This window comes from Janthinobacterium sp. SUN120 (assembly GCF_030397735.1).
GTDB lineage: Bacteria > Pseudomonadota > Gammaproteobacteria > Burkholderiales > Burkholderiaceae_D > Janthinobacterium > Janthinobacterium kumbetense.
Window position 1 is genome coordinate 517,506 of the sequence record NZ_JAPUBW010000001.1, and the last position, 115,343, is coordinate 632,848.

Here is a 115,343-nt window from a genome sequence, read left to right on the forward strand (position 1 = left end):
TCTTTACACCTGCGGCACTACATCCGCGCCCATGCCTGCCGTTAACCTTGGTATCGAAACACTGAGGAGGCATCATGGTAGCGGCAATCGGTTCAGGCAGCGCGGTCAGCGCGGCCGGTAGCGCCAGTTCGGGCAGCAGTTCGCAGATCGCGGCGCTGCAAAAGCAGATCACGGCGGCGCAAAAGCAGTTGACGGAGTCGCAGAAGGGCGAGCAGACGGAGGCGTCGCAAAAGCTGCAACAGCAACTGGCGCAGCAAATCCAGGCCTTGCAGGCGCAAATTGCCCAGTTGCAAGCTGCCGCCGCGCAGAAGGCGGCGCAGCAAGATGCTCAGCCGGTCAGCAGCGCCGATACGGCGACGAGCCCGGCCAAATCGACCTCGTCCACCCTGGGCAGCATCATCGATACGCAGGCGTAACAGCATTCTCCGCGCGTAAAAGACGCCAGGCTCGCCGACAGGTCAGCCTGGCGTTTTGACGGGCAACAACATTTCCACGCACAGTCCGCCACCGCTGCGCAAGCTGGCCCCGATGCGGCCGCCATGGGCGTTGATGACGTGTTGGGCGATGGCCAGGCCCAGGCCATGGCCGTCCGTGCTGTGCTGGGTATTGGCGGCGCGGAAGAACGGTTCAAAAATGCGGGCCAGGTCGGCGCTGGCCACGCCGGGTCCCCGGTCCAGCACGGCGATGCGCAAGCAATCATGCTGGCGCGACAGCTCGACATCGACCGTGCCGCCGTCGGGGCTGTGCTTGACAGCATTGCGCACCACGTTTTCCACGGCGCGCGCCAGCAGTTCGGGCTGGCCCGTGACGCAGGCGTCGGCCATGGCCGCGTCGACCGCCAGGTCGATGCCCATCAGGCGCGCCCTGGCTTCATAGCGGGCGTCGTCCACGATGTCGTGCACGAGGTCGGCGATGCCGACGTCTTCGCTGTGCGCGTGCCCCGCGCCCGCTTGCCCGGCGCCCGCTTCCAGCCGCGACAGGGTCAGCAGTTCACCGATCAGTTTATCCATGCGCTCGCTTTCGCGTTCGATGCGCTGCATCGAGGCGGCCATCTTGTCCGGCTGCTGGTGCGCCAAGCCGATGGCGGCCTGCAAGCGCGCCAGCGGCGAGCGCAGCTCATGCGAGACATCATGCAGCAAGCGCCTCTGGCTGTCCATGAGGCTGCGCAAACGGCCCGTCATGCGGTCGAAATCGCGTCCCAGGTCCGTCAATTCATCGCCGCGCTTGCCGCTGGCGTGGAAGCGCGGCGCCAGGTTGCCGTGCGAGGCGGCCTCGAACGCCTGCCGCAGGTCGCGGATGGGGCGCGCAAAGTACCAGGCCAGCAAAAAGGCGAACAGCAGGCTGGCGGCGATGGCGGCGGCCAGGGGAATGAAGGTGCGATAGGGACTGTCCATGCGCGGGCCGGGCGGCATGCCGCGGCCGAATTCGCCGCGTGGCGGCGGGGCGCCCGCTTCGCTGGGGCGTGGACCGGGTCCCATGGCGCGCGGGCCGCTCAGGGTGACGGCGTTGAGCGTGTCGCGCGCGGCGCCCGCCTCGGCATTGCGGAAGCGTTCGGACGAGGGCAGGAACAGCAGGTAGCGCTTGCCGTCGCTGCCGGCCACGTCGCGCACGACGGGATGGGCCTGGCTTTGTTGCAGCATGGCGCGCGCCTTGGCCAGCATGGCGGGATGCACGGCGCGGCCCATCAATTCTTGCCCTTTGGCATCGACAGCAAACACGCGCATGCGTTCGAGCTTGCCCAGGAATTGCCGCAAGGCCTGGCTGCCGCCCGCTTCCACGGTGGCGCTGGCGGCCTCGATGATCATTTGCGCGGGCGGGCTGGTATCGATGTCGAGGGCACGTTCCTGCTGCGCGGCCCGGTTTTTCAGCCAGAAGGTGCCGCCGATGCCGATGGTGGCCGTCACTTGCGCCAGCATGATGCACAGAAAAAACTTCCAGAACAGACGGCCCACGCTTACTCCTTGATCAGCTGGTAGCCGAGACGGTACACGGTTTGCAAACAGGAACGGCCATCGGCCAGGCTGCCCAGCTTGCGGCGCAGGCTGCTCAAGTGTACGTCGATATTGCGGTCGAAGCGGGCCATGGGCCGGCCCAGGCCCAGTTCGGACAGCTGATTCTTGCTCACGGGCTTGCCCGCATGGCGCACCAGCACTTCCAGCAGGTTGAATTCCGTGCTCGTCAGCTCCAGGTGCGCGCCGGCCCAGGCAACGCGGCGCTGCTCCGGCCACATCGTCAACTGGCCCACGGTCAGCGGCGCCAGGCCCGAGGTGTCCTGCGGCGCCGCTTGCGCACGGCGCAGGATGGCGCGGATGCGCGCCGTCAGCTCGCGCGGCGTGCACGGTTTTGTCACGTAATCGTCGGCGCCCAGCTCCAGTCCCACGATGCGGTCCGTATCGTCGCCGCGCGCCGTCAGCATCAGGATGGGCAGGTTGCTGCCGGCGCGGATGCGGCGCAGGGTTTCCAGTCCATTCATGCGCGGCATCATGACGTCGAGGATGGCGATGGCGTACAGGCCCGTCAGCGCCTCGGCCGCGCCGCTTTCGCCGTCATGCACGGCGCGGGCGTCAAAACCTTCCTGCGTCAGGTATTCCTGGAACATGCCGACCAGTTCCACGTCGTCATCGATTAACAAAACCTTGCTCATGCCTGTACTTTTTTCGGGTGAATATCGCCCGATGATAGCAGTCAAAGGGGGCCGTTCAGGGCGGTTTTACCCGCTTTTACATACGTCCGCTTACATTTGCGCACCTTCCTTTACACGCTTTTACGCCGCCCTAACGTTGCTTTACATGCCAGACGCCCACAATCAGGGCTGATCGCCACGAAAGGAAAGCCCGATGAAATACCTGAGTATTGCCGTATCCCTGTTGCTGCTGTCCGCCTGCAGCATGCCGCTGCTGGCGCTGGCCCAGCAAGAAGCTGCACCGGACGGCCCGCCAGCGCGCGCCATGGAAGGGCCGCCGCCCGGCCTGCTTCACGGACCCGGCGGACCCGGTGCGCCAGGCTTGCCGCCATTCCTGCGCGGCATCGACTTGAGCGAAGCGCAGCAGGACAAGATTTTCGCCGCGACCTACGCCCAGGCGCCCTTGCTGCGGGAACAGGAAAAGATCGCCTTCAAGGCCCATGCGCAACTGCGCGCGCTGGCCGCGTCCAGCGCCTATGACGATGCGAAGGCCAGTGCGCTGGCCAGCACGGCGGCGCAAGCCATGGCGCAGATCAGCTTGCAGCAGGCGCGGCTGGAGCAGCAATTGCTGGCCGTGCTGACGCCGGAACAGCGCAAGCAGGCGCAGCAGCGGGGCGACAGCCGCCCCGGCCCGCGCCGTCCCCAATAAGCACAGGAGAGCGAGATGAGCATCAGTGCCTTGAGTTCGACCAGCGCCGCCAGCCAGCTGAGCGCGTTCAGCCGCCTGGGCGGCAGCAGCAATACCGGCAGTACCAGCGGCGCGGGCGGCACACGGCCGTCAAAACCCGACGATGGCGCATTTCTCGACGCTATTTCCAGCGCCTTGTCATCGATCGGCGTGACGGTCGATGCCACTGATGGCGAAAGCGCGACGGACGGCGCCAGCGCCGCCGGCAGCGGCGACGCGGGCCAGGCGCTGGGCGCCTTCCTGCACCAGCTGATGGGCAGCCTGCATGCGCAGAGCGGTGGCGGTGCCGGCGGGCAAGAAGAGGGGGGCGAGCCGCCTTCGGGGCCGCCACCCGGTGGTGGTGCGCGCGGCGGTCCCGGCAATATCGAGTCGGATTTGCAAAGCCTGCTGCAAAAACTCTCGTCGTCCGGCAGCGATGGCAGCGACAGCGCGCAGAGCGCGGACGGCAGCGTGACGGACTTGCAGTCCAGCTTTGCCAGTCTGCTCAGCGCGCTGGGTGGCGATGAGGGCGGCACGAGCAGCAGCAGTAGCAAACTGAGCAGTTTCCTGCAGGCACTGTCGGGCAGCCTGGGCGCTGCGAGTGCGGGCGGCAGCCTGTCCGCCAGCGGCAACCTGGTCGATACAACGGCTTGAAGCATGGAACGCAAGCTCGCCATTGCCGCCAGGAAGGCGCTCGCGCAACGGGCCACGCAGGCGCTGTTCCTGTGCGCCAGCCTGAGTCCTGCCCTGGCGAGCTTGCCCTACTTGATGGAATACATATGGACTTACATGATCACGGTCTGGCATCCGACCTCGAAATGATGCGGCAACAGGCGTTTGAACGGCGGCAAGTCCTGCGCTGGCTGCTGGCGGGCGCCGCCACCTTGCCGTTGATGAGCTGCGGCGGCGGCACGGCCGCGAGCGGCGGCGTCACAGGCACGTCCGGCGGCGCCGGCAGCGTCACGATACCGACCGCGGGCGCCTGCACGGTGATTCCCGAGGAAACGGGCGGGCCGTATCCGGCCGATGGCACGAACACGAATGGCGGCAGCATCATCAACGTGCTGAACCAGTCGGGCGTCGTGCGCAGCGATATCCGCGCCAGTTTCAATGGCGCCACGGGTGTGGCGGCAGGCGTGCCCTTGACCATCAATTTGCAGTTGCTCAACGCCAGCGGCGGCTGCGCCAGCCTGGCCGGCTACGCCGTGTATTTATGGCATTGCGACCGGGACGGCCTGTATTCGCTGTATTCGAGCGGCGTGACGGCGCAAAATTATTTGCGCGGCGTGCAGGAAACGGACAGCGCGGGCAAGCTGGCGTTCACGACCATCTTTCCCGGCTGCTACGCAGGGCGCATGCCGCACGTGCATTTCGAGGTGTATCCCAGCCTGGCCAAGGCGGCCAGCGCCGTGAATCGCATCAAGACGTCGCAGTTCACGTTCCCGATGGCAACGTTAAACGAGGTGTACACGGCCAGCGGCTACACGGCCAGCGTGCGCAACCTGGCGCAGATCAGCTATGCCACCGACAATGTCTTTGCCGACGGCACCAGCTTGCAGATGGCGACGGTGACGGGCAATGCCACCGATGGTTATGTGGTCACCCTGACGGTGGCCGTGAACGGTTAAGTTGCCGTCATGAAACCCAGGTCGCGCCGGCTGAAGTTGCCGATGTTCGGGAACACGTCGGCCAGCTGGCCGTCTGCCACGCCGAACCATTTAGCCAGGGTGGCGCCATACTGGTCGACGGAGGTGGTCGGCAACAGGGAGCCGGAACCGACGTCCAGCTCATGGCCCAGGCCCGTGGCGGGGAAGGCGCCGTAGATGTCGCGGCCCTTCACGGCGCCCCCCACGACAAAGTGGTGCGCGCCCCAGCCGTGATCCGTGCCGTCGCCGTTGCTGCTGAATGTGCGGCCGAAGTCCGACGCCGTAAACGTCGTCACCTGGCGCCGCACGTCGGCGCCCTGCAGGGTGGCCAGGGTCGCGTCGAAATACGCGAGCGCGTGCGCCAGACGCGCCATCAGGTCGCCGTGCAATTCCTTTTGGCGGTCATGCGTGTCGAAACTGCCCAGTGTCACATAGAACACTTGCCGTTTCGCCCCCAGGGGACCGCGCCCGCCGATGATGCGCGCCACCGTCTGCAATTGCACGGCCAGCTGGTTGACGCTGGACGCGCCCGTGTTCGGGTTGATGTAGGGCGGCGGATTGGGCACGCCGCCCGCGCCCGCCGCCAGCATGGCACCGCTCAGCACGCTCTGACTGGAAATGGCGCGCTGTACCGTCGCCACGTGTTCCTGCTCCATCATGTCGTCGCCCGCCGTGCTGATGATGTCGCGCAAGGCCGTCTCGCCCTCGGTGGTGCCGAACAGGTAGCCGCCGCCGATATTGCGGATCGGCACGGCGCCTGCCTGGCCCACCTGGAACTGGCGCACCTGGCGCCCGCTGAGGAACAGCGCGTTTGACGCGGCCGAGATGGCCGTAAACGTCGCATTCGCGTTGCCCGTGCCGAGCAGGTCGCCCAGGCGTCCGCCCCAGCCGATGCTGGCGCCTTCCGGCAAGCCCGATTGCCAGGTCGATTGCTGGTCGTTATGCGAAAACAGTTTCGGCGGCAGCGCCACATTGCCCGCTTTGTATTGCGCCAGGGTCAGGGGCTGGATCAGGGTACCCACGTTGGCAACGATGGCGGCGCGGCCGCCGTCGAACAGGTCTTTCACGGGAGCGAGGGCGGGGTGCAGGGCAAAGCTGCGGCCCGTTTGCGCCGTGGCCGGCGTGATCGGCAGCACGCCGCCCGTTTCGCCGACGCCGGGCAGGTGGATTGAATCGTTGCTGCCCGTGTTGCGCAGGCGCAGGTATTCGCTCCACGATGGCGTGTCCGTGGCCAGCACCGTGTTGAAGGAATCGTTGCCGCCGGTCATGAACAGGCAGACGAGGGCCTTGTAGTCGTCGGCGGACTGGGCCGCGGCCTGGCCCATGGCGGCCAGGTTGAGGGCGAATGGCGTGGCCGCGCTGCCGGCCAGGCCCAGCATGGAGCCGAGGAAGCGGCGACGCGAGAAATGAGAGGTGATAGTCATGCTGCTTCCTTATTTTTGAACCAGGTATTCAGGCGAGGCCATGGCCAGGAAAATGGCCAGGTGCACGCGGTAGGTTTTTGCCGTCGTCACTTGCGCGGCATTGCTGCCGCTGGCAGGGGGAATCGCGATGCTCGTGACGGCCGCCAGGATCTTGCCGCGCAGCCGGGACGACATATTGCCGGACATTAACAGCAAGTTGACCCGGTCCAGCAAGGCGGCGGGCTGGTCGGCCAGGGCCAGTTCGGCCGAGTAATCGGCTTGCACGGCGCTGTTTTCCGCCACGCCGCCGCGGATGGCGTCCTGCATGAAGTTCAGGTAACCGGTGACGGATGGCTCCGACGTGATCTGCATTTCCGGCGCCACCAGGCCCGCCGTCGCCAGCGCCGAATTGGGCGGCACGTACGAGGGGCGGAAGTAGTTGAAGACGGATGGCGCGTTCATGGGATTCTGCCCCAGTCCCGACAGCGGATCGCTCAGGTAATAGATGCGGTACTGCAAGGCCGCATCTTTGGCGTGAAAGGCGCGCATCCAGTTGCCCAGACGCACAAGCGGTTCGCGCAATTTGCCCGTGCGCAGGCTGCTGCCGGCTGGCGCCAGCGCGTCGGGGTCGAGCAGCACGGCGCGGATCACGGCCTGCATGTCGCCGCGCACGCCAGAACCATTGTTGGCGAAGGCGGCCGCAACCCTGCCTACATAGGCCGGGCTGGGGTTGCTGGTCACCAGGCGCTGGATCAGCTGGCGGCCGAAGAAGGGGCCGGCATTCGGATGGTTGAACAGGGTGTCGAGGGCCAGCGCCATGTCCGCTTCACCGCCGGCGGCGCCCGCCGCGCTCACGCCCAGAAAGCGCTTTTCGCTGGTGGAGTGGTACGCCGCATAGTTCTGCATCGGTTTCCAGTCGCGGTCCGGATCGGCCACGCTGCCAAAGAAACGGTTCGCGCCCTGGTCCGGGCCGGCCCAGCTCCAGCCCGTAAATACTTTCGCCAGGCCGCCCACATCGTCGCGCGTGTAGGTGTCGATGGGCTTGCCGCCGGACATTTTCAATGAACCATCCACATTCAGCTGGTACAGGCCGATGGTAAACAGCTGCATCACTTCGCGCGCGAAATTCTCGTCGGGTGTACGCGTGGCCGATTCCTTCTGGTTGCGCAGGTGCGACAGGTACAGGCCCATCATCGGATGGGTGGCCACGCCCTGCAGCAGGGTGCGGAAGTTGCCGAACGCATGTTGCCCCAGCATGTCGTAATAGCTGGCGACGCCCCGCGTTTGCGTCCATACGCTCTCGTTTTGCGTGGACACGACGAAGATTTCCGACAGGGCAAAGGCCACGCGCTGGCGCAACTGGTCGTCGCCGCGCACGGCTTGCTGCCAGAACGACTCGTAAAAGTCGTTCGGCACGGCCTTGGTGGCCGCCGCGCCCGCAACGGGATACTTGGCGTCGATATATTTGCGGTGCAAGGTTTGCGGCTTGGAAAACTGCGCGCGGAACCAGGCGTCGCTGTCGCTGGCGGCGAGGGCGTCGATGGCCGCCATGTCCGGCCCGAACGTGGCGCGGCCCAGGAAGCGCGACGCTTCCGCGCGCGTGAAGATGGCTGTCTGGTTGGCCGGCGGCGTGGTCAGGGGCGGCGGCGGGATGGTGTCGCCCGGCTTGGTGCCGGGGTTGGCCGGATCGCCGGGGGCGGTGGTCGTGGGCGGCACGACCGATATGTCCGGGTTCTGGCTGGCGCCGGTCTTGCCGTCGCCGCCACCGCCGCAGGCGGTAAGCAGGCTGAGTAATGTGATGGCCAATAAACGGCGCAAGGTAGGGTCTATCATTTAGTTTCTTTCAGGCAATCAAATTCTGGCCAGTTAATTGTAGGGCTTGCCTACCAAAATCCTGTTTCCAATTAACTATTTACGTGTTGGCCACGTTTATTTTTATCGTCCGTTGGTATGGTATTGGTGGTGTTTTTGGCGGGGTAGCGCGAAGTTTTCTTTTTGAAAATGAAAAATATTTTTTGCCGATAGCGGGCACTGTGGCGGATAGGCGACGTAATCATTCCTGCCAATTAAGCTTGTTTGAAAGCTCATCTTGACAACGAAACCCGCTTCGCCGGAAACCATGGTTTTTACGCTATCGGCGAAACGCCGTTCGCCATCCTGTCCCATTCTTCCCCTGCGCCGGACTGGCATGGCCCTTGCGTCAGGGAGGCATGGGCCATCCGCCCGCCTTTCAACGGAGCCTGTCATGACCAGCCGCCTGCTCGCCTATCGTCCCGAAATGGAATTGCCTGACGCGCCGGGCATGCTGCCGCTCCGGGAAGATGCGCTGGCGCTGGCGGCGCAGTTGCTGGAATTGCAGGGGCCGGCCCAATTCGATGCTTTCCTGGCGCACCAGCTGGACGCCACCGCGGCGGGCCAGCAAGTGCGCGGCACGCCGCTGGAAGGGCCGCTGCGCCAGTTGCTGGGCAAGGTGGTGGCGCCCTTGCTGCCCCTGCATGGTGGCTCGCCGCAGGCGCTCAAGCGGCGCGCTGCGGCCATCTTCGGCATGGAACTGGAAGGATTGAGCCCGGAAGACAAGGAATTCGAACTGGCGCGCCAGGTCGTGCACCTGATCGATGCCGTCAACTCGGCGCTGGTGCAGGACGGCGTCCTGGGCGCGCGCGCCCCCAGGACGCGGGTGGACACGGCCCTGCTGCAAGTGGCACGCCGCGTGGCGCCAGGCTTGCTTAGGCAGGCGGCGCAAACGCCGGGACGGGATGCTGGCCATTGGCGCCGCGAGGGCGGGCACATCGTCGTGCTCGATTGTTAGCCGGACGGCTGCTGCGTCCGGCACTGTTATGTCAACCGAGGTGCTAACTTTGAGGAGTTCATCATGCATGACTTGGATCGTACGACCCTGGAATACGGACAGGAAATGTCCGGCTTTGAAGCGGAACAGTTCGAGTTTGGCCAGGGCGAGTGGAGCGGCGAGGGCGGCGCGAGCGCCATGTTTTCCGAGGCCGAGGAGATGGAGCTGGCGAATGAACTGTTGTCGGTCAGCAATGAAGCCGAACTGGAACAGTTTCTCGGCAATTTCCTGCGCAAGGCCGCCTCCGTGGCGGGCGGCATCATCAAGTCGCCCGTGGGACAAGCGATCGGCGGCGTGCTCAAGGGCGTGGCGAAGAAGGCCATTCCCCTGGCGGGCGGCGCCATCGGCGGCTATTTCGGCGGCCCGCTGGGCGCCAAGATCGGCAGCGGCCTGGCCTCGGCCGCCGGCAGCGCCCTGGGGCTGGAAGCGGAAGCGTCGTCGAACGAAGACCGCGAATTCGAGGGCGCCAAGCAGTTCGTGCGCCTGGCTGCCGATACCGTCAACCGCGCCGCGCAAGCGCGCGGCAATGGCGACCCGCGCGCCATCGCCCAAGCGGCGGCCAGCGCGGCGGCGCGCCAGTTCGCGCCAGGCTTGCTGGGCCGCCCGGGCGGCCAGGTCGCCACGCAGAACGGCAGCGGCGCGGGTGCGGGGGGCGGCATGGCGCCGGCCGGCGTGCGCAGCGGCGCCGGCATGCGCCCATCCAGCGGCCGCTGGGCACGCCAGGGCCACAAGATCGTCCTGTACGGCGTCTGACATCATGGCCATCGGCGCTTATGCAGCCTGGATGCTGGAGCAGGAGGCGCGCTCGCTGCTGACGCGGCTGGCGCGGCTGGAACCGTTTGCGCTGATCGAGCCGACGGTGCTGGCGGCGTCCCTGATGCCAAGCGCCCAGTCGGCCATCGAAAGCCAGCTGGTGCGGGGCCGGCGCGCCTTGCGGCGCATGGTGGCCCAGTTCCAGTGGTGGCTGCGGCGCGAGCACGCCGATGGCGCCAGCATGGCCACGGCTGCCGAGGCCCAGCGCCGCTTCACTTTCCTGCGCCTGAAGTTCAATGCCGCGCTGACCCAGTTCGACCTGTTCAACGAAGTCATCACCCAGCGCAGCGAGCACAAGACGGGCGTGTGGCTGGCCGGCCTCGATATTGTTGCCGCCGATGCGCTGGCGCTGCCCAGCGATGTCTACCAGGCGCCGCCCGTGATCTGCTACCTGGACCGGGGACCGGGCGCGGCCATCCGCCGCGCGCGCACGCGCCTGCCGGGCGGCGGCGACAATCCCGTCGCCATCATCCGCCTGCCGCGCGAACGCATGATCGGCAGCGGCATCGCCTCGTCGCTGGTGCACGAGATCGGCCACCAGGGCGCGGCGCTGCTGGACCTGGTGGCATCCTTGCGGCCAGTGCTGCAAGCCATGCAGCACGGCGGCAGCGGTCTGGTTCACGTGTGGCAGTTGTGGGAGCGGTGGATTTCCGAGATCGTGGCCGACTTCTGGTCGCTGGCGCGGGTCGGCGTGGCCGCCACCCTGGGCCTGATCGGCGTGGTCAGCCTGCCGCGCGTGTTTGTCTTCCGCCTGAATATCGACGATCCCCATCCGGTGCCATGGCTGCGGGTGCGCCTGAGCTGCGCCATGGGACGGGCCTTGTATCCGCATCCGCAGTGGGACCGCCTGGAGCAGCTGTGGCTATCGTACTACCCGCTGGCCGGCTTGCCGCCGGCCCGGCAGCGGCTGCTGGAACAGTTGCAGGCCAGCATGGACGCCCTGGTGGGCTTGCTGGTGCAGCACCGGCCGCCGGCCTTGCGCGGCGGCTCGCTGGTCGAAGCCATGGCCGTGCACACGCGCCAGCCGGCCATGCTGGCGCAGCTGTTTCGCAGCTGGACCCTGGCGCCGGCGCAGATGTACCAGGCGACGCCTACCCTGGTGTTCGCCGTGCTGGGCCAGGCGCGCGCCAGCGCCACCTTGAGCCCGGAAGACGAAAGCGAGCTGCTGGGGCGTTTGCTGACCCACTGGGCCCTGCGCAGCACCCTGGACACGTCGGAGCTGTGCGCGGATGTCGTGCGGCATGGCCGCCGGTCCGGCAGGCCGTTTGATTATCCATTGAGGAGAATGACATGAGCAGCAAGATGAGCAGCAATATGGGTGGCAAGATGGGCAGCAGGAGCGGGGCGGCGGGCCAGGCGGGGCCGAAACAGCAGGGCGGCAGCATCGTCGTCACCGTGCACGAGCAGGACAGCGGGGCCATGGTCGTCAATGCCGCGATCAGCCTGTACCGGGGCGCCGAGGCCGACTGCCATGATTTCAATGCCGCCGCCTGGCAAGCCGACCCTGCCATGCTGGTGGGCGTGCGCTGGACGGATGGCCGTGGCGGCACCGTGTTTGCCGACCTGGCGACGGGCAGCTACGTGGGCGTGTATGGCAATTTCCCCGCCACGGCGCCCCAGTGCGTGACGGTGCAGGCCGGCTGCAGCGCCGTGCTGTGCTTCAAGCCGCAGCTCAACCCGCAGGTGGGGCTGGCCTTCGAAACGCCGGACTGCCATCCCAGCGACTGCAATTTTGGCAGGGTGGGCGACCGCGCCGTGGCCACCGTGTCGTTTGACGGCGATCAAAGCGCCGACGGGCGCGACCAGGTGCAGGTGCTGGCCGTCGCGCCATGGGTGCCCATGCGCGGCACGCCGAACGCCTTTTCCACACCCGTGCGGCGCGCCGGCATGCACCGTTTCATGGCGCAGATGATGCTTTCGCAGCGGCCCGACCTGCGCAGCGCCTTGCCCGTGCCGGAAGGGCTGAGTCCGAACGCCATGCTGGCCGTGGATGCGGAATACGAGACGGAAGAGCGCCAGCCGCAGCCCATCTCGGGCAATGTGGGCGTGTCGCTGACGCGCACGGAAACGGAACCGACGGAAGACTTGCCCCTGTGGACCTTGATACGCAACAGCACCGAGGCGATGTCGTTTACAAATTACCTGCATTTCATGGACAGCCTGTTTTGCGGCGATCTGGCCGCCGTGCGCGGCTTCGAGCAGGAGCGCTTCGTCAAGAAGGCCGACATGTTCCAGCAGCTCAAGCAGCGCCGCGCGCTGCCGTTCTCCGATTCGGACTCCTACCGCGTGCTGAAAGTGGCGACGGAAGCGTTCGTGATGGTCAATTGCGGCGTGCTGAACCAGCCGCTGGCTTTCAATCCGGCCGAAGACAACGCCTATCTGGACCGGCGCGACATCCCCCAGGGGCGCGACCTGGAAACCGTGCTGCGCAACGATTACCTGGAAAACATCGACGGCTTCCAGACCTTGCCCTACCTGGCCGTGATCCGGCGCAAATTGCCCGACATCCCCATCAGCATCCCGCGCGGCCAGGAGGGGGAAGTGGACCTGTGCTTTGGCATCATCCAGGAAAAGCTGGCGAACCCTTGCCTGCTGGAACTGATCTGGTCGTACTGGCACGAAGAGGGCATGCTGGTGCAGACCATGAACGCCATCGCGCAACGCTTCCAGAACCTGCGCGCGCCCGGCGGCGGCCTCGACCCCTTGTCGAACACGGAAATCGACATGCTGCGTCCCCTGAATAACTTGCTGTGGGGCTACACCCAGGATGAGCAGCACCGGCTGACCGTGGTGCGCCGCAACTACGAATATGACCATCACTACGGCGTGCGCCTGGACGGCAAGGCAGTGCAGCACTTCCGGCCGGCCGACAGCCGCTCCAAATTCCTGGAAGCGTTCCACCACCTGCTGCGCCTGCTCACCTCGTTCTACAAGCAGGATGACGACACCACCGTGAAGGCGGACGCCTTCCCCGTGCTGAATGCCTTGAAGGAAATCCATTTGATCCTGTCGCAGGGCGCGCACAACCAGTTCGGCGACTTGCCGTCGACGGCGCGCATCGAGATGCTGATGCAGCAATGGATGCTGGCGCGCCCCGAATTCCGCGAATTCTTGCCGACGCGCGTGATGGTGGCGTATCCGGAGCCGTGGATGGACCGGGTCGATGCCATGAAGAAACTGCAAGGCTGGACGGATACGAGTGTGATGCATTTCCGTAACCTGGCCATCTTTGGCGAGCAATTGCTGCTTTCCGTGCGCTACGGCAACTGGAGCGACATCTACGAACCCACGCAGGCATTCAACTGGGCGCGCTTCTGGCGCCCGCAAGTGCAGGGCTATATCCACGGCTACCGCGCCGCCACCGGGGTCGACCTGTCCGTCGACAGCAGCGACCCGGCGATCGAAGCGACGATGCCCTCGGTATTGCTGCGCCAGCGCCTGAGCCAGCAGCTGCGCAGCGTCTAGGACGGGAGCGAGGCGCGTGCATGCTCGATTTTACCAGTGCGCTCTACCTGGGCATGCGCCATCCGGCGGCTTCGCTGGCGCCATGGAGCAGCCTGACCCTGGGTCAGCCGGCCGCGCTGCAGGAGCCGCCCGGCGCGCAAACCCTGGCAGCAAGCCTGGCTGCGCTGCAAGGCTGCGAGGCCGCCTGCGTGCTGCCGTCGACCCTGCACCTGTTCTGGGACCTGTTCGGCATGCTCGCTGCCGAGCGGCTGGTGATCCTCGTCGATGGCGGCAGCTACGCCATCGCGCGCTGGGGCGCCGAGCGGGCGCAGGCGCTGGGCTTGCCCCTGCGCATGTTTCCCAGCGGCGAGATGGCGGTGCTGCGGCGTCTGGCGGCGGACTGGGGCCGGCAGGGGCGGCGCCCGCTGATCCTGGCCGACGGCTATGTGCCGGGCAGCGAACAGGTCTTGCCGCTGGCCGGCTACGCGGCCCTGGCGCGCCAGGGAGGCGGCTATCTGCTGCTGGACGACACGCAGGTGCTGGGCGTGATGGGCACGGCTGGTGGCGGCTCGGCGCGGCTGCATGGCTTGCCGGGCGGCTACGACAAGGGGGGCGGCCACCTGATCGTCGGCGCCTCGCTGGCCAAGGGCTTTGGCGTGCCGCTGGCCGTGCTGGCCGGCAGCGGCAACTTGCTGCGGCGCTTCGCGGCGCACAGCCAGACGCGCGTGCATGCCAGTCCGCCTTCGGCAGCCGTGCTGGCGGCGGCGCGGCGCGCGCTGGCGCTCAATGCGCGCCATGGCGATGCCCTGCGCGCCAGGCTGGCGGAGCGGGTGGCGCAATGGAGGGCGGGGATGGCGGCGGCCGGCATCGCCTGCCAGGGGGGCAGCTTTCCTGTGCAGCGCCTGCCCGGCCGCGCCCATTTGCAACAGGTCATGCGCGCAGCGGGCGTGCTGTCGCTGGCGCAAGCGGGGGAGGTCCCCGGCGCGCTGACTTTTCTGCTGCGGGCCGACCAGACGTCGCGGCAACTGGAGCAGGCGATGGGCTTGCTTGAATATCACATCAGGAGGCGATATGAACGAAGCGTTTGAAATGCTGCCCTTTGCGGGGCAGCCGGGAGCGGCCGGCGAGCAGGAATGGCAGGGGGAGTGGTCGCAAGAGTGGTCGCAGGAGTGGCAGGGGGAGGAAGAGGGCGAGGCCGAATGGGAGGGCGAGCGCTGGCCCCCCGGTGGCGTGCGCGGCGGCATGCGCGGCGGGGGGCTGCGCGCGCGGCCGCCCCTGCGCGGACAGCGCCGTCCCGCGCCGCCGCGCTACCAGGCGAATCCGGCGCGCAGGCCGCCGCGTCCCGCACCGCCGCCCTTGCCCTATCTGCCGCCGCGCTACCGGGGCTGGGGCGGTTATGTGCCCCTCTACCCGACCCTCTATCCGCAGGCCTATCCCGTGGCGGAGCCGGCCTTTGGCGACCAGCCGGAGCCGGAGCCGGGCATCGATGCGGGCCAGGGACAGGCTCAAGGGCAGGACCAGGGCCAGGACGATGACGGGCAACAAGGTGAAATCCCGCCCACCCTGGCCGGCACCATGGGCCGGGTGCCGGAAGCGGCCGCCTTGACCTACCAGGCGCTGGGGACGCTGGCCAATGCCTTGCGCGACCCGAATGGCCGCGGCCCGGGCCTGTACGTGATCGAGTTCGATGCGGGTGGAAGGCGCCGCGCCTACAGCGGCCAGACGGACGATCTGCACCGCCGTTTGCTGCAGCACCGGCTGTGCGGCCAGATGATGGGCGTCGACTTGAGCGGTCACCAGGTGTACGTGGCGGCCCTGTCCTCGGCGGCGCAGCGGCGCCGCATCGAGCAGCGCATCCATGACGACATGTTCGCCAACCAGCGCGGCGTGCTGACCAACCAGCGGCGCGAACTGGAACTGGCCGTGCTGGGTGAAATGTGGAATTGACGACAGCGCCTTGACGACTGCGAAGGAGTACATCATGCATCAACTCGAATGTGAATGCGCGCAATGCCGCCAGCGGGCCGGCACCGCGTTTGAAGTGCTGGAGTTTGGCGAAACCTGGTCCGACAAGGGGAGCGCCCCGGCCCTGTTCAGCGAAGAGGAAGAGTTGCAGCTGGCCATGGAATTGCTGGAAGTGTCCAGCGAGGAGGAACTGGAACAGTTTCTCGGCAACGTGTTCAAGAGCGTGTGGAAGGGCGTCAAGAAGGTGGGTGCTACCATCGCCAAGGTGGCCAAGCCCCTGGGCGGCGCCTTGAAGGCCGTGGCCAAGACGGCCTTGCCCTTTGTCGGCGGCGCCCTCGGTTCGATGATACCGATACCGGGCGTGGGCACGGCGCTCGGTTCGGCCCTGGGGCGCGCCGCCAGCAATGCGCTGGAACTGGAGCTGGAGGCCGCAGCGCCGGTCGACCGCGAACTGGAGCTGGCGCGCCGCTTCGTGCGCATCGCGGGGCAGGCGGCGCGCCTGGCGGCCGACGGCGACGGCAGCGCGCGCGCCGTGGAAAGCGCGCTGACGCGGGCCCTGCACCAGCAACTGCCGCATTTCCGTTCGGCCGCGCCGCAGGGCGAGGAGGAGAGCGGGCGCTGGCGCCGGCGCGGCAACCGCATCGTCGTCATGGGCGACTGGCAATAGCGCGGCAAGATGATCATCGACTGTCATTGCCATGCGGGACCTGGCGACGGCTTGAGCGGGCCGTGGGACAGCGATGCGCCGCTGCACGCCTATCTGCGCCGCGCGCAGGCGGCCGGTATCGCCCGCAGCGTGCTGTTCGCCACCTTCCACTCCGATTACGCCATCGCCAACCATGGTGTGGCGCGCCTGGTCGCGTCCGATCCGCAGCGTTTCTACGGTTTTGCCTTCGTGCATGCGCGGCGCGACCGGGGCCGCATCCTGGACCTGGTGCGCACGGCCGTCGAGCGCTATGGCTTTGTCGGCATCAAGGCGCACCGGTTAGATGCGCGCATCAGCGGCGAAGTGTGCGACGCGGCCCGCTTCTTCGGCTTGCCCGTGCTGTACGACCCGGCCGGCGAAGTGGCCGTGGCCGAACTGCTGGCGCAGCAGTATCCCGACGTCGATTTCATCCTGCCCCATCTGGGCAGCTTTGGCGACGACTGGGCGGCGCAGCTGGCGCTGGTCGACCATCTGGCGCGCCACCGCAACATCCATGCAGACAGCTCGGGCGTGCGCCGCTTCGACTTGCTGCAACAGGCCGTGCGCCGCGCGGGGCCGCACAAGGTCTTGTTCGGCTCAGATGGCCCCTGGCTGCATCCGGGGCTGGAATTGCACAAGATTCAGCTGCTGGGCTTGCCGCCGGCCGATGCGGCTTTGATCATGGGCGGCAATTTCTTGCGGCTGGCGCGGCTGGCTTGAGGCAGATCAAGGCGCGGCCGCCTTGCGGCGTATCTGCAGGGCGCGGTCCGTCACGCCCAGGCGGGCGGCGGCGCGCTGGTTGTTGCCGTGTTCCTCGGCCAGCACGAGGCGGATGGCCATGTCGGTGGCGCAGCGCGCGATGTGCGACAGCTTGCAGCCCTGGGCCAGGGCCCGCCGCACGGCCGCTTCGAAGTACTGGTCGGGCCAGGGCGGCGCCAGCAGCCGTTCTTCGGGGGGCAGGGCGCCGATGGTGATGGGGCCGGGGCCGCAATGGCGGTGCCAGATGCGCGTGACGGTCTGGCGCAGCTCGCGCACATTGCCCGGATAGTCGCGCAGCAGCAGGTATTCGCGCACGGCGGCGTCCAGCGGGGGCGGCTGCTGCTGGGCCAGTTCGGCGAGGAAATGCCGGGCCAGCGGCAAGATGTCGTCCTGGCGTTCGCGCAACGGCGGCGTCTGGCAACGCCAGCCGGCGATGCGGTAATACAGGTCAGCGCGGAAGGCGCCGCGCGCCACCTCGTCTTCCAGTGCACGGTTGGTGGCGCAGACGAGGCGAAATTGCGTCGGTTGCCAGGTATTGCCGCCCACGCGCTTGTATTTGCGTTCCTGGATGGCGCGCAGCAGCTGCGCCTGCAGGGGCAGTTGCAGTTCGCCCACTTCGTCGAGGAAGAGCACGCCGCCGTCGGCCAGGGCGAAAGCGCCGTCGCGCGGTGCCACCGCGCCCGTAAACGCGCCCCGTTCATGGCCGAACAGTTCGCTGCCAGCCAGTTCCGGCGACAGGGTGGTGCAGTCGAGGATGGTGAAGTCGCCCCGGCAGTTGCCCAGGCGGTGGACCAGTTGCGCCAGTAAATCCTTGCCCGTGCCCGTCTCACCCGTGATCAGCATCGGGGCCTGGCTGAAGGCGGCCATTTCCACCACCTGGTGCAGCAAGGCGGTCCAGACAGCGCTGCCGCCCACCAGGGCCCCACGCACGGCACTGGACGCCAGCAGCTGCGCCACGGCTTGCCAGCGCTGCAGGCGCGCCAGCACCTGGCCCGCGTCGACGGCGCCGCCAGGCCACAGCAGCACATCGAGCGCGCCGGCCGCCAGCAGGGCCCGCTGTTGCGCGCAGCTGACGGCCTGGCCGCAGGCGGCGATGGCCAGCACGCGGGCATGGCTGCACAGTGCCGGCAGCGCCTGCAGCAGCGCCGTATTGGCTTCGGCGAACAGCACGATGCCCGTTCCATCTGCTTCGCCATCGTGCCGCCGGGCTATAGTTACCTGAGCCTGCTTCAAGGCCGCCGCCAGCAAGGCGCCACTGCCAGCCGCCGCCTGCTGCATGATTTCCAGCCACACCTTGAGCGTCATAGGCCTGCCGTCACGAGGGCACGAGTCGCCCATCTTAGAAGCCCGATACCCCGGTCGTTTGATCTGGCGCAAGCGTGCGCGCTGGCCCACAATGAAAAACGCCGCCTGATCTGCATCAGGCGGCGCTAGTGAGCGCGGTTCCAGCAACGTCATCAAGCAACGTCACGAGAATGGCTAAAAACGTTCGGGGCAAGGCGCATTGCCGAAGACAGTACGAATAGTACGGCTAGGCAATGCAACGCCGCCATGGACGATTTTTAGGCGTTCTCATCCATCTTGACGCAGTCCACAAAATATCCGCGTTTGCCATCGACTTCGCGTTTCACGAGGCCATGCACATCCGTCTCGAAGCCGGGGAAGCGCTCGTTGAAGTCGCGTGCGAAGCGCAGGTAGTCGACGATGGTCTTGTTGAAGCGCTCGCCCGGGATCAGCAGCGGGATGCCCGGCGGGTACGGCGTCAGCAGGATGGACGTGATGCGGCCTTCCAGTTCGTCGATGGCCACGCGCTCGATTTCGCGGTGCGCCATCTTGGCGAACGCGTCCGACGGCTTCATGGCCGGGATCATGTCCGACAGATACATTTCCGTCGTCAAACGGGCCACGTCGTAAGCCTTGTAGAAATCGTGGATCTGCTGGCACAGGTCGCGCAAGCCCATTTTTTCGTAGCGTGGGTTGGCCGCCGCAAATTCCGGCAGGATGCGCCACATCGGCTGGTTCTTGTCGTAGTCGTCCTTGAATTGTTGCAAGGCCGTCAACAGGGTATTCCAGCGGCCCTTGGTGATGCCGATGGTAAACATGATGAAGAACGAGTACAGGCCGCATTTTTCAATGATGACGCCGTGCTCGGCCAGGTACTTGGTGACGATGGACGCGGGGATGCCCGTGTCGCCGAACTGGCCGTCCAGCGACAGGCCCGGGTTGACGATGGTTGCCTTGATCGGGTCGAGCATGTTGAAGCCGGGAGCGAGGTCGCCGAAACCGTGCCAGTCATCTTCGGCGCGTATCATCCAGTCTTCCTGCTGGCCCATGCCTTCATCGTTGAAGCTGGCCGGCCCCCACACCTGGAACCACCAGTCCTGGCCCCATTCCTGGTCGATCTTTTTCATGGCGCGGCGGAAATCGAGCGCTTCCATGATCGACTCTTCCACCAGGGCCGTGCCGCCCGGCGCTTCCATCATGGCCGCGGCCACGTCGCACGAGGCGATGATGGAATACTGCGGCGAGGTCGAGGTGTGCATCAGGTAAGCCTCGTTGAAGGCGTCCTGGTCCAGCTTGACCGTGTCCGATTCGCGCACGAGGATTTGCGAGGCCTGCGACAGGCCGGCCAGCAATTTGTGCGTGGACTGGGTCGAGAAGATCATCGATTCCTTGGCGCGCGGACGGTCCTTGCCGATGGCGTGCATATTCTTGTAAAAATCGTGGAAGGTGGCGTGCGGCAACCATGCTTCATCGAAGTGCAGGGTGTCGATCTTGCCGTCCAACATTTCGCGCAGGGTTTCCACGTTGTAGATCACGCCATCGTAGGTCGATTGCGTGATGGTCAGGATGCGCGGCTTCTTGTTCTTCGCTTCGCGCGCGAATGGATTCGCTTCGATCTTGCGGGCAATGCTTTCCGGCGTGAATTCATGCAGCGGGATAGGGCCGATGATGCCCAGGTGATTGCGCGTTGGCATCAGGAACACGGGAATGGCGCCGCACATGATGATCGAATGCAAGATCGATTTGTGGCAATTGCGGTCGACGACGACGATGTCGCCTGGCGCCACGGTCGAGTGCCACACCATCTTGTTCGACGTCGAGGTACCGTTGGTGACGAAATAGCAATGGTCGGCATTGAAGATGCGCGCCGCATTGCGTTCGGACGCGGCGACAGGGCCGGTATGGTCGAGCAGCTGGCCCAGTTCCTCGACGGCGTTGCAGACGTCGGCGCGCAGCATGTTTTCACCGAAGAACTGGTGGAACATCTGGCCGATCGGCGACTTCAGGAAGGCTACGCCGCCCGAGTGGCCGGGGCAGTGCCACGAGTAGGAACCGTCGTTGGCGTAGTGCACCAGCGCGCGGAAGAACGGCGGCGACAGGCCATCCAGGTAGGATTTCGCTTCGCGGATGATGTGGCGCGCGACGAATTCCGGCGTATCTTCGAACATGTGGATGAAACCATGCAGTTCGCGCAGGATATCGTTGGGAATATGGCGCGAGGTGCGCGTTTCGCCATACAGGTAAATAGGGATGTCGGCGTTCTTGTAGCGGATTTCCTCGACGAAGGCGCGCAGCGACTTCAAGGCGTGATCGGTTTCTTCGATGGAACCGGCGCCGAATTCTTCATCGTCGATCGACAGCACGAAGGCTGACGCGCGCGATTGCTGCTGGGCAAATTGCGACAAATCGCCGTAGCTGGTCACGCCCAGCACTTCCATGCCTTCTTTTTCCATTGCGGCGGCAAGGGCGCGAATGCCCAGGCCGGACGTATTTTCAGAACGGAAATCCTCGTCAATGATGACGATGGGGAAACGAAATTTCATGCATGTCTCCAAAAAAGCAAGCCGCCCCTGACAGATGTGAAGGGGCGGACTAGGGCGCGACGGTCAGGCGGTAGTGCAACCCGGCAGCCGCATAAAAAAAATAAGAACGGGATTCTCGCAGAAATGCGGCCTCTGCGGGAAAAAAATATCGCCCCAAAGCGCCACAAGCTTGCGCTAGCGTGACGCAACGGTGTGACAGGGGTATTACAGCAACATTCTGTTAATCAACATCAACCTTATCAGGCTTTGCGTTGCAAGGTGACAAAGGCGTAAGGCAGGCCGGATTTCTCCGAAACATGCGCTTCGCGCGCGGTTTCTTGCCACACGGCATGATCCACGGCGGGGAAAAACGCGTCGCAGTCAAACGTCTGGCCGATTTCCGTGATGATCAAGCGCTGCGCCAGGGCCAGCGACTGTTTATAGATGTCGGCGCCGCCGATCACATAGCCTTCGGCGCCATCCAGCAGGGCGATGGCCGCTTCCAGCGACGGCGCCGCTTCCACGCCTTCATGGCGCCAGTCCGGATTGCGCGTGATGACGATGTTGCGGCGGTTCGGCAGCGGACGGCCGATGGAATCGAAGGTCTTGCGGCCCATGAGGATGGGGTGGCCCGTCGTCAAGCGCTTGAAATGCGCCAGGTCTTCCGGCAATTTCCACGGCAGGGTGTTGTCGATGCCGATGCCGCCTTGCTGGTCGGTGGCGACGATGATGGTCAGTAAGCTCATTGGTTCTGTGAAAAAGGTGGGGGCGAGGCCCGATGCCCGTCATTATCGTTGAAATTGCCGGCAGCCTCCAGATGCGCACGCATGGCTTGCGCCAGCGCGCCTGGCGCTTCCAGCGGAATCATGTGGCCGGTATCGTCTTTGAGTATGTGCAAGGTGGCTTGCGGCAGGCGGGCGGCCATGGCGCGCAGGTCGTCGGGATCGACGAGCTTGTCGTCTTCGGCGCCCACGATCAGCACGGGGAAATCGAGCTCCTGCAAGCGCGCCATCAGGTCGGGGCGGTCTATCGTGGTGAGAAATTGCGCCAGCAGCACCTCCTTGCCCAGGTCCAGCCCCATCTGCTGGATCAGGCCCGTGATGCCGCCGTCCTGCAAGTGCGACGGGTGCAGCAATTCGCGCAGGCGCTGACGCGTGATGCCCGTATAGGCATTGCGCTCGAGCATGGCGACGATGCGCTGGCGCGCTTCGACCTCCGCCGGCAGCAAACCTTTGGCCGAATTGGCGATCAAAGTGAGGGATTTCACACGCTGCGGGTGCGCCAGCGCGTGTTCGAGCGCCAGGTAGGCGCCCAGCGAAAAGCCCACCAGATGGGCATGCGGAGCGCTGTGGCTGGCGATCATCTGCTGCATCTGCGGGCGCGTGCGCGCCTGGTGCAGGGGTACGTGCCGCAGCTCAAAGGCGTCGCCCAGGGCAGGCGCCAGGCGCGACCACAGGCGTGCGTCGCACAGGGTGCCAGGAATGCAGTCGAGTCGTATATTGATCAAGGACAAACCTAGTGTGAAAAATTTTTGTCGAGCGGCATTATCCGTCATTTTGCGCATGGGGACAGCGGCACGATTTTTCCGTATGGCATTATTTTCAATAGTGCGCGGCTGGCAAGCCGGAACTTTATGGTAGGCTCATGGCTCATCAAGCCGGCGTGCCGGCGACGTGACCTGAAACACCGAATGCAACCCCCACATTAAAGAGGAATTACCATGGCGATCAGTTTGCAAAAAGGCGGCAATGTCAACCTGAGCAAGGAAGCTCCCGGCTTGAAGAAAATCGTGATTGGCCTGGGCTGGGACCCGCGCGCCACCGATGGCGCCGCTTTTGACCTGGACGGCAGCGCTTTCCTGCTGAAAACGGATGGCAAGGCCCGTTCCGATGCCGATTTCATTTTTTATAACAACCTGAAGTCGGCTGACGGCTCCATCGTCCACGCGGGCGACAACACGACCGGCGGCGGCGATGGCGACGACGAGAAAGTGGCCGTCGACCTGGCCAGCGTGCCCGCCGACATCGACAAGATCGCCATCGCCGTCACGATCCACGACGCGGAAAACCGCAAGCAGAACTTCGGCATGGTCGGCAAGGCCTACATCCGCTGCCTGAACGGCGACAACGGCGCGGAAATCGCCCGCTACGACCTGTCGGAAGACGGCTCGACGGAAGCGGCCATGATCTTCGGCGAAATCTACCGCGCCGGCAGCGAATGGAAATTCAAGGCCATCGGCCAGGGTTTCAAAGGCGGCCTGGGACCACTGGCACGCTCGTTCGGCATTAATGCCTAAGAGCTCCGGAAAACGGCCCATGGCGGCGTTGCGTCACCTCGCCGTACTATTCGTACTGTCTTCGGTGACGCGCCTTGCCCTGAACCGTTGTCCGAAGCTCTTTTAGCTTTGTATAGAACCCAAAACGGCAGTCCATGGCGGCGTTGCGCCGCCATGGACTGACTGTACATTCGTACTGTCTTCGGACGACGCGCCTTGCCTTGAGCCGTTGTCCGAAGCTCCCACACCTGAATAAATAATCGCATGGAAAACCTGATCAAGGGGCAGCGCCTGGCGCTGTCCGGCCTCGTCACGGGCAATGTCGTGCAACTGGGGCTCGCCAGCGCTGGCGTGCCGCTGGACTTTGCCTGTTTCGGCCTCGACGCCAACGGCAAGCTGTCCGACGACCGCTACATGACCTTCTTTAACCAGCCGCGCACGCCGTGCGGCGGCGTGGAAGCGGCGGCGCCGTCCGGCGATGCGGCCGGTTTCAGTTACCAGCTGGACCGCTTGCCTGCCACCATCGAGCGCCTCGTCGTCACGGCCGCCATCGATGGCGCGGCCACCATGGCGCAGCTGGGCAGCGGCTACCTGCGCTTGCAGGACGGCGGGCGCGAGCTGGCCCGCTACACGTATGCGGGATCTGATTTTGCGCAAGAAAAAGCCGTCATGCTGGGCGAGTTCTACCGCAAGGACGGCGGCTGGCGCTTCATGGCCGTGGGCCAGGGCTTCAATGGCGGCCTGGACGCTCTGGTTGCCCATTTCGGCGGTGAAGTGGCGCAGGCGGCAGCGGAGCCGGCGCCAAAAATTTCCCTGTCGAAAATCTCGCTGACCAAGGCGGGCCAGACGCACAAGGTGTCGCTGCAAAAGGGCGCGGGCGCGCCGGGCAAGCTCACCGTCAAGGCCAGCTGGGTCGATAACGGCGATGGCGACGACGATAACGACGACCTCGATTTAAGAGTCGGCATCCTCTTGCCGAACGGCCAGATGCGCTTCATCCAGGCGCCCGATACGCCGGGCAGCTTCGATGTCATGCCGTATGTGCGCCACCTGGGCGACGTGGCGGGCGCATCGGGCAAGGAACCGGCCACGGAAACCGTGGAAGTCAATCCCGCGCTGGCGCAACAGTACGGCGGCACGGTGGGCCTCGTCTTCAGCGTGTATTCGGCGCTGGCCAATGGCGCCGTGTCGGTCGCTTCCATGCGGCCGAAGATGGTCATGCAATATGGCGAGCAGATCGTCGAGTGCGCGTACGACTTCCGCCTGTCCAAGGCGGCTGAGGACGATTCCGTCTACACCTATGTGATCGGCATGGCGCGCATCACGCCCGACAGCATCATCCTCGAACCGTCCGGCAAGACATCGGAACCGGGCAGCGAAGCGACCCCGTGGCTGAGCTGGCAGGGCGAGAGCCTGCAACTGGCCTTCAACGGTCCCGTCGTCTTCAAGGGCGAGGACAAGGAAGACGAAGATGATTTCAACGCGGACAATCCGCGCCGCTATATCGCCTAGGAGGCACTGATGGAAACCTTGTCCAAGGGACAGCGCTTGCCGCTGGCCAATCTTATTCCCGACGGCGTGCTGCAGGTGGGCGTCGCTGCGCAGGGGCTGGCGCTCGACGTGGCCTGTTTCGGCCTCGACGCCAGCGGCAAACTGGCCGACGAGCGCTACATGACCTTTTTCAACCAGCCGCGCACGCCGTGCGGCGGCGTGGAAGCGCGGGCCGGCAGCGGCGGCGACATGGCCGAGTTTGCCTTGCAACTGGCGCGCTTGCCGGCCGGCATAGACCGCCTCGTCGTGACGGCGTCCATCGATGGCGGCGGCGTGATGTCGCAGCTGCAAGCCGGCCACGTGCGCCTGCAGGCGGGCGGACGCGAGCTGGCCCGCTTCGCCTTCGCGGGTAGTGATTTCGCACAGGAAAAAGCCGTCATGCTGGCGGAAATCTACCGCAAGGATGGCGGCTGGCGCTGCATGGCCGTGGGGCAGGGCTTCAATGGCGGACTCGACGCGCTGGTGCGCCACTTCGGCGGCGAAGTCGACCAGGCCGCTTCTGCTGCCCCTGCGGCGGTTTCGGCCGTCATGCAGGCAAAGATCAACCTGGAAAAACGGGTCGAACGGGAAGCGCCGCAACTGGTCAGCCTCGTCAAGCAGGCGGGCGTGTCGCTGCAGAAAGTGGGTTTGCTTGACCACCGCGCCAAGGTGTGTTTGTGCCTGGATATTTCCGGCTCCATGGGCCGACTATATAAAGAGGGGCTGGTGCAGCGCTTTGCCGAACGCATCTTGGCCCTGGGCTGCAAGTTCGACGACGATGGCGAGATCGATGTTTTCCTGTTCGGCAAGAACGTCCACCATCCGGCGCCCATGGCCTTGAGCAACTGCAATACCTACGTGGGCCAGGCCATACAGCGCCATCCGCTGGAAGGCGACACGCGCTATGGCGCCGCCATGCAGGCGATACGCGCATTTTATTTCCCCGATGGCGCCGGCGGCGAGCGCACGCGGCCCGTCGCCGCGGAATTGCCCGTGTACGTGATGTTCGTCACGGACGGCGGCACGAGCGACCAGGCGACGACGGAGAAACAATTACGCTGGGCCAGCCATGAACCGATCTTTTGGCAATTCATGGGCATCGGCAAGGGGCGCAAATCGAAAAGCAAGTTTCTCGCCGCCTTTGCCGATTCCGACTTCCCCTTCCTGGAAAAGCTCGACGAATTGCAGGGCCGCCTGGTCGACAATGCCAATTACTTTTCCGTCAGCTCGCCCGACGAGCACAGCGATGCGGAACTGTATGACTTATTGATGACGGAATATCCGGGCTGGCTGAAACTGGCGCGCGGCAAGGGCTTGTTGAGGTAGCGCAAAGGTCATCGGATGAGGCTATGCGACCACAAGTGCGAGAGATTTGTAAATTGAAGTAAATAACAATGGTTCGCATTTGCTTTGCTCCTTGCAATCGTGGCATGCTTTGAGAATGTGCTCTCACGCTGCGGCGTAGTGCCTCATCCGTAGCGTCTCGATTATTTTTTAAGCAAATGCATAAAATCCTCTTTCACTGTCTGGCGGGCGGCAGTCTGCTCGTGTCCGGCGCCGCTGTCCAGGCGCAAACCGTCACCGGCGATACCGTCGTCAAGCCCGCACCGGCCAAGGTGCCCGCCGCCGATGCTCCCGCTACCGTCAGCGTGACGGCCGAACGCCCCACGGGCCGCATCGACCGGCAAGTCTACGACGTCAAGTCCGACGTGGGCAGCACCAACGGCACGGCGGCCGATGCCTTGAACAATGTGCCTTCGGTGGCCGTCGACCCCGATGGTTCGGTGTCCTTGCGCGGCAGCAGCAATGTGCAGATATTGATCGATGGCAAACCGTCGGCCATGCTGCAGGGCGATTCACGCGGCGCTACGTTGAATGCCATGGCGGCCGACGATATCGAATCCGTGGAAGTGATCAACAATCCCGGCGCCCAGTTCGGCAACGAAGCCGGTGGCGGCCCGATTTTGAACCTGGTGATGCGGCGTAACCGCAAGCCGGGCGGCTTTGCCACCGTCAACGCGAATGCGGGCATCGCCGGGCGCTACAACAGCTCCGTCTCCGGCACCTACAATGAAGGGCCGTGGGGCTACCAGGGCGGCATCAATGTGCGCCATGACGGCCGCAATTCCGTGGGCGAGGTCAGCCGCGAACGCCTGGACCGCGGCACGGGCGCCTTCGCCCCCAGCAGCCAGAGCTCCACCAACAATGGCTTGAACGATTCGCTGGGCTTGCACGGCACCGTCAATTACAACCTGAACGCGAATGACACCCTGGCCGCCAGCGTGTCGTACAACGGCCGCAGCAACGACCAGCGTTCGCTCGACCGGTATATCAACGGCGACAGCACGGGCAACACCATCGGCGACTATGTGCGCAGCACCGTGCGCAATGGCGACAGCCGTAACTACAGCTGGGGCGGGCGCTATGACCACAAGGGCGAGTTGCCCGGCGAAACCCTGAAAATCGACTTGCGCGTGTCGTCGTCCACCAACGAGAGCGGCAGCGATTACGCGAATGCCTATGCGATCGCGCCCGTCAATGCATTTGACAGCCGCGCACGCCAGCACAGCGAGACGGGCAACCGCATCGTCGATTTCAGCGGCGACTACGAGCGTCCGCTGGCGGGCGGCACGGCCAAGCTGGGCTACAAGGTGGCCGACAACAAGAGCAGTTTCGACACTTTATATACGGACATCAATCCCGCCAGCCTGGCCGAGACCGTCAATCCCATGCGCAGCAACCGTTTCGAGCTCGACGAGCGCACCATCGCGCTGTACGGCTCTTACCAGATGCGCCTGAGCGAACGCTGGGGCGCCCTGGCCGGCTTGCGCGCCGAATACACGGACTTGAACGTACGCCAGATTACCAGTGGCGTTGAGGCTGGCAACAATTACGTCAACTATATTCCCAGCCTGTTCGCTACCTATAAAGTCAGCGACGAGAGCAATTTGCGCTTCAGCTACGCGCACCGCATCCGCCGCCCGAATGCGGGCGATTTGAACCCCTACGTGATCTACCGCGACGAGTTCAATGTCTCGGCCGGCAACCCGAAGCTGAAACCCACGCAGACGGATTCCTTCGAGATCGGCTATGAAACGAAGATCGCGGGCCTGGAAAGCAGCTTGCGCGCCTACCACCGGCGCGACACGGACGCCATCGTCGATTACCGCTATTTTATTAGCGACAATGTGCTGCTGACGACGCGGGAAAACGGCGAAGGCAGCCATTCGAGCGGCCTGGAATTCAGCGTCAGCGGCAAGCTGACGCCATCCCTGACCCTGAACACGAGCGGCAACCTGGCGCGCAGCCAGCAGACGAGTTCCGACGACCTGGGCAACCGCAGCACGCGCACGGCCAACGCACTGAGCGGTCGCGCGCGCCTCAATTACCAGATCAATGCGGATAACCAGCTGCAACTGGCCCTGCAAATGCAGGGCAAGATGTTGTCGGGACAGGGCTACCGCTCGCCGAACAACACGCTGAACCTCAGTTTACGCCACACCGTGACACCGCAATTGAGCCTGGTCATGAATGTGACCGATGTGTTCAGCAGTAACAAGATGGAAACCGTCATCAACAGCGCCTCGCTGCGCGAAACGAGCACGCGCCGCTTTGACGGCCGCATGATTTATGTGGGCTTGTCGTACCGCCTGGGCGGCGCCACGTCGGCGGCGAAGGAGGGCGAACGGGAGCCGCGCTTCGGTCCGCCGGGCGGACGGGGGCCAGGCGGACCCGGCCCCGGACCGGGCGGCGAAGCAGGCTAGGCCGCCCACGCGATTTCGTGCAGGAAGTCGATGAAATCGTCCATATGGAGCTCGAAGCGCCATTCGCCTGCGCCATGTCTGGCGCGGTACACGGGCAAGTCGCCGTCGATGCTTCTTTCTTCCAGGTGCACGCAGTACGGGTCGCCGCCCGCATCGGCAATCACCACGAGCTTCGACTGCCAGCTCGCGATGTTGTGATTATGCACGGCATGGACGGCGTAGCCGTGCTGGGCCTCCACCAGCTCCGCCGCGCCGTACAGATGCAGGCCCTGCGGGAAGCGCTTGCCGTCGACATGCACGCGCAGCGGCGAATAGAATTGCAGGAAATGGCGGTAGATTTCCGGCAAGACCCATTGCGCGTCGATCTCGGCCATGTCCTTGGCGCTGGCCATGGTCAGCCAGTTCGACGGTTGCGCCAGGTCTTGCTCGCGCTGGCGCCGCAGCGCCAGTTTCCGTTCCAGGAAGGCGGCTGCTACTTGCAGGCGCGACCGCGGCTTGGCCAGCGTCTCATGCTTGGCGGGCGCCTTGTAGCCTGCACCGTCAGGGTAGCCGTCCGCTTGCCAGTCCAGCACGGCGCTTAGTCTCAGCTGCTCTGCCTTCCAGTGGCCGGGATCGGACGGCAAGTCCTGGTCAAACGGCTGGCGGCTGAACACGGCCAGGCTCTTGATCGCCTTGGCGCGCACTTCCAGCCTGGTGGCGCCGGACGCTGCCAGCGCCACCAGGGGCGCATACGCGTCCACGCCTATACTTTTCAGCAAGCCATCGACGCCCCAGTACGCCAGTGCGGGCTGCTCCAGTGCCCAGGCGAAAAAGGCCGCATGTTGACTGCCTTCCACCAGATGCACGATATCCGTCATCAAAAAGGTGCGCCAGTGCAGCAGTTGTCCATCGCGCGCATACGCCGTCAAGATGTCGAGCACGGCCAGCCTGTCGTCCGCGGCATGCTTTTTCAGCAGCCGCTCTTTCAGCCTGGCGAACTTGCTGCCATCCGTTTCGTCAAACAGCTTGCGGTGCAGGGCGGCGAGTGCTGTGACCGCCATCAGACGGCCATCGCCGCCTTGATGGGCGCATGGTGTTCATAGCCTTCCAGCGAGAAATCCGACGGTTCGATCTTTTCCAGCCATTCCGGCTCGTACTTGCCCGTCTTCGCGTAGTCGGGCACGCGGTCGGAAATGACGAAACGGGGCGCCGGGAACGGCGTGCGCTTCAATTGTTCTTCCACCATGTCGAGGTGGTTTTCATAGATGTGTGCGTCGCCGATGAAGTAGGTGAACCAGCGCGGCGTGTAGCCCGTCAGGCGCGCCACCAGGTGCAGCAGGGCGGCGCCTTCGGCGATGTTGAACGGCGTGCCCAGGCCGATATCGTTGCTGCGTACATATAAACACAGCGAAATTTCGCGCGTGCTGGCGTTCGGGATGAACTGGTACAGCAAATGGCAGGCGGGCAGGGCGACGGCGTCCAGCACGGCCGGGTTCCAGCCGTGGAACAGGATGCGCCGGCTGCCCGGATTGGTCATGATGGTGTCCAGGCATTCGCGCAACTGGTCGACGGCCTTGTACAGCAGCACTTTTTGCACGCCGTTCTCCACGATGGGGGCGACCAAGGTAAAGCCGTTCGCTTGCGCATCGGCGATCTGTGCGGGCTGGTCGGCGTCGAGCAGCTTATATGCGGGCCATTGGCGCCATTGCACGCCGTAGACGGGGCCCAGGTCATCCTCGCCTTCGCGGTAGGGGTTGGCCAGCCATTGCGCGTTTTCATTGGCGTTCTGGTCCCATACCTTGCAGCCCAGGGCGCGGAACTCGGCCGCGTTGCGCGAGGCGCGCAGGAAGGCGCACAATTCGCCGATCACGGATTTGAAAGCCAGTTTCTTGGTTGTCACGGCAGGGAAGTTGCCGTTGGCCAAGTCGAAACGCATCATGGCGCCCGGCACGCTCAGGGTGCGGATGCCCGTGCGGTTGTCTTGCCAGCTGCCCGTTTCGAGCACGGTCTTGATCAAATCTTGATATTGCTGCATGTATTTCTCCAACGGTAAGGATGGTGATTGTAACGCAGGCGCGACAGGCGGGCCGCGGCCCACGCACATAATTACGCTGCCGTCTTACCTGCAAACATGACTCTGTGGTAATTTGTGTGTCCTTGAAGAAATACATAGAAACGGCAGATGCTGCACCATGTTCTTGCGACAATTTGTAAATAATAATAACGCCGCCGTGGTGGAGATGAGCAGGGCCGATTTTCTCAAGGCTAACCTGCGCCTGATCCTGGCCTGGCCCTTGCTGGGCCTGATCCTGTGCGCGGTGCTGTGGACGGCCACCTTGCTGCAGCTGGAAGCGGAAAAGAAGGTGGCGCAGCAGCAGGCGCTCGACAGCGTGTCTTCCTTGTCGAAAGCATATGGCCAGTATCTGCTGCGCACGCTGGAGCAGATGGACCAGCTGACCTTGCAGCTCAAGTATGAATGGGAAAACTCGCGCGGCCAGCTGCGCCTCGATCAATTGAAGACGCAGGGCATGTATGCCTTGCCGCAATTTGCCATCGTCGCCATCCTCGACCGCAAGGGCCATCCCGTGACGGCCACGGCGCCGCTGCAGCGGCTGCGCGTCAACGAGCGCAGCGATTTCCTGTTGCGCCACTGGCGCAGCAATTCCAGCGCACTGCGCATCGCGCTGGGGAGGGCCAGCGAGGCGGCACCGTCAGCGCCGGGCGCCGGCGAAAGCCTCGTGCACTTCACGCGCCGGCTGGAAGACGAGGATGGCAATTTCGACGGCGTGCTGCTGATTTCCATCCATTCCAGCTATTTTTCCGAATTCTATAACAGTGTCAATTTTGGCAAGTTCGGCATGTCGGCCATGGTGGGCGAAGAGGGCGAGCTGTTCAGCACGCGCCTGGGCTCGCGCGTGCTGCCGACCCAGAGCGGCCAGGGCACGCCGTTTCTCGACACCAGCTTCCTGGAAACGGAGAGCGGCGCCCTGCATTCGGGCGGCAGGATAGCTTTTTCCGACAAGCAAAATCGCTATGTGGGCTGGCAGGCGTTGAAAGCCTATCCGTTTACGGCCGTGGTCGGACTGTCGGACGGTGAAATGCTGCATCCCTACGAGGAAACGCGCACGATTTATCTCGGCATCGCCCTGGCCGTCACCGTGCTGCTGCTGGCCTTTGCCGCCGTCGCCACCGTGCTGTCGCTGCGCCTGGCGTGGCGCCACCACCAGTCCGAAGGCGTGCGCAACGCCTACCGCATGGCCACCGAGGGCACGAGCGACGGCTTTTATATCATCGCCGCCCTGCGCGGCACGGATGGCAGCATTCTCGACTTCGAGATCGTCGATTGCAACGAGCCGGGCGCCGGCTACTTCGGCGTGCGCCGCGAACAGTTGCTGGGCATGCGCCTGCAGTCGCGCGCCCACGAACCGTATTTCCGCGACTTGATCCATAATTACCGGGCCGCCATGGTCTCCGGCTTTTCCGAGGAAGAGATCGAGTTGCCAGAAGGTAACCCCTTCAAGCTGCGCTGGATACGCCGGCGCCTGGTGCGCAGCGGCGACCGCCTGGCCGTCACCCTGCAAGACATCAGCACGGCCAAGGAGCACGAGCGCGACTTGCGCCGCCTGGCCAATGAAGACGGTTTGACGGGCTTGCCCAACCGCTACTGGCTGCAGCAATTCCTGCCCGGCGCCCTGGGCCGCGCCGCCATCGCGCGGCACATGCTGGCGCTGCTGTTCATCGACCTGGACGGCTTCAAGGATATCAACGACACGCAGGGCCACGCGGAGGGCGACAAGGTGCTGCGCGCCGCCTCCTTGCGCTTGAAGGCCGTGCTGCGGCCGGGCGACCACGTGGTGCGCCTGGGCGGCGACGAATTCGTCGTCGTGCTCGACCCGGTGGAGGACGACAGCCGCGCCGAGCAGGTGGCGCAGCGCATCGCCATCGCCTTCGACGAGCCGTTTTACCTGGGCAGCGAACGCCACAAGATGGGCGCCTCGATCGGCATCAGCCTGTATCCGCGCGATGGGGCCGAGACGGAAGTGCTGCTGAAGAACGCCGACATCGCCATGTATGCCGTGAAAGTGGCGGGCAAGGGCCATCACCGCTTCTTCCAGCCGGAATTGTTCGAAACCATCCGCAACCGCCGCGAACTGGAGCAAAGCCTGGTGGCGGCGCTGGAGCAGGATCAGTTCCTCGTCGTCTACCAGCCGAGGGTCGACGCCATGAGCGGGCAGCTGTGCAGCATGGAGGCGCTGGTGCGCTGGCACCATCCGCAGCACGGCATGGTGCCGCCGCTGGAATTCATCCCCGTGGCCGAGAGCAGCGGCCTGATTTCCCAGCTGGGCGAAGTCGTCATCGAAAAGGTGTGCCTGCAGATGGCGCGCTGGCAAGCCAGCGGACTGGAACTGGTGCCAGTCTCCATCAACGTCTCGGCGCGCCAGTTCGGCCGCGGCGACGTGCACCAGGTGCTGGCGTCTGCGCTGACGCGCCACCGCATCGATGCGCGCCTGATCGAGGTGGAAATCACGGAATCGGCCATGATGGATGAACAGAACCGCGCCGTGGAGCAGTTGTCCGCCATCCGCGCGCTGGGCGTGCGCCTGCTGGTCGACGATTTCGGCACCGGCTATTCCTCGCTGTCGCAGCTGCAGAAGTTCGCCATGGATGGCTTGAAGATCGACCGCGCCTTCACCATGGAGCTGGGCCGCTCGGAGCAGGGCGAAGTGTTCGTGCGCGCCATCCTGTCGATGGCGCATGCGCTGGGCATGAGCGTGGTGGCCGAAGGGGTGGAGACGCGCGAGCAGCTCGACATCCTGCGCACCCTGCAATGCAATGAAGTACAGGGCTATTTCATCTCGCGTCCCGTGCCGGCGGAACAGATGCTGTCGCTGATGCATCAGCGCTTTCTGATACCGCTGCCAGCCCCTGCATTGGCACTGTAGAAGGTCGTATGCGCAGGAAAAACAACGCCGTTTCATAAAAAGAGCGAACGTTCGCTTTTTTCTAAAAAATATTATATGCTTCGCTCATGCCGTCAGTGAATTGGAGTTCACGGCGGCAAGAAAAGTGCAAGACGGGGCAGCTGGATATGCCCGCGATAGTGTGCCGAAGACAATTTCATATAATAAAGAGAGACCAACTTGAAACATAAATATCTGCCCCTCCTAATCGTTGCCGCATTCGCCGGCATTTCCTCCACCGCACAAGCATCGGGCTACCGTTTCGGCTCGCAAAGCGTTTCCGCCCAGGGCACGGCCGATGCCAGCGGCGCCGAAGCGGCCGACGCATCGACCATTTTCTACAACCCGGCCGGCCTGTCGCGCCTGGAAGGCACGCAGTTCGTTGGCGGCGGCACCATCGTCGTACCGCATTCGACTTACGAGGATACGGGCTCGAAGCAGTTCTGGAAGGGTAATCGCACGCCATTCACCGCCACCAAGGACTACGCGCCGGACGCCGTGGTCGCGCCTGCGCTGTATGCCAGCAAAAAGATCAATGATCAATGGACGGTCGGTGCCGGCCTGTTCGTGCCGTACGGCGCCAAGCTGGACTATGGCAACGACTGGACCGGCCGTTATGCGATCACCAACATCAAGCTCGAAGCGATCGCCCTGAATCCTTCCGTGTCGTTCAAGCTGGACCAGCATCACTCGTTCGGTTTCGGCGTGACGGCTGAATACATGAAGGCGGAACTGGGCCAGGGCGTGGACGTGCCGGGCACCGTAGCTTTCCTGGGCGAAAAAGCGCCAGCCGCATCGGCTGCCTTCCTCGGCAATATCCTGAAAACGCAAGGCATGGCAGCGTTTATTTCCGCGAAAAATGCGCTGCAAGGCCAGATCAAGGATGGCCACGCGTCGATGGACGGTCATGACTGGGGCTTTGGCTTCAACCTCGGCTATCTGTACCAGCTGAACGAAGGCACGCGTTTCGGTATCGCTTACCGTTCGTCGATTTCGCACAAGCTCAAAGGCAGCACCATCTGGGACTTCTCGCAAGTGACGAGCAATGCCGCCGTGAACGGCTTTATCGCCGCCGCCTCGAACAAGGTCAATTCCAAGGCGCTGGTCGAACTGCGCACGCCGGAAACCCTGTCGGTCAATGCCTTCCACCAGATGGATGACAAGTGGGCTTTGATGGGCGACGTCACCTGGACCCGCACTTCGCGCCTGGAAAACCTGGATATCCAGTTCCCGCCGACGGCCGAAGGCCCGGAACGCATCCGCCAGAACTGGAAAGACACTTACCGTGTTTCGCTGGGTACCAACTACAAGTACAACGAAAACCTGCTGCTGCGCGCCGGTATCGCGCATGACCAGGCGCCAGTGCGCAGCGCGGAACTGCGTCACCCGGCCTTGCCGGACAGCGACCGCATGCAGTACTCGATCGGCGCAAACTGGAAGCTGAACGCGAACTCCTCGCTGGATCTGGCGTACAGCTATATCGACTTCAAGGACGCCAGTGTCAACTACACGAATAACTGCTCGCCGGTGACCGCTGGCTGCACCGGCAACGGTGAAACGACAAAGGGCCTGTTCAAGACCCGCATGCAGTTGATCGGTCTCGCTTATAACTACAAGTTCTAAGCAGGTAGTGGCGGCCAACCCGGCCGCCATGAAAGAAAAAAAGCGCCTTCGGGCGCTTTTTTTTTGGTGTCACGATTGTCAATTAATCCCTGGCGTGCATGGCCTGATCCAGCAGGGTCAAGGCCAGCCGCACGCTGTCGTCCGGCAGGTCCAGCAACTGGTCTCCCACATACCATTCCACCACGCTGTGGCCGGGGAGGGCTGCGTGGCTGGCGCGGCTGAACAGCCAGATGCCGTGGTCGGCGGCCACCTGGTTGCGGATGGCGATAGCCCGTTCGCGCGAGACGGGCAAGTGCAGGTGCAGCATGTTCGCTTGCGGACTGGCGGGGTTGACGGCAATGGCCGGGAAGTCGCGCAGCAGCGCGTACAGCCACTGCGTGCGCGCAAAATACCGCGGCATGGCGGCGAGGCGCGCATCGAACTGCATGGCGGCGGCCACCACCCAGGGCGTGCGGTGCACGATATTGCCGCCCTGGCGGCGGAACCATTCGCGCGCCCGTTCGACGAACGGCCGGCTGCCGGCCAGCATGGCGCCACCGAGTCCGCCGATGCCTTTGTACAGCGATACATACACGGAATCGAAACCTGCGCAGATGGCGGGCAGGGACTGGCCAAAACCCGCTTGCGCTTCCCACAGGCGCGCGCCATCCATGTGCAGGTGAATATTGTGCTCGCGGCAGTGCTGCTTGATCTGGCTCAAGTCTTCCCAGGAAGGGCACTGGCCGCCGATTTCGCGCATCGGCAGTTCCAGCTGTGCGGCGCCCAGATGATCGGGCACGGCGCGCAAGTCGTCCACCGTCCACGGACGGTGCGGGTCGCCGATCATCAAACCCTTGAAATGATCGAGCAATTCATGGTTGCCCCGCTCGTGGCGCAGGATGTGCGAGGTGGGATGCAGCGCCACCAGGCGCGAGCCGCGGTCCTGGCACGCCAGGCGCAGGGCCGTGACCTGCGTCATGGTGCCCGTGATGCAGAACACGGCCGCCTCGAAACCGAGCAGGCTGGCGATCTTGTTCTCGAACTGTTCGATCAGCGCGCCTTCGCCATAGGTATCGTGCGCCACATCGTTGGCGTCGCACCAGGCGGCCATGGCGGCGAAGGTGGCGCTTGGGGCGGGCTGGCGGTGGCCCGGCAGGACGGTGTGGCAGCGCTGGCGCAGTTCGAGTTCGGTCACGGTGGTTTCCTTACAGGGTGGCCGTGGCCAGTTTCGCGCCGAAGCCGATGAACATGGCGCCCACGCCGCCGCCCATGCCGGCCGACAGGCGGCGACGGCGGCGGAAGGTCTCGGCCAGGCGCGCGCCGACAAAAATGATGGCCGTCAGGTAGGTAAAGCTGATCACCTGGCAGATCAGGCCCAGGCCGATGAAGGACAGCACGGGATTCGGGAAGGCCGGGTCGACGAACTGGATGAAGAAGGAAATGAAGAACAAAATGGCCTTCGGGTTCATCAAGCTGATGATCAGCGCCTTGCGGAACGGGTCGCTTTCCTTGGCGGGGGCAGGGACGGCCGCCGCTTCGCCTTCGGTGGCGCCTGGTGCGCGCAGCTTGCGCCAGCAGCCAATCAGCATCTGCAGGCCGATCCAGCCCAGGTAGGCCGCGCCGATGTATTTCACCACATAGAACAGGGCCGGGCTGGCTTTCAGCAGGGAGGCCACGCCGCAGGCCGACAGCACCATCAGTATCAGGTCGCCGGCAAAGATGCCGAAGGCGCCCTGGTAGGCGGGACGCACGCCGCGCTGGGCGGCGACCGACAGCACATACATGGAATTGGGACCAGGCAGGATGACGATGAAGATGGTCCCCAATAAAAAGGTCCAGAAATCGGTGATGCCCAGGTTGGCGTGGAAAAGTGCGTTCATGGCTGTTTTTGCTTAGTTGATCTGTACGTTGTGAAATTGCAGTGCGGCAAGGTTCGCATAGATGCCTTTCATTGCGACCAGCGACGCATGCGTGCCCGTCTCGACGATCTTGCCGTCTTCCATGACGATGATGCGGTCGGCGCGCTGCACGGTGGCCAGGCGGTGGGCGATGATGACCGTGGTGCGGCCTACCATGGCCGCTTCCAGCGCCTTTTGCACCAGGCGTTCCGATTCCGCGTCCAGCGCGCTGGTGGCTTCATCGAGCAGCAGCAGCGGCGGGTTTTTCAGCAGGGCGCGGGCGATGGCGATGCGCTGGCGCTGGCCGCCGGACAGGCGCACGCCTCGTTCGCCGAGGAAGGATTTGTAGCCGTTCGGCAGGCGCTCGATGAATTCGTGGGCGGCCGCCATCTTCGCGGCCGCGATCACTTCCTCGTCGCTGGCGCCGGCGCGGCCGTAGCGGATGTTTTCCATGGCATCGGCCGAGAAAATCACGGTATCCTGCGGCACGATGCCGATGGCGTCGCGCAGGGTGTGCAAGTCCAGCTGCTTGATATCGACGCCATCGAGGCGGATGCTGCCGCTTTGCGGGTCATAGAAGCGCAGGAACAGCTGGAACAGGGTGGTCTTGCCGGCGCCGGAAGGGCCGACGACGGCCACCGTTTCGCCGGCGCGGATGTCGAGGCTGACGTGGTCCAGCGCGTGGGTGTCCGGGCGCGACGGGTAGGAGAACATGACATTGTCCAATGTCAAGGCGGCGCCGGTGGCGGCGCGCGCGGGCAGCGGCAGCGGCGTGGCCGGCGAGGCGATTTCCGATTTGACGGCCATCAGTTCCAGCAGGCGCTCGGTGGCGCCGGCGGCGCGCTGCGCTTCGCCCATGACTTCGGACAGGGCGCCGATGGCGCCGGCCACGATGGAGGCGTACAGGATGAACTGGCCCAGGTCGCCGCCCGTCATCGAGCCTTCCAGCACGGCGCGCGCGCCCAGCCACAGCACGAAGACGATGGTGCCGAACACCAGCAGGATGGCGATCATGGTCAAGAGGGCGCGGGCGCGGATGCGGCGCATGGCCGTCATGAAAGCGCCTTCGACGGAGTCGCCGAAGCGTTTCGATTCGATTTTCTCGTGCGTGAACGCTTGCACGGTGGGCATGGCGTTGAGGATTTCGCCGGCCATGGCCGACGCGTCGGCGATGCGGTCCTGCGAGTCGCGCGACAGCTTGCGCACCTTGCGGCCAAACACGATGATGGGCACGACGACGAGGATCAAGAGGCCGATGATGATGCCCGCCAGCTTGGCGCTGGTGACGAACAGCATCACCAGGCCGCCCAGGAACAGCAGCACATTGCGCAGCGCCATCGAGATGCTGGTGCCGACGACGGCCTGTATCAGGGTCGTGTCGGTGGTGATGCGCGACAGGACTTCGCCCGTCTGCGTGGTTTCAAAGAATTCGGGGCTTTGCGTGACGACGTGGCGGTACACGGCGCTGCGGATATCGGCCGTGACGCGCTCGCCCAGCCACGACACCGTGTAAAAGCGCGCGGCCGTGGCCAGCGCCAGGATGGACGCCACGCCGAACAGGGCGAGGAAGACCAGGTCGACGTGCTGGATGCTCTTCGAGCCGGCCGCGCCGCCGAAACCGAGGTCGATCATCTGCTTGAAGGCGGCGGGAATGGCCAGGGTGGAGGCGGCGGCCACCACCAGCGCGATACCGGCCAGGAAGAACTGCTTGCGGTACGGCGTCAAAAAGGGCATCAAGCCCTTGAAGGCGGCCAGGCTGCCTTTTTTCAGTTCGCGGCTGGTGCCGGTGTCGGGAGTCGATGCGGTGCTTGCTGTACTGGTACTGCCTGTTTCTGTGCTGGTTGTCATTGTTTTTCGCTTTGATTTACATATTCGGTAGTGCTTACAACTTCATCGGCTGGACGTAGCCCGTCATTTCCAGGTAGGCGCGGCCCACGGGCTGGCCGTCGCGCTCCACCGTCACGGCGCCTTCCCAGTACACGGCGCCCGTCGAGCGGCGCGAATCGAGTTCCTGGTCCGCTTGCAGCGGCTTGATCTGCCAGCGCGTCGCGCCCGTGCGGATCTCGGTGGCGACCGGGTATTCGGCCTGCGTGCGGGGCGAGCGCCACAGCTGCGTGGGTGTGAAATCGACGTCGCCGGGCGCGAACTGCGTCATCTTACCGGACGCGTCGCGCCATGTCGCGTGCGCCCATAGTTTAGCACCTGTCTTGCTGCGGATCTGGAAGGCCATCAGGGCGCCGCCGTCGTCGAGGTTGGCGCCTATCCAGTTCCAGCCGCTGGCATCCGCATCGAGCACCTGGCTGGACCACTCGTGATCGAGCCAGGTGGCGCCCGTCACGGCTTCCGGCTTGCCGCCCGCGCGCGCGATGGTGCCCGTCGTGCGCAGCTGCGGCTTGCTGTAGTAGTAACTCGATTGCGCGAGCCGGGCGCCCTTGCGCGAGTAGCCGCCAACGCCTTGCAGCAGCACGGGCTGGGTGGGCGCGAGGGTCAGCTGCAGGTTGAATTCGCGCGCGGCCAGGCTGACCCGGTAGCTGCCATCCGTTTGCCGCTGCATGCGCCAGTCGTCGAGTTTCACGTCCGTGTCGCCCACCTTGGCGTAGGCCAGGCCGAAACCCTCGCGCGCGCTTTTCTCGTCGTGCAGCAGCTTGCCCACCTTCGGATCGGACAGGGCCGCATGGCCGATGATCAGCTGTTTCGGCGCAAACGCGCTGGGGTTGTCCGTATCGGTGGCCGTGGCGCTGCGAAAGAAGGTCACCTGGTAGCCCAGTTGTTCGCCGCCGGCCGTTTTGACCCATCCCGTGGCGTACCACCATTCCGTTTTATACGCGGGGTGGGCGCCGAAGTCGTGCGGCAGGCGCAGGGTCTGGCCGGCCGGCAGCGGCGTGACGGGGGCAAAGGCGGGCGGCGCGGCCAGCGCAGGTAGCGCCAGCGCCAATGACAAGATGAAAACACGGCGCATTACCAGTCCTCCCTGACGGCGCGGATGGGGCCAGCGGACAAGGCTTGTCTGCCCGCGATCAGCGCCGTGGCGGCGGCCGCCGTCAGCAGGGCGCCGGCCACGGTGGCGATCAGGGGCCACGGCAAGTGCAGCTGCATGGTCCAGTGGAACGATTGCGGATTGACGATGAAGACGAGCACAAAGCTGATCAACAGGCCCAGGATGAAACCGGTGGCGATGCCCAGCGCCGTCAGCGCGCCGCCTTCGAGCGCCAGGATGGACAAAATCTGCCCGCGCGTCACGCCCACGTGGCGCAGCATACCGAATTCGCGGGCGCGCGCCAGGGTTTGCGCGGAAAACGTGGCGGCCACGCCGAACAGGCCGATGACGATGGCGATGGCTTCCAGCAAATACGTGACGGCGAAGCTGCGGTCGAAGATCTGCAGGCTCAGGGCGCGGATGGCCGACGGATTCGACACTTCCAGGCTGGCGCCGAACGGCAGCGCTTTCAGGCGCTGTTGCAGCGCGTCGCCCGTGGCGTCCTTGGCCAGCCACAGGGCGGCGTCGCTGACATCGAGGTCGCCCGTCAGCGCGCGGTAGTCGTCCAGCGGCATCTGGATGGCGCCGGAAGAGCGCGCATAGTCGCGCCAGATGCCGGCGATGAAGAACTTGTGCAAGCCGCCTGCCAGCGGCAGGGCTATCTGCTGGCCCGGTTTGACGTTGTACAGGTCGGCCGCCGCCTCCGACAGCCACACGGGTTTTACCCCCACCGGCACGGGTAAGGTTTCACCCACCAGTACCATGCTCTTGCCCGGATCGGACAGCAGGATCGGGCGCGCCAGCAGCACCACATTCGGGCGGTCGGGCGCCAGCGACAGCGAGCGCAGGCGCTGGAAATCCACCCTGGCCACCTCGGGCAGGGCGGTGATGCTGGCCTGTTCGCGTGGATTCAAGCCTGCCGTGCCGCCGCTGGCGGCCGTGCGCGCATACACGTCGGCCGGCAAGATCTGCAGCAGCCAGTCGTCGACGGAAACGCGGAAACTCGACACCATGATGGCCATCGCCACCATCAGGCTAAAACTCGACAGCACGCCGCCGAGGGCGATGCCCGCCTGGCCAGAGGCGTTCGCCAGGCGGGCCAGGGTCAGGCTGCGCACGGGCGCATGCTGGCTGGTCTCCGTGCGCAGCCAGGCGCGCTGCAGGAAACGGAAGACGACGGCGGCCAGTTGCGGCATCAGCGCGATGGCGCCGATCAGCAGCAGTGCGATGGACAGATAGCCGAACAGGGGCAGCTCGAACACGGGCGGCAGGAACGTCAGGGCGCCGGCCAGCAGCAGGCAGATCAGCACGGGCCAGGTTTTCGCCAGGCGCGTCGTCACGACTTCCTCGCTGCCCGATTTCAGGGCGATGGCGGGCGCCGCGCGCGCCGCTTCCAGCGCGGGCGCGGCGCAGCCCAGCAAGGCGACGCCGAGGCCGAGGATAAAATAGACGAAGGCGGCGACGGGCGTGAACTGCACCTGCGGCTGCACGCCCGCGAAATAGCCGGCGCCCAGGTCGCCGCCGAAGAAGCGCAGGGCCACGGCCGCAATGGCGTAGCCTCCCGCGATGCCCAGGCCGGCGCCGACGATGCCGAGGCTGGCGCCTTCCAGCAGCACCTGGCGCAGCAGCCGGCCCCGTTCCATGCCCAGCACGCGCAGCAGCGCGAACTGGCCGCGGCGGCGGATGACGGACAGCGCCTGCGTGGAAAACACGAGGAAGGCCCCCGTAAACAGGGCGACGAGGGCCAGCACCGTCAGGTTGACCCGGTAGGCGCGGCTGAGGTTATTGTTGCGGCTATTCTGGTTCTCGTCATTCGGCTGGCCCACCTGGAAACGCCCCGGGTACTGCGCTTCCAGCGCCCGCGCCAACTCGGCCTGGAAGGCGTCGCGGTTGACGCCCTGGTGCAGTTTCAAGTCGATGCGCGACAGCTTGCCCAGCTTGTTGAAGCGCCATTGCGCCGCGCCGATATCCATCACGGCGATGCGCTGGCCGGCGCGCGCGCGCTGCAGCGAACCGGCCACGCGCAACGGCACCGTGCCAGTGCCCGATTGCAGGGCAATCTCGCCGCCTTGGGCGATAGCCAGCCAGCGCAAGGCGGCCGGCGATAAAAAGACGGCGTCGTCGGCCAGGGTGTCGAAAGGCTGGCCTTCGGCCGGTGCGCCGATCAGGTCGGGCGAGATGAAGCCGGCGCGGAAGACGTCGAGCGCCAGGATGTGCAGCGGGCCGCCGTCCTTCTTGCCCGCCACCGTGGCCTGCAGTTCCAGCACGGGCGAAGCGACAGCCACGCCGTCGCGCTGCGCCAGCCATGGGTAGATGGCTTCATCGAACAGCGCTTCGCGCCCGGCCACCTGCACGTCGGCCTGGCCGGACAGGCTTTTGACGGCTGTGGAAAATTCATTGAAGGCGGCCGCGTTGATCAGGTGGATGGCAAAGCCCAGCGATACGCCGATGGCGATGGCCAGGATGGCGACGAGGGCGCGCACGGGATGCGCGCGCCATTCGCCCAGCAGCAGCCAGCGAGAAAGCAGGCGCGTGCCCGCAGGATCGGCTGCCGGCGCACTCAATGCAGGCATTCGACGGCCAGGCGTTCGCCGGCGCGCCGTGCTTTCAATTGCGCCGCATCGCGGTTCTTGTCGCCCGCGCCGACGGCGTCCTGCGCCGCCCATTTCTGCTCCAGGCGCAGCTGCGCGCAGTGCTTCTCGTGGACTTCCTGCTGCCTGGCGCCCCGTTCGCGCGCCTGGTCTTCCAGCTGCTCCTGCTTCTTGCGCGCCGCTTCCATCTGGCTGGCCACCCGTTCCTGGCGCGTGGCGGCGCCCTTGTCGACGGCGGGCGGCGGCGCGGGGATTTCCAGGATTTGCAGCTGGCCGGCCGTGCAGGGCGTGGCGCTATAGCTGCTCTGGCCATCCTTCACGCACTTGTAGACGTCCTGCGCACTGGCGGGACCGGCCAGCAAGGCCATGGCGCATAGCAGGAGGGACGACGGCTTCACAATATCTTCCCCGGATTCATGATGTTGTGCGGGTCCAGCGCCTGCTTCACGGCGCGCATCAGCTGCAATTCCAGCGGCGACTTGTAGTGGGCGAGATCGGCCTTTTTCAGCGCGCCGATGCCGTGTTCGGCCGAAATCGAGCCCCCAAAAGCGTGCACCTGGTCATGCACAATGCGGTTGATCGCATCCTGGTTGGCGAGGAAATCCTGGTCTGTCATGCCGGCTGGCGGCGCCACGTTGTAATGCAGGTTGCCGTCGCCCAGGTGGCCGAAGCACACGAGCTGGCAGCCGGGGAAGGCTGACTCGAGGGCCGCATCCGTGATGGCGATGAAATCGGCGATGCGGGAAATCGGCAGTGAGATGTCGTGCTTGATGTTCTTGCCCGCCTGCGCCTGCGCCAGCGGGATGTGTTCGCGCAGCTGCCACAGTCCCTCGGACTGCGCCACGGAACTGGCGACGACGGCGTCTTCGATCAATTCGTTTTCCAGGGCCGCACCGATGCTCGCTTCCAGCAATTCCACGGCGTGCGCCTCGGACTGGCTGCTGGACAATTCGAGCAGCACATATTGGCCGTGCGCGTCGGCGAATGGGCGCGGCAGCTGCGGGAACTGCTCCGCCACCAGTTGCAAACAGTACTGCGACATCAGCTCGAACCCCGTCAGGCTGGCGCCGCAATGGTCTTGCATCAGCGAGAGCAGGCGCAGGGCGTGGGCGGGCGAGGGCATGGCGGCCAGCGCCGTGATGCAGGCTTTCGGCTGCGGGTACAACTTCATGACCGCGCCGGTGATAATTCCCAGGGTGCCTTCGGCGCCGATGTACAGGTCGCGCAAATCGTAGCCCGTATTGTCCTTGCGCAAGCCGCGCAAGCCGCTCCAGATCTCGCCCTGCGGCGTGACCACTTCCAGACCCAGGCACAGCTCGCGCGTGTTGCCGTAACGCAGTACGGCCGTGCCGCCCGCGTTGGTCGCCAAATTCCCGCCGATGGTGCAACTGCCTTCGGCCGCCAGCGACAGGGGGAACAGGCAACCGGCGGCGCTGGCCGCTTCCTGGATGGTTTGCAGGATGCAGCCCGCGTCCACCGTGATGGTGCGGTTGACGGGATCGAGCGCGCGGATGCCGTTCAGGCGCGCCAGCGACAGCACGATGGCCGTGCCGGCGGCGTCCGGGATGCTGCCCAGGACCAGGCCCGTGTTGCCGCCTTGCGGCACGACGGGGACGCGCCATTGCGCGCAGGCGCGCAGGATGGCTGCCACTTGTTCCACCGTGGCGGGGCGCAGCACGGCCAGCGCCTTGCCCGTGAAACGGTCGCGCCAGTCGGTGAGGAAGGGCGCCGTGTCGGCGTCCAGGGTGAGGACGTAGGCGTCGCCCAGCAGGTCGCGGCAGGCGGCGAGGAAGTCGGCTTGGTCAGTCATGGGCTTGTCGTTCATTTCTTGATGCTCACTTTAGTCACTTTTTCCAGCAATTCCCTGGCCATGCGCTTGGCCGCCTTTTTATATGGGCGCAGATACAGCACGGCGCAGGCAAAATAGATGCAGACGATGGCCGCTTCGCCCCAGGCCATCCGGGCCGAGACGGGGTTCGTGTCGCTGTAGCCGCGCACCACGCCCTCCGTGAAATACAGCAGGATCACCATCGACGACCATTGCAGGGTGTAGACGTCGCGCTTGATGACGCCGTACAGGGGAATGAGCAGGGGCGCCGCCTTCAGGACGACCCAGGAGCCGCCCGGCTGCAGCGGCGCGACGATGGTTTCCCACAGTACGCACCAGACGATCAGGGTGACGAGGCTGGCGATGGCGCCCCAGTGAAAATACTTGTGCAGTGCGCCGTGCATCACGCGCCCGCCAGTTTTGCGGCGTTTTCCGCCAGGCGCCGGCCCAGGGCGATGGCCAGGCGCTTTTCATCGTCGCTCAGGGCCTTGTCGCCGTCTATGCCAGACCAGTGCGTGGCGCCATACGGCGAGCCGCCCGTGGACGTCGTCATCAGTTCCGGATGCGTGTAGGGCAAGCCCATGACCAGCATGCCGTGGTGGAAGAGGGGGATCATCATCGACAGCAGGGTCGATTCCTGGCCGCCGTGCAGGCTGCCCGTGGACGTGAACACGCAGGCGGGCTTGCCGGACAGGCTGCCGGCCAGCCAGTCGCTGGCCGTGCCGTCCCAGAAGTACTTCATGGCGGCGGCCATGTTGCCGAAGCGCGTGGGCGAGCCCAGGGCCAGGCCCGCGCACTCCTGCAAGTCTTCCAGTTCCACGTAGGGCGCGCCGTCAAGGGGCACTTCGGGCGCCGTCGCTTCCGTCACCGTCGAGACGGCGGGCACGGTGCGCAGGCGGGCGTCGCAACCGGGCACGCTTTCCACTCCCTGGGCTATCAACTCGGCCAACTGGCGCGTGGCGCCATGGCGTGAATAAAACAATACGAGAATAATCAGATTGGTTGGCTTCATCATTGGTATTATAGGGCGCTTTACAGCCTGATACGACTGCTGTCATGGCGCCGTTCTGATTTTGCACATGTTTTCAAAATATATATTCCCGTTCTTCCAATACCTGTGGCGCGCCCTGAGCATCGGGCTGGCCGCCGTGCGCGGCCTGACCTGGTCCGAAACGCGCGACCTGCTGCAGTTCGCGCGCCGCCGCGTGCGCGAGGAAAGCCTGCCGCAGGTGGCCGGCAGCCTGACGTTCGCCACCGTGTTTGCGCTGGTGCCGCTGCTGACCCTGGCCCTGGCGATCTTCACCACTTTCCCGCTATTTAATACCTTCCGCCATGCGCTGGAAGATTATTTCGTGCAAAGCGTGATGCCCAAGGGCATATCGAACACCATCCTCGATTATCTGACCACGTTCGCCTCGAAGGCCACGCGCCTGTCGGCCATCGGCGCGGGCGCCCTGATCGTCACGTCGGTGGGCATGATGGGTTTGATTGAGCGCGTCTTCAACCGCATCTGGCGCGTGCGCCAGGAGCGCCGCTGGACCAAGCGGCTGCTCGTCTACTGGGCCATCGTCACCCTGGGGCCGCTGCTGGTGGGCGTGTCGCTGACGGTGACGTCGCGCCTCTTCATGGCCACCAGCGGCGTGGTGGGCGCCGTGCCTTTCCTGGGCGCCGTGTTTTATACGCTGGTGTCGATCGGCCTGACCATGCTGGCGTTTACCCTGCTGTACATCGCCGTGCCGAACCGCGACGTGGATTGGCGCGACGCGGCCTGGGGCGGTTTGCTGGCGGCGCTGGCGTTCGAGGTGGCCAAGCGGGGTTTTGGCGAATTCATCCAGGAATTTCCCACCTATTCGCGCATCTACGGCGCACTGGCCGCCTTGCCGCTGTTCCTCGTGTGGATTTACCTGAGCTGGATGATTACCCTCGTGGGCGCCTTGCTGGTGGCCGCCTTGCCCGTCGTGAAATACGAACGTTGGTGGTATGAGGCGGCGCCGGGCAGCGAATTCGTCGACGCCGTCGCCATCTTGAAAGTGCTGCACCAGGCTTGCCACTGTGGCGATTCGGCCCTGGTGGGCGCCGCCGAGATCCGCCGCAGCACGCGCCTGGGCTTCGAGGAAATGGAAACCCTGCTCGACAAGATGGTGCAGCAGGGCTGGGTGGGACGAGTCAACGTGGAGGGCGCCGTGCGGGTGCAGTGGGGCAAGCGCGTGGCCGACAGTTCCGACCACTGGGTCTTGCTGGGCAATGTCAACCGCATCAGCTTGGCCGATGTCTACCGGCTGTTCGTCTTCGGCGGCATGCGCGTGAACTCCGGCTATCCGGCCGGTTCCACCAATGAACGCGATATCCAGGCCGCGGAAGAAGCGGCAGCCCTGGCGGCGCAGGTGGAAAACGCCGTGGAGCAGGGACTGGGCCTGACTTTGGCGCAGCATTTCGGCGCCGTCAAATGCAACTGAGCGGTCTTAACTGAGCGGTCTTAATACACCACGGGCCGCAAGGCCGCCAGCAGCGCCGCTGCCTTGAACGCGGCCGCATCCTGCGCCCGTACCACACCCAGATAATACGTGTCTTCGCCGCCGTGCATGTTGATCAGGCGCAGCTGATGCGGCGCCAGGTGGGCGGCGATGGCGGCCAGGCCCTCGGCCATCGCGTCGCCGTCCTCGCGCTCTGCCCACGAAAAATCGCGCAGCGCGGGCAGGCCGATATGCTGGACCAGGCGCGGTACTTCATCGACGGCTTTCCAGTCCAGGGTGGTGCCGTAGCCCAGCGTGTGGGCGGCCGTGGACCACAGCAGGAAGAAACAGGCCGCTGCGGGCGTGTCGCCTTCATATTCTTCTTCCGGATCATCCTCCGCCAGCTCGTCGAGCGTGATGTCCACGCAGCGCGCGGCCAGGTCCGCGTCGCCCTGCAAAAACAGGGCGGCCATGCTGCGCAACTGCGCGCGGTCGGCCTTTGCCAGAATTTGCGCGGGCGTAAAGCTGCGGCGCCTGACGGGTTTTTTCTTGCCCAGGCCCATGGCCTCGCTCAACTGGGCCGTGATGGCCGCCTTGAAGTTTTCCACGGTGTCGAACTGTTCCAGCAGCTGGCCCGTGAAATCCATGCTCCAGGCCATGCCATCCTTGACGACATATAAAAAGTCGCTTTGCACGGCCACGCCGCGCAGATGGTGGGCGGGCGGATACAAAGGCACAAACGCCTGCTTGCCGTCCAGGGTCAGCATGCAGGCCAGCCCTTGCGCATCGATGGCGAAGATCAGGTTCTTGCGCAGCCTGGGCGGCGACGACGTCGTGGCGCAATCGATGGCTTCGTACCGGCAGGGCGCCAGCAGCTCGCCCTGGCTATCGACCAGGCCAAACAGGAAGCGGCCATCGATGCGCTGGCTGACGATGGCAATCTTTTTCTTGGTGCCGAAATCCTGCACGGAGCTGTAGGCGGGCGGCACCACGACCTTGCCCATCTTGTCGAGCACGCCGCAGACATTGCGTTCATCATCATCGCCCGTCTGGCGCTCGATGTCGATATAGCCGTCTTCGCGCTCGCCAATGTTGTCGACCCTGTCGATGAGCAGCGTGCCGTCGGGCAGGCGCAGCAAGCGGCTGGCGCCGTCCGGTGCGATCTGCTGTGCCAGGTGGGGGCTGATCACGTACAGGGCGCCGGGCGCGGGCGCCAGCACCACCGTGCCGTTCAGGTCCATGACGCCGTGCGCGTCGGGCTTGTCCGCCGTGGCAAAGGTGATCCAGCCATCGTCCGCGTCGCTGGCGTCCAGGTGAGCGAGGCCCGGCGACAGCGGCGCGATCCAGCGGCCGTACGGCGTGACGAGGCCCAGAATGTCCGGCTGCCCCGCTGCAGCCACCGCGTAGCACAGCGCGTCTTCCACCCATTCCCGCACTTCCAGGCCTTGCAGGAAGGGCAGCGCGTTCGCATCCAGTTCCTCGACATCGGCCAGCTGCGCATCGGCCGTGGCCGACCAGTAGCCAATGGCGGGCGATGCGGCGCCGGCGTCCAGCAGGGGCGTCAGCGCTTCCTTGTCGCCGCGCTGCAGGGCAGAGTGCAGGGCTTGCGCCTCGGCGCGCAGGGCTTCGAGCCCGGCCGCGTATTGCGGCGTGTCGATATCGTGCGGGATCAGCTGCACGCAGTCAAACACCAGCCACGCCTGGCCCCCCGCCAGCAGGGCGCTGATGCCGGCGCGCGCGACGATGGCGGCCGCGTCGCGCGGCCTGTCCATCAGGGCGGACAAGGCTTGCCAACTGGCCTGCGCCTGCGCTATCGGCGCGGCCAGCACGCAGGGGCAGTCCTCGCCATCGCCGTAGATGGGCCAGGCGACGGCTTGCGTGCCGGCGCCGATGAGCAGCTTGAACAGCATGGGGGTATCGAGCCGCCATTCGGCCAGGCCCGTGATCGTATCGGTGTCGAAGCCGGCCTGGCCGGGCAGGAGGGCGGTGCTGAACAGGGCTGCGGTATTGATCATTGATATTTGTCTAAAAGTGTATGGGGTATTCAGGGCGCTGGCGGCATGACCCAGTGCGCCAGGGCGCCGCGCTCCAGCCCCAGGCGTTGCGCCACGGCGGCCGCTTCGAAGGCCCACAGGCCGTAGTAGCCGCCCAGTCCCTGCGCGCGCAAATGGCCGTTGAACCAGTCTTCGCGCACCAGCGCGCCGTGCCAGCCGGCCAGGTAGTGTTGCAGGTGATCGAGCTGCTGCGCGTGGTCGTCCGCGTCGAGGCAGTCGTACAGGGCCGTATACGGTTCGGCGAAATACCATTCGTCGACGGCGGGACGCTGCGGATCGATGGCGGACAGCAGCGCTTCGTACACGCCATCTTCGCCATCGAAGGCCGTCTGCAGGGCGGCGAGGCGTCTGGCCAGGTCGTGACGGCCGAACAGCAGGGTCGCGCCCAGCAACTGCAAGGTGCGCGCGTAATCCGTCAATTGTTCGAAATCAAAGGCGGGCAAGGCGTCGTCTGCGTAGGCCGCGGCCAGGGCTGCGCGCGCCGTTTCGCAGGCGGCGATGGCCGCTTCCAGCGCCGTTTCCACGTCAGGCAAGGGCAAGCCTGCCGTGTAGCGCAGTGAGAAGACCTGGTAAGCCGTGCTGGCGGCCGCGCAAGCCCAGTAGGCGTCGTCGCCGCCATCGTTTTGTGCCTGTGCCTGCGCGCGGACATAGGCAGCCAGCAGGGCGTCGAGGTAGGCGAGGTTGCGGGCAAAATCGAACGCAGTGTCGTACGTCTCGGGCGGCGCCTGGCGCGGCGTATGGGGCCAGGGCGTGGACGAAGGTGGACAGGCATCGGCGCAATCGCGCTGGATGGCCCAGTCGGCGAAGACTTGCTGCAGATACTCCGCTGTCTCGTCGTCGTGCGCGATGGCGCCCGCGCCCACCAGGGTCGTGCCCAGCAGGGTGTAGCCGGGAAAGCGGCTGCTCTCGTAGGCGATGGTGGTCACGCTCTGGATGGCCTTGCCGTCGCTCAGGTCGCGCACGCGGAAGTACACGTCGTCCCAGCCGGCCAGCGGCGGCGCCGCCTGGCCCGCCGCCACGGTGCTCCAGCTGCCGTCGGCCTGTTCTTCATAGGCGTCGAGCAGTTCGTCGAGGCCGCCGGGGCGGTCGATGCGGTTGTTGGCGTCGTATTGCAGGCCCAGTTCGGCCGCGAAAGCCGCCGCGTGGCGGCCCGCGAACACCAGGTACTGGGCGTTCAGGGTGCCGACCAGCAGGTCTGATTCTTGTCCGGCGACGCCGAGCGCCTGCGGCAGCCGGTACCAGTGGTGGCCCGGGATGCCGGCCATGGGACCGCCTTCGGCCGCTTGCGGATTGGCGCAGCGCAGCTGTTCCAGCCATTCATAGCGTTCGCGCCGCGCCGCTTCCGTGCCGCTGCCGCGGCCTGTCAATTCGTCAAACAGGGTATTCAACAACATGGTGCATCTATCCTAAAAAAACACGTGCGTGGCGTGGCGTCATGCCGGCGTGCTTTGCGCAAACGCAAACAGCGCGTCGAGCACGGCGTCCGGTTGTTCGGCCATCAATTCGTGCCCGCTGTCGACCTGCACCACGGTGCCATGCGCGATGCTTGAAGTCAGCAAGCGGGTCGATTTGGGCGGCGTCATCATGTCGCGCGCGCCGAAAATGAACAAAGTGGGGCAGTGTACCGAAGCGGCGGCGATTTCGCCGTTCGCGTAGGCATTGCAGGCGAAAAAATCCGTGTGAAACACGTGATCGGGGTTGAGGGCGGCGATGCGCTGCTTCAGGCGCCGCGCGCCGCCCATGGCATAAAAGCCGGGACTGGGAAACGACGGCTTTTGCGCGATCGACGAGTGCGACCAGATATTGACCATGTCGATGGCCGCCTGTTCATCGCTCAGCGACGTTTCCAGCAGCGCCGGCGAAACCTTCATCGGGTAGGTGGACCCCAGCATGGCCAGGTGGCTGATCCGCCCGGGCGCCAGGAATGCCGCTTCCAGCGCGATCAATGAACCCATGCTGTGGCCGGCCAGCATGGCCCTGGGCGCGCCGGCCGCGTCCAGCACGGCCAGGATCCAGCGCGCCAGGTCGGCCACATTGTCCCTGGCCTTGCCCCCGCTGCGGCCGTGTCCCGGCAAGTCGACGGCCAGCACGTTCCAGCCGTGGTGGGCAAAGTAGCGCGTCTGCAGGGCCCACACGGAATGGTCGTTCTGCGCGCCGTGGATGAAGACGGCCGTCGGTTGATTCGGGTCAAAAGCTTTGCCGCCCGTGTAGCAGTAGGCGGTGGTATTGTCGATGGTGAACAGCATCTCAGGCGCCTTTCTGCGACAGTTTCAGGCCACGGGCCAGGTCTTCGATCAAATCGTCCGCGTCTTCCAGCCCCACCGATAGACGCATGGTGCCTTGCGTGATGCCCGCCTGCGCCAGCTGATCGTCGGGCACGCGGAAGTGCGTGGTGGAGGCGGGGTGGATGACGAGCGACTTGGCGTCGCCCACGTTGGCCAGGTGCGAAAAGATCTTCAGGCTGTCGACAAAGCGCTGGCCGGCCGCGCGGTCGCCGCGCAGACGGAAGGTGAATACGCCGCCCGCGCCTTTCGGCAGCAGGGTTTTCGCCAGTTCGTAATCGGGATGCGACGGCAGCTCGGGGTAGGACACGGATTCCACGGCCGGATTGGCCAGCAGGAAGTCGATGATCTTGCGCGTGTTGGCCACGTGGCGGTCCATGCGCAAACCCAGGGTTTCGACGCCTTGCAGGATGGCGAAGGCATTGTGCGGGCTCATGACGGCGCCGAAATCGCGCAAGCCTTCGCGCCGCGCGCGCAGGGCGAACGGCGCCACCGTCGATTCCTCGGCGAAGACCATGCCGTGGAAGCCCTCATACGGTTCGCACAGTTCGGCGAAACGCCCCGTCTTGTCGTAGGCGGCTTGCCAGTCGAAGGTGCCGCCATCGACGAGCAAGCCGCCGATGGCCGTGCCATGGCCGCACAGGAACTTGGTGGCCGAGTGGAATACCAGGTCGGCGCCATGCTCGAAGGGGCGCAGCAGATACGGCGTGGTGAAGGTCGAATCGAGCATCAGCGGCAGGTGGTGCTCGTGCGCCAGGGCGGCAATCCGGGGGATGTCGAGCACGTCGAGGCCGGGATTGCCCAGGGTTTCGGCGAACAGCACTTTCGTATTCGGGCGGATGGCGGCGCGCCAGGCGTCCACGTCGCGCGGGTCGACGAACGTCGTGGCTATGCCGAAGCGTTTCAAGGTATAGGCCAGCAGGTTCTGCGAGCCGCCGTACAGGGCGCGCGACGCGACGATGTGCGAGCCGGCGCCGGCGATGGTGCATAAACCCAGGTGCATGGCGGCCTGGCCGCTGGCCGTGGCGATGCCGGCCACGCCCCCTTCGAGGGCGGCGATACGCTCTTCCAGTACGGCGTTGGTGGGATTCGAGATGCGCGAGTACACGTGGCCGGCCCGCTCCATATTGAACAGCGAAGCCGCATGTTCCGAACTCTTGAAGGCAAACGAGGACGTGAAATGGATGGGCGTGGCGCGTGCGCCCGTGGCCGGGTCGGGCGCTGCGCCCGCATGCAGGGATAAAGTGTCGAAACCGGGGTATTTCGGGCCGCTCATGGTGTCTCCGCCAAGTTTTATAGTGGCAAGATCGTAACCTGATTTGCATCTGAGCAAAAGGGCTCGTGTGCAGGGCGCATGGCGCCGTGCTGGCGGGGGGCGTGTGTAACCTGCAGTGTAAAAAAAGTGACCGCTGCGGTGCGGCGGTGGTAGGATACCGGATCAGCGATATTCGGGCTGTTTGACCTGTGCGCGTGCGCCGCGCCGCAGGGAAGGCTGCTACGTGCCAGCGAAATCCTGGGCTTCAGGCGAACTCTCATCGCATGTCCACCAGGAAAGATTTTATGCCCGCAATATCGTTCGACGGCGCCCTTGCCGTACCCGGACCTTCTATCGTCGACGGCCTGTGCCACGCAGGCTGGCTCATGCAAGAGCATTTTATCTCCCCTGAACTGAGCCGCCAGCTGGCCGCCGAATGCGTGCAATCCATGCTCAGCGGCAAGATGAAGGGCGCCGGCGTGGGCAGCGGCCATGCGCCGCTGCTGCAGCCGGACATCCGCGGCGACCATATCGAATGGCTGGAAACGGGCCGCTCAACCGCTTGCGACCGTTACCTGGAACACATGGAAGCGCTGCGCTGCATGCTCAACCGCGAGCTGTTCCTGGGGCTGGACGAGTACGAAAGCCACTTCGCCCTGTACGCGCCGGGCGCCTTTTACCGGGCCCATCTGGACCGTTTCCGCGACGACGACAAGCGCACGGTGTCCGTCGTGCTGTACCTCAACGATGACTGGCTGCCGGAGCACGGCGGCGCGCTGCGCCTGCACCCGCAGGGCGGCGAGCACGTCGATATCGCGCCGCAAGCGGGCCGCATGGCCATGTTCATGTCGGGCGAGATGCTGCACGAAGTGTTGCCGACGGCGCGCGAGCGCCTGTCGATAGCAGGGTGGTTCCGCCGTAGAGCATGAAAAAAACTACTGCGCGTCGCGGGGCACGGCCGGCGATGCTCACGGCACTCGCGTACCGCTGCGCTTCTCGGCCGCGCCGCGCATCCGCTCGCTACGTTTTTCTTGCCCGACAATCCCCGTCGATTTGATTGCGCGCAAGGCTGGATTTTTCCGCAGGCATAGGCTACAGTCGCAGTAAGGGCTAGAATAACTAAAATACCAATCACGCGGACAGGACGGCCAATATGAAAGTATCTGAAATTCTCCAAGTCAAGGGCAATATCCTCTACACGGTCACGCCTGACCAGCCCCTGCTTGACGCGGCCAATACCATGGCTGAAAAGGACATCGGTTCGCTGGTGGTCATGGAGTTTGGCGACCTGGTCGGCATGCTGACCTTTCGCGAAGTGTTGAACGCGCTGCATGAAAATGCGGGCCAGATCGGCGGCGGCACCGTGCGCAAGCACATGGACGACCACCCGATCACCGTCACGCCTGACACGGAAGTCAATGAAGTGCGCCGCATCATGCTGGAAAAGCATGCGCGCTACCTGCCCGTCATGAATGCCAAGACCTTGCTGGGCGTCATTTCCTTCTACGATGTGGCGCGCGCCGTGCTCGAAGCGCAAAGCTTTGAAAACCAGATGCTCAAGGCCTATATCCGCGACTGGCCGGCCGAAACCACCGACTAAGCTTCACTCATGCAGTAAAAACAACGCCGGCATCTGCCGGCGTTTTGCATTGTCTATCCAGGGTGGCGTCTATGCGGCGCCCTGCAGCGCTTCATTGTTGAGCCAGCTGCCCAGCGCCGTGGCCGTCATGGGGCGGGCGAACAGGAAACCTTGTGCCATGGGGCAGCCCAGCGCCTGCAGGATCTGCGCCTGGCGCTCGTCTTCCACACCTTCCGCGATGACTGCCAGGCCCAGGTTGCGGCCCAGCTGGATGACCATTTCGGCGATGCTGCTGCCGCGCGCGGAACCCGTGATTTCCGTCACGAAGGCGCGGTCGATCTTCAGGCGATCCACTTGCAGGCGCTGCAAATACGACAGCGACGAGAAGCCCGTGCCGAAGTCGTCGATGGCGATGCTCACGCCCGTTTGCTTGATCTGCCACAACATCTTGATCAATAAATCAGGCTCTTCCATGGCCATCGATTCCGTGATTTCCAGCTCGATGAACTCGGGCGGCGCCTGCGTCTCTTCCAGCGCGGCGCGCAGCATTTCCAGGAACAGGGGGTGGCGGAATTGCACTTGCGACACGTTGACGGACATGACGAAGTTGCGGTGACCCTGCTCGCGCAGCAGCACCAGTTCGCGGCACGCCGTGCGCAGCACCCATTCGCCCAGGTCGATGATGATGCCGGAATACTCGGCGATGGGAATAAAACGGTCGGGCGAGATGAACTTGCCGTCCGGCGTCTGCCAGCGCAGCAGCGCTTCGGCGCCCACGGGGCGGCGCGTGGTCAGGTCGATCTGCGGTTGATACACGACAAACAGCTGGCCCTGGCTGAAAGCCGTGCGCAGCGCGTGCATCATGCGCACCCGTTCGCGGATTTCGATGCCCATGCTGCGCGAGAAATAGAAATGCCCGGCGCGCTGCTGGCTTTTCGCCCGTTTCAGGGCGATATCGGCATCTTTCAGCGCATCGGCGCCCGTGCCCGCATGTTCGCCCAGCCGCACCAGGCCCAGCGTGGCGGACAATTGCACGTCCTGGCCATCGATGCTGAACGGCGCCTGGAACAGGGCCAGGATCTTGGTCGGATTGACTTGCGACGAGTCGCCCAGTACGCAAAAGATGTCGCCGCCCAGGCGCGCCACGGTCAGCTGCGGGCCCAGCTGGGTCTGCAGGCGTCCCGCCACGGCCACGAGCAGCATGTCGCCGAACTGGTGGCCCAGCGCGTCGTTGGTCTCGGCAAAATGGTCGAGGTCCACCAGCGACAGGGTGGCGTCGTCGCGCGCGGGACCGGCCAGGGTGGCGTCGAGGATTTCCACCAGGCGCGTGCGGTTGGGCAGCTTCGACAACTGGTCGTAGAAGGCGGCATTGTGCAGGTGCGACACCAGCTCGACGTTGTCGAGGCCCACGGCGACGTTGCTGCAGAATACTTCCAGCAGGCTTTCATCGATGGCCGAGAGGGGGCGCGGCAGCACCAGGTAGGCGGCCGCGTCGCGGCTGGCCTTGCCCGCGAAGTACAGGGTGGCGTAGTCGTGCGCGTACACATTGCGCCGCTGCGCCAGCGTGTGCTCGACGGCGGCCATCACGCGGGGGTTTTGCAGGCCGCACAGGGCGCTGTGCGGCAAGCTGGAAAAGCTGCCCGTGCAGGCCGAGACGAGCAGTTCCCGCGAACCGTTGTCCTGCAAGTCCTGCACGCACAGCACGCCGTCGGCGCGGATGCCCAGCAGGTCGGCGATCTGCGCCAGTACGCCGGCCGAGAAGTTTTGCACGCCGTGCAGCGCCATCAGCTGCGTGCTGGCGTGGACGATGCGGTCCAGGCCGCGTCGGCTGCTGCTGATCGAACGGATCTGCTCGTACGAGCGGATGGCCGCCGTCACCGTGGTGAACAGCTTGATGCGCGTCAACTCGGACTTGGTCTTGTAGTCGTTGATGTCGAAATCGCGGATGGCGTCGATTTCCGGCGCATAGCCGGGCTGGCCCGTGCGCAGGATGATGCGCACGTCCGTCATCTTGAGGGTTTCGCGGATATAGCGCACCAGGTGCAGGCCCGCGTCATCCTGTTCCATCACCACGTCGAGCAGGATGACGGCGATATCGTCTTCATGCTTGAGCAGTTCGCGCGCCTGGCCGGCCGAATACGCATGCACGAATTCCAGCGGGCGGTGCTGCATTTCCAGGTTGCCCAGGGCGAAAGTGGTGGTGGAGTGGACGTCTTCATCGTCATCGATGATCATCACCCGCCAGACGCTGCGCGGTGCGACGGCCAGCGGCGCCGCTGGTTGCTCATCGAGGAATACCAGGTCGTCGTGATCGTCCTTGTTGGCGTCAAGGGGGATGATCGGTGCGGGCATGTATAGCTTCTCCAGGATGACTCGATATTTTTACGAGCACGTCACAAAAAGCCCATGGCGTTGTTGCGTTGCCTCGCCGTACTTGCGTACTGTCTTCGGCAACGCGCCTAGCCCTGGGCATTTTGTGACGTGCTCTCGGCGCAGCCCAAATGCGGTTTGGTAACCTGTATTGTGTAGCGCGCTTTGATCCAAGTATATAGCTATTTAATAAGCAAAATGTTTTTTTAAGTCTATTCTGTGGAGCAATATTTCTTGAATTGCATGATTGCAACTCTTATTTGGTATTTTTTACATGAAAAAATACGCGGGATTTTAAAATGGCGAGACGGGCGGGGGAATATCGGGTCCTGGTGGGGCATTAGCGGCATGGCATGCCCCGCAGGCTGGTAGAATTGAGTTTTCCAGTCCTCACACTTCCTACTATGTCCGGCAATTCTTTTGGCAAGCTGTTTACTGTTACCACTTTCGGCGAATCGCATGGCCCGGCCATCGGCTGCGTGATCGATGGCTGTCCTCCGGGATTGATCCTGTCGGAAGCCGATATCCAGCCCGAGCTGGACCGCCGCAAGCCCGGCACGTCGCGCCATGTGACGCAGCGCCAGGAATCGGATACGGTGGAAATCCTCTCCGGCGTGTACCAGGGCGTGACGACGGGCACGCCGATTGCCCTGCTGATCCGCAATGAAGACCAGCGCAGCAAGGATTACGGCAATATCGCGGAAAGCTTCCGCCCCGGTCACGCCGACTACACCTACTGGCATAAATACGGCGTGCGCGATCCGCGCGGCGGCGGACGCTCGTCGGCGCGCCTGACGGCGCCCGTCGTGGGCGCGGCGGCGATCGCCAAGAAATGGCTGCTGCAGCAGTACGGCACCACGTTCAAGGGCTGCATGAGCCAGCTGGGCGACATTCCCGTGCCGTTCCAGTCGTGGGAGCACGTGCATGCGAACCCGTTCTTTGCCGCCAGCGGCGACGCGGACCTGATCGCGCGCATGGAAGAGGCCATGGACCAGCTGCGCCGCGACGGCGATTCCATCGGCGCGCGCATCGACGTGATTGCGCAAAACGTGCCGGTGGGACTGGGCCAGCCCATCTACGACAAGCTCGACGCCGACATTGCCTACGCCATGATGGGCATCAATGCCGTCAAGGGCGTGGAAATCGGCGCCGGTTTCGATTCGGTGGCGCAAAAGGGTTCCGAGCACGGCGACGAACTGACGCCGGAAGGCTTTATCGGCAATAACGCGGGCGGCGTGCTCGGTGGTATTTCGACGGGGCAGGACATCAGCGTCTCGATCGCCATCAAGCCGACGTCGTCGATCCGCACGCCGCGCCGCTCGATCGACAAGGAGGGCAATCCCGTGATGGTGGAAACGTTCGGCCGCCACGACCCGTGCGTGGGCATCCGCGCCACGCCGATCGCCGAAGCCATGCTGGCGCTGGTGCTGATCGACCACGCCCTGATGCACCGCGCGCAGTGCGGCGATGTCAGCGTGAACACGCCGAAGTTGAAGTAAGCTGAATGTTGTCGGATGACGGGTCTGCGGCCCTGATCCGACCTGCGACCTGGATGGTCGTTTTCTCGTTTAACAACGACACTTGCGACACCTGACAAAACCGTAGCGAGCGGAAGGGAGAGGTGGCTAAGAAGCGCAACCGTACTCTAGTACGGTGAGCATCGCAGGCCGCCTATGCCGACGCGCAGTAGGTTTGGTCAGGTGTTCTCATGCCACCTTATTCGCCACCAATTCCAATTGGTGGCGCATCTCCACCGACTGCACCAGCAACGCCCGGATATCGTTGATCAGGTTGAACTCCGTCTGGTTCAACTGGATCGGCGGGAAGCTGTCGTCCCAGTCGCCGTATAAAAATCCCGTGGGGTGGCCGTTGGCCGACAGGGGCAGCACGACGAAGCTGCGCGCTTCGGACAGCGTCGCTTTCCACCATTGCGGCAGCTTGGCGGCAAATTTCGGGTCGCGCGCGTTGTCGATGAAGATCACGCGGTCGCTGTTGAGGGCCGCGTGGAAGACGTTCGGTTCATACGCGTCGCCAAACACCATCAGGTCCTGCAAGTCGGCCATGCCTTCGCCCATGCTGATGCGCGCCGAATACAGATGATCCCTGTGGTTGCGCACGAACGCCACCGAGCGCGAAAAATCGAAGCCCTGGTGCAGCGTTTCGAGCGCCATCGAGACCATCTGGCCCGGGCTGGCGCTGCCGATGGCGCCGCGCAGGTCGGCCAGGCCGCCGATCAGCACGCGGTTGCCTTCGGCGCGCATGCGCGTCGACGCCAGCTGGCGCGCGCGCCGCTCGGCCGGTTTCGACAGGGGCGCGATCGACAGGTCGGCCGCCGCCATCGCCTTGGCCTTGTCCACCGCCACCACCAGGTCGGTCGCGGTGATGCCCAGGGTGCCCGCATAATCGTCGATCAGCGCGTGCACCTGCGCCGCGCCGGCCGCATCGTCATGCCACAGCGAGTCGGCGCAGCGCGCCGCCATCGTCGACAGGCCCGCCATCCAGTCGGCGCCGCTGACGGGCGCATTGTCCGGCGACGGGTCCATCGGACGCATGCCGTTGATCAGGTGTTGCGGCAAGCCCCAGTGGGCGGCCGTGGCATAGCCCACTTCCGGCAGCGACAGGCCGAGGATTTCGCGCGCGGCGGCCGCCTCGTTGCCGGGACCCGCATGCGCCTGCATGCGCGCCCAGAAGTCCGTCATGTAGAACGTCACCATCATGCGGCCCAGGGTGTGCAGCATCGAGCAGACGACGGCTTGCTCCGCCTGCAGGCTGCCGGCGCTGGTGGCCACCTGCTGCGCCACCATCCCGGCCAGCACGGCCTTTTCCATTTCCACGTGGGCGCTGACGGAATCGGGCGACGCCTGCGACAGTTCCTCGATCAGTTTCAGTCCCAGCGCCAGGTGGCCGATGGCGTCGATGCCCAGCACCAGCACGGCCTTCGAGACCGTGTTGACGCGCTGGCCGAAGGCGGAATACATGCCGCTGTTGGCCAGCCGCAGCACCTTGTGCGTGAGGACAGGGTCGGACAGCACCGTTTGCGTGATGTCGAATTCGTGGTCATCCTCGCCGCGCATGGCGCCGAGGATGGCGCTGATGGCCTTCGCGAAGCCGGGCATGTCGCCCTGCTGGCGCGTGCGCGCCCACAGCAGGTCCAGGGTGTTTTTGCCGAGCTGTGTCGGCGCCGTGAAATGACCTGGATTCATTGCACCCCTCCGCGCGGTTCATTGGCAGACGGCGCAGGCACCAGCGCCGCATAGGTTTTGTCGCTCAAGGCCGATAGCGCGGCGTGGGCCGGCATCGGTTTGCCCGTCAGGTAGCCTTGCACATACTGGCAGCCGCGCGATTCCATGAAGTGCATCTGCTCTTCGGTTTCCACGCCCTCGGCCACCACGGACAGGTTCAAATGCTTGGCCAGGTCGAGAATGGTGTTGCAGATGGCCGCATCCTTGCTCGATTCGGGCAAATCCTTGATGAAGGTGCGGTCGATCTTCAGCACGGAAATGGGGAAGCGCTTCAGATACGCGAGCGAAGAGTAGCCGGTGCCGAAATCGTCGATGGCGATGCGCGCGCGGCGCTCCGTCATCTTGACGAGGATGGTTTCCGCATGCACGGGGTCGATCATCAGGGTGCCTTCCGTAATTTCCAGCACCAGGTGTTCGCCGGACAGCCCCGAAAACGCGATGGCGTCGTCGAGGATATCGAGGAATTTGTCGTTGCGGAACTGGCGCGGGCTGATGTTGACGGAGATGTACAGCGGTCGTTTGGCCACTTCCTGGAACTGCTTGAGCTGTACGCAGGCCGCCTTCAGCGCCCAGGCGCCCAGCAGGTTGATCAGCCCATTGGCTTCGGCAATCGGAATGAAGCGCACGGGCGGCACCAGGCCCAGGGTCGGGTGCTTCCAGCGCATCAGGGTTTCGAAACCCTGGATCTGCCGCGTGTGCGCATCGACGATGGGCTGGTAAAAGAGTAAAAACTCGCCTTCGCGCACGGCGTGGAACATGGCCGCTTCCAGCGAAATATCGTGTTCCGACGGGCCGTTCAGGCGCGGGCTGTAGACCAGGCAGCGGGCCTTGCCCGTTTCCTTGGCGCGCGACATGGCCGCATCGGCCAGCGCCACCAGGCGCACTTCATCTTCCGCATGCAGCGGATAGATCGATACGCCGACCGAGGCGCCGACATAGATCGTGTGGCCATCGACTTCGAACGGCGCCTGCAGGGTCGCCAGCAGGCGGCCCGTCACCAGCTTGATCTGCGCGTCCGTGGCGCTGCCGGGCAGCACGGCGACGAATTCATCGCCGCCCACGCGCGCCAGGGTGTCGCTGTCGCGCAGCGTCTTGCGCAGGCGCGCCGCGGCCAGGCGCAGCACGGCGTCGCCGACGGGGTGGCCCAGGCCATCGTTGACCTTTTTAAAGCCATCGAGGCCGATCGTGGCGACGGAAAACCCCTGGCCCGAACGGGCGGCCTGGGCGATCACCATGCGGATGCGGTCCGACAGCAGCAAGCGGTTCGGCAAGCCCGTGAGCGCATCGTGCGTGGCCATGTGGCGCAGGCGTTCTTCCGTATTGTGCTGGGCCGACGTGTCGCGCCCGACCACCAGCAATTCGGCCACGCCGGCCGCGTTCATATATGACGACAGGCGCAGCTCGAACCAGATTTCCTGGTCCGGCGTCTGCAGGCGCACTTCCAGGCGGCCCGGTTCTTCCAGGGCGTCTTCCAGCGCCGCTTGCAGCGCCGCGCGCGACGCTTCGGCGGCCAGCGGCAGCAGTAAATGGCCGGACAGGCCCGCGGGTGCGCCAAACAGGGTGGCCGCGCGCTTGCTGGCGAACAGGATCAGGCCGTCCGTATCGAGCCGGAACACGACGTCGCCTGCCTCTTCCATGAGGTTGTCCAACTCGTGGCGAGCCTCGCGGTGGGCGGCGGATGGGGTACTGGAAAACATCGTGCTGGCTTTTACCTTTTTGTTATCAGTGCCGGCGCTCGCTGCAGGGCAGGGCGCCAACGGAAAGAATGCATCGTGCGTGACGCGTGCCATAGTGGCCGGAAGGCGGCTATCGGAACGCGATCCACACGAAATGTATCATTGAAAAGCACCCGATTACATGAAATAGAGCAACATTGCTTCAGGTTTTGTAAATATTCCTGCCTTCCATGAAAAAAATCATGCCGCGCGACACACGCAGGCATTTTCGTTCCACATGGAAACATTTATCTGCGCTTGCTTCCACTGGCGCGCTTGCCCCGTCATGCGCTTTGCGCTAGTCTGGCTGGCAGACGGTGTTGACGGTGCGCCAGCGACGGCAAGGGCGCCATGATAACAAATCGCGGGAGACCTCCATGAATGCCTTTGACACGCATGAAGTTTTCAACCAGGCCACGCCCTTTGAAAACGTCAATCTGTTCGCCTGCGACCCGGCGCTGATCGAAGCGCTGCTGCGCGAGGGCGGCGGCGCGGCGTTACAGGAGCTCGACGCGCTGGGCGACAGGCTGGGGCGCGCCGAGACCTATGCGCTGGCGCGCCTGGCCAATATCCACACGCCCGAGCTGCAGCAGTTCGACCGGGCCGGGCGCCGCATCGACGAGGTGCTGTTCCATCCGGCCTGGCATGAACTGATGGCCATCCTCGTGGGCGCCGGCGCGCACGCTTCGCCGTGGGCGTCGCCCGGTCCCGGCGCCCAGGTGGCGCGCGCGGCGGCCTATCTATTAGTGGGGCAGGTGGAAAACGGCACGCAATGCCCCGTGACGATGACGTATGCCTCGGTGCCGGCCTTGCGCCAGGCGCTTGATCTGCCGCAAATCGCGCAGCGCTGGCTGCCGAAAATCCTGTCGCGCGACTACGATCCCCGCTCGCTGCCCGTGGAGCAGAAGCGGGGCGCCCTGGTCGGCATGGGCATGACGGAAAAGCAGGGCGGCTCCGACGTGCGCAGCAACACCACGCGCGCTACGCAGGTGCCGCCGGCCGAGGCGCAGGCGCTGTTCGGCGACGAGGCCGCCGGCGCCTGGCGCATCGTCGGCCACAAGTGGTTTTTCTCGGCGCCCCAGTGCGACGCGCATCTGATCCTGGCGCAGGCGGACGAGGGGGGATTGTCGTGCTTTTTCCTGCCCCGCTACCTGCCCGACGGCAGCCGCAACGCCATCCGCGTGCAGCGCCTGAAGGATAAGCTGGGCAACCGCTCGAATGCCTCGTCGGAAGTGGAGTTTACGAATGCCTACGGCTGGCTCGTGGGACAGCCGGGGCGGGGCATCCCCACCATCCTGGAAATGGCCAGCCACACGCGCCTCGACTGCGTGCTGGGCAGCGCCGGCATCATGCGCGCCGCCCTGACGCAGGCGCTGCACCATGCGCGCCAGCGGGCCGTGTTCGGCAAGCCGCTGGCCGAACAGCCGCTGATGCAGAACGTGCTGGCCGACCTGGCGCTGGAATCGGAAGCCGCCACGGCGTTTGCGCTGCGCCTGGCCCGCTGTTTCGATGAAAAGGATGATGCAGGGCAAGCCATGCTGGCGCGCGTGCTCACGCCGGCCGGCAAGTACTGGATTTGCAAGCGGGGCCCCGGTTTCGGCTTTGAAGCGATGGAAGTGCTGGGCGGCACCGGTTATGTGGAAGAGGCGCCGCTGGCGCGCCTGTACCGCGAATTGCCCGTCAATTCGATCTGGGAAGGCTCGGGCAACGTCATGTGCCTCGACGTCTTGCGCGCCTTCGGCAAGTCGCCGGCCGCGCGCGACGCCCTGGCGGCCGAGCTGGCGCTGGCCGGCGATGACGATGCCATTTTCACCGGCTACCGCGCGCGGCTGCTGGCCGACCTGGACGGGCCGCAAACGGACGAATTCGGCGCCCGGCAACTATCCGAGCGCATCGTGCTGGCCGTGCAGGCGGGATTGCTGCTGCGCCATGCGCCGCCGTTCGTCGCGCAAGCGTTCCTGCAGTCGCGGCTGGTGCAGGCGCCGGGCGGGGCGTATGGCCGCTTGCCGGCAGGCACCGATTGCGCGGCCATCCTGGCGCGCGCGCTGCGCGAGTACTGAGTTTGCCTCCGCTTGGGTACGCAATTATTTCGAAAATTCCGGCCACAGGCGGGCTGGGGGCTGGGATAATGCTGCAATCCATCATTTTATCGATACACAGCGCGCTTGCGGCCCAGGCTTGCCGCCGCGCCAGCTAGCATAGAAAGAAAAACAATATGAAACAAGACCCGCGCTTCCCGAATTTGTTCATTACCGATCACCCTTTGATCCAGCACAAACTGAGCCACATGCGCGAGCACGACACGTCGACGCGCACCTTCCGCGAATTGCTCAAGGAAATCACCTTGCTGATGGGCTATGAAATCACGCGCGACCTGCCGCTGACGACGCGCGAAATCAAGACCCCGCTGGTGACCATCGACGCGCCCGTCATCGCCGGCAAGAAACTGGCCATCGTGCCCATCCTGCGCGCCGGCATCGGCATGAGCGATGGCTTGCTGAACCTGGTGCCATCGGCGCGCGTGGGCCACATCGGTGTGTACCGCGACCCGGCCACCCACATGCCCGTGGAATACCTGGTGCGCCTGCCGGACTTGAACGAGCGCACCTTCATCTTGTGCGACCCGATGGTGGCGACCGGCAATTCGGCCGTGTACGCCGTCGACGTGCTGAAAAAACGGGGCGTGACGGATGAGCAGATCATCTTCCTGGCCCTGGTTGCCGCACCGGAAGGCGTGACCGTGTTCCAGAATGCGCATCCGAACGTCAAGATGTTCTGCGCTTCGCTCGATTCGCACCTCGACGACCACGCCTACATCGTGCCGGGCCTGGGCGACGCCGGCGACCGCATCTTCGGCACCAAGTAAACCGGTTCAGGCGAGTATTGCGATGGCAACCTTGATCGACCCGGATTTTCGCGCGCGTTTGCGCGCCCTGAATGAAAAATATGCGGCTGGCGTGCCGGCCCTGATGCAGGCGATCACGCAGGCAAGCGGCCGCTGCGACAGCGAAGGCCCCCGCCTGGAGCCGCTGACGGAGCTGCACCGCGCGCTGCATGCGGTGGCCGGCTCGGCCGCCACCTTCGGTTTTGCCGCGCTGGGGCAGGAGTGCCGGCGCCTGGAACAGCTGGTGCGCGCCATGCTCAATGCCCCTGCGCAAGCGGTGGCGGATTGGCCTGGCGTGCGGGCGCAAGTGGTGGCGCTATTGGACTGGGCGGGACGCGATGCGGCGGCCACCCATTTCACCGCCTAGATGACCGCGCCATAGTCATGTGGTTGCAATGATTCATTTGATACAACGCAAAGCACCCGCGTCGCAGATTAGGATATAGTGTGTCCATGCCGCTGGTACAGGGCGCCGCAAGACGGGGATTTGGCTATTAAAGTAGTGTTCGCAAGTTTATTTTGCGAAAGAATGGTTTTTCTCAGTTTTGTTGGTATAATTGGGCATCGTTGGATTCGAGGTAGTAGTGCAGTTTGTCTGTCATTTCTTTCTTGCTTCAAACGATATAACGGGCGCAAGCCCAACTTAACTGAAATAGGAAATTGTAATGGCAACTGGCATCGTAAAATGGTTCAATGATTCGAAGGGTTTCGGCTTTATTACCCCTGACGAAGGCGGCGAAGATCTGTTCGCTCACTTCTCGGCTATCCAGTCGAACGGCTTCAAGTCCCTGCAAGAGAACCAACGCGTTTCTTTTGAAGTGACCGCTGGCCCTAAAGGCAAGCAAGCTTCGAACATTCAGCCAATCTAATACGCTGGATCAAACGAAATAAAGAAATCCTCGGTCTCCGAGGATTTTTTTTCGCCTGAATTTCCGTGAAGCATGGGTTTTGTATGCGTTTGATGGGCTACGCGGCCTCTGCGCGGCTGTCTTTCGGCTACTTTGCCTCATTGCCGGCGGGTAGGCTTGCCTGGTCAGCGCAAGTCTCTAAGCCGAACTCTGCGGTGTTCCCATTGATGTCACGACGCCGGACAAAACCGACGCGCAGCAGGTTCGATCCCGCGCCCTCAGATAGCCCGTTCGCGCCAGTAGTCTGGCTGTGAGTATGAGTGCCTTAAAAAATCCACGAACGCCCGTATGCGCAGCGGCAAGTGGCGGCGCTGGGCGAACACGGCGTAGATATCGTTGCCCGGGGCGGCGAACTGGTCCAGCACCGTCACCAGCTGGCCCGAGGCGATCTCGGCGCCCACTTCCCACATCGAGCGCCACGCCAGGCCCTTGCCGGCCAGTGCCCAGTCGTGCAGCACTTCGCCATCATTGCAGACCATATTGCCCGCCACCTTTAAAATCACGTTCTTGCCGTTTTCGCGGAAAGTCCAGCCCCGCTGGCTGCCTTCGCTGCTGATCGCCAGGCAATTGTGTTTCGCCAGGTCGGCCGGGATGCGGGGCGTGCCCGCCCGTTTCAGATAGGCGGGCGAGCCGACGAGCACGCGCTGGTTGTCCGCCAGCTTGGTGCTCACGAGCGAGGAGTCGGACAGGCTGGCGATGCGGATGGCCACGTCGATGCCTTCGCCGATCAGGTCGACGAGGCGGTCGTTCAGGTTCAGCGACACCGTCACGTCGCGGTGCTCGGCCACGAACGAGGGGATCAGGGGCGCCACGTGCTGGCGGCCGAAGCCGGCCGGCGCGGAAATGAGCAGGTGGCCGCTGGCCTTCACGCTGCGCTCGGTCACGGCTGCTTCCGCCTCTTCCAGTTCGCCCAGGATGCGCTGGCAATCTTCCAGGAAGGCGGCGCCTTCATTCGTCAGGGCCAGCTTGCGCGTCGTGCGCTGGAGCAATTTGACGCCCAGGCGCTGCTCCAGCGCGTCGAGGCGCCGGCCTATCATGGCTGGCGCGATGCCTTCCGCGCGCGCGGCAGCCGACAGGCTGCCCCTGGCCACTACTTCCACGAAGGTTGATATTTGTCTGAACTGGCCCATGTTGTGCTCCCGCAATGCCATCACTTGTGATAAAAACGCATAGATGAAGTGATTTTTAATCTCGTTTCCATGCCTTATAGTGCAATACTATAGAACAAACGCGCCACCTGGCGGAGTGTTTTTGCTCCTCTGTCCAGCTTGCCCGCGCAGTCGTTCGGCTTATACTTGGATCACCAGATTACCTTTGCTTATATTTACTAAAAACCGGAGAACTTCATGACGCAGAACACGATCGCACTTCCCGAAGGCATGCAAATCACGGGTGCCATTGCACCCGGCTACGAACAGATCCTGACGCCGGCCGCGCTGGCCCTGGTGGCCAAGCTGACGCGCGCCTTCGAGCCACGCCGCCAGGAATTGCTGGCCGTGCGCGTGGGGCGGGCCAAGCGCCTCGACGCGGGCGAGCGTCCTGATTTCTTGCCAGAAACCGCACACATCCGCGACGGCGACTGGAAGATCGCGCCGATCCCGAAGGCGCTGGAATGCCGCCGCGTGGAAATCACCGGTCCCGTCGAGCGCAAGATGGTCATCAACGCCTTCAATTCCGGCGCGGACAGCTACATGACGGACTTCGAGGATTCGAACACGCCGAACTGGGATAACCAGCTGACGGGCCAGATCAATATGTTCGACGCCGTGCGCAAGACGATTTCGCTGGAGCAAAATGGCAAGTCCTACAAGCTGAACGACAAGATCGCGACACTCGTCGTGCGTCCGCGCGGCTGGCACCTCGATGAAAAACACGTGCTGGTCGACGGCAAGCGCATTTCCGGTGGCATTTTCGATTTCGCGCTGTTCATGTTCCATAACGCCAAGGAACAACTGGCACGCGGCGCCGGCCCGTACTTCTATCTGCCGAAGATGGAATCGCACCTGGAAGCGCGCCTGTGGAACGACATTTTCGTCATGACGCAGAACGAGTTGGGCTTGCCGCAGGGTACGATCAAGGCGACCGTGCTGATCGAAACCATCCTGGCCGCCTTCGAGATGGATGAAATCCTGTATGAGCTGAAAGAACACAGTTCGGGCTTGAACGCGGGCCGCTGGGATTACATCTTCTCGTGCATCAAGAAATTCAAGCTGGACAAGGACTTCTGCCTGGCCGACCGCGCGAAAGTCACGATGACGGCGCCGTTCATGCGCGCCTACGCCTTGCTGCTGCTGAAAACCTGTCATAAACGTGGCGCACCGGCCATCGGCGGCATGGCAGCCTTGATCCCGATCAAGAACGACCCGGAAAAGAATGACATCGCCATGGGCGGCGTGCGCAATGACAAGGCGCGCGATGCCACCGACGGCTACGACGGCGGCTGGGTGGCCCATCCGGGCCTGGTGGAACTGGCCATGGGCGAGTTCACGAAAGTGCTGGGCGACAAGCCGAACCAGATCGAGAAACAGCGTCCCGACATCGACGTGAAAGCGTCGGACTTGCTGAATTTCCAGCCGGAAGCGCCAATCACGGAAGCGGGCTTGCGCTACAACATCAACGTGGGTATCCATTACCTGGGCAGCTGGCTGGCCGGCAATGGTTGCGTGCCCATCCATAACCTGATGGAAGATGCCGCCACGGCCGAGATCAGCCGTTCGCAAGTGTGGCAATGGATTCGTTCGAGCAAGGGCGTGCTGGAAGATGGCCGCAAGGTGACGGCCGAGATGGTGCGCGCCATGATTCCGGAAGAGCTGGCCAAAGTGCAGCGCGATGCGCCGGGCGGCAATGGCCCGACCTATGTGCGCGCAGGACAAATCTTCGAGGAAATGTCGACGTCGGAATCGTTCGCCGAATTCCTGACCTTGCCGCTGTATGAAGAAATCTGATCCTGATCAACTAGATCGATAAAAAAATCCCGGCGATGCATACAAGCATCTGCCGGGATTTTTTATGGCGGAAGGGCGGACTTAAAAGCTGTTTTTCCACATCCGCAAGGCGGCGAACGCTTCCACGGGCGACGCATCGGTGGCCAGCTTGCCTTCCACCTTCAGGCTGGTCAGGATCGCCGGTTCGCGGTAGCGCAGGAAGGGATTCGTGGCCTTCTCCAGGGCAATGGTCGACGGCACGGTGGACAAGCCTTGCTGGCGCTTTTCCGTGTCGATGGCGATGCGTTCCTGCAAGGCCTGGTTGCCCGGTTCGACGGCGTTGGCGAAGCGCAGATTGGACAAGGTGTACTCATGCGCGCAAAATACCTCGGTATCGTCGGGCAAGGCGGCCAGCTTGCCCAGCGAGTCGGCCATCTGGCCCGGCGTGCCTTCGAACAGGCGGCCGCAGCCGCCCGCAAACAGGGTGTCGCCGGAGAACAGCCAGGGTGCGCCGCTGCGCTCGTCGCGCTGGCGCACGTAGGCGATATGGCCCTTCGTATGGCCGGGCACGTCGATGACGGTCAGTTGCAGGCCCAGCTCGGGCACGTGGGCGACATCGCCTTCGGCAAGCGGTTCCGTGATGGCTGTGATAGCCTCATTGCGCGGGCCGAAGACGGGGACGGCGAAATGCTGCAACAATTCAGGTACGCCGCCCGTGTGGTCGGCGTGGTGATGCGTGAGTAAAATGGCGGACAAGGTCAACTGATGGGCTTGCAGCGCATCGAGGATGGCCGTCGCATCGCCGGGGTCGACCACGGCGGCATGGCGTCCGTCATGGATCAGCCACAGGTAATTGTCGGCAAAGGCGGGCACGGCAAGTACCGATAAAGCGTGTTCAGGGGAGTGTGTCATGAGCAAAAGAGAAAACTGAATGGACAGTGTGGCATCCGAAAAATCCATTATAGCGCTTGACGGTTGGCTGCAGACACCGGCCGGTCTGTACGTGCGTGCCTGGGAGCAGCAATGCCTCGACAGCCTGACTGTCGATATCTTCGGTTTTAATGCCGTGCAGATCGGCTTGCCCCAGCTCGATGCGCTGGCGGCCAACCGCATGCCGAACAAATGGCTGCTCGATGCGCGCCTGCCGTCGCGTCCGCCGCAGGAAAGCCGCTTGACCCTCGTGTCGGCCTTCGACGAGTTGCCGTTCGACTCGCAAAGCCTGGACCTGGTGGTCTTGCCGCACGTCCTCGAATTTGCCGCCGAGCCGCACCAGGTCTTGCGCGAAGTCGAGCGCGTGCTGATTCCGGAAGGGCGCGTGATCGTGTGCGGCTTCAATCCGGCCAGCCTGTGGGGCATGCGCCAGGGACTGGGGCGGGTCACGGGCCGGCATTATTTGCCGCAGGCGGGCGAGCTGATCTCTATGCCGCGCATGAAAGACTGGTTAAAATTGCTGAACATGGGCGTGAGCCAAAGCCACTTTGGCTGCTACGCGCCTGCCTGCAGGACAGAAAAATGGCTGCGCCGCAACGCCTTCATGGACAAGGCCGGTGCGCGCTGGTGGCCATATCTGGGCGCAGTGTATATAGTGCAGGCGATCAAGCGCGTCAAAGGGATGCGTTTGATCGGTCCGGCGTGGACCAAAAAACCGGCGACGGCGCCCGCAGGCGCACCGGTCACGAATAAGAGGCGGGAACAGCAAGATGGATAAGGTTGAGATTTACGCCGATGGCGCATGCAAGGGCAATCCCGGCACGGGCGGCTGGGGCGCGCTGATGGTGGCCGATGGCGCCAAGAAAGAAATTTACGGCGGGGAACTGAATACGACGAATAACCGCATGGAATTGAAGGCTGTGATCGAAGCCTTGACGGCGCTCAAACGTCCCTGCCAGGTAGTGTTGTATACCGATAGCCAGTACGTGCAAAAGGGCATCAGCGAATGGATCCACGGCTGGAAAGCGCGCGGCTGGAAAACGGCGGCCAAGGCACCCGTGAAAAACGTCGACTTGTGGCAGGCGCTCGATACGGCCCAGGCCGTGCACGAGGTGGAATGGCGCTGGGTGCGCGGCCATAACGGCCATCCGGGCAATGAGCGGGCCGATCAGCTGGCCAACCTGGGTGTGGAAACCGTGCGCGCCTGAGAACTGAAATTTCCTGCCATGCAGCTGTGGGCAGGGCATAACCGGAGGGCACAGGTTTGCTATACTGTGCCCTTCGCTTTTTGCTTTTAAGACTGAATCTGCCATGCGTCAAATTGTCCTCGATACTGAAACCACCGGCCTGAACCCGCGCACGGGCGACCGCATCCTGGAGATCGGGGCGGTCGAACTGAACAACCGCATGTTGACGGGGAATAATTTCCACCATTACATCAATCCCGAGCGCGATTCGGAAGAGGGCGCGCTGGCCGTCCACGGATTGACGACGGAATTCCTCAGCGACAAGCCGAAATTCGCGGAAATCGCCGACGAATTTCGTGCCTACATCGCCGACGCTGAACTGATCATCCACAACGCCCCGTTCGATATCGGCTTCCTGAACGCGGAATTCAAGCGCTTGAACTTGCCGCCAGTCCACGAGCAAGTGCATGGCGTGATCGACACCCTGGTGCAGGCGAAGGAAATGCATCCGGGCAAGCGCAACTCGCTCGACGCCTTGTGCGACCGTTACGGCGTCTCGAACGCCCACCGCAAGCTGCACGGCGCGCTGCTTGACTCCGAATTGCTGGCTGACGTCTACCTGGCCATGACGCGCGGGCAAAACAGCCTGAGCATGGAAGAAGAAGTGGAAGCGGCCGCCGACGGCGCCGCCCTGGAAATCGTGCCCTTGGCCGAAGTCATCTTCCAGAGCGCCAGCGCCGACGAACTGGCCGCCCACGAAGCCACCATCGCCGGCCTCGACAAGGCCGCCAAAGGCCAGTGCATCTGGACCGCCGTCACGTCGCCGCCAGCGGCCGCGTGAGAAAGAAGCGGGGCACGATAAATTTCCTCTCGCCAGCCCTTGCAGATGCCGCAACACCTATGCGATAATTCGCCTCGCTTCGGGAGGTTAGCTCAGGGGTAGAGCACTGCATTCACACTGCAGGGGTCGCAAGTTCGAAACTTGCACTTCCCACCAAGAATTCGTTGTAAAATCAAGTACGTACATTAAAGCCGACACATTGCGTGATCGGCTTTTTTTGTGCTTGTGTAATTAGCCTGTGTAATTTTATTTTTTGTTTTGTACTAGTACCGATAGCTTATCCAACGCAGCACGCTGCGCATCGACCTGGAGGTGCGCATAGCGCTGGGTCGTCTGCACATTGCTGTGACCGAGAATCTTGCTAATAGTATAAAGATCGCCCCCCAAGCCAAGCATGATGCTGGCACAAGAATGCCGTTGGTCATGAAAGTTCACATGCTCCATACGCGCCTTCACGCGCGCTCGGCGCCAAGCGGATTTCAGCCCATCAACACTCACTTCAAGCGGAAAGTGGGCGAGCCAAGGTCGCAGCGCGGGGATGATTGGAATTACACGCGCCCGTAAGGTCTTTGTGTGGCTCGAAGGCAAGGTGATCGTGTCAACGCCAATATCCTCCTCACGAATTTGGAACAACTCTCCACGACGGGCAGGTCAGCCTGATGTATCCGCCAGGCCAGGGCACAGCCAGCGCCGGCGCGCGAGCTGAAATGATCAAGGAGCTGTTCCGCCGCGGCGCAGGCTTCACCAAGGGTGATGTGACCGTGCAGATCGAGCGCACGCCTGAAATCGCGGATGGCCGCGAGGACGGCGACCGTTGGATGGTCCCGGTCAAGATTCGCTGGTTCTGCAACCTGTAACCCGCATTACCCCACATAGATCGCCTCGGCGGTCTTTTTTTTTCGACCAAAGAAAGGCAATCCACACCATGACCACTGCAAACGGCATCGACAGCCTGCTCGTTATCGGCAAGCAACCTGCAGAAGGCACGAAGGCCCTGGCCGCCGCCGGCCGCCTCTATCCGCGCGTGACAGCGACGTTCGATACGGACGCCGACAAGTATTCGAGCAACGAGATCGACCCGAGCCAGCAACAGAGCGATACCCGCCTGGGCAACTTCCGCACCTCGGGCGCTATCAAAGGCGAAGCATCGTGCGGCACCTACGCCGTGCTGCTGGCCGCGCTGCTGCGCCGCGACTTCACGGCCGGCGGTACCACCGCGGCGCAAGCCACGGCCGCCTCGCGCGGCAAAGTGGTGGGCTCGGGGCAGTTCACCGTGCTGATGCAGGATTCTGCCTATATCGACTACTTCAAACAAGAAGTCGAGCTGCCGCTGGCCTACGCCATGGCGGCCAGTACGGCGCGGCTGGCCGAGGTGATGACCATTGCCATGGGTCGCATCAAGATCACCTCGGCCAAGGTCGATGATGGCGAGAAAAACAAGATCGTCACGTGCGCTTTCGACTACCGCAAGGCCGCTAAGCGCAAGACGGCCATCGACGCCTCGACTGACGAAGGCTCCAATCAGCTGGTGAGCGTCATCGACGACAACCAGAAGTGCATGGCGCTGCCCGTGGCCGTTGACTGGTATGGCTTCACCAGTAACGGCGCGGCCGTGCCGTTCGACAAGAGCATGATTGACGCGGCGTTCGACAAGTACCCGACCTGGCAGGACCGCGTTACGACCGCCCTGGAAAACGACGCCAATTTTTTGAAGGTCTGATCCATGCCCTGCTGCTGTACGCCGATCATCTGTTTGATCGCGCGGCAGCGGCAGGCGACGGCAACGCCAAGGGCGATCATCTGGACACCGCCCGGAAAAACCCGCTTTATCGGGCGCCCGAGGCGCCCGCGGTGCCTCAGCTGCCGGCCGAGCTGGCCTACATCTGGACCTAGTTCACCCAGTTGAACCAGAAACGCCAGTGCGGCATGGCCGTGAACGCGCTCACCAGCGCTGAAATACTGGCCTGGCAGGCGCGCCACGGCGTCCGCTTCGATCCGTTCGAGGAGTCGGTCATTGACCGCCTCGATGCGCTGTTTATTTACCACCAGAACAAGAAGGTCAACTCTGATTTGCCATAACTTTTGAGCAATCGGGGTGGGTGACAGCACCGCACAGGAGCGCTAGGATTGGCATGCATTTAACACAAACGCGGCGAAAAGTCGTGCGAACCGTTCCGCATGACTTTGTTGTGCCAGGTGTGTATTGTTGCTGGGTGGCATGCGAAACGATGAAAATTTCGGCAGGCATTTGGAGGCGAGGTTACTGCGTCGACCAAGTGTAATTGGTGCTGGTGTAAAATTGCCTCTTTAACTTCTGAGGTAGAAATGAAGAAATGTATTTTTGCCGTAGCATTGATAGCAGTATCTGCCTTGTCTGTTGCTGCAACGAACAAGCCCTTTGTTTGTGAGCAGATAAAGGAAAAGGCCGTACGTACTTCATGTATAGAGTCGCGAGATGCTGAAAATGCAGAAAAAGTGAAAAGCAATTCTGTAGATGAGTCGGCGCGATTAGCTGCTCTCGATAAAAGTCGGATATTGGATGAGTTTGTTGCAAAGTCAAAAGAAGCATTGGTGAAAAATTACAAGGATCCAAGTTCTGCGCAGTTTGCAAACCTTGTGGTCAGTGACAGGTCCAAGGTAATGCCGAATTGGTTAGCCCTTTGTGGCTCGGTCAATGCGAAAAACTCTTATGGCGGCTACGTTGGCGCCAAGCTTTTTTACGTAAGTTGGACAGGCCCCGGTGCTCCGGAAATTTGGAACGAAGGCGCGAGAACTGCAACGTGGCGCGGATCGAGGAAGGCAGCCGAGGAAGTTGAGTTAGCTGAAATGGATGTCTATAAGTTGACTTGTGAGCCATCCGCTGTTGCTGTTATTACACAGGTGAAGTAATGCATTAATGAATTAGTATTTTTTATTATCCATTTGGCCCGCTTCGTGCGGGTCTTTTAATTTCAAGCTCACTTTGGTGAGCTTTTTTTATGGGCGATCTATGCCGGACATTGCAAAACTTGGTCTTTCGATTGATACGCGCCAAGTGGTCGAGGGCAGTAAAGCACTGGATTCGCTCGGTGAGGCAGCGGTGCGCGTCGAGCAAAAGACGGCTGGCGCCACGGCGGCTGTCGACAAGTTGGGCGAGGCCAGCGCTGGGGCAAAGGCCAAGGCCAAGGCCAAGGCCTCTGAAGGTGCTGTCGCTGTCGATGCGCTGGGTGATGCTGGTGCGCGCGTTGCGCCAAAGGTTGCTGGCGCGACTACGTCCGTGGATTCGTTGAGTGCTGCGACGGCGCGCGTGCGCTCGACATCGACCGAGGGCGTCAGCGCGCTGGACAACTTTACAAATTCCTCGGCCGGTGTGTGGCGCCGCGGCGTCGATGCGGCCAAAAGTGTCGAAGCCCTGGGCGATGCCACGCGGCGCACTGGTCAGCGTGCGGCGATCAGCAATGGCCAGATGGATGACACGTCCAAAATTATGCGCGCTCAGGCTGAGCAGGCGCGCCAGGCAGCCCAGGCCACGACGGCGCTGGGTGGTTCGACCACGCAATTGACGCTTGGCCAGCAGCAACTGATCGAGCGCATGCGCGAGCAGGCGGCGACGATTGGTATGAGTCGCACCCAGTTGCTTGCCTACCAGGCCGCGCAGATGGGTGTCACCAAGGAAACGCAACAAGCAATTGCAACAATCAAGGCGCACGAGGACGCACTCAAGGCCGCCGCAAAGGCTAAGGAGGAGGCATCTGCAGCATCTGGTCGACTGACCGGTGCGCTGCAATTATTGGCTGCCGGCTTTGCCTTACTAAAGATTGCTGATTACATTAAAGAATCCACTTTGCTGGCTGCCCGATATGAAACATTGGGCGTGGTGATGGAGGTAGTCGGGCGCAATGCTGGCACCGCTGAACGCGGCCATGCTGGAATTCGGCATCACGACCCCGGCGCGCCAGGCCTCGTTCCTGTCCCAGGTTGGCCACGAGTCTGGCCAGCTGCGCTACGTGCGCGAGCTGGCCAGCGGTCAGGCCTATGGGGGGGCGTGCCGACCTGGGTAACGTGCAGCCAGGCGACGGCATGCGCTTTCGTGGGCGCGGCCTGCTGCAGGTGACCGGCCGCGTCAACTACGCCGCCTGCGGCAAGGCGCTGGGCCTGGATCTGCTGGCCAAACCCGAGCTGCTCGAGCAGACCGTCAACGCCTGCCGTTCGGCCGGCTGGTTCTGGCAGGCGAGGGGTCTGAACGCCCTGGCTGATGCCGGCGACCAGGAACGGGTGACGCGGCGCATCAACGGTGGCGTGAACGGGCTGGCTGAGCGCCTGGCCTTGTACCAGGCAGCGCGCAAGGTGCTGGTGTGAGCGCGCTGGTTAATCTGGCGGGCAGGGTGCCTGGCTGGCTGTACGGCGCCGTGCTGGCATGCGTGCTGGTCGGCGCCGGCATGCTGTACCAGCGAGCGCAGGGCGTCGCCCAAGGCCGAGCGGCCGTGCAGGCGCTGTGGAATACCGACAAGAAGACCCGCGCGGCAGCGGAAACGAAGGCGGTGGCGCAGCGCGCCGCCGAGAACCTGGCGCAAGCCAGGCAACAGGCCGTCAAAGCGGCGGCCATCAAGAAAGTCTACGATGACGAAATCAACGATGTGCGCGCTCGGCTTGCTGTTGCTGAGCGCATGCGCAAGCCCGTCTTCTGTGCAAGTGCTGGACCTGCCGCCCCGGCCGGTGCCGGTGGCGCCGAAGGAGGCGCTGCAGCCGATCCCGTCAGCGGGCTACTTCCTGACGCGGTGGCGCGAGATATTCAAGCCTTGATCCTGCAGACGGAGGAAGTGGCCGCGACGGGACGCGCGTGCCAGGCGTTTGTGCGGGGTAGTAGCATAGGGCTGTAGCGCTGATTCGGAGTGTTTGCGCAGGTAGACAGTAGGGGAGTGAGCTAGTCGATTGAGTCTTGAGACCTTCAGATCAACGCAAGTTTAGTGCCGCAGGTGTCTTTGTGCAGTCGCGCGTCCATCTCTCCAGCACGGCGGGGCCGGATAGAGTAAATACTGTCTAAGTTGATAACTTCTGCTCTTGGTATACACTCAATAGAAGGAAATTGGACGTTAGAAGAGGAGTCTTACCATGAGGCATATCTCTACACTGGCCGTGATCGGTACTGTTCTGTTTATCACGGGAACAGCTGCATCTGCAGGGAATGGCGGCATTAAGGCCGGTCCGCATTTAGGAACCCCGATCGCAACAACAATGCACACGACGACAACGCATACAACGACAACTGCACCAGCTTTACCTACCCCATCGCATTCGGGGCAACCAAATCAAAGCTGCGGCAGTGCCACTGCTCCCAATACTCCTGGTAATTCAGCTTCTGCACCTGGGTCAGCTTTCAATCCAGATGGCCAGGCTGGAACAGTATATGCTGGACAGCAGCCACAAAATTCGCGCAATCCTACGAGTGTGTCACAGTATGATGTTGCTTGCGCGAAACAGCCATCTAAGTAAGGTGCAAGCGTAAAGCCGGTGCCGTTTTGGCCGGGTTACGAGTTCGAAAAGTTAGCACCGGCGGCGCCGAACTGCGAAAAGGTAAAGGTGTTGGCGCGGGACTGGCCACGTGGCTGGAAGTATGAAGTGGAACTGGAGGCAGTAATTGCTGTCTGCATTCTGCCAGATGAAAAAGCAGAGCGCTGATTGTCGCTGCATCAACAGCGGCAATCAGCCCCGGCATGCTGGCCAAGCCAGTGAACCAAGTGGGCTCGTGCTACCTCGGGGAGGTAATTCGACTTTAACACTAGGGGGTTCACATTTTGGCATTACCCATCATCCCCTGGATCGGCGGCAAACGAGGTCTGGCCGACCGCATCATCCCGCAATTTCCACCGCACACCTGCTACGTCGAGGTTTTCGCCGGCGGCGCCGCGTTGTACTTCATGCGGCCGCCGGCCGAGGTCGAGGTGCTGAACGACGTCAACGGCGAACTGATCAACCTCTACCGCGTCGTCAAGAATCACTTGGAGGAATTTGTGCGCCAGTTCAAATGGGCGCTGTCGAGCCGCGAGGTGTTCAAGTGGCTGCAGGACACGCCGCCACATACCCAGACGGACCTGCAGCGCGCCGCCCGTTTCTTCTACCTGCAGCATCATGCCTTAGGCGGGAAGGTCGACGGGCAGAGCTGGGGCACGGCCACCACCACGCCGCCGCTCAACCTGCTGCGCATCGAGGAGAACTTGTCGGCCGCGCACCTGCGCTTGTCCGGCGCCTACATCGAAAATCTGGACTGGTACAAGTGCATGGAGCGCTACGACCGGCCGCACACGCTGTTTTACCTGGACCCGCCGTACTGGGAGACAGCGGGATATGGCGTGGAGTTTGAGTTCGCTCAATACGAGAAGATGGTCGAACTGACGTTTCGATTGAAGGGCAAAGTCATCTTGAGCCTCAATGAGCCCTCGGATATCAGGCGCGTATTTGCACGCTTCCAGATGGATGCCACCGGAATTCAATACAACGTCGGTGGCGGCGGCAAGGCAGTGGAACGGAAGGAACTGATCATTTACAGTTGGGATAGAGCGGCCGAGCCTGCAGGTCTTTTTTGAATTTCAAGTGCTGTAGCCAGTTGCTAATGACGACGAGGTCGTCCTAGCTCTGGTGCGGGTTTGGTTGTTCGGTGGCAAGTATGAGGAGGAGGAGTTAGTAGTAAGTTTCGCTAGCTGCCTCGAGGATTCAGTGGATTCTTAGCCGGTAGTAAGTCGTTAAAGACCTGAGGGACGGACATATAGTCGAGCGTGACTTTGCATCACTGCCATGCTCATAGCATCTTGTTTCCTATGTGCAATTAAATTCTGATAGCATATTTCATTGCACGCCCATTGCATTTTAAATTGACTGCGTATATGATGCTGAAAACGGAGAAAGTTATGAGCGAGAATTTTCATGAGCAGGCTAAAGTCGCATTGATGAAATTGCAGGCGGAGTTGGCTGCGATCACTGATGAAATTGAACTCTTGGTTGAGCGCCGTAAAAAAGTGCAGGCTCAGTATATGGGCTTGAGGACTTTTATTACGGCGACTGATTCGGTGGAAAGTAGAGTCGATGAGTCAGGTGGCACGAGTCGTATCGTGTCAGCTCCCTCGGCAGCGGTAATTACAGGTGCGCAAACGCCGCAAGTGAGGCAAAGTCGTTGGCTTTCGAGTGATGTGAATGCTCAGGGGGACCTCATAAGGCATTGGCGCTCTTCCGCTCCTGGTTCCGCTTCAATTGAAGGCGACATGCGTTCGGAAGACACATCTTGGATTTCGGGCACTCAGCGAACCTCATTGAAGGATTCAGTATTGAGTATTGTGGAAAAATTTTTGGCAGATGGCAAGCCACATCCTACAAAGGAGTTGGTTGAAGAAATTCAGGCTCACGGAGTAGCAATTAGTGGGGCTGATCCTGTCATTACTGTCAGTTCAATTTTGAGCCGAGAAAAAGACAAATTTCTTGCAGATCGAAAACATGGATGGACGCTGAAGTAAAAAAGCCTCAATGCCGATGGCACTGAGGCTTCTGATGAGACTAGATTTACACTAACCGCCCTGGGTGGGCACCAATGCAGAGCAAAACTGCTTGATTTTGCGGAAAGGAGAAAAAATGTCACACCGCGTATTGCGAACGCAAGCAAAATTTCGCTTGCTATTATTATAGTTCCGGACTGTGAAGGCTGAAAATCTCTAACATTTATCAGCCGGCAAGGTGGTGAGGGCATACCAACGCCACCTACGGATTTTGATACTTCTTGGCGGAAGTGTCTAGTATTCTATACCATCGAACATCCGTGGGCAAGAAAAATGTCCCTCCAATGCTTTATTGGAGGACCTATGGCTAAGCCATTCTTCGCTACAAAGAGCGTGTTTGTTCGGCAGTACACTCGGTTTCGCTTCGGCAAATTCGAGAGCGTTTGCCAACATTTCCGTTCACGCCCACATTAATTGAGCTTATTCAATTAATGTTGTGAAAAGCTGCTTTCCTCCCAGGAAAGCAGCTTTTTTGCGTTAGAGTATTATCAAATGTTGATGCAGCAAAGCATAAGGAAACCGTCGTATATTTTTGGTATGAAAAATTAGCAAAATGTGTGCAGACTATACTCCCAGCCTTACAGAGCAGATCGAAGACCGTTTCGGTGTTCGTTCGCCCCAGCTCGACCTCCCGCCAGATGCTTGGCCCGGATACATGGCGCCAATTTTGCGTGACTCACAAGAAACGCCCGGTAAACTTGAAGTCGCCCCGGCAATGTTCGGCATGGTACCCCACTGGGTCGAGCACAAGCTGGCCCGCCAGACCTACAACTCCCGCACCGAGACGGTGGCCAGCAAGCCATCCTTCCGCAGCGCTTGGAAGCGCAAGCAGTTCTGCATCATCCCGGCTGCCAACTTCTTCGAACCCAACTACGAAACCGGCAAGCCTGTGCGCTGGCGCATCGAGCGCGCCGATGGCGGGCCGGTGGTCATAGCCGGCCTATGGGAGTACCGCCCGGGGATCAGTTGCTGTCGTTCTCGATGCTGACTATCAACGCCGACGGGCACTCGCTGATGCAGCGCTTCCACAAGCCCTATGACGAAAAGCGCATGGTGATGAGCCTTGATCCTGATCAGTGCCTAAGTTGGTTGGACGGTTCTCTGGTGGCGGAGACGAGTGGGGAAGGGTGCGCTCCGGTTTGGCAATTGCCGCGCTGGATATCACAAGCAAACGTAATTGCCGTAATACGGTGCGTCTGGGTGCGGCAGACCTGACGCGGCGGTGGGCTATGCTTTCAGAAAATAGAGCGCCTCGCTACGCAGCGAGCTGGAGTTGCCGAGAATTATAACCAAGTAGCTGCACTAGATTTTGATGTCTCGGTGCAACTTTTAACGAGCATGGTACTGTCGACGTCCGTGCCCTCTTAGATCGTGCCTTGTCTACCGCCTGTCTTGCCAGGAATGACAACATCCTCCAAATCATTGTTCAGGTGCTCGAACAAGGCTTTGGAGGTTTGGGTGATGGCCTTTTGACGTTGGCATCCCGGTACTGTGCAATACTTACCGTCGGCCAATTCAATATAAGCGGGACAATTCTTGTATTCATGATCAATGCAAGGCATATATCCTCCCAAGTTGTGGATGTTTGCATACTGCCTATATGTACAGATTACACCGCAGCCAGCGGTTTGTTGGAAATATTACATTTATCTTGCGGCATATCGGGGAGGGAGGGGCATGCTTGGGGGAGGCTGTTCATTTGGATTTTTCGGCAATTAAGGCAGGATCTCCCGCGCCCCCATCCTCGGGTCGGTATAGTCGTGGTGCCAGCCAGTGCTGGCATACCCTTCCTTGTTTCGCCCAATAGTCATATCTGGAATTGCAGGTCGATGTAAATCCCTTGCTTTTGAGCATTACAGCCCTGTGTAATTTCCTGTGTAATTTGGTGCAATTTCGCGACTTCTCTTGATAGTCATGACGAAACACTCCCTGTGAGAACCCTGCAAAATGGCGCTTTCAATGGCATTCACACTGCAGGGGGCGCAAGTTCGAAACTTGCACTTCCCACCAAAATTTTCGTTTGTATTCAATGATTTAGGATGTTACATCTTGTCTGAATACGAGCTTGGGGCAAACTTGGGGCAATGGGATTTCTAATCCACTGCCCAGCCTCAACGATACGGCCGCTTTCTGCGGCCGTTTTCACATCAAGCTGGCTTAGTACGCCTGACAATCCTCTTCCTTGCTTTCAAAGCAACAACTTCATACACTAAGAACGTCTAACAAAACCGCTGAATGTATCTCCAGCAGATGAGTATGCAGGCAAGCGAGAGAAGCGCCTGGCGGATATCGGCACGGCGCTCGTAGCGGACGCGTAATCGGCGGAAGCGGTGCAATCAGCCCAGTGTGCGCTCAACCACCCAGCGCCATTTACCCAGGCGTTCGCGCGACTCGACGTGATTGCACAACAACGCTTTACTCGCGCCCCGCCGCACACACATAAGCGATAGCAAACGATTCGTATGGCTGCAGGCTGAGGTGATCGGTCCAGCTGTCACGCTGGGCATAGTTGCTGATCAAGCCTTGCCCGGCAATGCCGTGCAGCGTTGCCGGCAGATCCAGTTCGACGTGTTCGCCGGAGAAGTTGTTGACGACAACCAGCTGTTGGCTTCCCAAGCTGCGCCGGTAGGCGAATACCTGCGGATGCTGCTCCAGCAACGGCAGGTAATTTCCGTAAACCATGACGTCCCAGTGCTTGCGCATTTCGATCAGCTTCTGGTAGTGGAAGAAGACCGAATCGGGTTGTTCCAGTGCGGCCGCGACGTTGATCTCCGGGTAGTTGGGATTCAGCTTGAGCCATGGCGTGCCAGTACTGAAGCCGGCGTTGTGTGTGCTGTTCCACTGCATGGGGGGGCGTGCATTGTCCCGCCCGTTGGCGTGGATGCCGGCCATCATCGTCTCCGGTGGCACACCGGCGGCCGTGCGTTCGTGGTAGAGGTTGAGCGATTCGATGTCGCGATAGTCGTCGATGGAATCGAAACGTACATTGGTCATGCCTATTTCCTCGCCTTGATAGACGTAGGGGGTGCCCTTGAGAAAATGTAGCGCGGTGGCCAGCATCTTGGCCGACTCGACCCGGTAACGGCCGGGGTCGCCGTATTTGGATACGGCGCGCGGCAGGTCGTGGTTATTCCAGAACAGCGAATTCCAGCCGGCATCGGCCAGCTCGGTCTGCCACTTACCGATGATCTGCTTGAATTCGATCAGATCGAACGGCCGCGGCTTCCATTTCCCCTCCTTGGTATCGTGGGTCATGGTGATGTGCTCAAACTGGAAGACCATCGACAGCTCCTGACGCGCCGGGTCGGAATACAGCTTGGCGGTCTCCGGGGTGGCGCTCCACGTCTCGCCCACCGACAATACATCGCGTGCCGCCAAGGTCGCTTGGTGCATTTGCTGCAGCAGCGGGTGCAGTTGTGCGCCGTTGGCGATAATCTGCTGGTCGACCTGTTTGCCGATGAGATCGATCACATCCATGCGGAAGCCGCCGATGCCCTTGTCCAACCACCAGTTCATCATGCGATGCACCTCTTCCTGCACCTGGGGATTTTCCCAGTTCAGGTCCGGCTGTCGTTTCGAGAACAGATGGAAGTAATATTCACCGCTGGCGGCGTCGTATTCCCATGCACTCCCGCCAAAATACGAACGTTGCTGGTCGGGCGGGGAGCCATCGGCGCCTGCATTGCGCCAGATGTAGTAGTCACGGTAGGGGCTATCCTTGGATTTCTTCGCCTCGACGAACCAAGCATGCTCGTCAGAGGTGTGGTTGACCACAAGATCCATCAAAATACGGATGTCGCGCCTGGCCGCCTCTGCGATCAACTGCTCCATCTCGGCTAATGTGCCGAATTCGGCGGCGATATCCTGATAGTCGGAGATGTCATAGCCGTTATCGTCCATCGGCGACCGGTACACTGGCGACAGCCAGATCAGGTTGATTCCCAGATGTTGCAGGTAGTCCAGTCTGCCAATGATGCCGGCCAGATCACCGACCCCATCGTGATTGCTGTCTTGAAAACTACGTGGGTAGATCTGATACACGACGGCGTTATGCCACCATTTCTTATCCAACATGATTATCTTTCTCGCTTATTGATTGACGGCATTGTCTTGCAACGTGTCAAGGGATCGCCAGGGGTAGGGCAGATCCGATCTCGTCGTTGGATCAGGCAGCTATGAGATCGTACACCTGGCGTCTGTCAGGACACTCAGGCTATCAACACGATCCATCGGCTTTTCCTCTTTCAAGAACTGTGGATCAGAATAGTCTAAGCTACCGATAGCAACTCATGGCGATTCAGTGTTGATGTAACAACACCGTCACATTTGAATGCCACTATGCACCATTTCAGAATGGTGCAGCTACCTTGCCGACTCGATCCGTCATCCTGCCATGCCCCATGCAGCACCGCTGCTGGCTTGACGACGCTCGCGGCAATGCGCGGTGGCGGGATCGACAGGGGCGCGTATGTACGTCGGCGGCTTGAGCTGCAACGGGCTGGCGCTCTTCTGGGTACTGAGTGGGTTTATCGGATTAACGGGGAACGCCCATGGCGCGCCTCCCGATTTGCCGCCTACAGGTGCTGCACGTGTCAATCCCGTTTCTGATGCGGCTATTTCTCTCCTTGCTTTCAGTATCCCGGCGCAGCCGCTCAATGCGGCGCTGAACCAATATGCGGACATCACCGGACAGCCTGCATTGTTTTCCAGTGATATCGCGCATGCCCGTACCTCCACGGCGGTATACGGCCATCATTCGGCCGAAGCGGCATTGCGCATCCTGCTCGAAGGTACCGGACTGGTTGCTGACAGGCGCAGTTCTGGCCTGGGCCAGACCTTCATTCTGAAAGAGGCCGCCGTGGCATCCGCAGTACCGGCATCCACCTTGCCGCGCAATGGCATGGCGGAGCTGTTCGGCGAGGATGGCTATGCCGGGCTGGTTCAGATGCGTATCTGGCAGGCGCTGTGCTCGGATGCGCGTACCCGGCCGGGCAACTACACGTCCTTGCTGCGGTTTTACCTGGAAACGGATGGCCGCATCGGCGGCGTCCGCCTGCTCGGCAGCAGTGGCGATCCCCGTCGCGATGCCGCATTGCTGCACGCGGTGCGCGGTGTGCATATCGGCAGCGTCCCGCCAGCGGCGATCGCGCGCCAGCCTCTGACCATGTTGGTTGCACCCAGCGCCCCCGGCGTGGGACCGCAGTGCGGCCAGCAGCAGGGGGAGGGCTAGCCATGTCCGAAGGCACGCAGCTTTTCCTGCTGAACTACCTGGGCAAGCACTACGCCACCATCAAGCAGCGCCTGACGCGCAAGCTGGGCAATGCTGAAGATGCCGGCGATGCACTGCACGACACCTGGCTGCGCCTCAAGGGCGGCGAAGACCTTGGGCCCGTCCAGAACCCCGGTGCCTACCTGTCCCGGATGGCGGTCAATATCGCGGTGGACGTGCAGCGCCGGCATAGCCGCCTGTTGTCAGGCGATAATATCGATGCATTGCTGGAGGAACTGGTGGACCCGGCCCCCGGTCCGGCGCGGACGGCCGAGATACGCTCGGACCTGGATGCCCTGTTCCAGCTGCTCGACCGCATGCCCGAGCGCCGCCGGGCCGTCGCGCTGCTCGTGCATGCGGAAGGCGTGACGCAAAAAGAGGCGGCCCAGCGGCTGGGTGTGTCGTTGCGGACGGTCGAATACGAATTGAAGCGCGTCCATGAGCGCCTGGACACCTATCTGGCGGCGGAGCATAAATAATGCGGGTTTTCCGGGGCGCCATTTGTCATCAAGTATGAGAGAGCAAAAAACATATGCAAGCAGCACGCAGCAGCCCGCAGGTTTCCTGCCTTGCGGCCCGGCCTGGCCGCTGGACCTGACACGATGAAGACGCCGCCGCCCAAGGACAGCCGCGCCGCTTCGTCCGCCGACCTGGAAGCCCAGGCGTGGAACTGGTTGCGCCTGCTCACCTCGGGAGACGCGCGCGAAGTGGATGCGCAACGGTTCCGGCGCTGGGTCAAGTCCAGTCCCTCGCACCAGGCCGCGTACAACGACGTGAAGCGGCGCTGGGATGCGCTTGAGGCCCCGGCCCGCGAGTTGCTGCGCGCCAGGCCCGAAGCCGTGCCGGCGCGCGCGCGCCGCCCCCTGCTTGCGCCCGGCGGCCGGCGGGCTTTTCTCGACGCTGCCATCGGCGCGGCGGCCGTGGCCGGCGTGGCCGTGGTACATCCGCCCCTGGGCTTGTGGCCGGGGCCGGACGAGTGGGCTGCAGACGAGCGCACCGCACCTGGCGAACAGCGCACGCTGGCCCTGTCCCAGGGTGTCGACGTCATCCTCAATACGCGCACCAGCATACGCCGCCAGACCGATGGCGGCAGGCTGGTCGGCCTGGATCTGCTCACGGGCGAAGCGTCCATCGATCTGAGGGCGGCAGGGCCGGCCTTTGCCGTCGTGGCCGGCGTTGGCCGCAGCCTGCTCGAATCCGGACGGGTCGAAGTGCGCCACCTCGATGGCAAGGTTTGCGTCACCTGTATCGAAGGCGCCGTCCGCGTGGAGCATCCGGCCGGCGCGCGTCAGCTGCATGCGCGCCAGCAATTGGTTTATGGCGCCAGTTCGCTGGGCGACATCGCCGGCATCGACCCGAAAACAGTGTCGGCCTGGCGCCAGGGGATGCTGGTGTTTGACCAGGCCCCTCTGGCCGACGTGCTCGACGAAATCAATCGTTACCGCGCCGGCCGCGTGGTGCTGATGAACGATGCCGTGCGCAACAAGCCCGTCAGCGGGCGTTTCTTCACGGCCTCGCTGGACCTGGCGCTGTGGCAGTTGCAGGAATCGTTTCAGCTGCAGGCACGGTCGCTGCCGGCGGGATTGCTGCTCTTGAGCTGAACGGCGCGCTCCATCGTGTTGCACGGCAAGTCCCGGCACGTTGGCGCGCGCGTCCGCCCGGCGTTGTGCGCCGTATTTCGGGCTGTGCGCAGAGCTTACAAAAATAGTTTCAAAAAAGTTTGCGGTATTTGCGTGGTGCGGTTCGTCACCCTTGCATAGGGGCTCTTCTTGTCGCCGGCGCTACTCGGCTGCGATGGGGAAAGCCTTCATGAATGTGGCTGGCCGGCGCGAGACGGGCAGCCGGACGGCATCGACTCAATGACCAGGCGGAAACTTACATGAACACACGCGGGCGCAGTGGCAGGGAAAATCAAACGATACGCAAACAGGATCGGGTATTCAGGCTGGCGCCGCTGGCGCGGGCCATCGCGCTGACGCTGGCCGCCGGCGCGGTGACGGTGCCGGCCCATGCGCAGCGCGCGTTCAGTCCGGCATGGTTTGCCGACAAGGGCGCGGTCCGGGACACGGCGTCGCAAACGGGCCGGCTGCCCAACGGCTTGCCCGCATCCAACCTGACGAGCCCGCTCGGACAGCAGCAGAAGGCCAACGAGCAACTGCAGCGCTCCATCAGCAACCTGAACCTGGCCGCGCGCGGCATCGCGGCGCAGCAGTCGGCCCAGGCTGCCGCTCGCCTGGCGGCAGCGAACGGGGCATCCGTTCCCGATGGCATGACCGTGGGTGGCTTGAAAATCGACACCAATTCGCTGAGCGCAGGCTGGCACAACGCCAATGCCCCGGTGCTTTCCCAGGTCGACGGCCGCAGCAACGTCGCCATCGAACAGACGGCCGACAAGGCTGTTCTGAACTGGGAGACGTTCAATGTCGGTCGCAACACGACGGTCGAATTCAGGCAGCAAAAGGAGTGGGCCGTTCTCAACCGCGTCAACGATCCGAACGCGCGCCCCTCGCAAATCCAGGGCCAGATCAAGGCCGATGGCACGGTACTCATTGTCAACCGCAACGGCATCGTTTTCAATGGCAGCAGCCAGGTCAATACGCGCAACCTCGTCGCCGCCGCCGCCCAGATCGACGACGGCCAGTTCAAGACCAGCGGCATCTACACGGCCAATGCCAGCCAGCCCAGCTTTACCAATGCCCAGGGCAAGGTAGAGATACAGGCCGGTGCGCGGATCGCCACGCTGGCCCCGAAAACCTCCACCGAAGGGGGCGGCTATGTCTTGCTGCTCGGCAAGGAGGTGCACAACGGGGGAGACATCGCCACGCAAAAAGGCCAGACTGCGCTTGCTGCCGGCGACAACTTCATCGTCAAGAAGGGTGTCGGCACCGATGGCAACCAGGCGTCGACCACGCGCGGCAACGAGATCACCCCTCAGTTCAGTACCGACAGCCTGTCGGGCAAGGTCAGCAACACCGGCCTGATCCAGGCTCGCGAGGGCGACGTGACCATGGTTGGGCGTGACGTCCAGCAAAACGGTGTCGTACTCGTCACCACCAGCGTCAACACCCGCGGCACCGTGCACCTCAACGCCGTCGGCGCGGATGGCAAGGTCGCCTTCGGCCAGGGTGCCGCCACTGCCGTGGTGATCGAGGACGACGGCAAGACGGCCCTGGACAGCCAGCGCGACAGCCTGCGAGGACCTGTAATCAGCACTCCCGAGAACATCGTGGCCATCACTGATCGCCGCGACCAGTCCCGCATCGAGATCAGCAGCAGCGGCGCGGCCGACTTCCAGAGCGACTCCCTGACCTTGGCTACTGGCGGTCAGATCGTCATCAATGCAGCCCAGCGCAGCCTGGTGCGTGAGCGCGCACGGATCGACGTTTCCGGCGCCGTGGGCGTGAACCTGGCCATGGAATCGAACAACGTCAAGGTCAACGTCCAGGGCAATGAACAGCGTGATGCGCCGGTCAACCGGGATGGCAAGACCCTCAACAGCAACGACATGTGGATCGACCGCCGCAGCCTGGTGTTCGTACCCAAGGGCACGAACGGCTACGCTACCGAGCGCTGGTACACGGCGGGCGGCCTGCTGGAGGTGGGCGGCTATCTTGGCACCGCGGGCCACACCGTGGGCGAATGGATGGCGCAGGGCGGCACGGTGAGCTTCGGCGGCAACGATGTGGTCACGCAGGCCGGCTCCAGCATCAATCTCTCGGGCGGCACGGTCAATGTGCAGAGCGGCTTCATCCGCCAGACCTGGCTCAAGGGGGCCGATGGGCGGCTGTACGAAGTGAACAAAGCCCCGGGCGACCAACGCTACACGGGCGTCTACAAGGGCTACGAAGACAAGCACGAACGCTGGGGCGAGAAGGCGACCGGCTATTACTACAACCCGCTGATCGGACAGCAGCGCAGGCTGGAAAGCGGCTACACGGTGGGCCGCGATGCGGGCGTGCTGGTGGTCGGGACGAAGAACGCGGTGCTCGAGGGCAACATCGCGGGGGACACCTTCCGGGGAAGCGGCCAGACGCAGGCGGCGCAGGCCGGACTCGACGGGTATGACCAGTCGCAGCTCGCGGTGGCGCGCGGCGGGCAGTTGGTGGTCGGCACCTACGGCACCCTTTACGACAAGAACACCGGCCTGATGCACCGCCGGCTCGACACCGCTGGCGTGAAGAACGTGGTGCTGAGCGACACGGCCGAACGCATCGCAGCCGGGCTCGACCTCACGGCGGCGTTGCCAGCCGCGCGCCAGGACACGTTGACCCTCGACACCACGTTGCTCAACGGCTTCTCGCTGGGTGCAGTGCGCATTGCGGCCGAGAACTCGATCACGGTGGACTCGGCGCTGACGCTGGGCAATGGCGGCGACATCGCGCTCTACGGCCCGAAAGTCGGTGTGAACGCGGACCTCACGACGCACGGCGGCAGCATCCGCCTGGGCGACACGCTCGCGCAAGCCAGCACCAACCGCCTCGATGACACCACGCAGACCACCACGCCCGAAGGCGTGCGCGCGGGCGTGACGGTGGCCCGGGGCGTGGCACTGGACACGCGCGGCCTGTGGAGCAACCTGTGGCTCGATCCTGCCGATACCGGCAACATGGCGTGGCGCAACGGCGGCAGCGTATCGATCCGCAGCAGCGCAGACGTGCTGCTGGGCCAGGGCAGCGTCATCGACGTGTCCTCGGGTGCGGCCTTGTTGGCCAACGGCACCTCGCAGCGAGGCGGCAAGGGAGGCGACGTCCGGCTGCAGGCGAATGCGCAGACCGGCGGTGGCGAGGGCGTGCTGGCGACCGATGGCGCGCTGCGCGGCTGGGGCACCTCGGGTGGCGGCACGCTGAGCTTGCAGACCGGGCGCATGCTCGTCACGGACGGTCGAGGGGGGGCAGACACTTCGGCCGAGCCAGGCACATTGCTCCTCTCAGGCAACTTCTTCGACAAGGGCTTCAGCCGCTATGCACTCATCGGCGACCGCGGCGTCACGGTGACCGACGGCACGCAGGTCGAGGTGACGATGCCGGTGCTGCGCGTAACGCCCGAAGCCAGGAATGTCGCGAGCACCGCCGTTTTGGGCAAAGCACTGCAAGCCTGGACGCCGCTGCTCTACACCGAGGATGCCGCCAAGGGCGTGCTCACGCAGCGTGCCGGTGCGAGCCTGAGCCTGCAGGCGGGCACGGTGCAGACCCTGGCAGCCGACCTGCCGACGGTGGCTGCGGTCATTGGTCGGGATGCGCAGATCACGGTCGATCCCGGCCAGGCCATCGACGTGCGCAGCGTCGGCCAGCTCACGCTGCAAGGCCGGCTGCTGGCGCACGGCGGCAGTATTTCGTTGAAGAACCTTGACCTCACGCGCATGGAGCAGGAGCATGCCGTGGATGGGGCGCACAGCCGCTCGATCTGGCTTGGCGAGCAGGCGCTGATCGACGTGTCCGCCACGCCCGCGACCGCGCTCGATGCGCACGGCCGGCGCTACGGCATCGTGCGCGACGGTGGCAGCATCGTGATCGGCGGCGAGATCAAGGAAAGCGACGGTTCGGCCACGGCCGCCAACGGCTTCATCGTCATGCGCGAGGGTGCCGTGCTCGATGCCTCGGGTACCGCCGCCGTGCTCGACATGGGCGCTGCCGGCCCGGTCGCGGTGGCGAGCCGCGGCGGGCATATCGCGCTGGCCTCGAACAACGGCCTCTACCTGGACGGCGAACTGCGGGCCCGCTCAGGCGGCGCGGGCGCCGCCGGCGGCACGCTGCAAGTCGCGCTGGAATCGCCCGAAGTGCGCACGAGTTCCGGCCCGGCGCAGTACACGCTGGCCGAGAACGCGGTGCGCAACTACCGCGACCTGGTGATCGGCGGGCTGCAGGGTCCGTCGGACCTGCCGGCCGGACTGGCCCCCGGCGCGGCCGATGCGGCGCTGGTCTATGGCCACGGCCGGCTGGGCGTCGACACGGTCACACGGGGCGGCTTCGACAACCTCGCGCTGCTCAGCGCGGGCGGCATCAGCCTGGAAGACAACGCCAGCCTGCGGCTCGGCCAGAGCCTGTCGACCTACGGCGCGCTGATGCTGGCCGACAACGCGCGCAACGACGCGCACATTACGCTGGATGCACCCTACGTGCGGCTGGCCGGCATCACGCAGAGCTTGGGGGTGGACGTGACCCGAGGTCGCTTCGGCGTCATCGGCACAGGCGACTGGCTACCCTCCGAGGCGCATCTGGATGTGCACGCCGGCCTCATCGACGTGCGCTCGTCGGTTCGAATGTCTGGTGTCAACGGCGATATACCGATATCGTCCGACAGCGACACGCCGGAGATCCCGGGCAGCATCAGGGTGGAGCGGCGCGGCTTCGGCCAGACCACGTTGCAAAGCGACAGCGACTTGCGCTTTCTGTCCGACGCGCCGGCCTTGACCAACGGCGTGCCGACGACCAGCCTGGCCACCCCTGGCGACCTCACACTGCGGGCTGCGCAAATCTACCCGGTCATCGGCGTCTCGGCTTCGATCCAGGCGGGTGTGTTGCCCGACGGCACTTATGCACCGGATCGCGTGCTGCGCATCGAAGGCAAGGGGCAAGCCGCGCCGGCGGTGCCTTATGCGGCCTTCGGCGGCCTGACGCTCGGCGCCGCGACCATCGAGCAGGGCGGCGTGCTGCGCGTGCCGCTGGGCAGCCTGCGCATCGGCGACGCAAACACCACGCGGGTCGACTTCCTGCCTGGGAGCCTGACCTCGGTCAGTGGCAACGGCCTGCTGATGCCTTATGGCGGCACGGTTGACGGCATCAACTACCTCTACGACGGCACGAAGGTGGAGTTGATCGGCGTGGGCGGCGCAGATTCGCGCGGACAGGCGCTGACGGTCGGCCTCACGCTGGGCGGAGCGAGCGTCAATGTGCAGCCCGGCGCGGTACTGGACCTCTCGGGCGGCGGCGAACTCAAGGGCTTTGGCTTTATCGGTGGCCGCGGCGGCTCGACCGATGCGCGCTACCACCCGCTGGTGCGCACTGCGGTCGATGGCAGCTTCAGCCTGCCCGGTCTTGCGGGCAACCCGGTGTATGCCGTCGTGCCCGGCGTGCAAGCGCCGGTCGCCCCGGCGGGCGGCGAACGTGGCGCGGTCGACCCGCTGATCGGCCAGCAGATCACGCTGGGTGCCGGCGTGCCGGGCTTGCCCGCGGGCACTTACACGCTGATGCCTTCCACTTATGCCCTGATGCCCGGTGCCTTCCGCGTCGAGCTCAACGACAGCGCCGGTCAGGGCGCGGCGCAGCCCGGCAGCGCGATGCGCAACGGCTCGTGGTCGGCCGCCGCGCGGCTCGGCATCGCCAATACCGCCATCGGCGATACGCTGTTCCGCCAGGCGATCCTTACACCGGCCGAGGTGCTGCGTACCTACTCGCAGTACAACGAAACCTCGTTCAACCAGTTCATCGTCAGCGACGCCGCGCGCATCGGCGTGCCGCGCGCGATGGCACCCGCGGACGCGCGCACGCTGCTGCTGGCCCTCATGCCGAACACTGGCGCCGACGCTGGCGCCGACGCTTTCCATTTCGAGGGTATCGGCCGCTTCGACGCGGCCAAGGGCGGCTACGGCGGCGCGGTGGCTGTTTTTGCGGGATATGGGGGGCCTGAAAGCCAGATCGAGGTCGTGCGCGGCGGTGCGAAGGCTACTGCCGGCTTCGAGGGCGTGACGCTGAACGCTGATGCGCTCAATGCAATGGGCGCATCGCGGCTCATGCTCGGCGGTCTGCAGTATGTGGAATACGGCTCGGGCGGCAACATTGTGAGGTTCAACCCAGGGACGAACGGACTCACGTTGCGTCAGGGCGCGGTGCTGTCGGCTCCCGAGGTGTTTCTGCTGGCCGATGCCACCAACACCGATAACCCGAGCCACCTCGTGATCGAGCAGGGCGCGGGTGTCAACACACTGGGCAAGGGCCGCGCGGCCTATGACTCGGCCGATGGATTTTTCTACGCGGGTACGGCCGGCAATCTGGTGGCCGTGTCCAACGGCGTGCTTAGCATGCTGCCGGGTCTGCCGAGCGTGGACTTGCTGGGGAACCGCAGCCTGCAGATCGGCACATGCACCGTCTCGCCCTGTGCGGGCCAGACCGAGCTGTATTCCCAGGGCACCATCGCACTGTCCACGCCCGACCGTTTCGTACTCGACGACACGGTGCGCTACGGCACGCGCAACCTCACGCTGGCGGTGCAGGGCATCAACGTCGGCGACAGCGTGGCGCTGGCCGACGCGGCCGCGCGCAACACGCTACCGTCCGGCCTGGTGTTGAACCAGAGCTTGCTCGACCGCCTGCTGCGCGGCGACACGCGGCACGGCGCCCCGGCGCTCGAGACGTTGCAACTCAACGCCAGCGGCGGCATGCGATTCTTCGGCAGCGCCTCGCTCGACACCATCGACCCGGCCACCGGCAAATCCACGCTCGCGCGCCTGGTGCTGGGCACGCCCGCCATCTACGGCGCGGGTGCGGCCGGCGATGTGGCGACCATCCGCACCGGCCACCTGATCTGGACCGGATCGACCGTGGCGCCCGGCGCCGTAGTCACGGGCGGCGCCGGCACCGGCAGCGGCACGCTGGCCATCGAGGCCGGGACCATCGAATTTGGCTATGGCCCAGGCACGCAAGCCGCGGGCACCAGCGATGATGCGCGTCTGGCGCTGGGCTTCGCTGACGTGCGGCTCAAGGCCGGCGAGCGGATCACCGCGAACAACAAGGGCAGCCTCTCGGTCTACCAGTCGCAAGGCGCGTATGAAGCCGGCAAGGGTTATGCCTACAGCGGCGGCAACCTCGGCATCGACGCGCCGCTGGTGACAGGCGCGGCGGGCTCGGTCAACCGCATCACCGCGGGCGGCGACCTGCGCGTGAGCGCTTCCGTACCTCTGACTACACCGGTCGCCGATGCCGCACTCGGCGCGGAACTGCGCCTTGCGGGCCGCGACGTGATCATCGACACCATGCTGGCACTGCCCACTGGCAAGCTCGTGGTGACCGCCGACAAGGACCTCACGCTGACCGGGCGCGCGCAGCTCGATCTGGCCGGCCGCAAGATCGATTTCAACGACGTGTCCAAGTACAGCTGGGGCGGCGACGTCACGCTCGAAAGCCTGGCCGGCAATGTGCACCAGGCCGCGGGCTCGGTGATCGACGTGTCGGCGCGGAACAACCGCGCCGGCACGCTCAAGGCGCTGGCGCTGGGCGACCAGGCCGGCGTGGTCGACCTGCAGGGCGCGATCCGCGGCGGCAGCACGGGGCGCTACGACGCGGGTGGCACGCTCGTGCCCTACCTGGCTGGCGGCGTGGAAGTGCGCGCACAGCATCTCGGTGATGACGCAGCGCCCGACAGCCAGTTCGCAGCCCTCAACCAGCGGCTCAACGAAGGCGGCGTGTCCGGCACGCGCACCTTCCAGCTCAAGCAGGGCGACCTCGCCATCGGCGACGGCTTGAAGGCCGGCGAGGTCAACGTGTCGCTCGACAACGGCAGCCTGACGGTCAACGGCACCGTCGACGCCAGCGGCGAGCGCGCGGGCCGCATCTACCTCGCGGCGAAGAACGCCCTGACGGTGGCGGGCTCGGCCGTGCTCGATGCGCACGGCACGCTGCTGCGCGTGGATAGCTACGGCAAGATCATCGATTCGCCTAACCGCGCGATCGTCGACCTGAGTACGCAGGGCGGCGTGCTGACGCTGGCCGACGGCGCACGCGTCGACCTGCGCCACGGCACAGCCGCGAGCCTGGGCACGCAGCCGGGGCAGAACGACGGCCGCGCACGCGGCACGCTCGAACTCTCGGCGCCGCGCATCGGCGCCAACGGCTCACCGGGCATCAACGGGGCGGCCGATGCGGCGGTCTATGGCGACATCGCCATCGACGCGCGCGGTGCGCTCGACATCCGCGGCGCTCGCTCCATCGCGGTCAACGCCATGCAACGCTACGACGACGCCCCGCTGGTCAGCACGCCGGCTGCCAGCGGACGACCTTACCAGGAGATCACCCAGACCTGGCTGAAGGACAAGCACGACGACAACAACGATTTCATCGATGCCGCACTGGCGCGCGCCAGCCTCATGACCGGCAAGCTTGCCGGCCTGCGCAACCCGGCCTATGCCGACGCCTTCCATCTGCGTCCCGGCATCGAGATCGCAAGCAATGCGCTGAGCAACCCGGGTGGCGACATCGTCGTGTCGGGCGACCTGGACCTGTCAGGCTACCGCTACGCCAGCGTCAACCCGCACACGCCAAAGACCGGCGTCTATGGCTCGGGCGAAGTCGGCACCTTGCGCATTCGCGCGGCCGGCAACCTCGATATCTATGGCAGCATCAACGACGGCTTCGCGCCGCCGCCCGCCACGCAGGATGACAAAGGCTGGCTGTTGCTTTCGGGAAATAATTTCTTCGGCGCCGACACGGTGATCCCGCGTGCCGGCGTCGTGCTGGCCAATGGCACGGCGTTCGAAGGCGGCAACACGCTCAATTTTGACCTGCCGATCCAGTCGAGTGACTTTGCCGCCGGCACGCTGATCCCCGTGTCCAGCGAATTGACGGCTGAGATGCTGCTGCCCGCCGGGACCGTGCTCGCTGCCAACGTGCGCGATGCCTCGGGCCAGATTATTCACGCGGCCGGCAGCATCGCCGGCGAAACCGTGACGCTGCCACAAGGCACGCGCCTGGACGCGGGCACGCGCCTGCCGGGCGCCACCATGCTGGACGCGCTGGTCTGGCCCAAGGGCGTCGCGCTGCCGGCCGTGGGCGTGAAGTACCTGATGCATGGCGACACGACCTTGCCCGTGGGCGCGCTGCTGCCTTCTTCGACCGACATCAGGTTGCCGGGCGACGCCAAGTCGGTCGAGCTTCGTCCTGGCGGTGCGGGCCGGCTGTGGGGCGTGGCCGCGATGCTGCCGGAAGGCTCGCAGTCGTGGTCGCTGCAGCTGGCGGGCGGCGCCGACCTCGGTGCGGCCGACCCGCGCACGCTGCAGCAGAACCCCGCAGCGGGCGGCCTGCGCATGGCCGACACCCACTACGGTCTGTTCGCCAAGGCGCTGCCGTTCAAAGGCGCGTTTGCATGGACATCGCTCGCGGCTGCCGATCTGGGCTTGAAGGCAGGCGTAGAAATCACCGATGAAGTCGCCCGCCAACTCATGGGCGGCAGATACCACACCGCTGCGGCGCTGTGCGGGGCGAACGGATCCTATTGCACGCCCGTCTACGCGTTCAATTGGTCGGCGTCCGCAGCCCGGAGATTCAAGGATCCTGCGCTTGCGGATACGCCGATACTCGATGCCGATGTCGCGCGGTTGACCGGAGGCTCGTTCAAGACGGCTGAGGCGCTATGTAAGGGAAGTTCCAGTTATTGCGTCTCGCTGCCCGTGAACATCTACTACGAATACCTGCCCGGCAGTACCCGCTTCAGCGTGCTGCGCACCGGCGCCGCCGACCTTGACCTGCGCGCGGCCGGCAACCTGGGCATGAACTCGCTCTACGGCGTCTATACGGCCGGCGCCTCGTCGCAGGCCACGCAGGCCGGCGACCCGTATAACCTGCCGCGCGTGGTGGGCAGCAGCGGCACGGTGCTGAGCGACAAGAACAAGGGCTACGAGAAGTTCGTCGATGGCGGGGCCGAGAGCCTGGCACGCGCCTGGTACCCTGCCGGCGGCGGCAACCTCACGCTGCAGGCCGGCGGCAACCTGACCGGCGAGGCGGCGCAGGCCATCGCCTCGACCGGCGTCGGCCGCCCCAACCCGGCCGATAAGGGCGTGACGACCAACGACACCGCCAACTGGCTGTGGCGCCAGGGCAGCGGCAGCACGCTGGGGGGAGGCAACGATCAGGCTGCGGCCTGGTGGATCAACTTTGGCAGCTACGCCACGCGCGGCACGATCGACACGCTGCTGGGTTTCACCGGTTTCGGCACGCTGGGCGGCGGCGACCTGCGCGTGGACGTGGGCGGCGACGCGGGCCTTGTGTCCCAGCGGGGTGCGGCCGTTCGCACCGGCACGGACAACCTGCGCAGCGACGGCCTGGTGCTGGCCGTGGGCGGCACCGGCCGCGTACTGGCCGATGGCAGCCTGGCGCTCACCGGCGGGGGCGATCTGAGCCTGCGCGTCGGCGGCGCACTCAATCCCTTGGCGCTCGATCCCTTGAACGACATCCAGACCAACGCCGTGCTGAATGGCGCCGTCGTCAACCTGCGCGGCGACGTGCAGATGCAGGCCGGCGCGATGGGCACCCAGTCGCTGCGCTACGCGCAGTACACCGGCCAGCTGTCCGAACGCGACCCCCAGGCCATTGATCCGTTCTCGGCCGGGCGCGCGGTGGCGCAGGGCGGCATGCTGCTGGTGCCGGGCGATGCGAGCTACCAGCTGAACACGCGCGGCGACCTGGTCGTGACGGATGCCAACGACGCGGGCCGTGCCGTGCTGCCGAAGGCCACGCCCTTCAACGTCGGCGCGGCCAAGGGCAGCGGCGACAGCTGGTTCACGCTGTGGACGCCGAACACCGCCATCCGCCTGTTCTCGGCCGGAGGCGACCTGACGCCGCAGATGGCCAACCTTGGCGCACTCCCGACCGACATGGCGAACGTCTACCCGTCGATCCTGAGCGCGGTTGCGGCCAGCGGCAGCCTCTACTATGGCAGCATGGCCACGGACAGGACGACAGAGGCGACCGGCGCGCTGGTGCTGGCGCCATCGGCCAATAGCCTGCTGGAGTTTCTTGCCAGCGATTCGATCCATGGCGGCGGCTACACCGTGAGCCCCTCGGGCGCAGCCGAGAGTGCCATGGCCACGCCCTTCCATCCGGCTTTCCGGGGCACGCTGGCGAACGGCACAGTTGTGAGCAATCTCGCCGAGGCCGGCAACCTCATCGAGAATGGCAGGCCATTGTTCGCGCTGGGCGCCAACACTGTTTCGGCCGGCGGCAAACATGGCAGCGAACCGGCGCGCTTCTATGCCCTGCACGGCGACCTCGTGGGTGTGGCCACGGGCCGCATCAACGTCTTTACGTCCAACGATCCGACACGCGCTGGCCAGACTTATTACGAGGCCGGGCAGCCGGTATGGATGATGGCCGGGCGCGACATCGTCGGCAGCGGCACGCCTATCGGTCAGGCCCTGCCCACTGACGCAGGCCTGGGTGCGCGCTATGAAAGCTCGGGCAACCTGTTCGCGCACGGCGCCCCGACCGACGTGTCGGTAGTCTCGGCCGGTCGCGACATCGTCTACAGCAGTTTTAACGTGGCGGGCCCCGGCACGCTGGAGATCACCGCAGGGCGCCACATCCAGATGGAAGACCGCGCGGGCGTGATCAGCCTGGGGCCTGTGGTGCCGGGCGACAGCCGGCCCGGCGCGAGCATCTCGATGCTGGCCGGCGTAGGCGCGAACGGCCCCGACTACAAGGGCTTCCTGGCGCGTTACCTCGGCGAAGGCAAGCGCGCCCAGGCTGGCATGCCGCTGGCTGAGCAGCCGGGCAAGGTCGTCAAGACCTACGAGACCGAGCTGGCCACCTGGCTGGCCGAACCGGCCCACGGCCTGGGCTTCACCGGCACGGCCGGCGAGGCGCAGGCTTTCTTCGACGCGCTGCCGGCAACGCAGCAACGCATCTTTGCGCGCCAGGTGTACTTCGCCGAACTCAAGGCAGGAGGGCGCGAGTACAACGACGCGGACGGCGCGCGCTTCGGCAGCTACCTGCGCGGGCGCAATGCCATCGCGGCGCTGTTTCCAAAGGGGAGGGCGGACGGAACGCCGATCAGCTACAGCGGCGACATCACGATGTTCCGCGGGAGGGCCGGCGCCACGCCGCGCAGCGGCTTCGTACGCACCTTGTTCGGTGGCAATATCGAGCTCATGACGCCGGGCGGCCGCCAGGTCTACGGCATCGAGGGCGAGGCGCCGCCGTCCGAGTCGGGCGTACTGACCCAGGGCGCGGGCGACATCGCGATCTACTCGCTCGGCAGCATCCTGCTGGGCCAGAGCCGGATCATGACCACGTTCGGCGGCGGCATCATGAGCTGGTCGGCCGAGGGCGACATCAATGCCGGCCGGGGTTCGAAGACCACCGTGGTCTACACGCCTCCCAAGCGCGTGTATGACCAGTGGGGCAACGTCACGCTGTCATCGGACGTGCCGAGCACCGGTGCGGGGATTGCGACGCTGGCACCGATTCCCGAAGTGCCGGCCGGCGACATCGATCTGATCGCGCCCCTGGGGACCATCGACGCGGGCGAAGCGGGTATCCGCGTGTCGGGCAATGTGAACCTGGCGGCCCTGCAAGTGGTCAATGCGGCCAATATCGCCGTCAAGGGCGAGTCGACGGGCATGCCGGCCATCGCGGCGGTAAACGTCGGCGCATTGAGCAATGCCAGTGCGGCAGCGTCGCAAGCGACGGCCGCCGCACAGGACGTGCTGCAGCGCGAACGCACGACGACGCGCCAGAACCTGCCGTCGATCTTCACGGTGCGCCTGCTCGGCTTTGGCAACGAGCCGATGGAGGGGGAGGCGGAAGCACCGCCGCCGCCACCGCGAGCCGGCTTGCAGTCCGCCCGCGGCGTTCCCTACGACCCTGCCAGTCCGGTGCAGTTCCTCGGCGTGGGGCGGGATTTTGACGCCAAGCAGCTTGCGCGCCTGAGCCCGGAGCAACTGCGCCAGTTGCAGCAGGAGCGCCAGTCCAGCGGCATGTAGCGCGTGCCCGCCTGTTTCCTGCCCTGTGCAGGGAACAGGCGGGGCCGCTCCCCCATTCTTGCAGCCGAACACCGAGGTAGACGTCATGAACCCGAGTACCCTGGATGGCCTGGAGGCCTCCAATATTAGCGATGCGCTCGCTGCAGAGCCCTTCGGCGAGCCTGCCCCGGGCATCGTGCTGCGCGATTTCCTGGCGGCGAACTATGTCCGCCTGCACCGTCGATTGCTGCGCAATCTCGGTTGCGCGGACCTGGCCAGCGATTGCCTGCACGACGCCTGGCTACGCCTGGCGGAGGCCAGCGCCCCTGTCTTCGTGCAAAACCCGAACGCCTATGTCTACCGGGTGGCGTGCAATGTCGCGATGGACGAGCTGCGTGGCAGGCGGTCCGCGCAATACGACGATGCCGCGGTAATCGAACATCTGACGGATCCAGCGCCCGGCCCGGACCTGATTGCGCTGGCCCGCTCGGACCTGGCCGAGGTCGAGCGCGCGATGCAGCGCATGCCGTACCGGCACCGTTCCGTGCTGGTCGCCCTGAGGATCGAAGAAAAAACACGCCAGGAGGTTGCGGACGAGTATCAGGTTTCCCTGACCAATATCGATACGATGCTGCGCCAGGCCCTGGATCACTGTGCCCGGGAAACCGGGCAGAATGTGCTCGGCGGCATTAACCAGTCCCGGCGAGGTTTCTCGCGCCGCTGGCAGGCCAAGGTGCTCGCCGCCGAGTCCACTGCGCTGGCGCGGCAACGCCCAGCTGCCGACCTGTTCCGTTTTGTCCAACAAACCCAGTCCCTTGGCGAAATCCCTTGCATGACGCGGATTGATCACCGTCACAGGAGCAGCAGTAGCCAGTAACGCAGCGGCTTCAAAGGTGTCATCACGATGGTGCTGTCGCGTTGTTGATCGGTGGGTGATATTTCCCCGGCATGGCATTTCAGTGCTCAAACCGGATGGACCTGTCCTGCCAGAGCATAAAATTGATCGGCGAACGGCATTGTCACTGTGCGATCTGTTGCGAATTGGCCTTTGCGGGTCATCCCCCTAAGTTCGATGCTGAGGAGATCGCGGGCGGCGAGCGAAATGATTTAATGTTGAACATCGGCCTGCTCAGTTGCTTGAGGGCTAGGGGACGACGCTCAGATCGGAGTGATTGACGTGGCATTACTGGGCATTACTAGGAAGGCGCTGGCATCTTCGCGACCAGGTCTCGTTGAGGGAAATGGCGAAGCGCCTCGGTATTTCGCGCAATACCGTCCGGCGCTATCTGCGCTCGGAGATAACCGAGCCCGCCCATGCGGAGCGCTAATCGGCCAGCGCCATCGACCCATACGCTTTTCACCTCGCAGCCTGGCTCAAGACCGAAGCGGCCAAATCACGCGAGCGACGGCGCAGCCTAAAACAGCTTCATGAGGATCCAATGGAATTGGGCATGCCTATCCCTGTTGTCCTTCCCATCGGCGCGAGTGACCTGGATCGCCTTTGGTGGGGGCGTCTTGGTTCAGACCGAACCATGATGATGCAAGATCGGCAGCGCTTGCCCGATGACCGATGGCGACATTATCACAGGTCCGACGTTGCGCTCCCATCGGGAATGACCAGTACAAAATCGTAGCCCTGAATCATGCCTTGGACACTGCTGTTTCCATTCGCCAGAGATTTAGCCGATCCCAGCAAGGGGCGTACGTCGAACAATGACCATTCCTTATGCTCGCTCGCTGCGGCGAAGAAGGGCAATACGCCAGCCATGGCGGACTTGATATCGGTTTTTTCGATTTCTGTTGAGGCCGACGCGCGCCCAATTCCAGCAAATTGCGCTTGCTGGCCTTTGGACGCCAGCACCAACACGTGCAGCGATTTTTGCCCGCGGCCTTCCGCATATTCTGCCAAATAATTGCCGATCTCCCGGCTGCCGGCACTCAGCGGGTTATAACCTCGGAATACATGAACTGCACCGGCTTTCAGCAACATTCGCTGTGCAGGCGCAAGCGTCAAATGGCTGGCCACATTCCGCTTCATTAGTTTGGCACGCTGTGTATTGGATGCATATCCCTGTCCCGGAGTGATGTTTTTGCTATAAATGCTGCGGCTTTCGATCAACGAATTTAACATCGCCAAGGCGGGCATGTCCTTGGGGGCCGTGAGCAGCTTCTGTAAGGCGAATAATTCCTCTTCTTTGACTTTCAACATGAAAAGATCACGCGGGTCTCCGCTCGCCGACGCCCGGCCATAGTCATCGTTTTCAAGCTTGCGGAAGGCCTCGATTTTTGATTTCGCCAAAGGACCAAGCGGTTGCCCGGCCATTTGGTCGAGCAAATATTTCGAAGCGCCCATGAGTTCCTGATCCATTCCCACTAATTGGAACGATGGTCCTGCAGCTTTAGCGAAACGGGCCAGGAATTGCGCCTCAGCTTGCCAATTGTAAAAAGCAGTAGCGACCGGATAGGCCTTATTAAATGCTGCTATGCCAGCAACGCCAGTATTGGCCTTCAACGTCTTTGCCAAAGCATCAGCAACAGCCGGCCCATTTTCGACAATCAGTGTCGTAAATCCTTGACTTGCCAATTCTTCAAAATATGCCGCCGAAAAATTTGCAATTTCTGCAATACCATGGTCCTCGCCGATGAGCACGAATTGGCTCTCCCGACCTGCATCTATCAATGTTGCCGCGCCGGAACCAACCATCTTTCCATGGTCGATTGCGATCGTCGTGCGAAGGGCGGCCAAGCGGTCTGGCAAGGATGGTGCCTGATCCGCCGACAATGCAGGCATGGCCAAGCCGGCCAAAATGATAGAAATAATTATGGAATGAGTTTTTCGCATTATTTTTCGCAAGAATTGTGTTCTGGTCGGCGATTTCAGTCGCGGGGTATCAGCATGCTACGCGTAATCAGGGTCGGCTGACCTTGAAGGACATTTTCCTTTTATGGATTTTCCATATTGGCTGGAAGGAAGAATTTGCCAATGCTACGGTAAATCAGGTGACGCGACAACTATCCTGACGCAGGAGGAAGTTAATAATTTTTTGTAAATGGTCATTGGACAGGACCCTGCCGCCATTAAGGTAGCGGGCGGTTGGCAATGCCAACCGCGCCGCCAGCCGCTAATGCGACAGCACCGAATCGCGCGACCTGTGCCCGAGGTAAGGCAGCAAGCTGAGGAGGCCAAGCACGGCCAGCGCGACGCCGACCCACAGCGGGGAGCGCAGGCCGTAGCCGGCGGCGATGCCGAGGCCGCCGAGCCAGGAACCGGCGCCCAGGCCAATGTTGATGACGGAAGTGTGCACCGTGTTGACCAGCGGCCCAGGGTGGGCGGTCTTCATCACGCGGGCGATGATGGCGGGATTCATCGACATGCCGACCAGGCCCGTGACGACCAACAAGGCGACGCTGATGCTCTTGTCGTGCGCAAAGACGGCGAACAGCGCCAGGCTGATGCCCAGGATGACCATGCCCCAGACCATGATGACGGTGGTGTAGCGGTCCGCATAACGGCCGACCACGGCATTGCCCACCACGTTGGCGACGCCGTAGACGCCCAGCAGCCAGGGGATTGAAGATGCTGGAAAACCGGTAATTTCCGTCAGGATGGCCGCGAAATAGCTGAACGCCGCGAAAATCGCTCCGATGATGAGGCCGCTGCTGGCGTACGCCGCCCACAGGTGGCGGTTGCGGAATTCCCCCAGTTCATTGCCGAGGCTCACGACTTCGGATGGTTTGGTGCGCGGCACCAGCACGGTGATGAGCGCCAGACACAATAGCGCCAGCACCACCACCACCCAGAAGCTGGCGCGCCATCCCAGGTGCTGGTCGATGAGCGTGGCGACCGGCACGCCCACCACGGAAGCGAGCATAAGGCCGCCGATCACGACGGCGGCGGCGCGTCCGCGCGCGTTGGGCGCGACGATGTCGGCACAGATCGCCAGGGACAGGCCAAAGCAGGTGGCGGCGGCCACGCCCGTGACTACCCGCGCGATGGCCAGGATGTCATAGCTGGTGGCGGACGCGGCGACGGATTGGGCAAGGACATAAAAGCACAGCAGCCACAACAGTCCCTTCTTGTTCGGCACGCGCAGCTTGAGCAGGATGATGGTGCTCAGCGGTCCACCGATGACCATGCCCATGGCGTAGAGCGAGATCAGATAGCCGATCCGCGTCACCGGTTCGTCCATGGCCAGGGCCAGCGACGGCATCATGCCCGCCACCATGAATTCGGATGTCGTCAACGAAAAGATCGTCAACCCCAGAATGTAAACAACCAGCGGCATAGCAATATCCTTCGAAAGTAATAACTAAAACACTCGCCAGGCGTGGCGCACACCCCGGCCGCATGCGGCCCTTGCGCGCGCCACGTCGTGGTTAGGTGTTGCAAGACGTAAAGACGCTTTCCGGAATGTCGCCGACAAACAGGTTGGGGAAGTCGCGTACCGAAAGGTGCTGCGGGTCGTTGCCCGTGACCATGCGCAGCAGGCGGTTGCCGCCGGCCTCCAGGTAAAAGACCGATGAGGGCTTACCCGTCCGCTCCACTACCCAGGCGTCCGCCTCCCGGCCCAGCACGGTGTGGCGGCCGTCGTGGCGGGCGCCGCCGCCCAGCAGCACCGCTTGCGGCAGGAACAGCTCATGGAACGGGGTCACCTCATCGGCCAACGCCGTGCCCTGCAGCTGCTCGCCGGTGGCTTGCGCTTGCCTCGCGTAGGCCACTTTCTGCTTGCGGCTTTGTTCACGCCTGGCGTCGCCGATTTCCGACATCCACAGCAAGTGCCCATGTTCCTTTTCCGACCAGGGGTTGAACAGGCCATCGATGCGACAGATGTTGCGCGCATAGTCGAACCAGCAATAGCCGGACGTGACCTGGTCGTCCTCCTGCATCGGCGTCCAGTAGGAAATATAAGCGCTGCTCCATTGCATCGGCAGCAGCGGCGGGGAGACATGTGTCGGCATGGCAGCTCCCTAACGGCCCAGCGCGTAGCCGAGGCTGGCCATCAGCGCTTCTTGTAGCGACGGCAAGTCCTTGCGGCGGGCGTCAAAGCTGGCGGTCAGCTCTGCATTGCTCAGTCCGATACGTTCGCCCACGCTTTCAAACCACAGGCGGCTGCTGTTGGCGTGCTCCTTGAACAATTGCATCAGGGGCACGGCGCGGGCATTGAAACTGTCCAGGGCGGCGGCCGTGCTGGCTTCGGTATCGAGGATTTTCACCAGCAGCAAGGCTGCCACCACCGCCATGGTGGTGCCGTGGCCGATGGAAAAATGCCCCGATTGCAGCGCATCGCCCAGCAGGACGAACTTGCCGTCGCAGGCCCGGTCACGGCTGAGAGTCATGAAGTTGCGCCAGCCCTGGCCTGGTTGGCTCTGCAGCCTGTGCTCGCCGAGTTCGGCTTTGAACGTCCTGGCGATATACGCGGCGGCATCGCGCTCGGAAAGCGCTTCCAGCCCGGCCTTGGCGTACGTTTCTTCGCTGCATTCGACGATGAAGGTGCTCATCGTGTCCGAGTATTTGTAGGCATGGCCGATGAAAATGCCTTGTTCATTGCTGCGGAATACCAGGTTCATCTGGTCGAACAGCTGGGTGGTGCCGTACCAGATGTATTTGTTTCGGCCGAAATCGATGTGCGGCGCCAGCGCTGGCGGCAAGTCCAGCGATTTGTAGTTGACGCCATTCGAGACCACCACCAGGTCGTACTCGGCTTCCAGTTGCGCCTTGTCGTCTGGCGGCGTTTCGTAGCGGATGGCGATGCCGGCCGCCACGCACTTGGCGCGCAGGGCTTGCACCAGGGCCTGGCGTCCGACGCCGCACAGGGTAACACCCGTGCTCATCAGGTTGGGCTGGTCGTGATGCACGAGTTTGAATTCTTCCAGGAACTGCGGATTGAGCCGTTCCGGCTGCTCCAGGTAAGAGAGTGGATTGGCGGGATGGCGCGGCGGCCGTCCCGGCAGCACCACGCCCCAGCCCAGCACTTCCTCAGGGGTATTTTTTTCCGTAATGCTGATATTCCAGCCGGGCTGGGCCTGTTTCATCTGGCTGGCGAAGAGCAGGCCTGCGGGGCCTGCGCCGATGACGAGAATGTTCATTAATTTACCCTTCCAAGTTTGTACCAAACGTTTTGTTTCTTCTGGATTTGCTGCAATTCATCGTAAGGAACCGATGTGAAGTACAGTTTCTCCGCCATGTCCGGCGGATAAACACGGGGGAATTTCTTGTGCATGTAGCGCGTGTAGCGCGTCTGCAGGAAGAAAATCAGATTCGGATTGCTCAGCGCTTCATAGTTGGCGATCGCCATGTCCTGCATGGCGTCCGCCTGCACCTTGCGCTGCTGCGTGAACTCGGATAGGGCAGGGCCTAGCGCATTGCCGTGCTTTTCCAGCAGGGAAACGAAGACGTGGACGTCTTCCAGCGCCATGTTCATGCCTTGTCCGAGGAACGGGGCGGTGGCATGCGCCGCATCGCCGATCAGCAGGATATTGGCCTTGTAGTGGAAGGTGCTGGAGCGGACATTGATGAGGTCGTTGCTGGGCAGCGCCATGAACTGGTCGAGCATCTCCTTGCGGCGCTCCGGCGGCAGGCTGCCGAAGTAGCGGTTGAAGAAGTCGGCCATGGCTTCGCGGTTGAGCGTGCCCAGGCTGGGCGTGCCGGTGTAGGGCAGGCACAGGGCAAAGCTGATGCTGCCGTCCGGGATGGTGGCGGCGCGGCCGGCAAACAGGCCCTTGGAATCCATGCCGAAAAAATACAGCAAATCCTTGCGGAAACCGAGATCTGCCGCGTGCGGCAACACCAGCGTCTTGTAGCCGTGGCGGAAATAGCTCTGCTTGAACTCGAAACGGCGCATGCCGCTTTGCATGGCGCGCCGCACGGCCGAGTGGGCGCCGTCGGCACCAATGACCAGGTCGCCATACAACTGCTGTACGGCGCCGTCCGGGCCCTGGACCAGCACGATCTTTCTTTCCAGGTCGACATCCAGGCATTTATGCTCAAAGTAATACTTCACCTCGTGCTTGACGGCATGCCGGTTCAGCAGGCGCTGGAAGGCCGTGCGGTCCAGCGACAGGGGAAACAGGCCTTCGAGCGGGGTCAGCTCGCGTATCCGGTGCCGGCCGCCCACGCTGAAGGCCATGCCGACGATGGGCTCGCCGCACTGGTCGAGCTCCTGTTTGCTGATGCCAGCTCCCAGGACGGCCTTGATGCCGCGCACCGTCATGCTCACGCCGATGGCGCGCGAGTTGACCGGATCGGCGTTGGCGGCATTCTCCAGCAGCGGATCGCCGCGTTTTTCGATGACGTGGACATCGTGCCCCCGTTGCGCCAGATAAATGGCGCTGAGGCTACCTGCCAGGCCTCCGCCGACGATAATGATTTTATGCATTTCAGGCCTCTCTTGACATCTTTCCCCGAGATAAATCGGTAAGTTGCTGATTAAAAAACTCCAACATTTCTATCGGCGCCATGCCGATGACATCGCTCTCCAGGCCGCGCGCGTACTGCGCCAGCGCCAGGCACTTCTGCGCCAGCATGTCGCAGCCCAGGCTGTAGTCGCCGCTGACCTGGCTGCTGACCGGCTCGGGCACGGGCGGTCCCGCGTGGCGGCCGGGCACGCCCGATGGCATGTTCATCAGGGCCGCCGACAGGGGACGCAACAGGCCGGTCATGATGTCGATGGAGGCGTTCATCAGGCGCGAGCGGCGCAGGCTGCCCAGCGGCCGCTGCGCGAAATGGTGCGCCATCAGCAGGAAGGTCAGTTCGTAGCAGCCTTGATACAGCTGCATCAGCGCGCGCGCCGTTTGATCCGTCACCACCGTGCAATCCGCCCGCGCTTCCAGCACCGGATTCTTCAGCGCCGGCAGCGCCGGCTCGAACGGCTTGCCGCAGGCGGAGAACTTGCCGGCGACGGTGCGCAGCCGCTGGAAGTGCGACGAGGCGAAATGCGGCGAATCGACGGCCACGCCTTCGCCCTGCTCGGTGACGAAGTCGATGGCGAACAGCGCGCTGTCGCGGTCGGACACTTCCAGCTGGTAGCCGGGATAGGCGCGGTTGGTCAGTTCTTTCAGGAACAAATGGTGTTCGCCGCCGCGCTTGCCTCCGCCGCTCTCGAACAGGCCAGGCAGCTCGGCCAAGGCCTGGCGGATCGCGATATAGAAGGTGGCAATGGATTTGCCCGGCGTGGGAATGTAGTCGGGCCATTCGAAACGCACGAAACGGGCCAGCACGTGTTCGGAAAATGGCTCGAATGCAAATTCCGTGTCCAGGCCGAAACGTTGGCGCGCCTGCTGGCCCAGCACCGGGGTGCCTCTGTGGAACGGTTCGCCGAGCGCCATCAGTACATTGTTGACTAATAAATAATGAATCATTTCTTCGTGGGCGATTTCCAGCAACATGCCGCGCGTGCCGCTGTTGCGGCGCCGGTCTTCGGCGCCGCAGGCCAGCTCCAGCTCGGCCGGCAGCCAGCGGCCCGCCTGCACCAGCGCCGCCCCCTGCGCATAATTGGGAATGGAATACGCGGCATACAGGTATTGCAGCATGAGCGACAGTTCCAGGTCGATGGCCTTTTTCAGCTCGTCGATCAGTTCCGCCTTGCTGCCGATGGCGTGCGGCGTGGCCGGTGCCGGCAGCGCCGCCTTGGCCTTTGCCTCGACCTGCGTCAGGTATTTCAGGAACAGGCGCGATTTTGGCAACGACAGTTCGCGCGTGCTGGGCATGTAGTAGCTCTTGTCGCGGTTCTGCGGATCGCACATCTGCCACATCAGGCGCGCATACGTTTCGCACTTGCACTGGTCCGCCAGGCTGAAGACCTTGTCCGACATGAAGGGATATACGAGCTCGTAGTAACTCATCACATGCTGGTAGAGGAAGGCGTAGTCGACCTGCTCTGCCGGTACGTCATCCAGATGCCAGTCGTCGGGCAGCACCCGCACGCCGAGGTACTGTTTGTGTTTGCCCGTCCCCAGCACGATGCGGGTCGCGCCCGGCTGGCGCCCCGTCAGGGTCAGCGCCGTGTAGCCGTGCCCGAGCGGCGACGGCTGCTGCTCCACGGTCAGCAGCGCGCCGTCTTCCGCCTCCGCCAAGGACGGGGGCGCCGCCAGTTCGCCGCGGAAGCGGCTTTGCACGGTGATGGTCTGCGGGAATGCCTCGTGCTTGTTGCGGTTCGGCGCTTCCAGGTACAGCTGGTTGCTGTCCGATTGCGATACCCAGTCGGCTTCGTCCCACTGCGCCTGCGCGCTGCCCAGGCTGAGCGAACCCGCGGCGGGGGCATGTTGCAGCGGCACGTCGAAGACGCCGTGATGGCGCCAGTGGTCGCGGTACAACTGCTCGGGAATCCGCGCCAGCAAGGTGCCGGAGGCATCCTGCAGCAGCAGGTCGCCGAGCGCCTGCTTGCCGCCCAGGGCATGCGTGGGATGCTGTTCCGAGACGGCGTCCGCATCGCGCGTGGTGAAGGGGATGGCGGTCGGCATGTTGAACGAGACGCGATCCGCATGCAGTTTCACCAGCACCGGTCCCAGGCTGGCCTGGCGCGGCTGCAGCAGGCGGCCTACCGGATAGGTGGCCAGCTCGTCGCGCCGCCACAGGCCGATGCTGCCGGCCAGGTCGTAGAACACGGGCGAGTCCGGTTTTGGCGGCGTCGACATATTGAACAGGCAATACTGCACCGTCAGGCCCAGCACCTCGTCGTCGGCCAGGGCTTGCTGCAAGGCGTGCATACTGGCCGGCAACGGCCGGTCCGCATTGAACAGGAAATGCGGGTCTTGCTTGGACACGGAGAACTGGAACAGCCTGGAGCGGCCGATTTCCTCATCGAGGAAATGCCCGCTGCGTTCCGTGATATGGCCGCTACCGAGCCAGCGCACCGAGTGCGCCTGCGCGATGTCGGCGGTAAACAGCGTGGGCGTGTTGGGCGTGGCCAGCTTGTCGCTCAAGGTGAACTGGCCGGCGTAGATCAGCGTGGTGTCGGGCTGCGCCGGGTTGTTGTCGATCCACCTGGCGCGGTTGAAGGTCGTGCGCAGGTACTCGTTGTAGTGGCCCCACAGGCCCAGCCTGGCGCCCACCAGCAGGTCTTGCGTATCGACCTCGCCATCGCGCAGCTGGACGCCCGTGATCCTCGCGTTTTCCCACGAAAAATGATTGTTCCCGCAAAAATTGTGGCCTGCCGCCAGGCTGAAGATGCCGTCCGGATCTGGCTTGCCCTTGGCGTTGAAGCGGGGGGCAAGCTGTTTCAGGTGCGCATGGAATTCAGCCGGCGGCCGGCTCAGGTCGACAGGCTCGCCCGCCATCGATACCGTGTTCGTGGCGATATCGATGTTGCCGTGCGTATTGCGATTCCCCGTCGGCACATTGGCGCGGGCAAAACCCCGAAAATGCAGACGGGGGAAGTCAAGTAGGCTCATGCGCGCTCGGTCGAGGAAGTGATGAAGGTATCGTTGGCGGCGGCGACGTCCTCCCGTTGATCTAGCCGCTGCAGCAACAGGCCGCTGGCGTGCTGGGCACTGATCAGGCTGCCTTCCATCCAGCCGCAATGCGCGGTATAGGCATCCGAGCAAGAGATGATGCCGTCCCGGTGCAGCAGGACGGCCGGGTGCTCGGCTTCCGGTTCCACGCAAAACTCGACGCCATGCGGCCAGAACTTGTGGAAGTGCGCCTTGATCGGCGGCAGCGGCTGGCCATCGAGCGGCAGGACGTCTTCCAGGTGGCGGCGGACGCGCTCCAGGTACACGTCTTCACCGAGTTCCAGGCTGTCCCGCCAGTAGGTGGCGCTTTTGCTGTCGGTGTAGAACAGCACATACTTGTCGCTCTTGAAGTAGACCTTGCGCAGGGGATTGGCCGCCATCAGTACCTTGTCGGTCAGCCCCAGCGCTTCCCACCAAGCCGTGTCGAACGTGAGGAAGCCCTTGAACAGGGGCAGCGAGTCGTACTGGAACGGGCTCCAGGCGTTCGGGAAATCCAGGTTCAGGCGCGGCATGGCGGACGGCGGGATGGCCATCACCAGGTGGCGCGTGCGGTGCATCTGCGTGTCGCCCTGGTGGCTGAAGGCGAGCACATGGTCGGCGCCGGATTTTTCAACGGACAGCAAGCGGTGTTCCAGGCGGAATTCCACCCCGGCGGCCTGGGCCTGGTACTGCAGCTGGCACAGCAACGCGTGGTAGCCGTCGGTGGCATAGCGCCACTGGTTGGCGGCGTTTTCCGTAAAGTGCTGCGTCTCCGGGTGTTTCTTGATGATGTCGTAGGCCATGGCCGCGGACACCATCGGCAGCAGCAGGGCGTCATAGCCGGTCGCCTTGATGATGTGGGTGGCCTTGGCGGCGCCCAGGTAATGGCTGAAGAATTCGAGGAAGGAGTCGTTCGGATGCTCCTTGAGCATCGGGCTCAGGCCATGCAGCGTTGCCTTCAGCTCTTCCAGCACGCTGTCGTGGGAGATGACCTCGGTGAACGGGTAGACGGCATGCGGCAGTCCGCTGCCCTGCATCAGTTGCTGGAAGTGCGGATGCAGCTGCGGCGAGTAGCGGGCGGCGCCGAGTTCGGCGATTTCCTCGCCATCTATTTTCCGCGACTGGATGCGGCCGCCGACGGTGGCATTCAGGTCGAAGACCCGGATGCGCAGCTTCCTGCTGGCGGCGGTGTCGATCAGGCGGTTGGCGCAAGTCAAGCCGCCTATGCCGGCGCCTACGATGCAAATGTCAGAATACGTGCTCATACGAAATTCCTTTTTAACGTTCATTAATCAAAAAGCTGCAAAATCGCTAGCAAAAGTTTCCCCTGCACGTGTAGGCAAGGGAGGTGGGACGCTGGGTGTTACCGCACTTGGCGAGCGTTATCGGCTGGGGAATGAAGAGCCTGGCGAGAACTGGCGTTGTTTCTGGAATGGTCGATTCTTGGCTGCAGAGTTTCTGTTTCAAATCAAAGATGGCACCGACAGTAGCCCAGGCCTCGGGCAGTCAATTTGATAAATATCAATGTAGTTGTCGTTCGGTGTTGCGTCCTTGTCGACGCAGCGAGGCAGGCGGAATGGCGGCGGCAGTGCGCCGGGAAGTGGCAGGGAGGTATGGAATGCGTTGCGGTGCGGCGTATCGAGCCGCTGCGGGAGTGTCGCCGTTTGCCGATGATGCCAGGACCAGCGGTGGGTCCTGGCGCCATCAGTGGTGGCTTGGTCTGCTTCTTGCTATTTTTATTGTTTCTGACTTTGCGGCTGGCGCGCAGTGCACGCGCCAGCCGGGCGATGCCCGATGCCGGTGCCCGTCAAAAATCCACGGCGGCCGACAGTTGCACGCTGCGGGGCGCCGATTGCGAGACGGTGCCATACGAAGCCACGCCGGCCCAGTAATGGCGGTCGAACGCGTTCATCAGCCCGCCGCGCAAGGTGGTCGCCTTGCCGGCGATGGCCGTGCGGTAGCGCAAGCCCAGGTCCACCTTGGTCCATGACGGCACCGACTGCACATTCGTCTGGTCGACAAACTGCTTGCCGGTGTAGCTGACGGCGCCCGTGGCCGTCAGGCCGGGCCAGTACGGCACATCCCATTCGCCGCCCAGATTGGCCATGGACGTGGGCACGCCCACGGGGCGCTTGCCCATGGTGGCGGCGTTGTTGGTCTTCACCAGGCGGCCGTCGAGCAAGGTGATGCCGGCCAGCAGGCGCACGGCCTTGCTGGCGGCGCCCGACAGGTTCAGCTCCAGGCCCCGGTTGCGCTGCTCGCTGTCCATGCTGTAGACCTTGCCATACAGCTGGCCGCTGGGTTTCGTCACCTGGAACACGGCCAGGGTCGCCAGCACCACGCCGAAATCGGCCTTCGTGCCCACTTCGTACTGCTTGCTCTTGTAGGGCGCGAAGACCTGGCCCGCGTTGTCGGCGATGTTCGGCGCAATATCGCCCTTGCTCAAGCCCTCGATATAGTTTGCGTACAGCGACACGTGGCGCAATGGCTTGACGACGATGCCGGCCAGCGGCGTCAGGGCGCCCTGCTTGTAGTGCGTGGTCAGCGCGCCCGTCGTCGCCTGGTAGTTTTTCGCTTCGACCAGCTGGCGGCGCACGCCCAGGGTCAGTTGCACGCGCTGGTCCAGCATGTCCAGGGTGTCGGCCACGGCCAGGCTGGACAGGGTGGAGGCGGACAGCTTCGGCGCGCGGGCCGGGGCGGCGATGCCGGGGTCGGCCACGGCGACAGGGTGGTAGATATTCGAGGTGATGAGCTTGCCGGAATTGCTCACGCTGCCAAATTCGTCCTGGTAGACATTGCCCATCACGACCAGCGCATGCTCGACGCCGCCCGTGCGAAAGCGCGCGCGCACGCCCGTGTCCGCACTGGCGCGCCGCACGCGGAATTTCCAGTTCATGGGCGTGACCGTCATGTCGCCGGCCGCGCTGGTGATGGTCGGCGTCTGGTCCGAATAGCGCGACACGTCGGAGCGCGTGCCGCCCACGTCGGCAAACACGGTGACGTTGTCGTTCAGGTCATATTCGACCTTGCCCAGGGTGGCCAGGTCGTTGGATTTCCACCAGCCCCAGGATTGGGCGATGTTGCGGCGGCCATCGGGCGCTGCCGGCACGGGCAGGCGAGCGGCCACGAGGAAGGGGCGCGTGGGCGCGTCGATCCACTGGTATTGCTCGATCACGTCGAGCGAGGCGCGCAGGCGTTGTCCCTGGTAATCGAGGGCGATGGCCGCCACTTCCGCGCGCGACGTCTGGTGGTCGAGCGGCGTGTGGCCCTGGCGGTGCAAGCCATTGAAGCGGATGCCGAAGCGCCGTTCCTCGCCGAAGCGGCGGCTGACGTCGATGGCCGCGCCTGCCTGCGAGCCCGCGCCGTAATCGACGGTCAGGCGCGTCAGGTCGCGCGGCAAGGAACGTTTCGGCACGGCATTGACGACGCCGCCCACGCCGCCGTTCGGCGACATGCCGTACAGCAAGGCGGCCGGCCCCTTGAGCACTTCCACGCTCTGCAGATACTCCGTAAATAAATGGTAGTTGGGCGAGACGCCATACACGCCGTCGAACGCCACTTCGCTCAGATTGCCTTCGTTGAGGGGGAAGCCGCGGATGAAGAAGGAATCCGTGACGCCGCCGATCTGGCCCGTGAAGCGGGTGGACGGGTCGCCGCCCAGCACCTCGGCCAGGGTCAGCGCCTGCTGGTCCAGCATGCGCTGGCTGGTGTAGCTGTTGACGCTGAACGGCGTGTCGAGCAAGTCTTTTTCGCCCAGCATGCCGGCGCGCGCGCTCTTGGCGATCTGTCCGCCGGCGTCCGCTTCGGCTTGTCCGTTGACCAGCACGGTGGCGAGCGGGGCGGATGCATCGGCCGTCGCCTGGGCGATCGCCTGCGGCGTCACGCTGGCGACGAGCAGGCCGGCGAGGATCAATCGGGTGGTGAGGTGGGGGTGGGCGAGTCGGGAATGTGGAATGGGCATCAGGGGCAAGCGTATAAAGTTGATAGGGAGGAATTGCACACAGGATATTATAAATGAGAATCATTACGATTTATAATGATTAATATATTCATTGCCGCCACGGCCGCATACATGCCGCGCGCATGCCTGGAGGGCATTTCAGCGCGGAAAATGGCCATCCTGGGCCTTCAGATCCGGATATTTGCTGTCTTATATAAGATTCGTCGCCATCTGATACACAAACAGCGGCAGGACAGTCTAAAATACGTGGTGGGCAAGCACGGCGTCACCGCCGGCACACTAGCCGTCCAAAGCAAGGCTAACCGTCCTGTGTTTGGAATGAAGAAAGTTAACCACCAGGCATCACCGCATACAAGGGAATGAACATGGCAACACAAAAATCCAAAATCATCTACACGCTGACTGACGAGGCGCCGCTGCTCGCGACGTATTCCCTGCTGCCAATTATCAAAAAATTCACCGCGCCGGCTGGCGTGGACGTGGTCGCCAGCGATATTTCGGTGGCGGCCCGTGTACTGGCTGAATTTCCCGAATTCCTGACGGACGCGCAAAAAGTCCCGAACACCCTGGCTGAACTGGGCAAATTGACCCAGAGTCCGGACACCAACATCATCAAATTGCCGAACATCAGCGCCTCGCAAGGCCAGCTGATCGCCTGCGTGCGCGAATTGCAAGGCCGTGGCTACAAGCTGCCGGATTACCCGGAAGATGCGAAGACGGACGAAGAAAAAGCCCTGAAAGCCCGCTACGGCAAGTGCATCGGCAGCTCGGTCAACCCGGTCTTGCGCGAAGGCAATTCCGACCGCCGCGCACCGAAAGCCGTCAAAGAGTACGCACGCAAGCACCCGCATTCGATGGGCGAGTGGAGCCAGTCGTCGCAAACGCACGTGTCGCACATGCACCATGGCGACTTCTACCACGGCGAAAAATCGCTGACGCTGGAAAAGGCGCGCGACGTCAAGATGGAACTGGTCACGGCCTCGGGCAAGACCATCGTGCTGAAACCGAAGGTTTCCCTGCAAGCGGGCGAAATCATCGACAGCATGTTCATGAGCAAGAAAGCGCTGCTGGAGTTCTACGAGAAGGAAATCGACGACGCCTTCAAGACGGGCGTGATGTTCTCGCTGCACGTCAAGGCGACCATGATGAAGGTTTCGCACCCTATCGTTTTCGGCCACTGCGTGCGCATCTTCTACAAGGACGCGTTCGCCAAGCACGCCGCGCTGTTCGACAAGCTGGGCGTGAATGTCAACAATGGCATGAGCAACCTGTACGACAAGATCGAAACCCTGCCAGCGTCGCAAAAAGATGAAGTGCTGAAAGATTTGCACGCTTGCCACGCCAACCGTCCGGAATTGGCCATGGTCGATTCGGCCAAGGGCATCACCAACTTCCATTCGCCGAACGACATCATCGTCGACGCGTCGATGCCAGCCATGATCCGTATCGGCGGCAAGATGTGGGGCGCCGATGGCCGTCCGAAGGACGTCAAGGCCGTCATGCCGGAATCGACTTTCGCGCGCATCTACCAGGAAATGATCGGCTTCTGCAAATGGCATGGCAACTTCGATCCGAAGACCATGGGCACCGTGCCGAACGTGGGCCTGATGGCGCAGCAAGCGGAAGAATACGGTTCGCACGACAAGACGTTTGAAGTGCCGGAAGGCGGCATCGCCAACATCACCGACCTGGAAACGGGCGAAGTGCTGCTGACGCAAACGGTGGAAGAGGGCGATATCTGGCGCATGTGCCAGGTCAAGGACGCACCGATCCGCGACTGGGTCAAGCTGGCCGTCACGCGCGCGCGCAATTCGGGCATGCCTGCCGTGTTCTGGCTCGATTCCTACCGTCCGCACGAGAACGAAGTCATCAAGAAGGTACAGGTTTACCTGAAGGAGCACGACACCAAGGGCCTGGACATCCAGATCATGTCGCAAACGCGCGCCATGCGTTACACCCTGGAACGCGCCTTCCGCGGCCTGGACACCATCTCGGTGACCGGCAACATCCTGCGCGATTACCTGACCGACCTGTTCCCGATCCTGGAACTGGGCACGTCCGCCAAGATGCTGTCGATCGTGCCATTGATGGCTGGTGGCGGCATGTACGAAACGGGCGCCGGCGGTTCGGCACCGAAACACGTCAAGCAACTGGTGGAAGAAAACCATTTGCGCTGGGATTCGCTGGGCGAGTTCCTGGCCCTGGCCGTGTCGCTGGAAGACATGGGCATCAAGACGGGCAATGCGAAGGCCAAAATCCTCGCGAAAACCCTGGATGAAGCCACCGGCAAGCTGCTGGACAACAACAAGTCGCCATCGCCACGTACCGGCGAGCTGGACAACCGCGGCAGCCATTTCTACCTGGCCATGTACTGGGCGCAAGCCCTGGCTGCGCAGAAGGACGATGCGGAACTGGCAGCGCATTTTGCGCCAGTGGCCAAGGCCCTGGCCGACAACGAAGAAAAGATCGTTGCCGAGCTGAAAGCAGTACAAGGCAAGGAAACGGATATCGGCGGCTACTACCTGCCAGATCCGGCGAAGACGGAAGCCGTCATGCGTCCTAGCGCCAGCCTGAATGCGGTGCTGGACAGCATCTGATGCAGTCTTGACAGGCAGTAAGTTCTTGACTGCTGCCTGATAAAAAAACGCCGCCGGAAGCGATTCCGGCGGCGTTTTTCATTTCCGTGCAGGTTTACTTGTAGTGCTTGTAGACCTCGGTGCTGCCATTGTTCTTGACCAGCAAGACGTCA

At 63.5% G+C, this 115,343-nt stretch carries 91 protein-coding genes, 1 tRNA gene and 1 pseudogene (1 of these 93 only partly in view); 52 read left to right on the forward strand and 41 right to left on the reverse strand.

Annotated features, from left to right (window positions below):
* Positions 1 to 74: 74 nt before the first annotated feature.
* Positions 75 to 416, forward strand: a complete 342-nt coding sequence (locus tag O0879_RS02280) for a FlxA-like family protein (protein WP_251348391.1) — start codon at positions 75 to 77, stop codon at positions 414 to 416.
* Between the two features lie 42 nt (positions 417 to 458).
* On the opposite strand, the gene O0879_RS02285 is transcribed toward O0879_RS02280, so the two are convergent.
* Both O0879_RS02285 and O0879_RS02290 read right to left on the reverse strand, forming a co-directional pair.
* The gene (locus O0879_RS02285) at positions 459 to 1,952 is read right to left on the reverse strand and encodes an ATP-binding protein (protein ID WP_289914445.1); all 1,494 of its coding nucleotides are present in this window, start codon (positions 1,950 to 1,952) and stop codon (positions 459 to 461) included.
* A gap of 2 nt (positions 1,953 to 1,954) precedes the next feature.
* Entirely contained in the window at positions 1,955 to 2,644 is a 690-nt protein-coding gene (locus tag O0879_RS02290; protein ID WP_251348393.1) for a response regulator transcription factor, read from the reverse strand.
* Positions 2,645 to 2,837: 193 nt separating this feature from the next.
* Between O0879_RS02290 and O0879_RS02295 the strand changes: the two genes are divergently transcribed.
* Genes O0879_RS02295 through O0879_RS02310 form a run of 4 tightly spaced genes read left to right on the forward strand, consistent with a single transcriptional unit; the run spans position 2,838 to position 4,978 of the window.
* On the forward strand, positions 2,838 to 3,332 hold the full coding sequence (locus O0879_RS02295) for a Spy/CpxP family protein refolding chaperone (RefSeq protein ID WP_289914446.1): 495 nt from the start codon (positions 2,838 to 2,840) through the stop codon (positions 3,330 to 3,332).
* Positions 3,333 to 3,347: 15 nt separating this feature from the next.
* Positions 3,348 to 4,004 (forward strand): hypothetical protein, encoded by a 657-nt coding sequence (locus O0879_RS02300; protein WP_289914447.1) that lies wholly within the window; start codon positions 3,348 to 3,350, stop codon positions 4,002 to 4,004.
* 3 nt (positions 4,005 to 4,007) lie between these two features.
* Positions 4,008 to 4,172 (forward strand): hypothetical protein, encoded by a 165-nt coding sequence (locus tag O0879_RS02305; RefSeq protein WP_171985041.1) that lies wholly within the window; start codon positions 4,008 to 4,010, stop codon positions 4,170 to 4,172.
* Positions 4,130 to 4,978: an intradiol ring-cleavage dioxygenase gene (locus tag O0879_RS02310; protein ID WP_289914448.1), complete on the forward strand. Its 849-nt coding sequence runs from the start codon at positions 4,130 to 4,132 to the stop codon at positions 4,976 to 4,978. The genes O0879_RS02305 and O0879_RS02310 overlap by 43 nt, the downstream gene beginning before the upstream one ends.
* On the opposite strand, the gene O0879_RS02315 is transcribed toward O0879_RS02310, so the two are convergent.
* From O0879_RS02315 to O0879_RS02325, 3 genes are all read right to left on the reverse strand, one after another.
* On the reverse strand, positions 4,975 to 6,420 hold the full coding sequence (locus tag O0879_RS02315; protein ID WP_289914449.1) for a DUF1501 domain-containing protein: 1,446 nt from the start codon (positions 6,418 to 6,420) through the stop codon (positions 4,975 to 4,977). The genes O0879_RS02310 and O0879_RS02315 overlap by 4 nt on opposite strands.
* 9 nt (positions 6,421 to 6,429) lie before the next feature.
* Positions 6,430 to 8,232 (reverse strand): DUF1800 domain-containing protein, encoded by a 1,803-nt coding sequence (locus O0879_RS02320; protein WP_289914450.1) that lies wholly within the window; start codon positions 8,230 to 8,232, stop codon positions 6,430 to 6,432.
* A 102-nt stretch (positions 8,233 to 8,334) separates the two neighbouring features.
* Positions 8,335 to 8,646: a hypothetical protein gene (locus tag O0879_RS02325; protein WP_289914451.1), complete on the reverse strand. Its 312-nt coding sequence runs from the start codon at positions 8,644 to 8,646 to the stop codon at positions 8,335 to 8,337.
* On the opposite strand from O0879_RS02325, the gene O0879_RS02330 reads away from it, so the two are divergent.
* The 8 genes from O0879_RS02330 to O0879_RS02365 all read left to right on the forward strand — a co-directional run bounded on the left by O0879_RS02330 (position 8,645) and on the right by O0879_RS02365 (position 16,874).
* Complete coding sequence (locus tag O0879_RS02330) at positions 8,645 to 9,208, forward strand: hypothetical protein (RefSeq protein WP_289914452.1); 564 nt, start codon at positions 8,645 to 8,647, stop codon at positions 9,206 to 9,208. The genes O0879_RS02325 and O0879_RS02330 overlap by 2 nt on opposite strands.
* 63 nt (positions 9,209 to 9,271) lie before the next feature.
* On the forward strand, positions 9,272 to 10,000 hold the full coding sequence (locus tag O0879_RS02335; RefSeq protein WP_289914453.1) for a hypothetical protein: 729 nt from the start codon (positions 9,272 to 9,274) through the stop codon (positions 9,998 to 10,000).
* Positions 10,001 to 10,004: 4 nt separating this feature from the next.
* The gene (locus tag O0879_RS02340; protein WP_289914454.1) at positions 10,005 to 11,354 is read left to right on the forward strand and encodes a hypothetical protein; all 1,350 of its coding nucleotides are present in this window, start codon (positions 10,005 to 10,007) and stop codon (positions 11,352 to 11,354) included.
* A complete protein-coding gene (locus O0879_RS02345; RefSeq protein ID WP_289914455.1) occupies positions 11,351 to 13,525 on the forward strand; it encodes a hypothetical protein in 2,175 nt (724 codons plus the stop codon). The genes O0879_RS02340 and O0879_RS02345 overlap by 4 nt, the downstream gene beginning before the upstream one ends.
* A 20-nt stretch (positions 13,526 to 13,545) precedes the next feature.
* The gene (locus tag O0879_RS02350; protein WP_289914457.1) at positions 13,546 to 14,592 is read left to right on the forward strand and encodes an aminotransferase class I/II-fold pyridoxal phosphate-dependent enzyme; all 1,047 of its coding nucleotides are present in this window, start codon (positions 13,546 to 13,548) and stop codon (positions 14,590 to 14,592) included.
* Entirely contained in the window at positions 14,576 to 15,451 is an 876-nt protein-coding gene (locus O0879_RS02355) for a hypothetical protein (RefSeq protein ID WP_289914458.1), read from the forward strand. Before O0879_RS02350 ends, O0879_RS02355 begins: the two co-directional genes overlap by 17 nt.
* A 34-nt stretch (positions 15,452 to 15,485) precedes the next feature.
* Positions 15,486 to 16,136 carry a hypothetical protein gene (locus O0879_RS02360; RefSeq protein ID WP_289914459.1) on the forward strand — a complete coding sequence of 217 codons (651 nt, stop codon included), beginning with the start codon at positions 15,486 to 15,488 and terminating at the stop codon, positions 16,134 to 16,136.
* 9 nt (positions 16,137 to 16,145) lie between these two features.
* The gene (locus O0879_RS02365) at positions 16,146 to 16,874 is read left to right on the forward strand and encodes an amidohydrolase family protein (protein WP_289914460.1); all 729 of its coding nucleotides are present in this window, start codon (positions 16,146 to 16,148) and stop codon (positions 16,872 to 16,874) included.
* A gap of 6 nt (positions 16,875 to 16,880) precedes the next feature.
* On the opposite strand, the gene O0879_RS02370 is transcribed toward O0879_RS02365, so the two are convergent.
* From O0879_RS02370 to O0879_RS02385, 4 genes are all read right to left on the reverse strand, one after another.
* A complete protein-coding gene (locus O0879_RS02370; protein ID WP_289914461.1) occupies positions 16,881 to 18,218 on the reverse strand; it encodes a sigma 54-interacting transcriptional regulator in 1,338 nt (445 codons plus the stop codon).
* A gap of 257 nt (positions 18,219 to 18,475) precedes the next feature.
* Positions 18,476 to 20,740 carry an arginine/lysine/ornithine decarboxylase gene (locus O0879_RS02375; protein ID WP_099667615.1) on the reverse strand — a complete coding sequence of 755 codons (2,265 nt, stop codon included), beginning with the start codon at positions 20,738 to 20,740 and terminating at the stop codon, positions 18,476 to 18,478.
* A 239-nt stretch (positions 20,741 to 20,979) separates the two neighbouring features.
* A complete protein-coding gene (locus O0879_RS02380) occupies positions 20,980 to 21,465 on the reverse strand; it encodes a dihydrofolate reductase (protein ID WP_289904766.1) in 486 nt (161 codons plus the stop codon).
* Entirely contained in the window at positions 21,462 to 22,226 is a 765-nt protein-coding gene (locus O0879_RS02385; RefSeq protein ID WP_289914462.1) for an alpha/beta hydrolase, read from the reverse strand. The genes O0879_RS02380 and O0879_RS02385 overlap by 4 nt, the downstream gene beginning before the upstream one ends.
* Before the next feature lie 213 nt (positions 22,227 to 22,439).
* Here O0879_RS02385 and O0879_RS02390 point away from each other — a divergent pair, with 213 nt between their 5' ends.
* The 4 genes from O0879_RS02390 to O0879_RS02405 all read left to right on the forward strand — a co-directional run bounded on the left by O0879_RS02390 (position 22,440) and on the right by O0879_RS02405 (position 28,288).
* A complete protein-coding gene (locus O0879_RS02390) occupies positions 22,440 to 23,015 on the forward strand; it encodes a TerD family protein (protein WP_099667617.1) in 576 nt (191 codons plus the stop codon).
* 243 nt (positions 23,016 to 23,258) lie between these two features.
* Entirely contained in the window at positions 23,259 to 24,506 is a 1,248-nt protein-coding gene (locus O0879_RS02395) for a TerD family protein (protein ID WP_289914463.1), read from the forward strand.
* Positions 24,507 to 24,515: 9 nt separating this feature from the next.
* Positions 24,516 to 25,850: a VWA domain-containing protein gene (locus tag O0879_RS02400; RefSeq protein ID WP_289914464.1), complete on the forward strand. Its 1,335-nt coding sequence runs from the start codon at positions 24,516 to 24,518 to the stop codon at positions 25,848 to 25,850.
* 176 nt (positions 25,851 to 26,026) lie between these two features.
* Positions 26,027 to 28,288, forward strand: coding sequence for a TonB-dependent receptor (locus O0879_RS02405; protein ID WP_289914465.1), 2,262 nt, complete (start codon positions 26,027 to 26,029; stop codon positions 28,286 to 28,288).
* On the opposite strand, the gene O0879_RS02410 is transcribed toward O0879_RS02405, so the two are convergent.
* Positions 28,285 to 29,328 carry an SMI1/KNR4 family protein gene (locus tag O0879_RS02410; RefSeq protein ID WP_289914466.1) on the reverse strand — a complete coding sequence of 348 codons (1,044 nt, stop codon included), beginning with the start codon at positions 29,326 to 29,328 and terminating at the stop codon, positions 28,285 to 28,287. The two genes, O0879_RS02405 and O0879_RS02410, sit on opposite strands and share 4 nt — an antisense overlap.
* Positions 29,328 to 30,302 carry a thymidylate synthase gene (locus tag O0879_RS02415; protein WP_289914467.1) on the reverse strand — a complete coding sequence of 325 codons (975 nt, stop codon included), beginning with the start codon at positions 30,300 to 30,302 and terminating at the stop codon, positions 29,328 to 29,330. The genes O0879_RS02410 and O0879_RS02415 overlap by 1 nt, the downstream gene beginning before the upstream one ends.
* Positions 30,303 to 30,507: 205 nt before the next feature.
* Between O0879_RS02415 and O0879_RS02420 the strand changes: the two genes are divergently transcribed.
* Both O0879_RS02420 and O0879_RS02425 read left to right on the forward strand, forming a co-directional pair.
* Positions 30,508 to 33,210 carry an EAL domain-containing protein gene (locus tag O0879_RS02420; protein WP_257218989.1) on the forward strand — a complete coding sequence of 901 codons (2,703 nt, stop codon included), beginning with the start codon at positions 30,508 to 30,510 and terminating at the stop codon, positions 33,208 to 33,210.
* A 198-nt stretch (positions 33,211 to 33,408) separates the two neighbouring features.
* Positions 33,409 to 34,851, forward strand: a complete 1,443-nt coding sequence (locus tag O0879_RS02425; protein WP_289914468.1) for an OmpP1/FadL family transporter — start codon at positions 33,409 to 33,411, stop codon at positions 34,849 to 34,851.
* Positions 34,852 to 34,933: 82 nt separating this feature from the next.
* Here the strand turns inward: O0879_RS02425 and O0879_RS02430 are convergent, their stop codons facing one another.
* Genes O0879_RS02430 through wrbA form a run of 9 tightly spaced genes read right to left on the reverse strand, consistent with a single transcriptional unit; the run spans position 34,934 to position 45,136 of the window.
* Positions 34,934 to 36,025 (reverse strand): beta-eliminating lyase-related protein, encoded by a 1,092-nt coding sequence (locus O0879_RS02430; protein WP_289914469.1) that lies wholly within the window; start codon positions 36,023 to 36,025, stop codon positions 34,934 to 34,936.
* 10 nt (positions 36,026 to 36,035) lie between these two features.
* Positions 36,036 to 36,710, reverse strand: a complete 675-nt coding sequence (leuE, locus tag O0879_RS02435) for a leucine efflux protein LeuE (protein WP_289914470.1) — start codon at positions 36,708 to 36,710, stop codon at positions 36,036 to 36,038.
* A gap of 12 nt (positions 36,711 to 36,722) precedes the next feature.
* Positions 36,723 to 38,576: an ABC transporter transmembrane domain-containing protein gene (locus O0879_RS02440; RefSeq protein ID WP_251348417.1), complete on the reverse strand. Its 1,854-nt coding sequence runs from the start codon at positions 38,574 to 38,576 to the stop codon at positions 36,723 to 36,725.
* A gap of 34 nt (positions 38,577 to 38,610) precedes the next feature.
* Entirely contained in the window at positions 38,611 to 39,687 is a 1,077-nt protein-coding gene (locus O0879_RS02445) for a carotenoid 1,2-hydratase (protein WP_289914471.1), read from the reverse strand.
* Positions 39,687 to 42,278, reverse strand: coding sequence for an ABC transporter permease (locus tag O0879_RS02450; RefSeq protein WP_289914472.1), 2,592 nt, complete (start codon positions 42,276 to 42,278; stop codon positions 39,687 to 39,689). Before O0879_RS02450 ends, O0879_RS02445 begins: the two co-directional genes overlap by 1 nt.
* Positions 42,266 to 42,694, reverse strand: coding sequence for a DUF4124 domain-containing protein (locus O0879_RS02455; protein WP_289914473.1), 429 nt, complete (start codon positions 42,692 to 42,694; stop codon positions 42,266 to 42,268). Before O0879_RS02455 ends, O0879_RS02450 begins: the two co-directional genes overlap by 13 nt.
* Positions 42,691 to 44,106 carry an FAD-binding oxidoreductase gene (locus O0879_RS02460; protein WP_289914474.1) on the reverse strand — a complete coding sequence of 472 codons (1,416 nt, stop codon included), beginning with the start codon at positions 44,104 to 44,106 and terminating at the stop codon, positions 42,691 to 42,693. Before O0879_RS02460 ends, O0879_RS02455 begins: the two co-directional genes overlap by 4 nt.
* A gap of 11 nt (positions 44,107 to 44,117) precedes the next feature.
* Complete coding sequence (locus O0879_RS02465) at positions 44,118 to 44,528, reverse strand: DUF2069 domain-containing protein (protein ID WP_289914475.1); 411 nt, start codon at positions 44,526 to 44,528, stop codon at positions 44,118 to 44,120.
* On the reverse strand, positions 44,528 to 45,136 hold the full coding sequence (gene wrbA / locus O0879_RS02470; protein WP_099668485.1) for an NAD(P)H:quinone oxidoreductase: 609 nt from the start codon (positions 45,134 to 45,136) through the stop codon (positions 44,528 to 44,530). Before wrbA ends, O0879_RS02465 begins: the two co-directional genes overlap by 1 nt.
* A 67-nt stretch (positions 45,137 to 45,203) precedes the next feature.
* Here wrbA and O0879_RS02475 point away from each other — a divergent pair, with 67 nt between their 5' ends.
* Positions 45,204 to 46,580 carry a YihY family inner membrane protein gene (locus tag O0879_RS02475; protein ID WP_289904780.1) on the forward strand — a complete coding sequence of 459 codons (1,377 nt, stop codon included), beginning with the start codon at positions 45,204 to 45,206 and terminating at the stop codon, positions 46,578 to 46,580.
* 20 nt (positions 46,581 to 46,600) lie between these two features.
* On the opposite strand, the gene O0879_RS02480 is transcribed toward O0879_RS02475, so the two are convergent.
* Genes O0879_RS02480 through O0879_RS02495 form a run of 4 tightly spaced genes read right to left on the reverse strand, consistent with a single transcriptional unit; the run spans position 46,601 to position 52,189 of the window.
* Positions 46,601 to 48,592, reverse strand: coding sequence for a WG repeat-containing protein (locus O0879_RS02480; RefSeq protein WP_289914476.1), 1,992 nt, complete (start codon positions 48,590 to 48,592; stop codon positions 46,601 to 46,603).
* A 29-nt stretch (positions 48,593 to 48,621) separates the two neighbouring features.
* Positions 48,622 to 50,025, reverse strand: a complete 1,404-nt coding sequence (locus tag O0879_RS02485) for a PoNe immunity protein domain-containing protein (protein ID WP_289914477.1) — start codon at positions 50,023 to 50,025, stop codon at positions 48,622 to 48,624.
* Between the two features lie 39 nt (positions 50,026 to 50,064).
* Positions 50,065 to 50,877 carry an alpha/beta hydrolase gene (locus tag O0879_RS02490; RefSeq protein WP_289914478.1) on the reverse strand — a complete coding sequence of 271 codons (813 nt, stop codon included), beginning with the start codon at positions 50,875 to 50,877 and terminating at the stop codon, positions 50,065 to 50,067.
* A gap of 1 nt (position 50,878) precedes the next feature.
* Positions 50,879 to 52,189: an O-acetylhomoserine aminocarboxypropyltransferase gene (locus tag O0879_RS02495; RefSeq protein ID WP_289914479.1), complete on the reverse strand. Its 1,311-nt coding sequence runs from the start codon at positions 52,187 to 52,189 to the stop codon at positions 50,879 to 50,881.
* Positions 52,190 to 52,554: 365 nt separating this feature from the next.
* On the opposite strand from O0879_RS02495, the gene O0879_RS02500 reads away from it, so the two are divergent.
* Positions 52,555 to 53,097 carry a 2OG-Fe(II) oxygenase gene (locus O0879_RS02500; RefSeq protein ID WP_289914480.1) on the forward strand — a complete coding sequence of 181 codons (543 nt, stop codon included), beginning with the start codon at positions 52,555 to 52,557 and terminating at the stop codon, positions 53,095 to 53,097.
* Positions 53,098 to 53,321: 224 nt separating this feature from the next.
* On the forward strand, positions 53,322 to 53,768 hold the full coding sequence (locus O0879_RS02505) for a CBS domain-containing protein (protein WP_010398828.1): 447 nt from the start codon (positions 53,322 to 53,324) through the stop codon (positions 53,766 to 53,768).
* Positions 53,769 to 53,837: 69 nt separating this feature from the next.
* Here O0879_RS02505 and O0879_RS02510 read toward each other — a convergent pair whose 3' ends face one another.
* Entirely contained in the window at positions 53,838 to 56,099 is a 2,262-nt protein-coding gene (locus O0879_RS02510) for an EAL domain-containing protein (RefSeq protein ID WP_251348430.1), read from the reverse strand.
* A 422-nt stretch (positions 56,100 to 56,521) separates the two neighbouring features.
* On the opposite strand from O0879_RS02510, the gene aroC reads away from it, so the two are divergent.
* Entirely contained in the window at positions 56,522 to 57,616 is a 1,095-nt protein-coding gene (gene aroC / locus O0879_RS02515) for a chorismate synthase (RefSeq protein ID WP_099667641.1), read from the forward strand.
* A gap of 207 nt (positions 57,617 to 57,823) precedes the next feature.
* Here the strand turns inward: aroC and O0879_RS02520 are convergent, their stop codons facing one another.
* The gene (locus tag O0879_RS02520) at positions 57,824 to 59,320 is read right to left on the reverse strand and encodes an HDOD domain-containing protein (RefSeq protein WP_251348431.1); all 1,497 of its coding nucleotides are present in this window, start codon (positions 59,318 to 59,320) and stop codon (positions 57,824 to 57,826) included.
* Complete coding sequence (locus tag O0879_RS02525) at positions 59,317 to 61,056, reverse strand: EAL domain-containing protein (RefSeq protein ID WP_099668486.1); 1,740 nt, start codon at positions 61,054 to 61,056, stop codon at positions 59,317 to 59,319. The genes O0879_RS02520 and O0879_RS02525 overlap by 4 nt, the downstream gene beginning before the upstream one ends.
* A 395-nt stretch (positions 61,057 to 61,451) precedes the next feature.
* Here O0879_RS02525 and O0879_RS02530 point away from each other — a divergent pair, with 395 nt between their 5' ends.
* The 4 genes from O0879_RS02530 (at position 61,452) to O0879_RS02545 (ending at position 64,827) form a co-directional block, all read left to right on the forward strand.
* Entirely contained in the window at positions 61,452 to 63,134 is a 1,683-nt protein-coding gene (locus O0879_RS02530) for an isovaleryl-CoA dehydrogenase (RefSeq protein WP_099667643.1), read from the forward strand.
* A gap of 155 nt (positions 63,135 to 63,289) precedes the next feature.
* Positions 63,290 to 63,940, forward strand: a complete 651-nt coding sequence (gene upp, locus O0879_RS02535; protein WP_010398816.1) for a uracil phosphoribosyltransferase — start codon at positions 63,290 to 63,292, stop codon at positions 63,938 to 63,940.
* 22 nt (positions 63,941 to 63,962) lie between these two features.
* A complete protein-coding gene (locus tag O0879_RS02540) occupies positions 63,963 to 64,325 on the forward strand; it encodes an Hpt domain-containing protein (protein ID WP_251348434.1) in 363 nt (120 codons plus the stop codon).
* 298 nt (positions 64,326 to 64,623) lie between these two features.
* The gene (locus O0879_RS02545; RefSeq protein WP_010398811.1) at positions 64,624 to 64,827 is read left to right on the forward strand and encodes a cold-shock protein; all 204 of its coding nucleotides are present in this window, start codon (positions 64,624 to 64,626) and stop codon (positions 64,825 to 64,827) included.
* 257 nt (positions 64,828 to 65,084) lie between these two features.
* Here the strand turns inward: O0879_RS02545 and O0879_RS02550 are convergent, their stop codons facing one another.
* On the reverse strand, positions 65,085 to 65,996 hold the full coding sequence (locus O0879_RS02550; protein ID WP_289914481.1) for a LysR family transcriptional regulator: 912 nt from the start codon (positions 65,994 to 65,996) through the stop codon (positions 65,085 to 65,087).
* Positions 65,997 to 66,212: 216 nt separating this feature from the next.
* Here O0879_RS02550 and aceB point away from each other — a divergent pair, with 216 nt between their 5' ends.
* Positions 66,213 to 67,811, forward strand: a complete 1,599-nt coding sequence (aceB, locus tag O0879_RS02555) for a malate synthase A (RefSeq protein WP_289914482.1) — start codon at positions 66,213 to 66,215, stop codon at positions 67,809 to 67,811.
* An 81-nt stretch (positions 67,812 to 67,892) separates the two neighbouring features.
* Here aceB and gloB read toward each other — a convergent pair whose 3' ends face one another.
* Complete coding sequence (gene gloB, locus O0879_RS02560) at positions 67,893 to 68,702, reverse strand: hydroxyacylglutathione hydrolase (RefSeq protein ID WP_099667646.1); 810 nt, start codon at positions 68,700 to 68,702, stop codon at positions 67,893 to 67,895.
* A gap of 19 nt (positions 68,703 to 68,721) precedes the next feature.
* Between gloB and O0879_RS02565 the strand changes: the two genes are divergently transcribed.
* The 4 genes from O0879_RS02565 to O0879_RS02580 all read left to right on the forward strand — a co-directional run bounded on the left by O0879_RS02565 (position 68,722) and on the right by O0879_RS02580 (position 70,904).
* The gene (locus O0879_RS02565; protein WP_289897638.1) at positions 68,722 to 69,498 is read left to right on the forward strand and encodes a class I SAM-dependent methyltransferase; all 777 of its coding nucleotides are present in this window, start codon (positions 68,722 to 68,724) and stop codon (positions 69,496 to 69,498) included.
* Complete coding sequence (gene rnhA / locus O0879_RS02570) at positions 69,491 to 69,928, forward strand: ribonuclease HI (protein ID WP_034784447.1); 438 nt, start codon at positions 69,491 to 69,493, stop codon at positions 69,926 to 69,928. Before O0879_RS02565 ends, rnhA begins: the two co-directional genes overlap by 8 nt.
* A gap of 103 nt (positions 69,929 to 70,031) precedes the next feature.
* The gene (gene dnaQ, locus O0879_RS02575) at positions 70,032 to 70,748 is read left to right on the forward strand and encodes a DNA polymerase III subunit epsilon (RefSeq protein ID WP_289914483.1); all 717 of its coding nucleotides are present in this window, start codon (positions 70,032 to 70,034) and stop codon (positions 70,746 to 70,748) included.
* Between the two features lie 81 nt (positions 70,749 to 70,829).
* Positions 70,830 to 70,904, forward strand: a tRNA-Val gene (locus O0879_RS02580).
* 90 nt (positions 70,905 to 70,994) lie between these two features.
* On the opposite strand, the gene O0879_RS02585 is transcribed toward O0879_RS02580, so the two are convergent.
* Complete coding sequence (locus O0879_RS02585; RefSeq protein ID WP_289914484.1) at positions 70,995 to 71,381, reverse strand: tyrosine-type recombinase/integrase; 387 nt, start codon at positions 71,379 to 71,381, stop codon at positions 70,995 to 70,997.
* 74 nt (positions 71,382 to 71,455) lie between these two features.
* On the opposite strand from O0879_RS02585, the gene O0879_RS02590 reads away from it, so the two are divergent.
* The 11 genes from O0879_RS02590 to O0879_RS28570 all read left to right on the forward strand — a co-directional run bounded on the left by O0879_RS02590 (position 71,456) and on the right by O0879_RS28570 (position 79,560).
* Positions 71,456 to 71,605 (forward strand): phage tail terminator-like protein, encoded by a 150-nt coding sequence (locus O0879_RS02590; protein ID WP_289914485.1) that lies wholly within the window; start codon positions 71,456 to 71,458, stop codon positions 71,603 to 71,605.
* A gap of 68 nt (positions 71,606 to 71,673) precedes the next feature.
* Positions 71,674 to 72,468, forward strand: a complete 795-nt coding sequence (locus tag O0879_RS02595) for a phage tail tube protein (RefSeq protein ID WP_289914486.1) — start codon at positions 71,674 to 71,676, stop codon at positions 72,466 to 72,468.
* A gap of 182 nt (positions 72,469 to 72,650) precedes the next feature.
* The gene (locus O0879_RS02600; RefSeq protein WP_289914487.1) at positions 72,651 to 72,827 is read left to right on the forward strand and encodes a hypothetical protein; all 177 of its coding nucleotides are present in this window, start codon (positions 72,651 to 72,653) and stop codon (positions 72,825 to 72,827) included.
* 246 nt (positions 72,828 to 73,073) lie between these two features.
* The gene (locus O0879_RS02605) at positions 73,074 to 73,637 is read left to right on the forward strand and encodes a hypothetical protein (RefSeq protein ID WP_143451541.1); all 564 of its coding nucleotides are present in this window, start codon (positions 73,074 to 73,076) and stop codon (positions 73,635 to 73,637) included.
* Between the two features lie 100 nt (positions 73,638 to 73,737).
* Complete coding sequence (locus O0879_RS02610; protein WP_289914488.1) at positions 73,738 to 74,841, forward strand: hypothetical protein; 1,104 nt, start codon at positions 73,738 to 73,740, stop codon at positions 74,839 to 74,841.
* Positions 74,808 to 75,086: a glycoside hydrolase family 19 protein gene (locus O0879_RS02615; protein WP_289914489.1), complete on the forward strand. Its 279-nt coding sequence runs from the start codon at positions 74,808 to 74,810 to the stop codon at positions 75,084 to 75,086. Before O0879_RS02610 ends, O0879_RS02615 begins: the two co-directional genes overlap by 34 nt.
* On the forward strand, positions 75,083 to 75,607 hold the full coding sequence (locus O0879_RS02620; RefSeq protein WP_289914490.1) for a hypothetical protein: 525 nt from the start codon (positions 75,083 to 75,085) through the stop codon (positions 75,605 to 75,607). The genes O0879_RS02615 and O0879_RS02620 overlap by 4 nt, the downstream gene beginning before the upstream one ends.
* A 915-nt stretch (positions 75,608 to 76,522) precedes the next feature.
* Positions 76,523 to 77,311 carry a DNA adenine methylase gene (locus O0879_RS02625; RefSeq protein WP_289914491.1) on the forward strand — a complete coding sequence of 263 codons (789 nt, stop codon included), beginning with the start codon at positions 76,523 to 76,525 and terminating at the stop codon, positions 77,309 to 77,311.
* Positions 77,312 to 77,632: 321 nt separating this feature from the next.
* A complete protein-coding gene (locus O0879_RS02630; protein ID WP_289914492.1) occupies positions 77,633 to 78,232 on the forward strand; it encodes a hypothetical protein in 600 nt (199 codons plus the stop codon).
* A gap of 592 nt (positions 78,233 to 78,824) precedes the next feature.
* Entirely contained in the window at positions 78,825 to 79,259 is a 435-nt protein-coding gene (locus O0879_RS02635) for an SOS response-associated peptidase family protein (RefSeq protein ID WP_354670178.1), read from the forward strand.
* Between the two features lie 139 nt (positions 79,260 to 79,398).
* A complete protein-coding gene (locus O0879_RS28570; protein WP_354670181.1) occupies positions 79,399 to 79,560 on the forward strand; it encodes a DUF4113 domain-containing protein in 162 nt (53 codons plus the stop codon).
* A 930-nt stretch (positions 79,561 to 80,490) separates the two neighbouring features.
* Here the strand turns inward: O0879_RS28570 and O0879_RS02640 are convergent.
* Together O0879_RS02640 and O0879_RS02645 are read right to left on the reverse strand one after the other, a co-directional pair.
* Positions 80,491 to 80,649 (reverse strand): annotated as a pseudogene (locus O0879_RS02640) (transposase); the annotation flags it as partial.
* A 37-nt stretch (positions 80,650 to 80,686) separates the two neighbouring features.
* Positions 80,687 to 82,345 (reverse strand): alpha-glucosidase, encoded by a 1,659-nt coding sequence (locus O0879_RS02645; protein ID WP_289914494.1) that lies wholly within the window; start codon positions 82,343 to 82,345, stop codon positions 80,687 to 80,689.
* A gap of 394 nt (positions 82,346 to 82,739) precedes the next feature.
* On the opposite strand from O0879_RS02645, the gene O0879_RS02650 reads away from it, so the two are divergent.
* The 6 genes from O0879_RS02650 to O0879_RS02675 all read left to right on the forward strand — a co-directional run bounded on the left by O0879_RS02650 (position 82,740) and on the right by O0879_RS02675 (position 99,533).
* Positions 82,740 to 83,501 (forward strand): TonB C-terminal domain-containing protein, encoded by a 762-nt coding sequence (locus O0879_RS02650; protein WP_289914495.1) that lies wholly within the window; start codon positions 82,740 to 82,742, stop codon positions 83,499 to 83,501.
* Between the two features lie 2 nt (positions 83,502 to 83,503).
* Entirely contained in the window at positions 83,504 to 84,019 is a 516-nt protein-coding gene (locus tag O0879_RS02655; protein ID WP_289914496.1) for an RNA polymerase sigma factor, read from the forward strand.
* Positions 84,020 to 84,142: 123 nt separating this feature from the next.
* Positions 84,143 to 85,141: a FecR domain-containing protein gene (locus tag O0879_RS02660; protein ID WP_289914497.1), complete on the forward strand. Its 999-nt coding sequence runs from the start codon at positions 84,143 to 84,145 to the stop codon at positions 85,139 to 85,141.
* A gap of 278 nt (positions 85,142 to 85,419) precedes the next feature.
* Entirely contained in the window at positions 85,420 to 98,226 is a 12,807-nt protein-coding gene (locus O0879_RS02665; RefSeq protein WP_289914498.1) for a filamentous hemagglutinin family protein, read from the forward strand.
* 85 nt (positions 98,227 to 98,311) lie between these two features.
* Complete coding sequence (locus O0879_RS02670) at positions 98,312 to 99,082, forward strand: sigma-70 family RNA polymerase sigma factor (protein ID WP_289914499.1); 771 nt, start codon at positions 98,312 to 98,314, stop codon at positions 99,080 to 99,082.
* A gap of 364 nt (positions 99,083 to 99,446) precedes the next feature.
* Positions 99,447 to 99,533, forward strand: coding sequence for a hypothetical protein (locus tag O0879_RS02675; protein WP_289916132.1), 87 nt, complete (start codon positions 99,447 to 99,449; stop codon positions 99,531 to 99,533).
* 254 nt (positions 99,534 to 99,787) lie between these two features.
* On the opposite strand, the gene O0879_RS02680 is transcribed toward O0879_RS02675, so the two are convergent.
* The 7 genes from O0879_RS02680 to O0879_RS02710 all read right to left on the reverse strand — a co-directional run bounded on the left by O0879_RS02680 (position 99,788) and on the right by O0879_RS02710 (position 109,898).
* A complete protein-coding gene (locus O0879_RS02680; protein WP_289914500.1) occupies positions 99,788 to 101,047 on the reverse strand; it encodes a hypothetical protein in 1,260 nt (419 codons plus the stop codon).
* 280 nt (positions 101,048 to 101,327) lie between these two features.
* On the reverse strand, positions 101,328 to 102,491 hold the full coding sequence (locus O0879_RS02685; protein ID WP_289914501.1) for an MFS transporter: 1,164 nt from the start codon (positions 102,489 to 102,491) through the stop codon (positions 101,328 to 101,330).
* 91 nt (positions 102,492 to 102,582) lie between these two features.
* Positions 102,583 to 103,164 carry a violacein biosynthesis enzyme VioE gene (gene vioE / locus O0879_RS02690; protein WP_289914502.1) on the reverse strand — a complete coding sequence of 194 codons (582 nt, stop codon included), beginning with the start codon at positions 103,162 to 103,164 and terminating at the stop codon, positions 102,583 to 102,585.
* Between the two features lie 9 nt (positions 103,165 to 103,173).
* A complete protein-coding gene (locus tag O0879_RS02695) occupies positions 103,174 to 104,292 on the reverse strand; it encodes a tryptophan hydroxylase (RefSeq protein ID WP_289914503.1) in 1,119 nt (372 codons plus the stop codon).
* Positions 104,292 to 105,581: an NAD(P)/FAD-dependent oxidoreductase gene (locus O0879_RS02700; RefSeq protein ID WP_289914504.1), complete on the reverse strand. Its 1,290-nt coding sequence runs from the start codon at positions 105,579 to 105,581 to the stop codon at positions 104,292 to 104,294. Before O0879_RS02700 ends, O0879_RS02695 begins: the two co-directional genes overlap by 1 nt.
* 1 nt (position 105,582) lies before the next feature.
* Positions 105,583 to 108,594 carry an iminophenyl-pyruvate dimer synthase VioB gene (gene vioB, locus O0879_RS02705; RefSeq protein ID WP_289914505.1) on the reverse strand — a complete coding sequence of 1,004 codons (3,012 nt, stop codon included), beginning with the start codon at positions 108,592 to 108,594 and terminating at the stop codon, positions 105,583 to 105,585.
* On the reverse strand, positions 108,591 to 109,898 hold the full coding sequence (locus tag O0879_RS02710) for an FAD-dependent oxidoreductase (protein WP_099667720.1): 1,308 nt from the start codon (positions 109,896 to 109,898) through the stop codon (positions 108,591 to 108,593). The genes vioB and O0879_RS02710 overlap by 4 nt, the downstream gene beginning before the upstream one ends.
* Here O0879_RS02710 and O0879_RS02715 point away from each other — a divergent pair.
* A complete protein-coding gene (locus O0879_RS02715; protein WP_289914506.1) occupies positions 109,873 to 110,148 on the forward strand; it encodes a hypothetical protein in 276 nt (91 codons plus the stop codon). The genes O0879_RS02710 and O0879_RS02715 overlap by 26 nt on opposite strands.
* Before the next feature lie 292 nt (positions 110,149 to 110,440).
* On the opposite strand, the gene O0879_RS02720 is transcribed toward O0879_RS02715, so the two are convergent.
* Positions 110,441 to 112,594 (reverse strand): TonB-dependent siderophore receptor, encoded by a 2,154-nt coding sequence (locus O0879_RS02720; protein WP_289914507.1) that lies wholly within the window; start codon positions 112,592 to 112,594, stop codon positions 110,441 to 110,443.
* A 75-nt stretch (positions 112,595 to 112,669) separates the two neighbouring features.
* On the opposite strand from O0879_RS02720, the gene O0879_RS02725 reads away from it, so the two are divergent.
* Together O0879_RS02725 and O0879_RS02730 are read left to right on the forward strand one after the other, a co-directional pair.
* Positions 112,670 to 112,957 (forward strand): hypothetical protein, encoded by a 288-nt coding sequence (locus O0879_RS02725; protein ID WP_289914508.1) that lies wholly within the window; start codon positions 112,670 to 112,672, stop codon positions 112,955 to 112,957.
* Between the two features lie 2 nt (positions 112,958 to 112,959).
* Entirely contained in the window at positions 112,960 to 115,191 is a 2,232-nt protein-coding gene (locus O0879_RS02730; RefSeq protein ID WP_289897656.1) for an NADP-dependent isocitrate dehydrogenase, read from the forward strand.
* Positions 115,192 to 115,285: 94 nt separating this feature from the next.
* Here O0879_RS02730 and O0879_RS02735 read toward each other — a convergent pair whose 3' ends face one another.
* On the reverse strand, positions 115,286 to 115,343 hold the 3' portion of the coding sequence (locus O0879_RS02735; protein WP_099667723.1) for a DUF411 domain-containing protein. It continues 386 nt past the right edge of the window; the window shows 58 of its 444 coding nt (coding positions 387-444); its start codon lies off the right edge, out of view; the stop codon is at positions 115,286 to 115,288.

Bases quoted from the DNA above. Each gene is read 5' to 3' on its own strand.
- O0879_RS02280 (WP_251348391.1), top strand. From the start codon at position 75: ATGGTAGCGGCAATCGGTTCAGGCAGCGCGGTCAGCGCGGCCGGTAGC.
- O0879_RS02290 (WP_251348393.1), bottom strand. From the start codon at position 2,644: ATGAGCAAGGTTTTGTTAATCGATGACGACGTGGAACTGGTCGGCATG.
- O0879_RS02295 (WP_289914446.1), top strand. From the start codon at position 2,838: ATGAAATACCTGAGTATTGCCGTATCCCTGTTGCTGCTGTCCGCCTGC.
- O0879_RS02300 (WP_289914447.1), top strand. From the start codon at position 3,348: ATGAGCATCAGTGCCTTGAGTTCGACCAGCGCCGCCAGCCAGCTGAGC.
- O0879_RS02305 (WP_171985041.1), top strand. From the start codon at position 4,008: ATGGAACGCAAGCTCGCCATTGCCGCCAGGAAGGCGCTCGCGCAACGG.
- O0879_RS02310 (WP_289914448.1), top strand. From the start codon at position 4,130: ATGGACTTACATGATCACGGTCTGGCATCCGACCTCGAAATGATGCGG.
- O0879_RS02315 (WP_289914449.1), bottom strand. From the start codon at position 6,420: ATGACTATCACCTCTCATTTCTCGCGTCGCCGCTTCCTCGGCTCCATG.
- O0879_RS02320 (WP_289914450.1), bottom strand. From the start codon at position 8,232: ATGATAGACCCTACCTTGCGCCGTTTATTGGCCATCACATTACTCAGC.
- O0879_RS02330 (WP_289914452.1), top strand. From the start codon at position 8,645: ATGACCAGCCGCCTGCTCGCCTATCGTCCCGAAATGGAATTGCCTGAC.
- O0879_RS02325 (WP_289914451.1), bottom strand. From the start codon at position 8,646: ATGACAGGCTCCGTTGAAAGGCGGGCGGATGGCCCATGCCTCCCTGAC.
- O0879_RS02335 (WP_289914453.1), top strand. From the start codon at position 9,272: ATGCATGACTTGGATCGTACGACCCTGGAATACGGACAGGAAATGTCC.
- O0879_RS02340 (WP_289914454.1), top strand. From the start codon at position 10,005: ATGGCCATCGGCGCTTATGCAGCCTGGATGCTGGAGCAGGAGGCGCGC.
- O0879_RS02345 (WP_289914455.1), top strand. From the start codon at position 11,351: ATGAGCAGCAAGATGAGCAGCAATATGGGTGGCAAGATGGGCAGCAGG.
- O0879_RS02350 (WP_289914457.1), top strand. From the start codon at position 13,546: ATGCTCGATTTTACCAGTGCGCTCTACCTGGGCATGCGCCATCCGGCG.
- O0879_RS02355 (WP_289914458.1), top strand. From the start codon at position 14,576: ATGAACGAAGCGTTTGAAATGCTGCCCTTTGCGGGGCAGCCGGGAGCG.
- O0879_RS02360 (WP_289914459.1), top strand. From the start codon at position 15,486: ATGCATCAACTCGAATGTGAATGCGCGCAATGCCGCCAGCGGGCCGGC.
- O0879_RS02365 (WP_289914460.1), top strand. From the start codon at position 16,146: ATGATCATCGACTGTCATTGCCATGCGGGACCTGGCGACGGCTTGAGC.
- O0879_RS02370 (WP_289914461.1), bottom strand. From the start codon at position 18,218: ATGACGCTCAAGGTGTGGCTGGAAATCATGCAGCAGGCGGCGGCTGGC.
- O0879_RS02375 (WP_099667615.1), bottom strand. From the start codon at position 20,740: ATGAAATTTCGTTTCCCCATCGTCATCATTGACGAGGATTTCCGTTCT.
- O0879_RS02380 (WP_289904766.1), bottom strand. From the start codon at position 21,465: ATGAGCTTACTGACCATCATCGTCGCCACCGACCAGCAAGGCGGCATC.
- O0879_RS02390 (WP_099667617.1), top strand. From the start codon at position 22,440: ATGGCGATCAGTTTGCAAAAAGGCGGCAATGTCAACCTGAGCAAGGAA.
- O0879_RS02395 (WP_289914463.1), top strand. From the start codon at position 23,259: ATGGAAAACCTGATCAAGGGGCAGCGCCTGGCGCTGTCCGGCCTCGTC.
- O0879_RS02400 (WP_289914464.1), top strand. From the start codon at position 24,516: ATGGAAACCTTGTCCAAGGGACAGCGCTTGCCGCTGGCCAATCTTATT.
- O0879_RS02405 (WP_289914465.1), top strand. From the start codon at position 26,027: ATGCATAAAATCCTCTTTCACTGTCTGGCGGGCGGCAGTCTGCTCGTG.
- O0879_RS02410 (WP_289914466.1), bottom strand. From the start codon at position 29,328: ATGGCGGTCACAGCACTCGCCGCCCTGCACCGCAAGCTGTTTGACGAA.
- O0879_RS02415 (WP_289914467.1), bottom strand. From the start codon at position 30,302: ATGCAGCAATATCAAGATTTGATCAAGACCGTGCTCGAAACGGGCAGC.
- O0879_RS02420 (WP_257218989.1), top strand. From the start codon at position 30,508: ATGAGCAGGGCCGATTTTCTCAAGGCTAACCTGCGCCTGATCCTGGCC.
- leuE (WP_289914470.1), bottom strand. From the start codon at position 36,710: ATGAACGCACTTTTCCACGCCAACCTGGGCATCACCGATTTCTGGACC.
- O0879_RS02440 (WP_251348417.1), bottom strand. From the start codon at position 38,576: ATGACAACCAGCACAGAAACAGGCAGTACCAGTACAGCAAGCACCGCA.
- O0879_RS02445 (WP_289914471.1), bottom strand. From the start codon at position 39,687: ATGCGCCGTGTTTTCATCTTGTCATTGGCGCTGGCGCTACCTGCGCTG.
- O0879_RS02450 (WP_289914472.1), bottom strand. From the start codon at position 42,278: ATGCCTGCATTGAGTGCGCCGGCAGCCGATCCTGCGGGCACGCGCCTG.
- O0879_RS02460 (WP_289914474.1), bottom strand. From the start codon at position 44,106: ATGACTGACCAAGCCGACTTCCTCGCCGCCTGCCGCGACCTGCTGGGC.
- O0879_RS02465 (WP_289914475.1), bottom strand. From the start codon at position 44,528: ATGCACGGCGCACTGCACAAGTATTTTCACTGGGGCGCCATCGCCAGC.
- wrbA (WP_099668485.1), bottom strand. From the start codon at position 45,136: ATGAAGCCAACCAATCTGATTATTCTCGTATTGTTTTATTCACGCCAT.
- O0879_RS02475 (WP_289904780.1), top strand. From the start codon at position 45,204: ATGTTTTCAAAATATATATTCCCGTTCTTCCAATACCTGTGGCGCGCC.
- O0879_RS02480 (WP_289914476.1), bottom strand. From the start codon at position 48,592: ATGATCAATACCGCAGCCCTGTTCAGCACCGCCCTCCTGCCCGGCCAG.
- O0879_RS02485 (WP_289914477.1), bottom strand. From the start codon at position 50,025: ATGTTGTTGAATACCCTGTTTGACGAATTGACAGGCCGCGGCAGCGGC.
- O0879_RS02490 (WP_289914478.1), bottom strand. From the start codon at position 50,877: ATGCTGTTCACCATCGACAATACCACCGCCTACTGCTACACGGGCGGC.
- O0879_RS02495 (WP_289914479.1), bottom strand. From the start codon at position 52,189: ATGAGCGGCCCGAAATACCCCGGTTTCGACACTTTATCCCTGCATGCG.
- O0879_RS02500 (WP_289914480.1), top strand. From the start codon at position 52,555: ATGCAAGAGCATTTTATCTCCCCTGAACTGAGCCGCCAGCTGGCCGCC.
- O0879_RS02505 (WP_010398828.1), top strand. From the start codon at position 53,322: ATGAAAGTATCTGAAATTCTCCAAGTCAAGGGCAATATCCTCTACACG.
- O0879_RS02510 (WP_251348430.1), bottom strand. From the start codon at position 56,099: ATGCCCGCACCGATCATCCCCCTTGACGCCAACAAGGACGATCACGAC.
- aroC (WP_099667641.1), top strand. From the start codon at position 56,522: ATGTCCGGCAATTCTTTTGGCAAGCTGTTTACTGTTACCACTTTCGGC.
- O0879_RS02520 (WP_251348431.1), bottom strand. From the start codon at position 59,320: ATGAATCCAGGTCATTTCACGGCGCCGACACAGCTCGGCAAAAACACC.
- O0879_RS02525 (WP_099668486.1), bottom strand. From the start codon at position 61,056: ATGTTTTCCAGTACCCCATCCGCCGCCCACCGCGAGGCTCGCCACGAG.
- O0879_RS02530 (WP_099667643.1), top strand. From the start codon at position 61,452: ATGAATGCCTTTGACACGCATGAAGTTTTCAACCAGGCCACGCCCTTT.
- upp (WP_010398816.1), top strand. From the start codon at position 63,290: ATGAAACAAGACCCGCGCTTCCCGAATTTGTTCATTACCGATCACCCT.
- O0879_RS02540 (WP_251348434.1), top strand. From the start codon at position 63,963: ATGGCAACCTTGATCGACCCGGATTTTCGCGCGCGTTTGCGCGCCCTG.
- O0879_RS02545 (WP_010398811.1), top strand. From the start codon at position 64,624: ATGGCAACTGGCATCGTAAAATGGTTCAATGATTCGAAGGGTTTCGGC.
- O0879_RS02550 (WP_289914481.1), bottom strand. From the start codon at position 65,996: ATGGGCCAGTTCAGACAAATATCAACCTTCGTGGAAGTAGTGGCCAGG.
- aceB (WP_289914482.1), top strand. From the start codon at position 66,213: ATGACGCAGAACACGATCGCACTTCCCGAAGGCATGCAAATCACGGGT.
- gloB (WP_099667646.1), bottom strand. From the start codon at position 68,702: ATGACACACTCCCCTGAACACGCTTTATCGGTACTTGCCGTGCCCGCC.
- O0879_RS02565 (WP_289897638.1), top strand. From the start codon at position 68,722: ATGGACAGTGTGGCATCCGAAAAATCCATTATAGCGCTTGACGGTTGG.
- rnhA (WP_034784447.1), top strand. From the start codon at position 69,491: ATGGATAAGGTTGAGATTTACGCCGATGGCGCATGCAAGGGCAATCCC.
- dnaQ (WP_289914483.1), top strand. From the start codon at position 70,032: ATGCGTCAAATTGTCCTCGATACTGAAACCACCGGCCTGAACCCGCGC.
- O0879_RS02590 (WP_289914485.1), top strand. From the start codon at position 71,456: ATGATCAAGGAGCTGTTCCGCCGCGGCGCAGGCTTCACCAAGGGTGAT.
- O0879_RS02595 (WP_289914486.1), top strand. From the start codon at position 71,674: ATGACCACTGCAAACGGCATCGACAGCCTGCTCGTTATCGGCAAGCAA.
- O0879_RS02605 (WP_143451541.1), top strand. From the start codon at position 73,074: ATGAAGAAATGTATTTTTGCCGTAGCATTGATAGCAGTATCTGCCTTG.
- O0879_RS02610 (WP_289914488.1), top strand. From the start codon at position 73,738: ATGCCGGACATTGCAAAACTTGGTCTTTCGATTGATACGCGCCAAGTG.
- O0879_RS02615 (WP_289914489.1), top strand. From the start codon at position 74,808: ATGCGCTTTCGTGGGCGCGGCCTGCTGCAGGTGACCGGCCGCGTCAAC.
- O0879_RS02630 (WP_289914492.1), top strand. From the start codon at position 77,633: ATGAGCGAGAATTTTCATGAGCAGGCTAAAGTCGCATTGATGAAATTG.
- O0879_RS02635 (WP_354670178.1), top strand. From the start codon at position 78,825: ATGTGTGCAGACTATACTCCCAGCCTTACAGAGCAGATCGAAGACCGT.
- O0879_RS02645 (WP_289914494.1), bottom strand. From the start codon at position 82,345: ATGTTGGATAAGAAATGGTGGCATAACGCCGTCGTGTATCAGATCTAC.
- O0879_RS02650 (WP_289914495.1), top strand. From the start codon at position 82,740: ATGTACGTCGGCGGCTTGAGCTGCAACGGGCTGGCGCTCTTCTGGGTA.
- O0879_RS02655 (WP_289914496.1), top strand. From the start codon at position 83,504: ATGTCCGAAGGCACGCAGCTTTTCCTGCTGAACTACCTGGGCAAGCAC.
- O0879_RS02660 (WP_289914497.1), top strand. From the start codon at position 84,143: ATGAAGACGCCGCCGCCCAAGGACAGCCGCGCCGCTTCGTCCGCCGAC.
- O0879_RS02665 (WP_289914498.1), top strand. From the start codon at position 85,420: ATGAACACACGCGGGCGCAGTGGCAGGGAAAATCAAACGATACGCAAA.
- O0879_RS02670 (WP_289914499.1), top strand. From the start codon at position 98,312: ATGAACCCGAGTACCCTGGATGGCCTGGAGGCCTCCAATATTAGCGAT.
- O0879_RS02675 (WP_289916132.1), top strand. From the start codon at position 99,447: ATGGCGAAGCGCCTCGGTATTTCGCGCAATACCGTCCGGCGCTATCTG.
- O0879_RS02680 (WP_289914500.1), bottom strand. From the start codon at position 101,047: ATGCGAAAAACTCATTCCATAATTATTTCTATCATTTTGGCCGGCTTG.
- O0879_RS02685 (WP_289914501.1), bottom strand. From the start codon at position 102,491: ATGCCGCTGGTTGTTTACATTCTGGGGTTGACGATCTTTTCGTTGACG.
- vioE (WP_289914502.1), bottom strand. From the start codon at position 103,164: ATGCCGACACATGTCTCCCCGCCGCTGCTGCCGATGCAATGGAGCAGC.
- O0879_RS02695 (WP_289914503.1), bottom strand. From the start codon at position 104,292: ATGAACATTCTCGTCATCGGCGCAGGCCCCGCAGGCCTGCTCTTCGCC.
- O0879_RS02700 (WP_289914504.1), bottom strand. From the start codon at position 105,581: ATGCATAAAATCATTATCGTCGGCGGAGGCCTGGCAGGTAGCCTCAGC.
- vioB (WP_289914505.1), bottom strand. From the start codon at position 108,594: ATGAGCCTACTTGACTTCCCCCGTCTGCATTTTCGGGGTTTTGCCCGC.
- O0879_RS02715 (WP_289914506.1), top strand. From the start codon at position 109,873: ATGCAAATGTCAGAATACGTGCTCATACGAAATTCCTTTTTAACGTTC.
- O0879_RS02710 (WP_099667720.1), bottom strand. From the start codon at position 109,898: ATGAGCACGTATTCTGACATTTGCATCGTAGGCGCCGGCATAGGCGGC.
- O0879_RS02720 (WP_289914507.1), bottom strand. From the start codon at position 112,594: ATGCCCATTCCACATTCCCGACTCGCCCACCCCCACCTCACCACCCGA.
- O0879_RS02725 (WP_289914508.1), top strand. From the start codon at position 112,670: ATGATTAATATATTCATTGCCGCCACGGCCGCATACATGCCGCGCGCA.
- O0879_RS02730 (WP_289897656.1), top strand. From the start codon at position 112,960: ATGGCAACACAAAAATCCAAAATCATCTACACGCTGACTGACGAGGCG.